The sequence below is a fragment of the Flexivirga sp. genome, from assembly GCF_035551235.1.
Classification (GTDB): domain Bacteria; phylum Actinomycetota; class Actinomycetes; order Actinomycetales; family Dermatophilaceae; genus Flexivirga.
The window spans coordinates 54,807-135,915 of sequence record NZ_DASZNO010000054.1; the positions used below are offsets into that span (position 1 = coordinate 54,807).

The window sequence follows — 81,109 nt, forward strand, 5'->3', positions numbered from 1 at the left end:
CCAGCATGCGAATCATGACGGCATTGTGGGAGGACAGATAGAGCGCTTCGTGCACCGCGCGATGGGCGGCCAGGGCCGACTCGCCCCATTCGCGCGTCACTGGTAGCAGTTGCTCCAAAGCATCAGTCATCCTCGCAATGTCGTCGTCCGTGCGGCGATCAGCTGCCAATGCGATCGCCGCTGGTTCGAGCGCGCGGCGTGTCTCGAACAGTTGGCGCGCCTCCTCCAGGTCCATGCCCGCCACACGCGCGTTGCGGTGTGCGTCCAGCAGGATCCAGCCCTCGCCACTCAGCCGGCGGACTGCTTCCCGTAGGGGGGTGATGCTGATGCCCAGCAAGTCAGCCAGCTCATACTGCTGAAGCTTTGCGCCGGGTCGCAGGGTGCCGTCGAGGATCTGCTGGCGGATCTCGGCATACGCGACGTCCGCCTTGCTGGTGAAGGTGTACGTCGTCATGACCACAGCATCCCACGTTCTTATAAGAACCTCTTGCGGGCGCTCGGTTCGGCCTCGTATGCTCGTCGTCACATCTTATAAGTTACAAGAAAGGGTCGCGATGAAGATCATCTCCGCCCATGAGGGCGTCATTCCAATCAGCTCCTCGATGAGCAACGCGTTCATCGATTTTTCGACGATGGACTGCTCGATCGTGGCCTTGGTCAGCGACGTGACGGTCGACGGCGAGCCGGTAGTCGGTTATGGGTTCAACTCCAATGGCCGCTACTCCGCGGGGGAGATCCTGCGCCGCCGGATTCTCCCGCGTCTGATGGACGCCCCTGCCGACAGCCTGCTGGACGAGAACGGCGAACTCAGTCCGGCGATCGCCTGGGACGCCATGATGCGCAACGAGAAGCCTGGCGGTCATGGCGAGCGCTCTGTTGCGGTCGGTGTCGTCGACATGGCGCTGCACGACCTCGTGGCAAAGGTCGCCGCCGTCCCGCTCTACCGATGGGTCGCGCAGAAGTACGGCGACGGCACGTACGACGACTCCGTCTTTGTGTACGCAGCCGGCGGCTATTACGCACCTGGGAAAGCCGATAAGGACCTGCAGGACGAGATGAAAGGTTTCCTCGACGCGGGCTACGAGGTCGTCAAGATGAAGATCGGCGGCGCAGATCTGGCCGACGACCTCCGCCGGATCGAGGCCGTGCTGCAGGTTCTCGGCGGCGATGGCTCCCGGCTGGCAGTCGATGTGAATGGCCGCTTCGGCCTCGAGACGGCACTGGCCTACGCCCACGCGCTCGAGCCCTACGGCCTGTTCTGGTACGAGGAGGTCGGTGACCCGCTTGACTACCAGCTGAACGCAACGATCGCCGAGAACTATCGCGGCCCGATAGCGACCGGCGAGAACCTGTTCTCCCTGCAGGACGCCCGCAACCTCATCCGGTACGCCGGGCTACGTCCCGACAGGGACTACATCCAGGTCGACCCGGCCCTGAGCTACGGATTGGTCGAATACACGCGAATACAGGACATGCTCGCCCAGCACGGCTGGTCGTCGCGCAGATGCATCCCGCACGGCGGGCACCAGTTCTCCTTGCACATCGCTGCCGCACTCAAGCTCGGCGGAAACGAGTCCTATCCCGGCGAGTTCCAACCGACGGGCGGGTTCGCGGACGACGCGGTGGTGCGCAACAGCAGGGTCGCCCTCGACGATCGACCTGGCATCGGTTTCGAGGGCAAGGCCAACTTCTATCAAGTCCTGCGTGCGCTGCACGCCTGAGCGCCGACACCGAAAGAAGCCGTCATGGCATACCCCTCCCAACCTCCGTCCGCACCGCCGGACCAGCGATCCCTGGTAACACGCTTTCTTGGCCAGCTCTGGTTCCAGGTGATCATCGGACTTGCCCTGGGCATCCTTGTGGGTGCTGTCTTCCCACATGTCGGCGAGTCATTGGCACCCTTGAACGACTGGTTCATCGCTCTGATCAAGATGATCGTCGTCCCAGTCATCTTCTGCGTCATCGTGGCCGGCATCTCATCGATGGACAGCCTCGGCAAGGCCGGCCGGATCGGCGTCAAGGCGATTTCATACTTCCTGGTCTTCTCGCTGCTCTCGATGCTGATCGGGTTCGCCGTCGGGGCGATCTTCAAGCCCGGGCGCGGCATGCACATCGACGTGTCATCCCTGTCGACCGCCGGCATACCTGCTGACGAACTTCACACGGGAGGATTCACTGACTTCGTCAGCAGCCTGATACCCGACAACCTGCTCGGCGGCGTCACCGGCGGAAACGTTCTCGCCGCGCTCGTCGTGTCGCTGTTATTCGGTGCCGCGCTGAACCTCAGCGGGGACCAAGGGCGGCCACTGGTCGCCGGGATCAACGCTCTGCAGAACGTCTTGTTCCGCATTGTCGGGTGGATCATGCGCCTGTCGCCGATCGCAGTTTTCGGAGCTTTGGCTTCGGTGGTCGCGACAACCGGTCTCGACAGCCTGCGCAGCCTGGCCTACCTGATCGTGTTGTTCGCAGCGACCTGTGTCGTGTACGTCGTCGTGGTGCTAGGTCTGGTGATGCGCGCCTGCGGTCTGAGCATCTTCGGACTACTGGGATACCTCAAGGAGGAGCTCATCGTCGTCCTGAGCACCTGCTCGAGCGAGTCGGTCCTGCCTCAAGTGATTCGTCGCATGGAGAACCTCGGTGTCGGCAAACCAGTCGTGGGCATCACCATCCCGTCCGGCTATTCGTTCAACCTCGACGGTTCGGCGCTCTATCTGACTATGGGGTTCCTCTTCCTGGCGCAGGCCACCGACACGCACCTGTCCTGGGAGCAGCAGCTGGTCATGATCGGCGTCATGATGCTCATGAGCAAGGGCACCGCCGGTGTCGCCGGAGGGGCATTTGTCATCCTGGCCAGCACCGTGACTTCTGTCGGCACAGTGCCGGTTGCCGCGTTGGCGCTCATCGTCGGAATCGACCGCATACTCAATGAGGGCCGCGTCTTCATCAACGTGCTGGGCAACAGCGTGGCGGCGATCGTGATCGCGAAATGGGAGAAGGACTTCGACCAGGACCGTGCTCGCCGCATTCTGGCTGGTCGCGGCCGTGATCTGCCCGGCGAGTCACTCGGTGAGGAAACGTCGAGCGCTGTGCGTGCAGGCGGAGTGAAAGCGGAACGTCCACGGAGGACCGAAGGGGCAGAGATAGCCGGCGGCTGAAGTCGCTGATGGGCTTCTGATAGCACTGCACCGGCCCCTCGGGTTTGGTTCAGCGAGCACCTGATGACCGGCTCCCTGTCCAGGGACAGCCGGTCCTCAGGTGCTCCGGCAATTATCCGGCTCGCGAGATTGTGCGGTCCGCTCTCCTCGGCCAGAAGGGCGCGTCCAGCGCATGGTGAACGAGCCGGGCACGAAGGAATCGGGTCGCTCGGCGCTGGCCCGGTAACAACGGGGCGATTTGCCGACGATCTCGGTGAAGGTCCGCGTGAACGTGCCCAGGCTGCTGAACCCGACCTCCATGCAGATCGCGGTGACGCTGTGGTCGGTCCAGCGCAGCAGGTACATCGCACGCTCCACCCTGCGTCGTTGCAGGTAGCGGTGTGGTGTCTCGCCGAAGGCCGCCTTGAACTCCCGGATGAAATGCGCCCGGCCCATCAGCGCGATGCGTGCGAGGCGCGGCACATCGAGCTGCTCGCGGTAGTGCACGTCGATCGCGTCGCGGGCCCGCAACAACCGGCGGTTGCGGTCCTCCTGGGGCTCCATCCGCCTCATCGTATGGCGGCGAACAGCCGCGCACTTTCGGAGAAGCGCGACCGCGCGGCCCGCCATACGCTCGAGAGCATTCGACCGGCACCACCGACGGGAACAGGACCAACACCATGTTGAAGCGGAACAACATCTCCTCGATCTTCGTGCTCGACCAGGACGAGGCGAAGACCTTCTACACCGAGGTGCTCGGCCTCGAGGTGGACCAGGACATGGACTTCGGCCCCATGCGCTGGCTGACCGTGCGCGTCCCGGGCGACCCGAAGGTGATCCTGCTGGAGAAGCCCGGTCCTCCGGGGATCGATGAGGCCACCGCGGCGCAGGTCCGGGAACTCGTCACGAAGGGAGCCGGCGGCGGCTGGCTGGCATTCGACACCGACGATGTGGACGGGGCGTTCGCCCGGCTGAAGGAGGCCGGCGTCGACTTCACCCAGGAGATCGTCGAGCAGCCGTATGGCCGCGATTTCGCCATCCGCGATCCGTTCGGCAACAACCTCCGGATCGGAGACGTGCACAGCGACCTGCCCTGACGGTCGCCGGAAAGCGTTGGTGTCAGGCGAATTTCGCCCGGGCGCGCTCGGCGGCCGTGCGCACTCGCGGGTTGTCATCCTCGGCAAGCTGCTCCAGCGCGGCGGGTGCGTCGACCGAGGACGTCATACGGGCGGCGATGACCTTGGCGGCCATCTCGCGGACCCGCCAGTGCTCGTCGGAAGAGGCGGCAACGACCGACGCCTCGGCGATCGGGTCCCAGGCGTAGAGGAACGCCCGCAGTGCCCAGGTGCGTGGCCAGTAGCCGGCCGGTCCGCCCTCGTGCCCCGCCAGCACGTATGCCGCACTGTCGCCACCGGTGGCTTCCACCAGTGCGGGATCGGTCGCGCCGCCCAACAGAGCGACGCAGCGCATCACGAACTCGTGCTCACCGTCTCGTGCGACGGCCGCCGTGACCCGGGCTCGCGGGGTTGTTCCACCCATGACGACCGAGTGTGGCACCGAGAGCCGACATCTCACACGGAGGAAGGGCATCAGGGGATCGGACCCGTGGGGCATTTGCCCGATGTGCAGTGTCTCCGGCGTCCCTAATGTCGGCGGGACCAGTATCCGCACACACTGAATGGTGGCCTGAAATGTCAAGAACCTCAGTTCCGCGAAGAGCCAGTCGTCATATGGGAGTCAAGGTGGCGGTCGTCGCGCTCGGCTTCGCAGGCGTGGGCGTCGGTGTCGCACACGCGACGTCGCCCGACGAAGGGCAGCAGTACACGGCGTGCCTGAACCCCGCTGCTGGCCAGATCCTCAATGCTGCGATCGGAACGTCGCCTCGAATGCCCTGTTAGAAGCCGCAAGTTCAGATCACCTGGAACGAGACCGGCCCGGTGGGTGCAACCGGGCCCGCCGGGCCCAAGGGCGAGACCGGCGCTACTGGTCCCGTCGGGCCGGCCGGGCCCAAGGGCGAGACGGGCGCTACTGGTCCCGTCGGGCCCAAGGGCGACACGGGTGCTACCGGGCCCGCTGGAACGAATGTCGCGGCCGGCCAGACCTGTGCGACGGGAGCCGTCACCGGGTTCGACGCTTCGGGCGACATCATCTGCGGCACACCGGAGCCGGCGTGTCCGGCGAATTCAACCCTGACCTTCAAAGTGACGAGTAACCCGAGCGGCACGCTCGAGTACTGGCCCGGTGGTGAGCAGACTCTCAGCGCCGAGGGACATCCGACGTGCACTGTGACGGTCCAGAACCCGAGAGGGTTGATCTCCGACATCAACGCGACCGGCATCGGCGACAAACCGTGGGCGCTCGTCTCGAAGACCGGGTTCACGTCGGCGTCCATCTCGGCGAGGATTCCGGACTGCAAGGGATTCCTGTCCGTAGGAAGTGTGTTGGGCAACTACCCGACGTGCTCCAACGCGTCGACCGTCCTCGAAAGCGGTCATTCCACGGCGACGTTCGTGGTGACAGCGTCCTGACCGCCCCGATAGGAACACTGCAACTGTCCCAAGAGGTCGAGCACCCGCGAGTATGGCGCCATACCCGCGGGTACCCGACCGTTCGAGGCGGGTGAGAGCAGTGGCGCTCTAGTCCGCCGGAACCTCACCGCGCGCGATCCGCGTCGCCCAGCGCATCACGGCCACGTCATCGACGTGTCCCGTCGGCAGGTTGTCCGGTATGACGTCGTTCATGTCGACCAGATAGAGAAGGGCCGCGATCACCAGGCGGCAGCGCGCATCCGCGACCGGATTGGTCGTGTCGCCGCTGGTCAGGTCATCGATGTGGGCGTCCACGACCGCACAGGCGATGTCGATGTCGATGCCACCGCGAGCGTCGGGCAACTGGCCGATGCCGAACTCGTGGGCAGCGACCCTTTCGAGCAACTGCGTGAGCGCCGCGGGGTCGTTCGCAGCGCGGGCCGCCTCACGGCGGCACCGCTGGAACGGCAAGGACGTCAGGAGCTTGTCCAGTGCGGGCTGGGTATCGGAACTCACGGGTCCTGCACTGTAGCGGCCCAGCGTGCGTGCCGGGCGTTTCGCGCGATGACTACCGCGTCACAACCGGCGGATCGGCAACTCGGTCTCCACCGCAGCGTCTTCGTCGCGCACCAGGTGATAGGCACCCGCGCCGTCGAGCTCGGACACCGCTTCAACGAATTCGGTGCCGCGGTAAAGGACGCCGGCGCCGTCGTCGGTGCAGTAGGACTCCGGCAGCGTGCCGTCGGCGACGAGACGCTGCATCAACGGACGGCGGCGGGCCTCGCCGTCGTAGTGGACGCCGTTGCCGTAGGGGAGCAGGCCGAGACCGTTGGTGACCGGTCGCAGGTCGACTCCGAAGGAGTCCGTCGTGCCACCGGTGTGCCAGCAGATCGAGCCCGCGCTGACCCCGGTCAGCACCACGCCCGCCTCCCAGGCCGCCCGCATCGCGTCGTCGAGGCCGTGCACGCGCCATACAGCGAGCAGGTTGGCGACCGAGCCGCCCATCACCCAGACGACGTCCTGTTGCAGGAGGTGCTCGGCCGGGTCGGCGACGTTCGGCATGGTGAAGAGCTGCAGGTGGGAGTGCTCGTAGCCGGCGACCTTTGCCGCCTCGGCCAGCGCGTGCAGCACGTGCGGGTTGTCCCCGACCGCCGTCGAGACGGTGCACATGCGCGGCGCGCGACCGGTGACGCCGGCGAGATCGACTGCGAACTGGGTCAATTCGCTGAATTCGAAGTAGGTGCGTTCGCCAGCACGGACGCCGCCGGAGGTCGCGAGGATGGTGCGCTTGTCGGACATGCGGGGACGGTAGCGCAGCGGAGCGTTCGCCCGCACTCGCATTGATGCCCCGGCGCCGGCGGTGGTCCGCCGGTGCCGGGGCATCAACTGCTCTCGCTACTTGACGACCGTGATCACGACCGGGTCGGAGGCCGCCATACCGCCGTCGGCGTCCGTGTAGCGAGCAGTGATGGTGTGCGCGTCGAGTGCTGCGTCCTTCGGCAGCCGATAGGTGGCCTTGCCGGCACCGTTGGTGGTGACGGTGGCGACCAATGCGCCGTTGTCGTAGAACTCGACCGGCAGCTGCTTGGCCGTGCCCTCCTCGAGGGTGACCTGGGCGGTGAGCTTGGTGCCGCTGCCCTTGCCGTACCGCTGGACGGTGCCCTGCGCGTCGAGGCTGACCTCGGCAGAGCTCTCCGGCGCGGCCTCGACCGGCACGTTCACCCGGGTCGTCGTACCCGTGGTGTCACCGGTGATGGTCAGCGCAGCGGTGCCTTCCGGTGTGCCGGCCGGCAGGTTGACGCTGACGGTCGCGTTGCCGGTCTCGTCGTCCTTGACGGTGCCGACCGTGTTGTCGACCGGGAAGGAGCCGAGCTTCGTGTCACCCAGGCTGACCGTGACCGAACTGTCGGTCGTGGTGCCCGTCGACATTGCGAGGGAGGACAGGTCGAACGCCACTGTGTCACCCGCCTTGTATGCCGCGGGCGCGCCGTCGGGGAAGTGCACGCCGACCGAGCGCTGCGAGTTGTCAACCGGCAGAGCCGAATCCGCAGCCTTGGCGGCCATGTAGTCGACCATGCCCTGCAGGTCCGTCTGGCCGGTGTCCTTCTTGTTCGCACCGTTGGCGAGCTCGCCGAAGTTGTCACCGCCGGTCGCCAGGAACGAGTTGACCGTGACCGAGTAGGTGGCGCTGTCGGTGATCGGCTCGCCGTTCAGCCACATCTGCCGGATGTGGTCGTTCGTCGCGCCTGCGGGGTCATAGGTGTAGGTGAAGCCCTTGGAGATGCCCAGCCGCAGGAAGGCGCGTGACGCACCGGCCGGCTGCCACTGCTGCTCCAGCACCTGCTTGATCTGCGCGCCGGTCAGCGACATGTTGACCAGCGTGTTGGCGAACGGCTGGACGGTGGCGGCCTGCTTGTAGGTCAGCACCGTCGGGTATGCCGAGGGGTCGTTGCCGACCATGTCGGCGCGCAACCCGCCGGGGTTCATGAATGCGATCTGGGCAGAGCCGGTCGTCGTCGACTCGGTGGCCCAGCGCTGGGCCTCGGCGACCAGGTTGCCCAGCGTCGACTCGCCGCCGCGGTTCTCGTCCGAGGCGGAGTTCTTGGCCCGGTTGAACGGCCCGGCGATGTTGCCCAGCGGCTTCTTGCCGAGCACCTCGGCGTTGGCGACCGCGGTGTCGACGATCTTGCCGACACTGCCGTCGGCGGCGTAGTTGGGGACCCAGATCATCTTGGTCGGGTCGTCGGAGTTCGGGTCGTCGACCTGCTTGGTCAGCGCCAGGGTGTTGGACTCGACACCGGTGACGTCACCGGCGGCGGACACGGTGAAGTTCAGCTGGTCCAGGTTGTAGCCGTACTGGCCGGCGGAGACCACCGGGCGCTGCTTCACCTGCCGGTCGGCCCAGCCGGGCACGTCGACCATGCAGTTGTAGGTCAGGTGCGTGTGGCCGGAGATGACCGCGTCCACGTTGTCGTCCAGGCCGGTGACGACCTTGCCGAAGTCGTTGGTCGGGTCACTGACCGACGCACAGTCGGTGTTCGGGGCGCCCTCGTGGACCAGCATCACCACGATGTCCGCCTCGCCGCTCGACTTCAGCGCATCGGCTTCCTTGTTGACCGCGCTCGCGATGTCGGTGACCTGGATGTTCGAGATGCCGCCGGGGGAGACCAGCTCGGGCAGGTGCTCGGTGACCGCGCCGACGAAGCCGACCTTGACGCCGTTCATGTCCTTGACCCACGTCGGGTCGAGCGCCGGGTTGCCGCTGTCCTTGAACTTCACGTTCGCGCCCAGGTACTTCCACGTCGCCCCGCCATACGGATTGGTGGTTGCGTCGTATGGCGCCATGACGCGGTTCACCAGGTCGTCATACCCCTGGTCGAACTCGTGGTTGCCGACCGCGGACACCTCGAGGCCGGATGCGTTGAGCGCGTCGATCGTCGGCTTGTCGTGTGCGATGAACGATTCGAAGGTGGAGGCGCCGATGAGGTCGCCGGCCGCGGCGAAGGTGGTGTTCGGCTGCTTGGCCCGCAGGTCGTTCACCGCCCCGGCGAGCACTGCGGCACCGGCCTCCTGCCCGTTGGCCTGGATGCGCCCGTGGAAGTCGTTGATGCCCAGGATCTGCACCTGGGTGTCGCCCGCGGCTGCCTGTGCGTGGTCGGGCGCTGCAAGCGTCATACCGGTGGCCATTGTGAGGGCCCCGACCACCGCCGTTCCCAGTCGGAATGCTCTCTTCGTCACGCCTGTCTCCTGCCGATAGTTGGACTCGGCAGTGATGCCCATACCACGGATCTCTGCCAGAACTCGGAAGAGTAGTTCAACGAACGCTGTGAGGACCGCGGAATGCGACAACAGGCACTCGACGGCCGGCTGGCAGGATGGCGCCATGGGGCAGGTCCTGGTGGTCGGCGGTGCCAATGTCGACGTCGTCGCGCAGTCGACCGGACGCTTCACGCCCGGGACCAGCAACCCGGGCCGGACCTACTCGAGCGCCGGCGGGGTGGGTCGCAACATCGCCGCGAACCTCGGCCGGCTCGGCGTGCCCACGACACTCATCACTGCATTCGGCGACGACACCTTCGGCCGTCGATTGCGTGACGAAACCGCCGCAGCCGCAGTCGATCTCACGCATGCGGTCGAGCTGCCGATGCCCAGTGGGAGCTACCTCGCGATGCTCGACGCCGACGGTGAGCTGGTCGGCGCGGTGTCGGACATGGCCGCAGCGGAGTCGCTGCGCGCGGAGCACGTGCCCGAGGACGTCGTGGCGGCGGCCGCGTATGTCGTGCTCGACGCCAACCTGTCGGCGGAGTTGCTGGAGCATGTATGCCGCGCCGCCGCCGCGCACGGCGTCGCTGTCGTCATCGATCCGGTGTCGGTGCCCAAGGCGGACCGCGTGCTGAAGGCACTGCACGCCGGCCCGGTCCACACGATCACGCCGACCCGTACCGAGCTCGTGGCACTGACCGGTGAGGACGACCTGGACAAGGGCGTCGCCGCGCTGCGCGACCTCGGGGTCGGCCGCGTATGGGTGCGTGAAGGAGCAAGCGGGTCAACGCTTTTCGCGCCCGGGTCGAGCACCCACGTGGCGGCGATCCCGGCCGACGTACGCAATGTGACCGGTGCCGGTGACGCGATGGCTGCGGCATACGTGCACGCGCTGGTCACCGGACACGACGACGTCACCGCAGCCCGGCACGGAGCGGCCGCGGCATACCTGACCATCACCAGTGAGCACACCGTCCGGCCGGATCTGACTCCGGCACTCATCGGGAACGTCCTGAAGGAGCCTCACTCATGAGCGTCCACCCCCGTTTGCAGCTGACCGACGAGGTGCGCGAGGCGCTCGCCGACGGGCGGCCGGTCGTCGCGCTGGAGAGCACGATCATCAGTCACGGCATGCCCTACCCGGACAACGTGACGATGGCGCGCGAGGTCGAGGCGCTCATCCGCGCCGAGGGAGCGGTGCCGGCGACGATCGCGGTCCTCGACGGTGTCCCGCGCGTCGGGCTGACCGATGAGAACCTCGAAATGCTCGGCAAGGCAGGCGAATCCGTCACCAAGGCAAGCGTGCGCGACCTCGCCTACGTCATCGCCAAAGGCATCCACGGGGCGACGACGGTGGCGGCGACGATGCGGCTCGCGTCGCTGGCCGGCATCCGGGTCTTCGCGACCGGCGGGCTCGGGGGTGTGCACCGCGGGGCGGCCACCTCGATGGATGTGTCCGCGGACCTCACCGAGCTGTCCCGCACGCCGGTCGCGGTCATCTCGGCGGGCGTGAAGTCGATCCTCGACATCGGGCTGACGCTCGAGGCGATGGAGACCCTCTCGATCCCCGTCGTCGGCTACCAGACCGACGAATTCCCTTCGTTCTACTCACGATCCAGCGGGTATGACGTCCCGATGCGCGCCGACAGCCCCGAGGAACTCGCCGCGATCATGGCGACCCAGTGGGACCTCGGCGTCACCGCCGGCTTCGACATCGCCAACCCGATCCCGGCGGCAGACGAGATCCCCGCCGAGGAGATCTCCGGCATCATCACGCAGGCCCTCGCCGACATGGACCGACTCGGCATCACCGGCAAAGACACGACGCCATACCTGCTCGGGCGCGTGGTGGAGCTGACCGGCGGTGCGTCGCTGACCGCGAACATCGCACTGGTCAAGAACAACGCGCTGCTCGGCGCGCACCTCGCGACGGCGTACGCGCGTCTTGCGGATTGAGTAGGGCGAGGAACGAGTCGTGCGTCCTGCGGATTGAGTAGGGCGACGGACGAGTCGTATGTCTTGCGGATTGAGTAGGGCGAGGGACGAGTCGTATGTCGTGCGGATTGAGTAGGGCGAGGGACGAGCCCGTATCGAAATCCGCCCCGGTCAGCCGCGCTGCCGGTTCACGAACGACGCCTGCTTGGCGCGATTGCCGCAGACTGCCATCTGGCACCAGCGACGCCGGCCCGAGGTGTTGAGGAAGAGCCAGCCGCAGTCCTCGCCGGGGCAGGCGGCCACGAGCTCCCGCTGCTCGTCGGCCAGCAGCCGGCCGGCCTCGATGAGCAGGGCATCGAGCGGGTCCTTGAGCGTGCCGTGTCCGCTGAATTCCCACCGTGCGCTGTCGACATCGACGACGAAGCGCTGCCGTGAGTGCGCTGCGCTGATGGCGTCGGCGAGTCGCTTTCTGGCGGCTGCGCTCGGCGAGCCGGTCAGCGCTGCGTAGAGGTCCGCTCGAAGGGACCTGGCGCGAGCCAGGACACGGTCGGCCGTCCCCGGGTCCTGCACGGCATGCTGCCGCAGCGCGTCGCCGGCCTCAGCGGACAGGACGCCGGACGTGACCGCGAGCAGCGCGAGCGCGTCATACGACCGCAGGTATTCGCCGCGCGGATCCGGCGGTCCGTCCCAGCCGGCGCGGGTGTTGCACAGCTCCAGGGCCGGGTCTCCGCTGAGCGGCTTGGGCAGGACGACGCCATCGACCTCGATCGTCCAGGGGGTTGACATGTGAACCATCTAACCACTGTTATCGACGTAACCGGTTAATTCAAATCAATGGTTAGGGGTATGGCGATGCGACTGTCACGAGGAGTGACCGCAACGATCGGAGCAGTGGTGCTCGCTGTCGGTACGGCGCAGGCGGCGCCGGCCGTGGCGGCGCCGCGAGCGAACGAGGGGACCCCGGGCTGGCACTGGGTGAACGAGGGGTGGGAGCCGGCACCGCAGGGCGACAACACGCTGCCGGCCGCGCGCTACTGCGGGACGTTCGACCTCGAGCTGGACTCGATCAGCGACGACGTTCGCAGCAAGGTGCTGTCGCGCTGGGACAACGGGACGCCGAAGGACACCTACTACACCGGCGCACTCACCGTTCGCGCCGAGAATCTCAGCACCGGCAAGGCCAAGGACTACGACATGGGCGGTGACATGCTGGCGAGCAACTACTCGACGGGGAACCCGCACATCTATCAGCTCTTCGGGCCGGTCGGGATCGGCATGCCGATCGGCGCGTCCAAGGGCCTGCCGGCGAGCTACTACGTGGTGGACGGCTATCACGTGCTCCGCTTCAACGCGGACACGACGCAGCGGACGCTCACGGTGAAACTCGGATCCGAGACCGACATCTGCGCCGCGCTGCGGTGACCGAGGGGCGTGCCGGTGCTGCTCAGGGGCGCCGTGCACAATGGAGGGGTGATTGCCACCCTGTCGACCAAGCTCGACCAGAACAACGGGCACCCCATCGGGATGGGCGTCACCTTCTTCGGCATCTGCATCTTCATGATCGCCCTCTTCGCCCTGATCATCTGGGTCGGCAAGCAGCGTGACAAGCGCCGCGGTGGCCCGAAGGAAGCTCCGCAGCTTCCCCTGCTGATCAAGAAGGACGAGGAGCGTGAGCGGCGCCGTAACGCCGGTCACTGAGGCGATCGCGGCACTGGAGGCCGCGCGCACCACTCCCGTCGCACCCGGAGCACCCCTCGTCCCTGGCGCGGTCGGCATCCTCGCCGTCGGCGACGAGGTCCTCACGTCATACGCCACCGGCTCCGCCGTGTTGTATGACGACTCCGCCGCTCTCCTGCCGGCGCACGCCCGCGTGCCGATGCAGCTCGACACCGTTTTCGACGTCGCATCGCTGACCAAGCTCTTCACCGCGACCGTCGCGATGCAGCAGGTCGAGGCGGGTCTGCTCGAGCTGGATGCTCCGGTCGCGGACCACCTGCCCGACTTCGCCGCAGGTGGCAAGGCCGCCATCACCGTGCGCCAATTGCTCACGCACACCAGCGGTTTGGAGTGGTGGCTGCCGCTCTGGCGGGACTGGCCGAACCGCGATGCCCGCATCCACGCGGCCCTGACTCACCCGCCGGCCACACCGCCGGGGGAGCAGTTCGTCTACAGCGACCTCAACCTCATCGCGCTCGGCGTGCTGCTCGAGCAACTCGGCGGCGCAACCCTCGATGTGCTGGTCCATCACGGCGTGACAGTGCCGCTGGGCATGCGCGACACCGGGTTCCTCACCCAGCTCGGACATGTCGAGACGGCTCGCTTCGCCGCCACCGAGATCGAGGACGACACGGGTCGCGGTCTGGTGCGCGGTGAGGTGCACGACGAGAACGCCTGGTCCCTCGAGGGAGTCGCGGGCCATGCCGGTGTGTTCTCCACTGGCGCCGACCTGCTGCGCTTCGCCCGGGTCTTCACCGGCAGCGACCCGCGAATCCTGAGCGCCGACAGCGTGATCGTCATGACCACGAACCTCAACCCCGACCTGCCCGACGACGCGCATGGCATCGGATTCGAGATCGACCAGCCCCGCTACATGGGCGAGCTGAGCGGCCCGCGCACCATCGGCCACACCGGCTTCACCGGGACTTCGCTCGTCGCGGACCTGGCGAGCGGCGCGACCGCCATACTCCTCACGAATGCGGTGCACCCGCATCGCCCGGAGACGTCGATCAACGCGCTGCGCGCCGCCTGGGCGACCGGTGCGGCGAGATCACTTCACTGACCGCACTCGTCGCAGGACGGCCTCGGCGACCTCCGCTGCGTTGACCTCCGGCAGCCAGTGCCCGGCACCCTCCAGCTCGACGAATTCGTAAGGGCCGGAGACGAATTCGGCTGACTTCTCGGCGGCTTCACGACCCAGGGCGAAGTCCCGGGTGCCCCACACGTAGGTCATCGGCACGGTGATCGTGCTCCGCCGGACCGGATGCGCCGCTCCGTCGCGCTTCCGGCCGGGCAGTGCGGCGCGCAGCTGCCCCGCGAACATCGAGCGATACCAACCCAGCGGGCCGGTCAGCGACTGCGGTGTGTCGAAGCGGTCGGCATACTTCTGGGCGTCCTCGCGCGACATACCCGTCTTCACATACATCTCCGGCAGTTGCCGAAGCATTCCGCGCTCGGCGATCCACGGCACCTGGAAGAACGCCATGTAGCTGCTCTTGCGCCACTGATCGCTGTGCCGCAGCGCCCACGCCAGGGCCTCGGGGTGTGGCGTCGACAGCGTCGTCGCCGACGCGATGCGGTCGGCATGCCGCTGCGCGAGCTGCCAGATCACGGCGCCGCCCCAGTCATGGCCGACGACGTGCGCCGTGTCCGCCCCCGCGGCATCGATCAGCGCGATGACGTCCCGCGCGAGTTGCGACAGGTGGTATGCCGTCCGGCTCTTCGGGGTGGCGCCGGGGGAGTAACCGCGCTGGTCGGGCGCGATGACCCGGTAGCCGGCCTCGACAAGTAGGGGCGTCACCTTCTGCCAGGCCTGGCGGTCCTGCGGAAAACCGTGCAGCAGCACGATGATCGGTGCATCTTCCGGCCCGGAATCCGAGACGTCGAAGGTCAGCTGGCCGCGGCGATACGTCTGCATGGTCCGACCGTAGCCCGGCTGCGCGCCCGATGGATGTCGCGAAGGTCACGTGCGCATGACTTGACCTCGATTCCGCTGTTGCATCTATGATAGATACAACATGAGTGCAAGCGATAAGGCATATGAACACGTCAAGGGCGGCATCCTCGCCGGTGACATCGCTCCGAGCAGCTTCCTGACCGAGGGGCAGCTCGCGGAGGCGGTCGGCATCTCGCGCACCCCGGTCCGGGAGGCACTGCTGCGGCTGCAGGCGGAAGGGATGGTCGAGCTCTTCCCGAAGAAGGGTGCGCTCGTCATCGCCCCGACGCCGCAGGAGATGCGCGAGGTCTTCGAGGCGCGCGCGTTGATCGAGGAGTGGGCCGCCGGCCAGATGTGGTCGCGTCGCAACGAGGCGTTGCCCGCGTTGCGCGAGAAGCTCGACGAGATGGCGGCCGCCATGAAGGTCGACGATGTCAGCGCCTTCAGCGCCGCCGACCGGGCCTTCCACGAGGTCATCGTGGTGTCGGCCGGCAACTCGGTGATCGCCCGGCAGTACTCCCACCTGCGCGACCGGCAGATCGTGATCGTCGCCGGCAATCTGCGGGGCGACAAGCCGCGGATGACCAAGTCGCTGCGTCAGCACCGGGAGTTGCTGCACCTGCTCGAGTCGGGCAGCAAGGCGCAGTTCGTGCACGCCTGCAGCGAGCACGTGGCGTATGCCGGAAGTCTGGCGGGCACCCGATGAACGCGCCCGCCACCGAGTCCGGCCACTTGCCCAGCGTCGTCGAATCCCCTTCCGCCCAATGGCCGTTGGGCGGTCGTCGTGCGTGGGCCGTCTTCGTCACCGCCCTGCTCGTCTACATCCTGGCGATCTTCCACCGCACCTCGTTGGGTGTCGCCGGGGTCATGGCCGCCGAGCGATTCCACATCAGCTCGGCCCAACTCGCGACCTTCGTCATGGTCCAGCTGTTCGTGTATGCCGCGATGCAGGTGCCCGTCGGAGCGTTGCTGGATCGCTTCGGCTCCAAGATCCTGCTGATCGCCGGTGTCACGACGATGACGATCGCGCAGTTCGGCTTCGCCTTCGCCAACACCTTCGCATTGGGTGTGCTGGCAAGGGTTTTCGTCGGTATGGGCGACGCAATGGTCTTCGTGTCGTTGCTGCGTCTGGTGGCGTTGTGGTTCCCGCCGGCGCGTTCCCCGATGATGACCCAGCTCGTCGGCGTCTTCGGCCAGTTCGGCGCCATCGCTGCGGCCGGGCCGCTCTCGGCCAGTCTGCACGGTCTGGGCTGGACCAAGTCCTACGTGCTGGCATCGTCGATCGGCATAGTTCTCGGGATCGCCCTGATCCTGGTCGTGCGCGACTCGCCATACACGACCAAGGAGCGGACCGAGATCAAACTGCGCGCCGTGGCGCGTGCGGTGTCCAGCGCCTGGCGTGAACCGGGCACCCGCCTCGGGTTGTGGTGCCACTTCACCTCGCAGTTCAGCGCGACGGTGTTCAGCCTGATGTGGGGTTTCCCGTTCCTGACCAAGGCGGAGGGCCTGTCGCCCGGGACGGCCAGCCTGCTGCTGGAGATCATGGTGGTCGCGACCGTCACGGCCAGCCCGTTCTTCGGTGCGTTCACCGCCCGATTCCCCTACAACCGCTCGACTCTCGTGCTCAGCACGGTCACGGCGATCATGACGATGTGGGCGGTCGTGCTGCTCTGGCCGGGCCAGGCCCCGCTGCCGGTGCTGATCCTGCTCGTGGTCGTCACCGCGATCGGTGGCCCGGGCTCGATGATCGGCTTCGACCTGGCGCGGACGTTCAACCCGAAACACCGGATCGGCTCCGCCTCGGGCATCGTCAATGTCGGCGGGTTCTCCGCCACCTTGATGTCGGTCTTGGTGATCGGCGTCATCCTCGACCACGTCGCGCCCGGCGGTGCGGAGCACTACGACATGCACGCCTTCCGGGTGGCCATGTCGTTCCAGTACGTCGTGTGGGCGTTCGGGATCGTCCAGATCCTGCGTCTGCGGCGTCGTACCCGGCGGCTGGTGCACGCCTCGGAGGACTACGAGCACCTCAAGGTCGGCGTCGGCGCGCTGCGCACCAACCGCTGATCGACCGGCATACCAAAGCATTGAGCGGCGTACGAAATCAGCGTGATTTCGTACGCCGCTCAATGCGGTTGTGCGCCGCTCGATCAGGAGGGCACGGACCTGTCGATCAGGACGGCGCGCACCCGGCGCGAGCCGGAACCGGTACTCAGTGCTGGTTGGGGGAGACCCAGCGCGCGGTGTCGACCTTCTGGTCCTTCGCACGCTGCAGCGCGTCGCCGACGATCTTCTCGGCCTCGTCGCGGCCGGCCCAGTGCGAGCCCTCCTCGACGCTCTTGCCCGGCTCGAGCACCTTGTAGGTCTCGAAGAAGTGCTTGATCTCGTCCAGCAGGAACTTGTTGACGTCGCTGACGTCCTGGATGTCGTCCCAGCGCGGGTCGCCCGCGATGACCGACAGGATCTTGTCGTCGCCGCCGGCCTCGTCGACCATCTTGAAGACGCCGACCGGGCGAGCCTCGACAACGGCACCCGGGACGACCGACTCGGTGATCAGCAGCATCGCGTCCAGCGGGTCGCCGTCCTCACCGAGGGTGTGCTCGATGTATCCGTAGTCGGTGGGGTACTGCATCGACGTGAACAGCCGGCGGTCCAGGCGCAGGCGCCCGGTCTCGTGGTCGATCTCGTACTTGTTGCGGCTGCCCTGCGGCACCTCGATGGTGACGTCGAACTCCATTACGGCTTTGTCCCTTCGCCGGATCTTTGTGCTTGACTGACGCCTAGTTTGGCGCACACACGGGCGCGCTGTGGTGGTAGGGGTGAGATGAGCAAGCCGATCGCGATGGGCATCGCTGCCGTCGTGGCGCTGGGCGTCGCCTACGAGGCGCTCGATGTGTATGACGTCGTGCCCGGCCCGCTCACCCGGTCGGCAGCGGCGGCAGCGCCGGTCCCCGAACCCGGAAAAACCAGGGTCGGGCCGTCAGTGGCGCCCCCGACGCCGGCGTCGGCGAAGCCGCTCGCCGCCAGCGACGGACCCGAGCAGGTGCCTGCGAAGGTCCGGGCGCAGGTCGCCGCGGCGATGAAGAAGTCCGACCTCGCCAAGAAGCTCGGCATCGAGGTGCTCGATGCCAAGACCGGTCAGGTGCTGCTGCAGCGCAACGAAAACGCAGCGATGACACCGGCATCGGTCACCAAGCTGCTGTCGGCCTGGGTCGTCGCGAACACCCTCGACCTCGAAAAGCCGCTCACGACCAAAGTGGTCAATGGCGCATCCGCCGGCCGGATCGTCCTGGTTGCCGGCGGCGACACGGCACTGAATCCGGGCAAGGGCGATCCGGACCACGTCAACGGTCACGCCGGTCTCGCCGACCTGGCGGCACAGGTGGCCACCTCGCTGAAGAAGGCCGGCACGACCAAGGTGAGCGTGGGCGTGGACACGTCATACGCGCCGGGGCCGTTGACCGCGAAGCACTGGGACCCGGGTGTGGTCGCGGCCGGTTACACCGCGCGCATCGCGCAACTCGGGCTGTCGACCGAGCGCGCCACCGACCCCGCACGCCCGACGCCGGTCGACCCGGTCGCCTCGACGCAGAAGGCGTTCGTCAAGGCGCTGGTCGAGCAGGGGATCCACGCGACGCCCGGCGCGCACGTGACCGCGGGCAAGGACGCCAAGACCCTCGGCAAGGTCGACTCCTCGCCGCTGCTGGACGTCCTCGGCAATGCCCTGCAGGCCAGTGACAACGCGATGATCGAGTCGCTCACCCGGCAGGCCGCGTTTCATAAGGGAGTCGGCGGCTCGACCGCGGACGTCACGGCCTTCGTCGAGAAGACGCTGAAGGACGCCGGTTTCAACATGCGGGGCGTCAAGCTGGCCGATGTCTCCGGGCTCTCCGACGGCACCACGATCCCGCCGCGGGTGCTGGCCGACGTCCTGCTGTCGGGCACCAGCGGCAAGAACAAGCCGTTCGCCGAGGTCCTCACCCGGCTCAGCGTCGGCGGCTACAACGGCACACTCGACAACCGGTTCCTGCAGCCGTCGAACCGCTCCGCAGCCGGCGACGTCCGGGCCAAGACCGGCTCGCTCACCGACGTCGCCTCACTCGCCGGGACGGTGCTCACCAAGGACGACCGCGTGCTGGTCTTCGCGATCATCAGCAATGCGGCGAAGTCCTGGGGCCCCTACGGCACGCGCGCCGCCATCGACGACTTCGTCGCGGCGCTGCAGAAGTGTGGCTGCTCCGAATGAGAGCGGATCGCGTTGTCTGACAGCAGTTTCCCGGGCTCACGTCAGCAGTGGCTCGATTCGGAGGAGTCGCTCCGGGTCCGGCTGCGCCAAGAACTCCTGCGGCGCCAGCTCGAGGCGCATCTGCGCGGGCGTCGGGGCACGGTGCTCGACCTCGGCGCCGGTCAGGGGCACAAATCACTGGAGCTTGCGGAGCGCGGTCACACGGTGGTCGCTGCCGAACCGGACGACGACATGCGTGCCGTGCTGCACGAACGGATCGCCGCGGCCGCGCCGGAGGTGCGCGACCGAATCACTGTGTCGCCCGCGGGTTTCGGCGCACTCGTGGCGTTCGCCGACCGTCGCTTCGACGCGGTGCTCGCTCTCGGGGTGCTGATGTATCTCCCGTCCGGCACGGCGGCGGTCGCGGAGGCGGCGGAACTCGTCGCGCCCGGCGGCATACTCGCCATCGCCGTACGCCTGGACGTCTCGGCTGTATGGCGCCCGGCGCGTCTCCAGGACTGGCCGGCCGCGCTCGTCGCGCTCGAGCAGTGGGAGCAGGCCAGGGCCGGCGGCTCGGATCTGCGCTACACCAACGAGATCGGTGCACCCGCGCGAGCCGATTCCTTCGATCGACTCGTCGCCGCCGCGAGCGACGCGGGGCTGCACCTGGAGCAGTGGTACGGCATACGCATCGCCTACGACCTGGCCGACGACGAGCCGGCGCCCCCGACGGAAGCAGCCGAGCTCGAGACACTCATCGCAGTGGAGGAGCGACTCGGCGCGATGGACCCCTTCCGGCAACTCGGCCAACTCGCGCACCTGGTCTTCCGTCGCCCGGCCTGACATACGCTCGGTGTCATGTCTGAGGTGTATGTCGACTGGGCCCTGGCCAAGCGCACCGGCCGCCGGTGGGTGTCCGACGGCCCCGACACCACAGCGGCCGAGGCCGCCGGTGTCGTGGCGGAGCTGCGCGCTGCCGCGCACCGGGCGCTGCAGCCGGTCGCCGACACCGCCCGGCTCGACGCGTCGGCGGGCGCGCAATCGCCGGTGTATGTCGTGGATCGCGCCTCCTGGATCGACGTCAATGTCGAGTCGATGGCGGCGCTGCTCAACCCCGTCGTCGACGCGCTGACCGCGAAGCGGAAGGCCGGACCGCGCGCCCGCGCCGTCGGTGCCAAGGTCACCGGCACCGAGACCGGTGCACTGATGGGTTTCGTCGCGAGCAAGGTCCTCGGGCAGTTCGACCTGGCACCCGACGGTCAGCCGAGCCTGCTGCTGGTCGCGCCCAACATCGTCAGCGCCGAACGCGAACTCGGCGTCAGCCCCTCGGACTTCCGGCTCTGGGTGTGCCTGCACGAGGAGACCCACCGTGTGCAGTTCACCGCCGTGCCGTGGTTGCGCGAGCACCTGATCAACCGCATCCGCACTCTCGCCGTCGACATGGTGCCCGATCCCGAGATGCTGCAGCAGCGGCTGCAGGCCGCCGCGAAGGCGCTGCCGGGGCTGCTGCGCGAGGGCAGCGGCGGCCTCACCGATCTCATCGGCACTGCCGAGCAGCGCGCCGAACTCGCGAACGTCACCGCCATCATGTCGCTGCTCGAGGGCCACGCCGACGTCGTCATGGACGACGTCGGCCCGCAGATCGTGCCCACGGTCGAGGAGATCCGCCGCAAGTTCAATGCACGGCGCAAGGGCAGCGTCGGTCCGGATCGGATCATCCGCCGGCTGCTCGGCCTGGAGGCCAAGATGCGCCAGTACCGCGACGGCGCCGCCTTCTGCCGTGCGGTCCAGCAGAAGGTCGGCGTCGACGGCTTCAACGCAGTCTGGGCGGCCCCGGAGAACCTGCCCACCGCCGACGAGATCTACGCACCGGCGAGCTGGGTCGCCCGCGTGCACGGATAAGCACCCATGACGGGCCCACACCCCGCAGTCGCTGCCTGCCGCCGGCAGGTGCGTGCCGCGCTGTCCGACGCAGTGCTTCCCGCGGGAAGCACTGCGCTCATTGCCGTTTCGGGTGGTCCGGACTCGCTGGCGCTCGCGGCGGCCGTCGCCTTCGAGGCCCCGAAGCTGCGGATCAGGACCGTCGCGGTCGTCGTCGATCATCAGCTGCAGGACGGCTCCGCAGACGTGGCGCTGCGTGCCGTCGAGCAGTGCCGTGATCTCGGTGTGGATCACGCCGAGGTGCGCACGATCGACGTTCCGCGGACCGCCGATGGACCCGAGGCCGCTGCCCGGACTGCCAGGTATGCCGCCCTCGAGGCGGCGGCTGCGTCATACGACGCCGGTGCGGTGCTGCTCGGCCACACCCGCGACGACCAGGCGGAGACGGTGTTGCTCGCGCTGGCACGGGGTTCGGGGCCGCGGGCGCTGACGGGTATGGCGCGTGTTGCACCGAGATGGCCGAGGAGCGACGAAGGAGCGTCTCGAGGTCGCTCGGAGGGTCTTCGGGACCTCGAGACGCCCGCTCGTGCCTCACGGGCTCCTCGGTCACCGAGGTGGATGCGGCCGTTGCTCGACGTGACGCGCGCGCAGACGCACGCCGCTTGTGCGGCGCTGCACCTGGAGCCGTGGCACGACCCGCACAACGACGATCCGCGTTACCTGCGGGTGCGCGTCCGCCAGGCGCTCGCCGATCTCGAGGCCGACATCGGCCCGGGTGTCGTCGCGGGCCTCGCCCGCACGGCGTCGCTGGTGCGCGACGACCTGGATTACCTGGACGACGAGGCGACGCAGCTGGCCGATGCGCTCGGCGAATCACCCTGGCCGGCCGACGAATTGGCCGCCGTCGCCACCCCCTTGCGGACGAGGGTATGGCGCGAGCTGCTGCGCCGGGCAGGTTCGCCCGCAGCTTCGCTGGGCAAGGTCCACATCGAGGCGGTCGATGCACTGGTGACCGGCTGGCACGGGCAGCAGCCGATCCACATTCCCGGTGCTCTGCAGGTCCGACGCGGTGCCGGGCTGATCCACGTCGAGGGCCGTCGGGTTCAATAGGGCTCATGGATTCCAGCCATATGGGCAATGACCTGGACCACGTCCTCTTCACCGAGAAGCAGATCCATGCTCGCCTCGAGGAGCTCGCGGCCGAGATCTGGCGCGATTACCACGACAAGGACGTGCTGCTGGTCGGTGTGCTGAAGGGCGCGATCCTGGTGATGGCGGACCTGATGCGGGCGCTGCCCGGATCGGCCCCGATGGACTGGATGGCGGTGTCGTCATACGGCTCGGGCACCAAATCCAGTGGGGTGGTGCGCATCCTGAAGGACCTCGACACCGACATCACCGGCCGGCACGTGCTCATCGTCGAGGACATCATCGACTCGGGCCTGACGCTCAACTGGATCCGCGCCAACCTCACCTCGCGTGAGCCGGCGTCGCTGGAGATCTGCACCCTGCTGCGCAAGCCGGAAGCGGCGAAGGTGGAGATCGACTGCAAGTACGTCGGCTTCGACATACCCAATGAGTTCGTCGTCGGTTACGGCCTCGACTACGACGAGCGCTACCGGAACCTGCGCGACATCGGCACCCTCGCCCCACACGTCTACTCGTAAATACTCACAACTGCCACACGTCACGCGAGTGGGTCGCATCTACAGCTGTCGGCGCTGATACGGAACACCACTCACCGCCCGCGCGTTGATCCAGCCGGGACACCGAAAAGTAGCTTCGCTACCGGCGGTGTACCGTCTACTGGTCTGTCATGGGCTCCGCCCAACTCAAGCAGGAGGATCGGGGCACGCCCCGCAGGTACATGAACTTCAAGCGCGTTCTTCGCAGCCCTGGGCTCTGGGTCATCCTCGTCGTGCTGATCGGCGTGCTCTGGCTCGCTGTCGGCAATGTCGGCGGCTATCAAAGCATCGACACCTCGCAGGCCGAGAAGCTCATCTCGTCCAAGCAGGTCGACTCGGCGACTCTGACCCCCGACTCGATCAAGCTGACCCTGAAGGATCCGACCACGGTCGGGGACAAGAAGGGCCTGACCAAGGTCGAGGCCAACTACGTCGATCCGCGTGGCGACCAGCTGGTCAACCTGCTGGCGAAGAACCCGCCGACCAACGGCTTCACGGACGACCCGCAGAAGCAGAGCGTCTGGCTGTCGATCCTGATCAGTATGGCGCCGTTCGTGCTGTTCATCCTGATCTTCTGGTTCCTGATGAGCCAGATGCAGGGCGGTGGCTCCCGCGTCATGCAGTTCGGCAAGTCCAAGGCCAAGCTGGCCACCAAGGACATGCCCAAGGTCACCTTCGCCGACGTCGCCGGTGCGGACGAGGCGGTCGAGGAGCTCGAGGAGATCAAGGATTTCCTTGCGGCGCCGAAGAAGTTCCTCGACGTGGGCGCCAAGATCCCCAAGGGCGTGCTGCTCTACGGCCCTCCCGGCACCGGTAAGACCCTGCTCGCGCGAGCCGTCGCCGGCGAGGCGGGCGTGCCGTTCTACTCGATCTCCGGCTCGGACTTCGTCGAGATGTTCGTCGGTGTCGGCGCCAGCCGCGTGCGTGACCTCTTCGAGCAGGCCAAGGCCAACGCTCCCGCCATCATCTTCGTCGACGAGATCGACGCCGTCGGTCGCCACCGCGGTGCCGGCCTGGGTGGCGGTCACGACGAGCGCGAGCAGACCCTCAACCAGTTGCTGGTCGAGATGGACGGCTTCGACGTCAAGACCAACGTCATCCTGATCGCGGCGACCAACCGCCCCGACATCCTCGACCCGGCGCTGCTGCGCCCGGGCCGGTTCGACCGGCAGATCGCGGTCGAGGCCCCCGACATGGGCGGGCGTCACCACATCCTGCAGGTGCACGCCAAGGGCAAGCCGATGTCCGGCGACATCGACCTGCTGGCTGTTGCCCGTCGTACGCCGGGCTTCTCCGGTGCGGACCTCGCCAACGTGCTGAACGAAGCCGCACTGCTGACCGCTCGCTCGAATGCGCAGGTCATCGACAACCGTGCGCTGGACGAGGCGATCGACCGCGTCATGGCCGGTCCGCAGAAGCGCACCCGCGTGATGAGCGCCAAGGAGCGCAAGATCACGGCATACCACGAGGGCGGGCACGCCCTGGTCGCCGCGGCGCTCAACCACACCGACCCGGTGCACAAGATCACGATCCTGCCGCGTGGCCGCGCACTCGGTTACACGATGGTGCTGCCGGTCGACGACAAGTACTCCACGACCCGCAACGAGCTGCTCGACCAGCTCGCCTACGCACTCGGCGGCCGTGTCGCCGAGGAGATCGTCTTCCACGACCCGAGCACCGGCGCGTCCAACGACATCGAGAAGGCCACCGGGCTGGCCCGCAAGATGGTCACGCAGTTCGGCATGAGCGAGCGTGTGGGCGCGATCAAGCTCGGCTCGGGCAACTCCGAGGTCTTCCTCGGCCGCGACATGGGTCACGAGCGCGACTACTCCGAGGAGCTCGCGGGTGTCGTCGACGAGGAGGTGCGTCGGCTGATCGAGGCGGCGCACGACGAGGCGTGGCACGCCCTCAACGACAACCGCGACATCCTCGACAACCTGGTGCTCGAGCTGCTCGACAAGGAAACGCTCGACGTCCACCAGTTGGAGGTCGTCTTCCAGGACGTCCACAAGCGCCCGCAGCGCAAGGTCTGGCTGTCCAGCGACCGTCGCAACGTCAGTGACCGCCCGCCGGTGCTGACCCCCGCCGAGCGCGAGGCGGTCGCCAAGGGCGTCGACCTGGAGAAGGACGAGAAGCAGCAGCAGGCGGAGGTCCACCCACCTGAGGCGGTCGTCGAGGTGCCGGACGGCGGTTATGTCGACCCGACCGAGGATTGACCTGGAGCGAGCAGCAGCCGCAGTGCGCGAGCTGTTGCTCGCCGTGGGTGAGGACCCCGACCGTGAAGGTCTGCAGGACACCCCGGGCCGGGTGGCACGTGCGTATGCCGAGACCTTCGCCGGCATGTGGCAGAGCCCGGAGGAAGCGCTCAGCCGCACGTTCGCCGTCGACCACTCCGAGCTGGTCATCGTGCGTGACATCGAGGTCTACTCGACCTGCGAGCACCACCTCGTCCCGTTCCACGGGGTGGCCCACGTCGGCTACATCCCCGCCCCGGACGGCCGGGTCACCGGACTGTCGAAGATCGCCCGGCTGGTCGACGTCTTCGCCAAGCGACCGCAGGTCCAGGAGCGGCTGACCACCCAGATCGCCGATGCCCTCGTCGATCACCTGCACGCGCAGGGTGTGCTGGTGGTCGTCGAGTGCGAGCATCTGTGTATGTCGATGCGCGGCGTACGCAAACCCGGAGCCATGACCATCACCTCCGCGGTGCGCGGGCAGCTGACGAATGCCGCCACGCGTGCCGAGGCGATGAGCCTGATCAACGCCCAGAGCCGACGCTGATGGTTGCGGCGAGCGTGCTGCCGCAGCGTCCCGCCGATCGGCCACTGGTCATGGGCGTCGTCAACGTCACCCCGGATTCCTTCTCGGACGGCGGTCTCTTCTTCGACGCGACGGCTGCCGTCGCGCACGGCCGTGAGCTGGTCGGGCAGGGCGCGGACATCATCGACATCGGTGGCGAGTCGACGCGGCCGGGGGCCGGGCGGCCGACCGTGCAGGAGGAGATCCGGCGCGTCATACCCGTCGTCGAGGGCCTGGCCGACACCGGCGTCTGGATCTCCGTGGACACGATGCGTTCCGAAGTGGCCCAGGCGGCGGTCGATTCCGGTGCACGGATCATCAACGACGTGAGCGGGGGACTGGCCGACCTGCGGATGACATCGGTGGCGGCCCGGACCGGCGCCGGTTTCGTGGTGATGCACTGGCGCGGGCACAGCCACGACATGCAGACCCGCGCCGTCTACGGCGACGTCACCGCGGACGTATGCCGGGAGCTGGCCGACCAGGTCGGCGCGGCGCTCGACGCCGGGGTGCGGCGCGAGCAGATCGTGATCGACCCCGGTCTCGGCTTCGCGAAGACCGGTGAGCAGAATTGGGTTCTGCTGCAACATCTTTCGGCGTTCCAGGACATGCAGCTGCCGGTTCTGGTCGGCGCGTCGCGCAAGTCCTTCCTGGCAAGGGTCGGGTCCCGGGATGGCGGGCCGGTGCCTGCTGAGCAGCGGGACTTCGCGACCGCGGCAGTGTCCGTGGTGCTCGCGCAATCCGACGTCTGGGCGATCCGAGTCCATGACGTCCGGTCGACCTTCGCTGCCTGTGACGTCGTCACTCACCTGCGAGAGGCGGCCCAGTGACCGACAAGATCACGATCACCCAGCTCGCGGTGACCACGCCGCACGGGGTGCTCGCGCACGAGAAGCGTGAGCCACAAAGGTTTTTCGTCGACATCGTCATCGAGTGTGATCTGTCGTCGGCCGGCACCAGCGACGACCTCGGGCAGACGATCAGCTACGCCGACGTCGCGCAGGACGCCGAGCGGATCATGCTGCAGCCGCCGGTCGACCTGATCGAGTCGCTCGCCGAGCAGATCGCCGCGTCGGTGCTCGCCCGGCCGGCCGCCGAGGCGGTCGAGGTCACCGTGCACAAGCCGGATGCACCTGCGGGCGTTGACTTCTCGTCGATCGGGCTCACCGGCCCGGCCGTGACGGTCCGCCGCGAGCAGCACCGACCAGTCGTCATTGCGCTGGGGGCCAACCTCGGCAATCGCGTGCGCACCCTGGAGTCGGCGGTGCGCTCGCTGGGCCGGATCGAGGGCCTGGCACTGACCGAGGTCAGCGGCCTCTTCGAGACCGATCCGGTCGGCGGGCCCGCCCAGCCCGATTACCTCAACGCCGTCGCCGTCGGCACGACCCGGCTCGCGCCATGGACGCTGCTCGACCGGCTGCACGAGATCGAGGCAGGTCGTGGACGGACCCGTGAGATTCGCTGGGGTGCACGCACACTCGACCTCGACCTGATCCAGATCGGCGATCCTGACGCGGACACCGATCTGCGCTTCGGGTCCGAGAAGCTGACGCTGCCGCACCCGCGTGCGGCCGAGCGTGCCTTCGTCCTCGCGCCGTGGCTGGACGCCGACCAACGGGCGCACCTGCGCGTCGGCCGGAAGGTCGTGCCGGTCGCGGAGCTGCTGCGCTCGGGCGACGCCAGCGGCATACATGTCGGTCCGCAGTGGCGGCCGCTGTGAACCAGTCCGCGGTCACCTGGCGGCACGCGGCGGGAGTCAGCGCCGTGGTGCTGCTGATCTGCTACGGCCTGCTGCGCTGGACCGATGCGCACGGCCACGCTCTCCCGCACATGTCGTGGTTCCTCCTGGTCACGCTGGTGCTGCTGTCCTTCGCGGTCCTGGCGGCCGGCTGGGAGGTGCGGGCCTACCTCAACGGCACGTCGATCCGTCCGCCCTCACCGCAGAAGGCCCGCCGAGCGCTGGTGGCCGCACAGGCCTGGGTGCTGGCCGGCGCCATGTTCGCGGGATGGTTCGCGGCATACGCGCTGGTCGAGCTCGGCAGGCTCGACGCGGGCAGCGCGCTCGGCGGCATGATCCAGGCGATCGTGCTCTGTGTCGGCTCGGTCGGCGCCGTCATCGTCGGCCTGATCGTGCAGAGCTGGTGCCGGATCCCGAAGGACAAGGACGACGACGACGCACCGGGCGGCGGATCCATCCGGATCTGAGGCGCCGATGCGCTTGACTGTATGCCGTGAGCGAACCGATCCTGCCCATGCCAGACGTGCCGCCCGGACTGGTCGCGAGTGTGCCCGACACACCGGATGTTCCGGACATCATCGAATTGCTCGCCGCCCACCAGATGGCCGCGCACGGCAGTAGTTCGGTCGACCCCGGCATGGTCGCCTCGAATGTCGCGGGCGCCGGGTCGTGGACCCGTCGGCAGGCGCTGGTCCGCGACGCCGACGGAACGGCGACGGCCTGGGTGGTGGTGCACGATCGCGCGGCCGGGCGGACGGTCGTCGAGATCTCCGCGCGGCCGGAGGTCACCGACGACCTCGCCGCGAAGCTCTTCGCGTGGGCGAGCGAGGAAGCACGCACGATGATGCGCGTCCGCGGGCTGACCGTCACCCAGCTGGACTCGGGCGCGTATGCCGGGGACGGTCGCCAGCAGCGGTGGCTGACCGCTGCCGGCTACGGACTGGCGCGCACCTGGCTGCAGATGAGCCGGCCGGTGACGGCCGATGATGCCGACCTGCCGGCGCCGCGGGAGGGCGTGACGGTCCGGCCGATCCGGCTGCACGACGACGGAACGCCGGTCGCGATCGACCTGCAGGCCGTGCACCTGGTGCTCGAGCAGTCCTTCGCGGATCACTTCAACTCCTATCGGGAGAGCTTCCCCGAATTCGTGCAGCGACTCCGCGAGGACCCCGGACACCGTTGGAAGCATTGGTGGTTGGCCGAGGTCGAGAGCGATGGGGTGCTGCTCCCCGGCGGAGCCGTGGTCGGCACCGTGCTCCCACCCGATGCGTCCGGAGCCCCGGGCAGCTACATCGACTACATCGGAGTGCACCGGCGGTCGCGCGGTCGAGGCGTCGCGAAAGCGTTGCTGCGCACCGTGATCGGCGACGCGCTGCAGACCGGAAGCAATCGGGTGGGGCTGGAGGTGGACGCCGATTCCCCGACCGGGGCCGACGGGCTCTACACGTCGATGGGCTGGGTCACGTCATACAAGACGGAGAGCTGGCACCGCGACCTGTCGCTCACGGCCGACTGACCGGTTCGCAATCTCGCCGAGAGGACACCCGAACGCCCAGAGGACACGCGATTGGGCCGATTTCGACCCGGATACGGGTGTCCCCTCGGTGATTGGGTGTCCTGTCGGCGAAGGAGCGTGCGGTCAGGCGTCGTGGGTGAGGCCGAACTGCGCGCCATACGCATCGCGGACGACGGCCACCCGGCGAGTGCCGCCGACCGCCCTGGGCCCGTCGACGACGGTGCCGCCGGCGTCGGTGATCACCTTCAGCGACGCCTCGAGGTCGTCGACGTGCAGGTGCGGCTGGACGTTGGTGCTGCCGGGGACGAGGCCGATCTGCTGGCCGTCGACGTCGAACCCGACGTAGTAGTCGGAGTCGGCGTTCGGCTGGATGCCGAGCAGCTTGATGTAGAGCTCGCGAGATGCGGCAAGGTCGGTGGTCGGCAGCAGAACGGTCTGGAAGTTGCCCATGGCGGAAGCCTTTCGAGGTTCGATGACGACGCACCGGCGTGCGTCACTTCGATGACGATCGGGCTTCGCGGAGTGTGACCGCATCAACGCGACGGACTGTGATGGACTTGCTCCATGGATGAGCAGACCAGCGTGTTCGTGGCGGAGCGGCCCCGACTGGTGCGGATCGCGGAGCGGCTGCTCGGAGATCACGCGGAGGCAGAGGACGCCGTCCAGAACGCGTGGCTTCGGTTGGCGCGCAACGAAACTCCGATCGACAACCTGCCGGGCTGGCTCACCACGGTGACCACCCGCCTCTGCCTCGACCGGCTGCGCAGCAAGCTCCCGGAGCCGGAGGACGACCTTGAGTTCGACCTCGACGAGACCGCGCCGGACCCGGCGGACGACGTCGTGCTCGCGGACTCGGTCGGCACCGCGCTGCAGGTGGTGCTGGACCGGCTCGGCCCCTCCGAACGTGTCGCCTTCGTGTTGCACGACAGTTTCGCCGTCGACTTCCCGACGATCGCCACCATCCTCGACACCTCGCCGGTGGCGGCGCGGAAGCTGGCGTCGCGGGCACGCCGGAAGCTGACCGCGGGCAGCGCCGGTGATCGGCCAGCAGCACGCCCGGACCACACAGCGGTCGTGGATGCTTTCCTGCACGCGGCCAAGGGCGGCGACCTCGAGACATTGCTCGGTCTGCTGGCACCGGAGGTTGTCGTCGAAGCGGCGGACGCAGCCGCACTCGCCCTGGGCTCGCGGAACCTCGTCGGCCGCGAGCAGGTCCTCGGCCTGGTCAACGGCGGGATGAAGACCGCGTTCCCGGTCCACCTCGGCGAGCGCCCGGCCCTGGCCTGGATGCAGCGTGGCGAATACAAGGTGGCTTTCGACATCACGATCGTCGACGGGCAGATCCGGCGGATCGACCTGCGCGCCGACCCGGAGGTGCTGGCCACCGTCCGGAAGCGGTGAACCCGCTTCAGTAGGGCTTAAGTCGAACGTCGGCAGGACTCAGTAGGACTTCGGCAGGCCGAGGCTGAACTGCGCCACGAAGTTGAGCGCCATCTCCCGGCTGACCGGTGCGATCCGTGTCAGGCGCACATTGCCGATCAGGTGCACCAGACCGAACTCCTCCGCCAGACCGTTGCCGCCGTGCGCCTGCACCGCACGGTCGACCGCGTTGCAGGCGGCCTCGGCGGCGGCATACTTCGCCATGTTGGCCGACTCCCCGGCCAGCATCAGCTCCCCGGCGTCGTAGAGCGCGGCTGCGCGCTGCGTCATCAGCCGGGCCAGTTCGGTCTCGACATACGACTGGGCGAGCGGGTGGGAGACCGCCTGGTGCGTGGCGATCGGCGCTCCCCAGACCTCCCGTTGCTTGGTGTATTCGACGGCCTTCGCGATGGCCCGTCGCGCCATACCCGTGGCGGATGAGGCGGCCATGATCCGCTCCGGGTTGAGCCCGGCGAAGAGCTGCTCGATGCCGGCGTCCGCGTCGCCGACCAGGGCGTCCTCGGGCAGGCGCACATCGTCCAGGTGCACGACGAACTGCTTCTCGGGGCCGACGATCCCGATGTCGATCCGGGAATAGGTGAACCCCCGGGCATCGGTCGGTATGACGAACAGCGCGGGTCGCAGCTTGCCGGTGCTGTTGTGAGCCGTTCGGGCCACGACCAGCACGTCCGACACCTCGTCGACCCCGGAGATGAAGGTCTTGCCGCCCTTGAGGACCCACTCGCCGGTCGACTCGTCCCGCGTGGCCGTCGTCCTGATGTTGTGCGAGTTGGAACCCGCGTCCGGCTCGGTGATCGCGAATCCCATCTTGCGGGTGCCGTCCGCGAATCCGGGCAGCCAGCGCTGTTTCTGCTCCGGTGTGCCGAACCGTCCGATGATCGTTCCGCAGATCGCCGGTGAGACCACCATCAGCAGCAGTGGGCAGCCCGCCGCCTGCAGCTCCTCGGCGACCGCGGCGAGATCCCCGATGCCGCCGCCCCCACCGCCATACTCCTCGGGTATGGCGACGCCGAGATAACCCTGACGTCCCGCGTCGGCCCACAACTCGTCGGTCTTGCGGTCGTCACGAGCGCACTGCAGCCAGTAGCTGTCGCCATACTTCGCCGCGAACGCGGACACCGACTCACGCAGTGCGCGGCGCTCGGGGGACTCGGTGAAGGCGATCTCGTTCTCGGTCATGGGTCCTCCAATAGTCAGCGTTCGGAAGCGGATTCATCGATCACCGCGAGCATCGTGCCTGCGGCGACCTGGGTGCCCACAGCGACCGGGAGTGACTCGATCACGCCGTCGACCGGTGCGGTGATCGAGTGCTGCATCTTCATCGCCTCCAGTGTCATCAGCTGTTGGCCGGCCGTGACGGCGGCGCCGAGCTCCACGGCGACCGCGGTCACCACGCCCGGCATCGGCGCGAGCAGTGAACCGGCCACTTCCTGCTCCGGGGGCGTGAAGCGCGGCACCTGCTCCAGATCGACGGATCCTCCCGGACCGTCGACGAAGGTCGTGGTGCCGCTCCGCGTCACCAGGTATGACGCGGACACGCCGTTCGTCACCAGGCGCACAGCGTCCGGGGTGACCTGGACTGCGTGGTGGTCGCCGTCGGCCAACTGCAGATGCCCGCGGACGGACCGGTAGGAGACCTCCACCTCGTCGCCTCCGCACCGGTAGCGACGCGTGCGGTCGGCGGAAGGTGCATTGCGCCATACAGTCGGAATCCGTTGTTGCACAGCGCTATTGGTGGATGCCGCCTCGGCGTCGGCCAGCGCGGCAGCGGTGGCGACCGCGGTGAGGTCGGGCTGCGTCGATCGCAGCCAGTCATCGAGTTGTTCGTCGAGTAACGAGGTGTGCATGTGCCCCGCGAGGAAGCCGGGATCCTGCAGGATCGTGCGGAGCAGCCGCGCATTGGTGGCCAGCCCGTGGATCCGGCCGCGCCGCAACGCGTCGACGAGCATCCGGCAGGCTCGGGCCCGGTCGGGACCCCAGGCGATTACCTTGGCGAGCATCGGGTCGTAATGGATCCCGACGGCGGAGCCCGCGCCGACGGCGCTGTCCACCCGGATACCGAATTCCGACGGGATCTCGAACTCCGTTGCCGCGAAGTCGAATTCAGCAATCCGTCCGGTCTGTGGCGCCCAGCCGTGCGCGGGGTCCTCGGCATACAGGCGCACTTCGACGGCGTGGCCGCGCGGTGTGAAGTCGCGCTGTGGGAGCGGTTGCCCCTCCGCGACCCGTAACTGCTCCGCGACCAGATCGACCCCGGTCACGCACTCGGTGACCGGGTGCTCGACCTGGAGCCGGGTGTTCATCTCCAGGAAGAAGATGTCGTCGCCGTGCACGAGGAACTCGACGGTGCCGGCGCCGACGTAGTCGACGGCTTCGACTGCTGACCGTGCCGCAGCGTGCAGCCGATCTCGAACCGCCGGCGCGAGATTCGGTGCAGGCGCTTCTTCGATCACCTTCTGGTGTCGCCGCTGGATGGAGCAGTCCCGGTCGCCGACGACCCAGCAGCCGCCGTGCTGGTCCGCGACGACCTGGACCTCGACGTGCCGCGCGGTGGGCAGGTAGGGCTCGACGAAGACGGTGTCGTCCCCGAAGGTCGACGCTGCCTCGGCGCGGGCGGCGGACAGTTCGGCCTGGAGCCGGTCCGGCGAGTGCACGACGCGCATGCCGCGACCGCCTCCGCCGGCGGATGCCTTGACGAGCACGGGGAACCTGTCGATGTCGATGCTGTCCGGATCGATCTCCAGGGTGGGCACACCGGCCTTGCGCATGAGCGCCTTCGCCTCGACCTTCGATCCCATGGCACCGATCGTCTCCGGGCGCGGACCCACCCAGGTCAGGCCGGCGGCGAGCACCGCGGAGGCGAATTCGGCGTTCTCGGAGAGGAATCCGTAGCCCGGATGCACCGCATCGCAGCCACTGCGCGTTGCTGCGTCGACTATCAGGTCGGCCCGAAGATAGGTCTCCGCGGCCGCCGAGCCGGGCAACCGCACCGCGAGGTCAGCGTCCTGCACGTGCAGCCCATCCGCGTCCGGATCGGAGTGCACCGCAACGGTTTCGATGCCGAGAGCACGGCAGGTCCGGATGATCCGGCGGGCGATCTCGCCGCGGTTGGCGATGAGCAGGCGGTGGATGGTCATAGCCGGAACACCCCGTATCCGTCGGCGCCCCGTATCGGGCGCGTGTTGATCACCGACAAGCAGATGCCGAGCACGGTGCGGGTGTCGCGCGGGTCGATCACGCCGTCGTCATACAGCATTCCGGAGATGGCGTATGCCGTTGACTCCGCGTCGATCTGGGCCTCGACGAGCTCCCGCATCTGCTCGTCGGCGGCCTCGTCGAAGGGCGTGCCCTTCTTCTCGGCGGACGCGCGCGAGACGATGGAGATGACGCCGGCCAGCTGTGCGGCGCCCATCACCGCGGATCGGGCGTTGACCCAGCTGAACATGAAGCGCGGATCGTAGGCGCGCCCGCTCATGCCGTAATTGCCTGCGCCGTATGACGATCCGATGACCACGCTGAGGTGCGGCACCGTCGAGTTGGACACCGCGTTGATCATCTGTGCGCCGTGCTTGATGATGCCGCGCTGCTCGTACTCCGCGCCGACCATGTAGCCGGTCGTGTTGTGCAGGAAGAGCAGTGGCGTGTCGATCTGGTTGGCGAGCTGGATGAACTGGGCGGCCTTCTGTGCCTCCTCGCTGAAGAGCACACCCTGGGCGTTCGCCAGGATCCCGATCGGGCAGCCGTGCAATTGTGCCCACCCGGTCACCAGGCTCGAGCCGTAGAGCGGCTTGAACTCGTCGAAGTCGGACCCGTCGACGAGCCGCGCGATCACCTCGTGCGGGTCGAAGGGCGCCTTCGGGTCGGTCGGCACCAGGCCGAGCAGCTCCTCGTCGTCATACAGGGGCTCGGCGTAGGTGGGCGCCGGAGTCAGGCCCTGCTTGCGACGGCCGAGGCGGCGCACGATCGAGCGGCCGATGCGGATGGCGTCGTGCTCGTCCTCGGCGAGGTAGTCCGCCAATCCCGAGGTGCGCGCGTGCATCTCGGCGCCGCCGAGGGTTTCGTCGTCGGACTCCTCACCGGTCGCCATCTTCACCAGCGGTGGTCCGGCAAGGAACACCTTCGCGCCGCCACGGACCATGACGGTGTAGTCGCTCATGCCGGGGATGTAGGCGCCGCCGGCCGTCGAGTTGCCGAACACCAGCGAGATCGTGGGCCGCCGTGCTGCGCTCGCCCGGGTGAGATTGCGGAACCCGCCACCGCCGGGGATGAAGATCTCCTTCTGCGTCGGCAGGTCCGCGCCGCCGGACTCGACCAGGTTGATCGTCGGCAGGTCGTTCTCCGCGGCGATCTGGGCGGCACGTGCGCTCTTCTTCAACGACGACGGATTCGACGCCCCGCCACGGCTGGTCGGGTCGTTCGCGACGATCATGCACTCGGTGCCGGCGACCACTCCGATCCCGGTGACCAGATTGGCGCCGACGGGGAAGTCGGTGCCCCAGGCGGCGAGCGTCGACAGCTCGAGGAAGGCGGTGTCCTGGTCGAGGAGCAGCTCGATGCGCTCCCGGGCGAGCAGCTTGCCGCGGCGGTGGTGCCGCTCGACATACTTCTCACCGCCACCGGCCAGGGCCTTCGCCTGCTCGGTCGCCAGATCCTCGACACGGGCGAGCATCGCTGCGCGATTGTCCTGGTATGACGGGGAATTCGCATCGATCGCGGATCTCAGGACGGTCACCTGGTGCCTCCGGACGCTGGTGAGTCGTTGCGGTGTGTCGAGGTGTAGCCGAGCAGCCGGGCCGCCAGGTCATCGAGGATCTCGGTCGTGCCGCCGCCGATGCCGAGCAGGCGTGCGTCGCGGTAGTGCCGTTCCACTTCCGACTCGCGCAGATAGCCGGCGCCGCCGAAGATCTGGACCGCCTCGTCCACCACGAACGAGCAGGCGGCGACGGCGGAGTTCTTCGCCAGGCACGCATCCGCGATCGCGTCCTCCCCGTCCGCCACGCGCTCGATCACCGAGCGGGTGAGGACTCGGGCTTCGGCCACCCGACGGTGCATGGTGACCAGCTTGTGCCTGATGAGTTGCCGGTCGATGAGTGGTCGCCCGAAGGTGCTGCGATCCCGCGCGTAGTCCGCCGCCAGCGTCAGCGCACGCTCGGCGACGGCATAGCCGTGGACCGCGAGGTTGAGCCGTTCGTGGACGAATTGCCGCATCACTGCGATGAATCCGTCGCCTTCGGCTCCCACCAGATTGCCGGTCGGGACCGGTGTCCGGTCGAACGACAACTCGGCCGTGTCCGAGCACTGCCAGCCCATTTTCCGCAGCGGACGGGACACCTCGAAGCCGGGGGAGTCGCGGTCGAGCACCAGCAGGCTGAGCCCGTCGTGGCCGTCACCGTCGGTGCGCACCAGGGTGGTGACGAAGTCGGCACGGGTGGCGCTGGTGATGAACATCTTCGAGCCGGTCACCAGGTAGTGGTCGCCATCCCTGGTTGCCCTGGTCGTCACCGCCGCGACGTCGGAGCCACCCGCGGGTTCGGTGACCGCCAGCGATCCGATGAGCTCCCCGGCGAGCGTCGGGCGGACGTAGCGCTCGATGAGTCGTGGATCGTCGGCGGCAACGATGTGCGGCAAGGCGATGCCGTGGGTGCAGAGCGCAGCGACGAGGCCGCTGGATCCGCCTGCAGTGATGATGGATTCGGTCACCACGGAGCTGTCGATGAGGTCGCCGCCCGCGCCGCCGATATCGGTCGCGAAGCCGATCCCGAGGTAACCCGCCTCCGCCATACGCCGGTGTGCGTCGCGGGGCACTGCGCCCGCGTCCTCCCAGGCGGGTAGCTGTGGTGCGAGCTCTCGGCGGGTGAAGTCCATGACCGCCGCGCGCAGATCCTGGCGCTCGGGGGTGTTCCAGCGATCGGTCACAGCAGGAGCCCCTCGGGTATGTCGACCACCCGGGCGCGCAGCCATTCGCCGAGTGCCTTCGCCTGGGGGTCGAAGCGTGTCGATGCCGCCACGCCCTCGCCCAGCAGCCCGTGGATGACGACGTTGACCGCGTGGAGGTTGGGCAGTGGCCAGACGTCGATCGCGAGCTCGCGCGACTCGGGCAGCAGCTCGTGCAGCCGGTCGGGCGTGAGCAGCCCCACCAGCCAGGCATAGCCCAGGTCCCGGTGCGGCTGGGCGGCCGGGATCCAGACGCCGATGTTGGCGTCGCCGCCCTTGTCGCCGCTGCGCGCATACGCGACCGCGCCGAGCGGTGCACGGACCGTGGGACCGTCGTATGCCGCGGGTGGCATTGGGGGAGTGGGTGATTCGGCGGGCATGGTCTGCAGCGGGGCGGCGATCTGCAGCGTCTCGCCGTCGACGGTCACGCGGTGCGGCACCAGGTCCTGCTCGACGTATGCCGCCCGGTAGACCCCGAAGGGCGTCGCCCGCGACGGCGGCCGGGTGGTGGTGAACCCGGGGTAGGAAGCCAGCGCAAGCTCGACCACCGCGCTGCTGAACGCGCGGCCCACCGGCGCCTCGCGCTCGTCGCGGACGTGGCACCGGAGCAATGAGGTGGCGGCCCATTGGGTCGCCGGGTCCGACTCGGCAACGCGGTCGAGCTGCCAGATGACCGACTGCGGAGGATCGGTCGACAGCGCGTCCGTCAGTTGCCTGCGCACCAGCGCGGCCTTGCGTTCGACATCGAGTCCGGTCAGCACGAAGTCTGCCGAATTGCGATAGCCAGCAAGGTGATTGAGACACACCTTCGCCGTCGGCGGTGGCGCACTCCCGCGGGTGCTGTGGATCCGGACCTGGTCCGCGCCGTCCTGCTCGACCCGCACGGTGTCGAGATGGGCGACGACGTCCGGGTTGAGGTAGGCCGGTGACCCGATCTCATAGACGAGTTGCGCGCTGACCGTGTCGACGGTGACCGCGCCCCCGGTGCCCGGATGCTTGGTGATGACGCTGCTGCCGTCTGCCGCGATCTCGGCGATCGGGAAGCCGGCACGCAACCCCGGGGTGAGCTCGTCGAAGCCGCTGAAGTTCCCGCCGGTCGCCTGGGAGCCGCACTCCAGGACGTGCCCCGCGACGAGCGCGCCCGCCAGCCGGTCGAAGTCGGTGCGACCCCAGTCATGTGCCGCGATCGCCGGGCCGATCGTCAGGGAGGCGTCGGTGACGCGGCCGGTGACGACGATGTCCGCGCCACGGTGCAGTGCTTCGGCGATCCCGAACGCACCGAGATAGGCGTTCGCGGTCAGCGTCTGACCGAACCCGAATTGTGTTGCTACAGAGCGTAGGTCGTCGCCATCGACGTGGGCCACGGAGACGACGACACCGGCCTCCCGTGCGAGGTGCTTGATGCGCGCCGCGAGGCCGGCGGGGTTCAGCCCGCCGGCGTTGCTGACGATGCGGACGCCGCGCTCGACGGCTGTGCCCAGGCAGTCCCGCAGCTGCTCCAGGAAGGTCTTGGCGTAGCCGAGCGATGTGTCCTTCAGCTGGTCGCGGCCCAGGATCAGCATCGTCAACTCGGCCAGGTAGTCGCCGGTGACGTAGTCGATGTCGCCGCCCTCGAGCTGCTCGCGCAGCGCCGTGAGACGGTCGCCGTAGAAGCCGGACGCGTTCGCGATACGCACCGGCCCGCGCGACGCGGGGCTCACGGCGTCCTCCGTTCCGGGTCGGCCCCGGGCGGCCCGGCGAAGGCCTGCACGATGCTCAGCCACTCCCGGGCGAGTCCGGGTGTGGCGACCAGCGAGGTGTCGTCAGGGTGCAGTCGACGCACGGCGACCTGGGCGAATTCCCATGCGTCACCACTGATCTCGTGTATGGCGTTCGGGTCGCCCCACGTCCAGGTGTCGCCGCTGGGGGCGGTCAGCGTGACCCGCACCGGTTGCTCGGGCGTGGGCAGGCCGCGGGCGGCATACACGAATGCGCGGGTGGCGACGCCGATGTGACACACGTGCCGCACGCGGTCCGTGCGTTCGGGTTCGACGCCCAACGCGCCTGCGACGTCGAGTCCGTGGGCCCACGTCTCCATGATCCGGGCGGTGACCATCGAGGTCGCCTTCATCGGCGGGCCGTACCACGGGATGCGAACGTCGGGAGGGGTCGCGCGCAGGGCCGCGAGAAGCAGGGCACGGCCGTTGTCCCAGCGGGTCAGCAGCGCGGTCGGTTCGGCCCGCGCCAGCTCGGCCGCACCGTCATCGACGAACGTGTCGGGTGAGGCCGCGGCCTCCGCCAGCGCGCGTTCCCAGTCTCGCGGCGCGGCGACGGTGGGAACCACGGAAGCGATGGCACTGCAAGCCATTTCGTCGGTCCAGGTGAGATGCGCGAGCTGGTGTGCGATCGTCCAGCCGGCCGCCGGGGTTGCGCGTGGCAGCGCATCGGGTCCGGCGGTCCCGACCATCGATCGCAGGCTCGCGGACTCCGCCTGCAGGTCGGTGAGCAGTGTCTCGAGGTTCACCGCCGGCCACCTGCCGATCCGGTGCGCCGAGCCGTGGCGTCGAAGACCTTCGACCACTCCGCCAGGATGCGGCTGCGGCGGCGGCTGTCGTCGCTGAGGGTGTTGGCCAGGCCGAAGCCGCGCAGCATGTCCAACGTCGCCTGAATCAGCGCGCGGGTCGTGGCATCCGTGTCGTCGGCGGTGAGCATCGCGACGGCCAGCTCGTGTTCCTCGCGCCCCCAGCGGCGTTCCATCGGCAGGACGACGTCGTGCAGTTGCTCATCGGTGCGAGCGGCGACCCACAGCTCGAGGGAGGCGACGAAGAGGTCCGAGGTGTAGTAGTCGGCCAGCATGGTGAGCACACTGCGGGTGCTGCGTGGCTTGCCTCCGGTCGCCTTGTCGTGGCGTCGTTGCAGCTCGGCGGTCAGCTGGCCGCTGAGGTGCTCCAGGGACGCGACGACGAGCTCGCGCTTGGAGGGGAAGTGGTGCAGTTGGGCGCCACGTGAGACGCCGGCGCGCTTCGACACCAGCGTGGTGGTCGTGCCCGCCCAACCACGCTCGACGAGGCAGTCGATCGTCGCCTGCATGAGGCGCGTGCGCATGGCGCGGGTGCGTTCCGGTTGCGGGGTGCGCTGAACAGCGGTCGTCACGGGCGCCAGCATCGCCGATCGACATACAAACAGTCAAGGTTGTTTGTATGTTGTCTTCGGTGGCCCTGCACGAAATGATGGGCTGCACCGCACGTCCATCGGAAGGCGAGACGATGACTGAGTCCATGCGTGCCGACCTGTCCGGGGTCGACGAACTCACGGCCAATCTGACCCATCGAGTGTGTGTCGGCGACCAGCCGTCGCGCAACGCCGTCGTCTTCGGGGACCGGACAGCGTTGATCGACGGGCAGACCCGGGTCAGCTTCCGCGAGATCGAGGAGCTCGCCAACGCGGTCGGGCGGGGACTGCAGGGCTGCGGTGTGCAGCACGGTGATCGCGTCGCTCTCGCTTTGCAGAACCGCTGGCAGTTCGTGGTGACGTTCTTCGCCTGCGCGAAACTCGGGGCCATCGTCCTGCCGTTGAATGTCGCTCTCTCGCCGGTCGACCTGACCTACCAGCTCGAGGACAGCGGCGCCTGCCTGCTGGTGACCGAGGAACCGCTACTCCAGCTCGCCGCCGCATCCGTCCCGGGCACCCATGTCCGGCAGGTGTATGTCGTCGGCGCCGCTCCGGACGAGGTCGGCGGTGTGCCCGCAGCCGATTGGGAAACCCTTGTCGCGCAGGACGCTTCGCGGCTCGAGGTGATCGTCGACGACCGCGACGTATTGCACTGTCTCTACACCTCGGGGACGACCTCGGCGCCCAAGGGCGTGCTGACCAGTCACGTGGCAGTCCAGCTGGGGACGCTCTCGTCCGCGCTCGCTTTCGGCCTACGCGCCGACGCCGCGGAGACCGTCTCGCCACTGGTGCTTCCGCTCTTCCACGTCACCGCCCTCGACGCGATCCTGTTGGCGTCCTTGATGACCGGTATGACCACCATCCTGCACCGTGGTTTCGACCCGGCCGCCGTTGCGCAGGACTTCGTGGACCACCCGATCACCCACCTGACCATGCTGCCTGCGATGTGGGCCGCACTACTGCCGCAGCCGGCGCTCGAAGAGGCGGACACCAGCCGCCTCGTGACCGGCTGCTACGCGATGGCGCCGATGCCGACGGATCTGCTGGCAGCATCGCGTGCTCGTTTCCCGGACGCCGCGTTCGTTCTCGGCTCGGGACAGACCGAGACCACTCCCGCCTCGGAGATGCAATGGATGGGTCACCAGGGTACGAAGGACGACTCATGGGGTCCGGCCGTCGCTACTACGGAGGTGCAGGTGATGGGGCCGGACGATCGACTGCTGAAGCGGGGGCAGGAGGGCGAGATCGTTTACCGCACACCGCAACTCATGGAGGGCTACTGGCACAACCCGGAGGCGAACGTTGCGGCGCTGGCAGGCGGCTGGTTCCACAGTGGGGACATCGGCTACCTCGATGACGAGGGTGTCGTCTGGTTCACCGATCGGAGCAAGGACATCGTCAAGACCGGCGGCGAGAATGTCTCATCCATCGAGGTCGAACGAACTCTGTTGACGCACAACGCTGTTGCGGAGTGCGCAGTCGTGGGCAGGCCCGATGAGCGCTGGGGCGAGGCGGTCACGGCATACGTCGTGCTCGGTGCGGGCGCGGCTGCGACGCCGGACCAGCTGCGCGAGCACTGCAGGGAACGCCTCGCAGGTTTCAAGGTGCCCAAGGCCGTCCGGATCGTCGAGTCACTCCCGAAGACCGCGACCGGCAAGATCCGAAAGGTCGAACTACGGGGCTGAGCCTTACGATCGATGTGTTCCGTCCGGGACACATACCTCGCCATTCTGGAGCCACTCGATGAGCCTTGCCGCCGACTTCCTGGGACAGACCACGACCCGCCTGGAGCGGATCGCCGCGCTTGCGCAGGACGGTGGTCTCGACCCCGCGATCGCGTTGCTGACGGACTCGATCGCCGGGGGCGGCATCGTGCACGTCTTCGGCACCGGGCACTCGGAGGCGTTCGCGATGGAGCTCGCCGGACGCGCCGGTGGGCTGATCCCCACCAACAAGATCGCCCTGCGCGATCTGGTGCTGCGCGGCGACGAGGACCGGTCGCTGCTCGGCAGCAGTCTGCTCGAGCGGGATCCGCAGATCGCCGAGAAGCTGTGGGCGCTCGTGCCGGCGTCACCGCAGGACGTCATCGTCATCGCGTCGAACTCCGGTGTGAACGGTTCAATCGTCGGATTCGCTTTGCAGGCAAAGGAACACGGTCACCCGGTCATCGCCGTGACCAGCCTCGAGCACACCGGCGCAGTCGAACCGAAGCACCCGAGCGGGAAGCGCCTGTCCGAGATCGCCGACGTGGTGATCGACAACCTCGCGCCATACGGCGACTCGACGCTGGAGGTGGACGGCCTCGGTGCCGGTGCGGTGTCCTCGCTGACCGCTGCATTCATCGCCCAACTGCTCACGCTCGGCACCATCGAGAAGCTCGGCCAGCAGGGCACCGAGCCGCCGGTCTACATCTCGGCCAACATCCCCGGTGGCCACGAGCGCAACCAGAAGCTCGAGGCCGTGTATGGCGACCGCCTCATCCGCGGAAGCTGAGTTTTCTGCCACCGGCCGTTCTGGTCGTCGTCCCGCGGGCGTCCGCGTGTCGCGCGGCTGGGTCTGGTCGGGCCTGTCGCCTGATTCGACGTGCCGCTATTTGTCGATGTCCCCGACGACGAAGAACGTCGAACCGAGGATGGCGACCATGTCGGCAAGCAGGGCACCCGGCAGCAACTCGCTGAGCACCTGGATGTTGTTGAACGACGCGGACCGCAGCTTCAGCCGCCACGGTGTCTTGTCACCGCGGGACACCAGGTAGTAGCCGTTGAAGCCGAGCGGATTCTCCGTCGCGAGGTAGTCGGAGCCCTCGGGGACCTTGAGCACCTTCGGCAGCTTCACATTGACCGGGCCGGCGGGCAGGGCGCCGATCCGGTCGACGCAGGCCTGTGCGATGTCCAGGGACACGTGCACCTGTTCCAGCAGCACCTCCAGCCGGGCGAGGCAGTCGCCGTCGGTGCGGGTGACGACCCGGCCGGGGCCGCCGGGCGCGAAGAGCTCGGCGTAATTGAGGTAGGGCTGGTCGCGGCGCAGGTCGACATCGACACCCGAAGCCCGCGCGATCGGGCCGGTGATCCCGTATGCCGCAATGGTTTTCGCGTCCAGCACGCCGACGCCATGGGTCCGGCTGCGCAGAATCTCGTTGCCGATCAGCAGGCTCTCCAGGTCGGGCATCCGGCGTCGTACGAGCGCGATCGTCTCGCTCACCCGACCCAGCCAGCCGACCGGCAGGTCGTCCCGGAGACCGCCGACCCGGCCGAACATGTAGTGCATCCGGCCGCCGGAGATCTCCTCCATGACGTTCTGCAGGTCCTCCCGCTCGCGGAAGGAGTAGAAGATCGGGGTGATCGCACCGAGCTCGAGCGGGTAGGAGCCGAGGAACATCAGGTGGTTGAGCACCCGGTTGAGTTCGGCGAGCAGCGTGCGGGTCCAGGTCGCGCGCTCGGGGACGTCCATGCCGAGCATCCGCTCGACGACGAGCGCGACCCCGATCTCGTTGCTGAACGCCGACAGCCAGTCGTGCCGGTTCGCCAGCACCATGATCTGCCGGTAGTCGCGCACCTCGAAGAGCTTCTCGGCGCCGCGGTGCATGTAACCGACGATCGGCTCGGCGCTCTTGATGCGCTCGCCGTCCAGGGTGACCCGCAATCGGAGCACCCCGTGCGTGGCGGGATGCTGCGGCCCGATGTTGAGCACCATGTCCGCGGTCGCCAGACCACCGGCACCGACTCCGACGGTGAGCTCGCGTTCTGGCATGGGGCCAGTCTGCCAGTCGTGCCCTAGGTCGTTGTCGCGGGACGCGGCCGCAACTCGCCGAGCCGCACGAGCACGACACCGCCGACGATGAGCAGGCCACCCAGCAGCTGTATGACGAGAGGCAACTGCCCGAGCAGCAGCCAGGCGAAGAGAACGGAGAAGAGCACCTCGGCGAGCGCGACGAACGACGCCACGGTGCGACCGAGGCCGCGGGCTGCGATGACGCCGGTGAAGTAGGCGAACGCGGTGGAGATGACGGCCAGGGCGCCCAGCGGCAACCAGAACGGCACATGGTGTCCGACGAAGGTCGTCCGGTTGGTCGTCGCGTGCATCGGCAGCAGCCCGATCGTGCCGAGAGCGCCGAGGAAGATCGCACCGGCCGCCATACCGACACCGGTGAGGGCCATCGACGGCAGTTCGTCGTCGTCCCGCGCGGCGATGATGAAGTAGGCCGCGTTGCCGAGGGCGGCGCCCAGACCCCAGAGCACACCGGCCAGCGACAGGTGCGCGTCGCCGAATACGTCGAGCACGAGCATCAGACCGCCGATGCAGACCACGGCACCGGCGAGGGTGGCCGTCGACGGACGACGCCGGGTCCACACCCAGAAGCCGAGCACGAGCAACACCGGCGAGAGGTATTCGAGCATCAGCGCGACACCGACCGAGAGATGTTGCACGGCATAGAAATAGGCGAGCTGGCAGCCGGCGACACCGGTCATGCCGTAGAGCATGATCGGCACCGCCTTGCGCCGAACCAGGTGCCACTTGCCGTGCAACGACCAGATCGTCGGCGGTGCGAGCACCAGCGCGGCCAGTCCGATGCGGGCGGTCACTGCGGCGCCGGGTGACCAGCCGGCCTTCAGCAGGGCCGTCGCGAAGCTGCCGGAGGTGCTGAAGGCGGCGGCGGACAGCAGGGCGATCCCGATCGTGCCGACGCCGGGTCCGACGCGCGGGAGGGAGGCCGGGGTCTCCAGCTCGGAGGGAACGCCGGGCGTCGTCAGGACGTCGGTGGTCATGTGGGCCTCCCCGTGGGTCATCGAGAATGTAACAAGCAAACTGTCATGTTGCTCATGACAGTGCCTTGATCGTAGGGTGTGCCGCAGACAGGAGTCAAAGTGCTTTTTGCTCATGACACGGAAGTGGCGCTGGTCGACGCTGCGGCGCTGGTCAACACCGCGTGCGAGGACCCGGATCCATTGGCGGACCGGGCGTCATACCTCGAGTTCGTCCAGGGGTGCGACTGGAGCGGCCCGATCAGCGGCGACGACGCCGAGCGCTCCGCCGTCCGCGCGTTGCGACCCGCGTTGCGCGAGCTGTGGTCGCTCGACGAGAGCGGTGTCGTCGAGCGTGTCAACGAACTGCTGCGCCGTGAGTCGGCGCTGCCCCAACTGGTCAAGCACGACGACTGGGACTGGCACCTGCACGCGACGCCGGATGACGCACCGCTCGCGACGCGGTGGGGTGTGGAGACCGCGATGGCGATGGTCGACCTGGTGCGTGCGGGCGAGTTGCGTCGCCTGCGCCGGTGCGCGGCGCCCGACTGCGACGGTGTGCTGGTCGACCTTTCGCGCAACCGGTCGAAGCGCTATTGCGAGCTGGGCTGCGGGAACAGGCTGAACGTCGCGGCATACCGCGCTCGTCTCACTTCGGGCGCCGTTGACTCGGCGGAAGGTAATCTGCAGCGGTGAGCAACCAAGGGGATGGCCGCCCGCCGGAGGATTCCGGCGGACAGCAGGGGGAGCCCGGCGGTCATTGGACCAGTGGGCAGCAGCCGTGGGCATCCGGTGGTCAGGGGGCGCAGCCGCCGTCGTGGTCGACGGATCGGACCGGGCCGAATGTCGGCCCGACGATGAACAATCAGCAGAGTTCGTATTACGACCGGTTCTCCGAGGCGTCGGGTGAGGGACTGAAGATTCCGCAGGGTGGTGGCGGCGGTGGCCGCGGCAAGGTGCTCATCGGGCTGGCCGCTGCGCTCGTCGTGATCGTCGCGGCGGTGGCGATCTTCGCCTTCACCCGAGGCGACGATTCCCCGAAACAGGCCGGCGGCTCCAGCTCCACCAGCGCGCTGCCGCCGGTCAAGGCGACCACCTGGACGAACCCGACCGTCGCGGTGGGTGCTCGCCCGGTCAAGGACGGTTGGCAGGTCCAGAGTTCTGACTCCGAAGCACTTCGCGGGCAGTATGACGTGCCGAAGTCCAAGGACTGGAAGGTGACGTCGGGCGGCTACAGCCTGGCCTACACCGACAAGAGCAACAAGCCGGTCGCGGGCGCCGGTGGGGTCGCGCGATTCGGCGTCGGTTACTGCTCGGCCGAGGACAACGCGGAATCCGCGTGGGTCGGTGTTCGAGGCGTCGGCTCATCGGACCCGACGGACGCTGGGCCGAAATGGGCGAAGAAGTTCGCCGACACGATCGCCGGTGGCAAGAAGAAGAGCGCCAAGCCGGGCAAGGTGTCGGCAGCCAAGAAGGTCAAGGTCGACCAGGGCACGATCCCGGCGCTGCAATACACCGTCACCACCGAGGCCGGGGATCCGAACAGCTGCACCAAGGGCAGGAAGTACGAGATCCGGACGATCAACTTCACGACGCCGGGCAAGTCGTTCCAGATGGTCACCGTGCGGATTCTCGGTGTCAGCAAGGAACTTCCGGCCAAGCAACTCGACGAGATCATCTCGACCTTCCGACCGAAGAATTGACCTCCGGCCCATGCGCGGGCCGGTGAACCCACGACGACGAGATAGGTAGTTTCAGCCGTGAGCGATCAAGGGAACGGTCAGTGGCCGCAGCAGCCGGACCCGGAGAACGGACAGAACGGCCCGACGCATCAGCAGGACTCTGGCCAGCACACCGGTGGTCATCGGCTGCCCGGCGGCAACACCGGAGCGCAGGGTGGCCACGCCGGAGGGCAACAGGCGCCCGGTGGTGACACCGGCGGCCAGTGGCCCGGCGGGCAGCAACCGTGGACGGGCGGCGAGCAGCAATGGAGTGGTGGGCAGCAACCGTGGACCGGCGGCGAGCAGCAATGGAATGGCGGCCAGCAGCAGTGGACGGGTGGTCAGCCGCCGTGGGCGTCCGGTGGTCAGGGGGCGCAGCCGCCGTCGTGGTCGACGGGGCAGACGGGGCCGAATGTCGGCCCGACGATGAACAATCAGCAGAGTTCGTATTACGACCGGTTCTCCGAGGCGTCGGGTGAGGGTCTGAAGGTTCCGCAGGGTGGTGGCGGCGGTGGCCGGGGCAAGGTGCTGATCGGGCTGGCCGCTGCGCTCGTCGTGATCGTCGCGGCGGTGGCGATCTTCGCGTTCACCCGTGGTGATGACAGCCCGACGGAGGCCGGCGGCTCGAGTTCCACCAGTGCGCTGCCACCGGTCAGGGCGACGACCTGGACCAATCCGACCCTCGCGGTCGGCGCCCGGGCGCTCAAGGCCGGCTGGCAGTCGCAGCAGGCCACCGACGGGCGGGGCGTCTACGACGTACCGAAGACCGCCGACTGGAAACTGGAGTCCAGCGACACGTTGTTCGGCTACGCGGACCCGAAGTCCGGTAAGCCGCTGGTCGTCAGCAAGGCGCCGGCGCAGTACGGCGTCGGCTACTGCGCGGCCAAGAAGACGGCCGAATCCGCGTGGGTCGGCCTGATGAATGTCGGCAAGCGGGACCCCTCGGACGCCGGACCGGATGTCGCGCAGCGGTTCGCCGACGCGATCGCCCAGAAGAAGGACGGCTCGAAGGCGAAGCAGGGCAAGCTCTCGGCGGCCAAGCAGATCAAGGTCAACCAGGGCACGATCCCCGCGCTGGAATACACGATCACGACGGCCGTCGGCGACCCGGACAGCTGCGACAAGGGCAAGACCTACGAGATCCGCACCGTCACCTTCTCCTCGGGCGGCAGGTCCTACCAGATGGTCTCCGTGCGGGTGACCGACGGACCGAAGACCCTCCCCACCAAGACGTTGGACGAGGTCTTCACCACCTTCCGCCCGAGCAACTGAGGCCCGGCACGCACCGTCAGTGATCGATCCTCGTGATCGCCCACCAGAAGTCGCCCAGGCCGCCGGTCGCCGTGAGTTGCGCGTAGCTGCCGCGTTCCGCCAAAGCGCGCAGGTATGCCGGAGGGTCCTCGCTCGCCAACGCGATCGCGGGAGCCTCCGGTCGCAGCCCGAGGCGGTCGAAAAGCGTGTGCTGGCACACCAATTCGTCGGCGCCGAGGGTGTCCATCGCCACGTGCGCGGTGATGTCGGTGCTGCCGTCGGGCCGCGGTGGGCACTGCACGCCGTCGCGGTAACCGGTCAGCGTTCCCCACTCGGGTCGGTCGTCCCGTAGGTGGCCGTAGTCGACGGCGACCAACACGCCACTGTCGATGCGCGCGCGCAGTTCCCGGAACGCAGCATCGCGCGTCGTTCCGATCTCGGCACGGTCGCCCTCGGTCGCGTTCGTTCGCCAATTCTGTTGCAACCACTGCAGGTCCGAGCCCGCAACCGGATCGGCAAGACGCTCGTCGCCGTCGGGGTCGACCTCGACGGTGCGCCATACGGCCCCGTCATACTCGGCGATCGTGCAGGGCACCACATCGAGCCACTCGTGGGCGATGACCAGCGCATGCTCGATGCCGCGCAGGTCGTCGGGCAGCCCGGTCCCACCGGGGGAGCGCAACCAGTCCGCAACTTCCGGCAGCTCGGCCGGACGCTCGACGACATCCACCCCGGTCAACCGCAGCCCCGGCGCGATCGCGGCGACCTCGGCCAGGAGCTCACCACGTCCCGCGCCGACATCCACCAATCGAGTGCAACCGCTGCGCTCGGCGAGTATGACGAGGGCACGGGCCAGCAGACGGCCGCCGCCGGGGATGCCCTGTGCCGACGTCGCGAAGTGGCCGGCGGGGCCGGAGACCTGCCGATAGAAGCCGTCGGGGCCGTAGAGCGCGTCGTGCCACGCCGATCGCCAGGATTGCCACACCACCCGGCAAACCCTAGGCGGACCGCATCTTCGCGGTCCGAAACGGTCGACTAGCGTCTTCCGGGTGAGTCAACTGGAGCGGCCGACCCTGCGGGTGGGTGTCGTCGGTGCCGGCCGGGTCGGATCGGTGCTCGGAGCGGCGCTGCGCGCGGCCGGTCACGAGGTCGTCGCGGTGAGCGCGGTCAGTGATGCTTCCCGGGAGCGAGCGGCCGGCCTGCTGCCGGGCGTGCCGGTGCGTGAGGTCCAGGACGTGGTCGCGGCCGCGGATGTCGTGCTGCTGACCGTCCCGGACGACGCCATCGGGCCGCTGGTCGCGGGGCTGGCAGCCGGCGGCGCATGGGAGGGCGGCCGAGTTGCCGTGCACACCAGCGGATTCCGCGGCCTCGACGTGCTGCAGCCCGTCGTCGACGCGGGTGGTGACGCAGTAGTGCTGCACCCGGTGATGACCTTCACCGGGGTGCCCGCTGACGTCGACCGGATCGTCGGAACACCGATCGCGGTGACCGCCTCGATGGGAGCGGACCTGCTGGCCGACGCGCTGGCGCTGGACCTCGGCGGCGAGCCGTTCCGGCTGGCCGACGCCGACCGGGCGACGTACCACGCGGCTCTCTCGCACGCCGCCAATCACCTGACGACGATCATCGCCCAGTCCGGGCAGCTGTTGCGTGGCATCGGCATCGACGACCCGGCCAGGCTGCTGCGACCCCTGTTGGAGGCGGCCCTGGAGAACAGCCTGCAGCGCGGTGACCGGGCGCTGACCGGACCCGTCGTCCGTGGTGATGTCGGCACCGTGTCGGCGCACCTGCAGGCGCTCGCGGACCAGCCCGAGGACATCCGACGTGCCTACCGGGCAATGGCGTCGGCGACGACGGCCCGCGCGGCCGACCGCCGGGCGATGCCGGCCGAATCCGTCCAACCCATGCTCGATCTGTTCACCACGAAGGAAGACCGATGATGACGTCGCAACCGGTGGTCGCCCACTCCCGTGAGGACCTGCTGCACGCACGCAAGTCGCTACAGGGCACCGTCGCCACGGTGATGACGATGGGTGCACTCCATGAGGGGCACGCCGAACTCATCCGGACCGCGAAGAAGTCCGCCGATCACGTCATCGTGACGATCTTCCTGAACCCGCTGCAGTTCGCCGCCGGGGAGGACCTGTCGCGGTACCCCCAGACCCTCGAGGACGACCTGACGATCTGTGGCCGCGAGGGCGTATCACTCGTCTTCGCGCCGACCCCGGATGTTGTTTATCCGCAAGGGGAACCGGGGGTTCGCGTCTCCGCGGGCGCGCTCGGGGAGGTCCTGGAGGGCGCCTCCCGGCCGGGGCACTTCGACGGCGTGCTGACCGTGGTGGCGAAGCTGATGCACCTCGTGCAACCCGACTTCGCGTTCTACGGACAGAAGGACGCGCAGCAACTGCTGCTGATCCGGCGTATGGCGCGCGACCTGGACTTCCCGGTGGAGGTCATCGCCGTCCCGACCGTCCGTGAAGCCGACGGGCTGGCGCTGAGCAGCCGCAACACCTACCTGAGTCCGTCGGATCGGGAAGTGGCACTGACTCTTTCGCGCGCCCTGCAGGCGGGGGCTGACCAGGTCGTCAACGGTCCTGCCGCCGTACGCCGGGCCGCTCGCGACGTCCTCGTCCGGGAGCCCCTCGCGTTGGTCGACTATCTCGTGCTGGTGCATCCGGAGACGCTGGAGCAGGTGCCCGAGTGGTACCGCGGGCCGGCGCTGCTGGCCGTCGCCGCGAAGGTCGGCACCACCCGGCTGATCGACAACCAGCCACTGGAGATCGGTCCGACCGCGTAGTGCAGTGAGTCAGAAATAGAGCAGGTACGGATGTGGGCAAAGTTCCTGGTCAGGCGCGAAGCGACTGTCAAGGAACTTTGAACGCACCGCACTAGCCCGACCGGCAGGAACCGACGTGTCGTTTTCCTGCTAGTCATTGTCGGTGGTGCGGAGCAGGATGGACGTGTGCTCACCGATTCCCAGACGTGTATGACGGCCGTCCGGTCCCGCGATGCCCGATTCGACGGCTGGTTCGTCACGGGCGTCCGCACCACCGGCATCTACTGCCGTCCGAGCTGCCCGGCCACTCCGCCGAAGGCACGCAACATCACCTTCTATCCCAGCGCGGCCGCTGCCCAGGCGGCCGGTTTCCGCGCCTGCAAGCGCTGCCGCCCGGATGCCAGCCCCGGCTCGCCGGAGTGGAATGTCCGCGCCGATCTGGTGGCGCGGGCCATGCGGCTCATCGCCGACGGTGTCGTCGACCGGGAGGGCGTCGACGGCTTGAGCCGGCGGCTGGGTTACAGCACCCGGCAGATCGAGCGCCAGATCCGTGCCGAGCTCGGCGCCTCCCCGCTCGCCCTGGCGCGGGCGCAACGAGCGCAGACCGCCCGCGTCCTCATCGAGACCACGACCCTGCCGTTGACCCAGGTCGCCCATGCGTCCGGGTTCGGCAGCATCCGCTCGTTCAACGACACCGTCCGCGCGGTCTTCGCGATGGCGCCACGCGAACTTCGTTCGAAGACAGGGCTTTCCGCCGGTCACACCAGTGCGGGCAGTGCCTGGCACCACCTGCACCTGCGGCTGCCGTTCCGCCGGCCGCTGCGCGTGGACAACCTCTTCGGACATCTGGTCGCGACCGCGGTGCCGGGGGTGGAGGAATGGCGCGAGGGCGCCTACCGACGGACCCTGCAACTGCCGCACGGGCCGGGCATCGTGGCGTTGCGCCCGGACGACGGCTTCATCGCCGCCCGGGTCTGGTTGCGCGAGCTGGCAGACCTGCCGGTCGCGATCAGTCGCAGCCGGTGGCTGCTCGACCTGGATGCCGATCCGGAAGCCGTCGACGCCCATCTGTCCGACGACCCCGTGTTGGCCCCGATGATCGCCGGAGCACCCGGACGCCGCGTGCCGCGCACCGTCGACGGCGCCGAACTCGCGCTGCGACTGGTCCTCGGCCAGCAGATCTCCACCCGTGCGGCCCGCACCCACGCCGCCCGGCTGGTCGAGGCGTATGGCGAGCCGATCGACGACCCCGAGGGCGGCCTCACCGCGACCTTCCCCGACGCCTCGAGGATCGCCACCGCATCCGACCGGACGCTCGCCATGCCGCAGAGCAGGCGGGCGACGTTGCGCGGCCTGGCCGCCGCACTGGCCGACGGTGAGCTCGATGTGTCGACCAGTGCGGACTGGGCCGAGACCCGACGAAATCTGTTGGCATTGCCCGGGATCGGGCCCTGGACGGTTGAAGGCGTCGCGATGCGCGCGCTCGGCGATCCGGACGCCTTCCTCGCCACGGATCTCGGCGTGCGACAGGCGATGTCGCGGCTCGGCATACCCGACAGGGGGCGGGCAGCCCTGGCGGCGACGGAGCCGTGGCGCCCGTGGCGTGCCTACGCCGTCCAGCACCTGTGGGCGAGCGGCCCGCACGAGATCAATCAACTGCCCGAGCCGGCAAGGAAGGTGTCATGAACACCAAACGTCACCTGATCATCGACCCGACGCCGATCGGTCCGATCACCCTGATCGCCGAGGGCGACGAGATCATCGCGGTCTACATGGAAATTCACCTGCACGCGCCGGATCCCGCGGAGTACGGCGAACGCGTGGAACACGATCCGTTGCTCGACGAGGCCGCACGACAGCTGTCCGAATACTTCGCCGGCGACCGGACCGAGTTCGACCTGCCATTGCATCCGATCGGCACCGAATTCCAGCAGCGCGTATGGCGGGCGTTGTGCGACATACCGTTCGGACATACGTGGAGTTATGGCGAACTCGCAGCGCACATCGGCAGCCCCACCGCCAGTCGCGCCGTCGGCCTCGCCAACGGCCGCAACCCGATCTCCATCGTCATCCCGTGCCATCGGGTGATCGGCGCGAACGGGAGTATGACGGGCTACGGCGGCGGCATCGAGCGCAAGCGCTGGCTGCTCTCCCACGAGTCCGGTGCTGTGGCGGACTCCTTGTTTTGAGGGGCTTACCATGGATGGTGTGTGGCCCTACATCGAGACTCTGATCCCGTCCATCGGGTTGCTCTATCTGCTCTACGTGATCCTCAAGCACATGATGGAAGCCGACCGGCGTGAGCGCATCGCACACGCCCAGTGGGAGCGTTCCGAGGCGGAGTCCGCGGGCGTGGCGCCGGAAAGTTCCGATCAGCAGAAGTGACTCGGCCGGGCGGCAAGATATAACGCCACCATTGGCAATGAATGCCACCGCGCAATAAGTCTTCCTGTGCGCGCTGATTTCTTACGCGTTGTGTTAGCGTGGCTTTCGATCTTTACGAATCCCCTGGTAGGAGTAAACGTAATGGCTCAGCGCGTCCAGATTTTGCTCGAGGACGACCTCGACGGGTCCGAAGCGAGCGAGACCGTCAATTTCTCCCTTGACGGCAAGTCCTACGAGATCGACCTTTCCGCAGCGAATTCCGCGCAGCTGCGCGACGACTTCGCCAAATGGATCGGTCACGCGCGAGCGGTGCGCGGTCGCGGCGGTCGGGTCGCACCCGGCCGCACGACGACGGGTCGCACGGACCTCAACAAGGTGCGCGAGTGGGGCCGCAAGAACGGCTTCAAGGTCAGCGACCGTGGTCGGGTGTCCGCCGAGGTGCAGGAAGCCTACGCACGGGCCAACGGCTGACCTTGTCCGAACAGCCTCAATGACGCCGGTCGGCGCGCGATCCATGCGCGTCGGCCGGCGTCATTGTTGTGCCCGGGCTGCGACACAGGGCTGGTAGTTCAGCCGTTCGCGGCCATTCCATCGGCGAACAAGTCGCCGTACTGCTGCAGCCTTTCAACCACATCGTCGAACAATATTTGGCGCAGGCTGTCCGGTGTCCGTGCGCCCTTCTCGACTTCGTCCCAGGTGCGCGGTGCCGCGGCGGTGGGCCGCTCCTTGCCGCGCAGTGAATAGGGCGCGATCGTCGTCTTGGCAGCGGTGTTCTGCGACCAGTCGAGCAATACCTTTCCGGGGCGCTTGGATTTGGTCATCTTCCAGACCACGAGGTCGGGGTGCTCACGGGTGAGTTGTTGTGCCAGCTCGCGGGTCGCGTCCCGGATCGCCTCACTGCTCCGGCTGCTGTCGAGAGCGGCATACACCTGCATGCCCTTGCTGCCGGACGTCACCGGCACGCAACGGTCCAGCCCGATGTCGGCCAGCCGGTCTCGCACGATGAGCGCCAGTCGCGCGCACTCGGTGAGCCCGGCCGGTGCCCCGGGGTCGAGATCGATGACCAGCCGGTCCGGCGCCACCGGCCGGTCATCGACCAACCGCCACTGGGGCACGTGGAACTCCAGTGAGGCGAGGTTGACCAGGTAGACGAGCTCCGCGAGCTCGCCGATCACGGGATAGACGACCTCGTCCCCGGTGCCGCGCGAGCCGGACGACGGCAGCGCCACACGCGACAGCCACGACGGTGCGCCGGGCGGGAGATTCTTCTCGAAGAAGGACAGGTCGGAGACGCCGTGCGGCCAGCGGATCCGGGTGGCCGGCCGGTCCGAGAGCACTGCGAGGAGGGGCTGCGCGACCTGCGTGTAGTAGTGCAGGACCTCGCCCTTGGTGGTCTCCGTGCCGGGATAGAGCACCTTGTCCAGATTGCTCAGCTTCAGCTTCCGCCCACCGACGTCGGCGGTGATCTGCCCGTCACTCATCAGCGTTCGTCTCCGTCGCGATCAGGTCCTGCGGCTGCAGGTCGTGGCGGAGGCCGCGCCAGCTGGGCTGGCGCAATTGGCCGCCCTCGGAGATGCCGAGGAACTCCACGTCGGCGACCAGCTCCGGACGCACCCACCGGATGCCGCCACGGCCGGGTTCGACCGGTGGGCTCTCCTCGAAAGGTGAATGATCAGAACGCAGTTCGCGCAACCTCGACAGGAGACCCGCACCCCGCGTGCCCGCCAGCCCGGAGCCCACCCGGCCCCGGTAGAGCAGCGGCCCGTGCGGCGTCGGTGTGGCCAGGTAGACCGAGCCGAGCACGAGATCGTTGTCGCGCTCGGGCAGCCACCCGCAGATGACGAACGAGTCGGTGCGCCGATGGACGATCTTGCGCCAGTCGGCACTGCGCCGACCCGGTCGGTATGGCGAGTCGACCCTCTTCGAGACCACGCCCTCCAGACCTTCGGCGGCGGTGGCCTCGGCCAGTTGCGCGCCGTCGGTGAACGTCGGGGGCACCTGCACACACCGCGTCGCCAGCTCCAGCCCGGCGAGCAGCTGGCGCCGCTGTCGCAACGGCATCGCCAGGGTGGGGCGGTCCATCGCTTGCAGCACGTCGAAGACCAGGAACGTGGCCGGCGCGGCCGCGGCGAGGCGTGCAGCCATCGCCGCGTCGGACACGTTGAAGCGCTCGGCGAGGGCCGCGAACGACGGCACACCGTCGGCCAGGATCACCACCTCGCCGTCGAGGAGCAGGTCGTCATACCCCTGCAGTCCGGCCTGTGGCCGGAGCAACTCGGGGAACGCCACGGAGATGTCGCGCTCGGTGCGGGAGGTCAGCCGCACCGACGAGCCGGACACGTGGGCCAGGACCCGCATGCCGTCCCACTTGACCTCGTGCAGCCAGTCGTCGCCCTCGGGCACGGTGTCCGCGGGGGTCGCGAGCATGGGGCGCATGAGCTCAATCTTGCCCTGAACTTGCCCTGAACCCGAGCGCAACAGGAGACGCACCGCTTGCTGCCTGTCACACCGACACAGCACAATCGATGAATGCGGGCAATTTGGAAGGGCGCTGTCTCCTTCGGGCTGGTCAATGTGCCGGTGCGGCTCTACTCCGCGACCGAGAACCACGACGTGCAGTTCCGGCAGGTGCACCGGGAGGACGGCGGTCGCATCAAGTACCAGCGCGTGTGCTCGATCGACGGCGAGCAGGTCTCGTATGACGACATCGCCAAGGGCTTCGAGACCGAGGACGGCCAGATGGTCGTGCTGACCGACGAGGACCTGGCGCAGCTGCCGGTGAGCAGCAGCAAGGAGATCGCGGTCGACAAGTTCGTCCCGAGCTCACAGATCGACGCGATGCTGCTGGACAAGAGCTACTTCCTGGAGCCCGACAAGGGATCGGTCAAGCCCTACGTCCTCTTGCGCGACGCCCTGCGATCGACAGACCGGGTCGCGCTGGTGACGGTGTCGATCCGCACCCGCTCGACGGTCGCGTTGTTGCGAGTTCGCGAGGACGTCATCGTGCTGCAGACGATGTTGTGGCCCGATGAGATCCGCAGCGCCGACTTCGGCGTGCTGGACGATGCGAACGACGTCGAACCCAAGTCGGCGGAGCTGGCGATGGCCGGGATGCTCGTCGACTCGCTGTCCGGCGACTACGACCCGGACGACTACAGCGACGACTACGAGGACGCCGTCAAGGAGGTCGTGCGCGCCAAGCTCGAGGGCAATGAGGTGACCGCCGTGCCCGAGGAGGAGGACGAGGGCGGCGAGGTGCTCGACCTGCTGGCCGCGTTGCAGCAGAGCGTCAACCGCGCCAAGAAGTCCCGGGGTGAGCCGGTCGAGGAGCCCGACGATCAGGAGTCGAAGGCCACCTCGAAGTCGACCGCGAAGGCCGAGTCGGGCTCGACGAAGAAGGAGCCGGCGAAGAAGGCGGCCGCCAAGAAGACCGCGTCCTCCAAACCCGCCAAGAAGGCGTCATCGAAGAAGACGGCAGCAAATAAGACCTCGACGAAGTCCGCGACGAAGAAGACGGCGAAGACCGCCAAGAAACAGGCCAAGAAGGCCGGCTGAGCGACCGGTCGCTACTGGGCGCGCTCGCGCCGGCGGAGCCGCCGGCTCTCCGGCACGTCCTCGCTCGCGGTGCGCTCGGTGCTCGCGGTGTGTGCGGCGTGGGCGCCCTGCGCCGCGTGCGACCCGTTGGAGGAAGGTCGCTGGGCGGGGTTGTCCGGGTCGCCGTAGTACTTCTCACCGGCGTAGGTGCCATAGGCGCCGTGGCCGTACTGCGTGTCGCCATACATGATGCGGTTGATCCGGCGGGTGTTGACCCGGTTGAGGACGCCACCGAGCACTCGGCCGCCGACGGCCTCGAGGTTGTGCCTGGCGCGCTGGACGTGCTCGACGCGCGTGTCGGAGGCCGCGACCACGACGACCGCACCGTCGGCGCTCGCCGACAACAGCGCGGCGTCGGTCACCGGCAGCAGCGGCGGTGCGTCCAGGATCACCCGGTAGGTGTCGGTCAGCGACTCGATGAGCTGTTTCATCCGCTGCGAGCCGAGCAACTCGCTCGGGTTGGGCGGGATCTGCCCGGCGGTCAGCACGAACAGGCCCGGCTTGTCGGTCGGCTGGAGCGCATCCTCGACCGAGGTGGTTCCGGCCAGCACCTGGGTCAGCCCGACCGAGGAGTCGAGGTCGTAGATGCCGGCGACGGCGGGGCGGCGCAGGTCGGCGTCGATGAGGATGACCTTGTCGCCGGAATCGGCGATCACCCAGGCGAGCGCGGCGGAGACGGTCGACTTGCCCTCGCTCATCCGGGCGCTGGTGATGACGATGCTGCGCGGGTCGTGGTCGACGTCGACGAAGCGCAGGTTGGTGCGCAGCTGGCGCAGCGCCTCGCGGGTCGCGAAGTCCTGCTTGCCGTGCAGCGACCGGTCGGCGGCCTGGAGCTGCCGGGTCGCGGGTATGACGCCGAGCACGCTGGCACCGAGGTTCTCCTCGACGTCGTCGGTGGTGCGGACGCGGGTGTCACGGCGGTGCTGGATGAGCGCGAGCAGGTAGCCGATGATCAGGCCGGCCAGCAGGCCGATCGGCAGGATCTTGGTCGGTTTCGGGTAGGACGGCGCGCTGGGCAGGACCGCGCTGGAGGTGTTCTTGATGGCGACGCCGGTGCCCGGGTCGGCCTTCTGGACGTAGGTGGTCAGCACGTCGACGACGGAGTTGGCGATCGCCTTGGCGCGGCCGGGGTTGTCGGCGGTGACGCTGACGGTGATGATCGGCTTGTCCTGCGGGACGGTCGCGGAGATCTGGGTGGCCAGCTGGTCCTTGGTCAGGGACAGCTTCTGCGCCTTGATGACCTCGCCGGTGACCTGCCGGGACGTCGCCAGGTCGGCCCAGACCGCGGCCCGCTGCTGCGCCACCAGACCGCTGCTGTATGCCGCACCACTGGAGGTGGAGCCACTACCGGAACTGCTCGGCGCGGCGACGAGGGCCTGAGCGGACGCGGTGTATTGCTTCGTCCGGGTCCAGGTGTATGCCGCGGCAAGAGCCAGTCCGATGCACGCGCATGCCGCAAGCATGATCCAGTAGCGGCGCGTGAGCTTCCACAGGTCTTCCAGTGTCAACGTCTGTCTCCATGACGAGAGAAATGTGCCGGCGCCCGGGTCGAGGATCGAGACCACGAATCAGCGTCCGGCGTTCGGGAGACAGTCTGCGTCCCCCGAGATTGCACAGAACGGCGAGAGTATATCGGAGGAGGTTCGCCGGCCTCCGACGTGCGACCATGATGGCCGGCCGTCCGCCATACTCCGCCATACTCCGCCGCTAGTCCGCCATACTCCGCCGCTAGTCCGCCACACTGCGCCATCCAAAGGAGCCGTCCGTCCATGCCGCACCTGCTGTTCGTCTGCACCGGCAACATCTGTCGCTCGCCCTTCGCCGAACGCTACGCACGGAACGTGGCCGAGCGCTCCGAGATCGTCGGGTGGACGTTCGCCAGCGCCGGCGCCGGAGCGCTGGTCGGCTCGTCGATGGAACGCACGATGGCGGCGGAACTCCAGGCGCTCGGCGGTGACCCGTCCGGGTTTCGTGCCCAGTCGCTGAGCCGGGAGATCATCGAATCGGCCGATCTGATCGTGGCGATGGAGACCTTCCACCGCTCGGTGGTGCTGGACGACTTCCCGGGCCTGGTGCGCCGCACCTTCACGCTGGGCCAGCTGGCCCGCATCGCCCGGGACTACCCGCCGGAGGTGCACGGCAGCGAGCTGCTGTCGCAGATCGGTGCCTTCCGCCAGCGCGCGCGGGACGAGGACGACGTCCCCGACCCCTATCGCAGGGGCCCCGAGCTCGCCCACGAGGTGGCCGGCCGGATCAGTGGGTTGCTCGACGAGCTGGTGCCCCGACTCGGGGACTGATTCGGGGACTGACTCGGGACTGGGGTCAGCCGACCTGCTGGAGCACGCTGTGCTGCAGCAGGTCCCGGATCGCATCGCGCACCAGATCCGCGGCCTGCGGGTGATCGCCGTGCTCGGCGACGCACAGCTCGGTCAGTCGCGTGATGGACTCCGACGCGGCCGCGTGGATCCACAACGTCGCGCCCAGGCCGCTGAGCCGCGCCGGCCGGCTGCCGACCAGCACGACGATCTCGTCCTCGATGCCCACGGCGTCCACGTATGGCGCCCGTATGACGCAGGTCGTGTCCGGCAGATCCGGCACCTCGTCACTCGCGGCCGACGTCTGGTCGCTGTCCGTCGGCTGCGTGGGCTCCGTCGGCTCGGGGGTGGGGCGGCTCGACCGGTCGTCGGCGGGTTCGAAGGCGACCACCCGGGTCGGGTCCGGCGTGCGGGACCGAAGGGCGTCGCGCAGCAGGGTCGCGGTCTCCTCGACCTCGCGATAGCGCAGCCGCCATACACCTCCGGCGCGCTGCAGTGCACCGGCCAGCGTCTGCAGCGGACGGCGCATCGCCGGGAGCGCGGACGTCTGCGGGATCAGCTCGAGCAGGCCGTCCATGAGCGGGACGCGCTCCAGCGCCGGTGCGGCGCCGGGTTCGGCCTCCGCGTCGCGGTCGCGTTCCAGCAACGCGAAGAGCGCGGCGTGTGGCTGCGCCGGGCAGGGCTGCAGGTCCAGCTCGTCCGGCCCGTGCTGCGACTTGTGCTGCGGTGAGTCGCCGTCGATCACGACCGACAGCGGCTTGGGGTAGGGGAGCACGTCATCGTCGGCGCCGATCGACACCGTCTCGTCGCTGACGTAACCGAACTCCGTGGAGCACAACCGGTGGGCGGCGGTGGTCTTGCCCGTGCCCGATGCGGCGACCAGCACTGCGACCTGCCCGGTTCCGCGGTCCGCGACGCCCGCAGCGTGCAGCATCAGCCGGGACCCGGCTGCCTGGGTGATGCCGGCCATCGTGAGCGAGCTGGCCAGGGCGTAGTCGCGCCGGTCGCTGTCGTCGTGCGACCCGTAAGGGACGTCCCCGACGGTCGCGGCGTCGGCCGGCGCCATACAGCGGGCCCATTGGTCGCGGATCCGGCCGGCGTCGTCCGCGGAAGGTATGTCGACCGCGAAGACCGAGCCCAGCACTTCGATATGTACGGCCGTCATGCCCGGATGCTATCGACCTCGTGATGCCGGGTTTTGTTCGCTCTGCGCGAACAACTGGCCACAGGGGCCATCGGTGGAACATGCTGGCGACCGCTGGCGTTGTCCGCACCAAGACCTGCCGCAGCTTCGCTGACCGCCCAGTGGTCAACACGGGCGAAATCAGCTGCTGCAGTTAGCATCGATGGTAGCGAGAGCTACCCGAGGAGTTAGAGATGTTCGAACGGTTCACCGACCGCGCGCGGCGAGTTGTGGTGCTCGCTCAGGAAGAAGCGCGCATGCTCAACCACAACTACATCGGCACCGAACACATTCTGCTCGGGCTGATCCACGAGGGCGAGGGTGTGGCCGCGAAGGCGCTGGAGAGCCTCGGCATCTCCCTGGACGCGGTGCGCGAGCAGGTCCAGGAGATCATCGGCCCCAGCCAGCAGACCCAGTCCGGGCACATTCCCTTCACCCCGCGCGCCAAGAAGGTTCTCGAGCTGTCCCTGCGCGAGGGCCTGCAGCTCGGCCACAGCTACATCGGCACCGAGCACATCCTGCTCGGCCTGATCCGCGAGGGCGAGGGTGTCGCCGCGCAGGTCCTGGTCAAGATGGGCGCCGACCTGTCCCGAGTCCGCCAGCAGGTCATCCAGCTGGTGTCGGGTTACCAGGGCAAGGAGCCGCAGGGCGCCGGTGTCGGCCAGCCGGGCCAGGAGAGCGGCACCCCTGCCGGCTCGCTCGTGCTCGACCAGTTCGGCCGCAACCTGACGCAGGCGGCGCGCGAGGGCAAGCTCGACCCGGTCATCGGCCGGGACAAGGAGATCGAGCGCGTCATGCAGGTGCTGTCGCGCCGGACCAAGAACAACCCGGTGCTCATCGGTGAGCCCGGCGTCGGCAAGACCGCCGTCGTCGAGGGCCTCGCCCAGGATGTCGTGCGCGGTGACGTGCCCGAGACCCTGAAGGACAAGCAGCTCTACACGCTCGACCTCGGCTCACTGGTCGCGGGCAGCCGCTACCGCGGTGACTTCGAAGAACGACTTCGCAAGGTGCTCAAGGAGATTCGCACCCGCGGCGACATCATCCTGTTCATCGACGAGATCCACACCCTGGTCGGCGCAGGTGCCGCGGAGGGCGCGATCGACGCTGCCTCGATCCTCAAGCCGATGCTGGCTCGTGGCGAGTTGCAGACGATCGGTGCGACGACGCTCGACGAATACCGCAAGCACATCGAGAAGGACGCCGCGCTCGAGCGCCGGTTCCAGCCGATCCAGGTCATGGAGCCGACGATCCCGCACGCGATCGAGATCCTGAAGGGGCTGCGCGACCGCTACGAAGCGCACCACCGGGTCACCATCACCGACGCAGCGCTGGTGGGCGCGGTCAACATGGCCGACCGCTACATCAACGACCGGCACCTGCCGGACAAGGCGATCGACCTGATCGACGAGGCGGGCGCCCGGTTGCGCATCCGCCGGATGACCGCTCCGCCAGACCTGCGCGAGTATGACGAGAAGATCGCCCACGTCCGCCGGGAGAAGGAATCGGCGATCGACGGTCAGGACTTCGAGAAGGCCGCGTCCCTGCGCGACGACGAGAAGAAGCTGATCCAGGCCAAGGAGCACCGCGAGAAGGAGTGGAAGGCCGGCGACATCGACGTCGTCGCGGAGGTCGACGAGGAGTTGATCGCCGAGGTCCTGGCGGCTTCGACGGGCATCCCGGTCTTCAAGCTGACCGAGGAGGAGTCCAGCCGCCTGCTGCGGATGGAGGAAGAGCTGCACAAGCGCGTCATCGGCAACGACGACGCCATCAAGGGTCTGTCGCAGGCCATCCGGCGTACCCGCGCCGGCCTGAAGGACCCGCGTCGTCCCGGCGGCTCGTTCATCTTCGCCGGTCCGACCGGTGTCGGTAAGACCGAGCTGGCCAAGTCGCTCGCCGAGTTCCTCTTCGGCGACGAAGACGCCCTGATCACGCTCGACATGTCGGAGTTCTCCGAGAAGCACACTGTTTCAAGGCTTTTCGGTTCGCCTCCCGGCTACGTCGGTTACGAGGAGGGTGGCCAGCTGACCGAGAAGGTGCGGCGCAAGCCGTTCTCGGTGGTGCTCTTCGACGAGGTCGAGAAGGCACACCCGGACATCTTCAACTCGCTGCTGCAGATCCTGGAGGACGGTCGCCTGACCGACAGCCAGGGCCGGGTGGTCGACTTCAAGAACACCGTGATCATCATGACCACCAACCTCGGCACGCGTGACATCTCCAAGGGCGTCTCGCTCGGCTTCGCGTCGGGCAACGACAGCTCGACCGGCTACGAGAAGATGAAGGCCAAGGTCCAGGACGAGCTCAAGCAGCACTTCCGGCCCGAGTTCCTCAACCGTGTCGACGACACGATCGTCTTCCCGCAGCTGACGCAGGAGGAGATCGTCCAGATCGTCGACCTGCGGGTCGCGGACCTGGACGAGCGTCTCAAGGACAAGGACATGGCGATCGAGCTCACGCCCGCCGCCAAGAAGGTCCTCGCCGAGCGCGGCTACGACCCGGCACTGGGTGCCCGACCGCTGCGTCGCGCCATCCAGCGCGAGGTCGAGGACGTGCTGTCCGAGAAGATCCTCTACGGCGAGATCGGTGCCGGCGAGATCGTGCTGGTCGACATCGAGGGCGAGGGCAAGGACGCGAAGTTCACCTTCACCGGCAGCCCGAAGCCGCAGGCTCCGGACTCGCTGAACGTCGAGACCGCCGGCAGCGGCGGCGTCGACCTCGGCAAGGAGTGACGGTCACGCCACAGGGTGTATGACGCAAAGGGGTCGGGCGAGTTTCGCCCGGCCCCTTCGTCATACCCGCTTCGCCCAGGGCCGGCCGGGTGCACAAGCGGCAACGGTTGCTGGGTGGGTGGGCGATACGGCCGATTTGCGTGCGCAAGTGGCAACGGTCGCGGGTTCGGGACGGTCTGCTTGCACACGCCGGTGGGCCCTGCGGAAAGATGGGTCCATGACGCTGAAAGATCCCGCACTGCACCTCCGGCCGGCCCAGGCGACGGACGTGCGCGGGATCCGAGAGCTGACCAAGCCGTATGTCGAATCCCGAGCGATCGTGCCCAAGCCCGCGGTCGCCTACTACGAGGGCGTGCAGGAGTTCCTCGTCGTCGAACGCGAGGACCGGCTCGTCGGGTGTGGGGCGTTGCACGTCATGTGGGAGAACGTCGCCGAGGTCCGTACGCTGGCCGTCGCAGCGGACGAGAAGGGCCTGGGCATCGGCAGCACCTTGCTGGACGCGCTGCTCGACCGGGCGCGTGAGCTCGCCGTGAGCCGGGTCTTCTGCCTGACCTTCGAGGTGGGTTTCTTCTCGGCACACGGGTTTTCGGAGATCGACGGCGATCCGGTCGAGCCGGCGGTCTATGCCGAGATGTTGCAGTCGTATGACGAGGGTGTCGCGGAGTTCCTCGACCTCGACCGGGTGAAGCCCAACACCCTCGGCAACACCCGGATGCTGCTGACGTTCTGAGGGGACCCGCTCACACCGGGCGGCTGATGCCCTCGGGCGCGATGCTCCTCGCCTCGTGCAGATCCACCCGCCGGGCGCCGCAGTCGGCGCACCGCACGTAGAGCACGACGCCGAGCGAGGTGGGATGTCGTGACTCGGTGACCCACGCGTGTTCCGTTGCGAGTGCTGCGGTTTCGAGGATCTGAGCTTGGTGTCTGGGCGTCATACCAACAGCGTGATGTAATGGCCTTATGCAACTCAACCCTTACGGTGAGTATGCCGTGCTCTTGGCCGCATCGCTCGCGAACGACTGGCCGGAAGATCGCGCCGGGATCGATGCGCGCACGCGGGAGTTCGGGATGACGATGGCATTCCCGGAAGCACCGGGTGATCACACCGAGACCCGAAGGGTCATCGATCAGTGGCTCGCGGTGGTCGATGCGCAGGATCCGGATGAGCGTGCCCGGCTGCTCAATGTGCTGATGAAACGCGCCACGGCATACCCGCGGCTGGTCGACCACGACAACGAGGGATGGCACCTGCACTACCGCGACGAGGACCAGACGATGCCGCACGTGCTGCGTGCGGTCATCAGCGTCGGGACGGCGCTGCACCTGACGACGCGTGGCATGCACCGGCTCGGGCGCTGTGCCGCGAGCCTGACGCCGGGAGATCCGTGCGCGAACGTCGTCGTCGACGTCACCCGCAACGGGCGGCAGCGCTACTGCTCGGTGCGCTGCGCCAATCGCGACGCGGTGCGCCGGCACCGGGCTCGCGCCGTATGACGCGACTCCTCACCGGAGCGGAGCACGCATCACCGGGGCATGTCGTGCTTCGAATCCGGCACTCTCGTACATCCGACGGCCGGCCTCGGTGGCCATCAGCTCGGCGCGGCCGACGCCCTGGGTGCGGGCCCAGGCCATGACGGCGTCGAAGGCGGCGCGACCGTGCCCGCGACCGCGATGCGCCGGCGCCGTGCAGACGTTGCTGACCAGGACGTCGCCGCCGTCGGGTGAGGTCGGCGACGGCGCGGCGTCGCGCACGCAACCCATCGCACTTGCGACCACCCGTTCGTCGGCGGTGACGACGAAGATCCCGTAGGACGGATCGCCCAACCGGCTCTCGAACCACGCGTGGGCGTTCGCGCGCCACAGGGGATCGTCGGTCGCCATACCCATCGAGCGGAACATCTCCGCCCGTAGCCCGACGAGAGCAGCCTCGTCTCCCGCGCGTGCCCTGCGTACTTCGATCCTGGTCATGAGGTCGAAGGTATGACGCACTTCGCTCCGGCCGCGGCTTTCGGCGCGTGCAACATCGCTCGACAGTCGCTCCGCGCCCGGCCGGCGCCTTTGCGCACATCCATACCTGCTCCATTTCTGACTCACTGGGCTAGCGTTTCAAGGGTGAGCGATTCCATGGACGGCCAGATCGACGTCGACGTCCCGCCGAGCGGCGCGGGCTGCCAGGACTGCGATGCGGCCGGCGGCTGGTGGGTGCACCTGCGCCGCTGCGCCGCCTGCGGACATGTCGGATGCTGCGATTCGTCACCGGGCCAGCACGCGACCAAGCATGCGACCGACACCGGTCACCGGATCGTGCAGAGTTTCGAGCCCGGTGAGGACTGGTTCTACGACTACGTGTCGCAGCAGATGGTGGCCGGACCGTCTCTTGCCGAGCCGACCAGCCACCCCGCCGATCAAGGTGCTCCGGCGCCACGGGATCGGGTGCCGGCCAACTGGATGGAGCTCATCCACCGCTGACCGACCCACCGCTGACCGACCCACCGCCGCCCCCTCGTCGACACCACCACCGCCCGACCACCGCTGACCGACCCACCGCCGCCCCTCGCCGACACACCACACCACAAATGCCGACAGGACACGCAATTGCCGAGAGGACCGGCAAATCAGGGGCAATTCGGGGCGAATTTGGTGTCCTCTCGGTGTTTGCGTGTCCTCTCGGCGAAGAGAGGCCTGGGTCTGAGTCTGGGTCTGGGTCCGGGCTCAGCGGCTGGCGTGGTAGATGCGGCGTACGACGTCCTCGATGTCCGGCTCCTCGATGGACAGGTCGCGCAGCTGCGCGTGTTCACCGACGGCGACGAGAACTGCTGCGGCAGTGGTCATTTCCGAGTCGAAGGCCAACCGCTGGCGGGCTCCGGCGACCTCGCTGCCCAGGTGTGTCGTGTGCGGTATGCCGGTCAGGTCCGGCGTCGCGTCGGCGAAATCCAGCACGAGGGTGCGCTCCGCGCCGGCCCGCCGCGCGAGCCCGTCGAGGCTGCCGTCATACACCGCCCGGCCGTGGTCGACGACCAGCACGCGCTCGCAGAGCCGCTCGATGTCGCCCATGTCGTGGGTGGTGAGCAGCAGGGTGGTCCCGTGCTCGCGGCGCTCGGTGATGAGGAACTCGCGCAGTCGTTGCTTGGACAGCACGTCGAGGCCGATCGTCGGCTCGTCGAGGATGACCAGGCGTGGCCGGTGCAGCAGAGCGGCGGCGACCTCGGCGCGCATCCGCTGGCCGAGGGAGAGTTGACGCACCGGTGTCGCGAGGAACTCCTGCAGTTCGAGCTGCTCGATGAGTTCGTTGGTCCGGGCGCGGGCGTCGGCGCCCGGCAGCCGGTGGATCGCGGCGAGGATCTCGAACGACTCGCGCACCGGCAGGTCCCACCACAGCTGCGAGCGCTGCCCGAAGACGACACCGACCTGCGCCGCGAGGCGCTTGCGCTCCTTGTGCGGGTCGATGCCGCAGGTGCGCACCGTGCCGCTGGTGGGGACCAGGATCCCGACCAGCATCTTGATCGTGGTCGACTTGCCGGCACCGTTCGCGCCGATGTAGCCGACCGACTCGCCGGGCCGCACCGTCAGCCGCAACTCGTCGACCGCTCGCAGCGTATGGCGGTGCAGCGCGTCGCGGCCCTTGCCGCGACGCGTGAACTCCCTTGTCAACCCGTCCGTTTCGATGATCAGGCCGTCAGTCATGTCAGCCGCCCCCTCCTTGGTAGTGCCGGACACCGAAGCGCCACATGATCAATGCGAAGCCCCACATCCACGCCGCGGCGATCGGCGTGCACCACGCGAGCCAGTTCGGCATACCCGCCGGCCCGGGCAGGTCGAGCAGGCGCAGTGCCGGGACGTATGCCGCCAGCGCCATGGGGAAGACGAAGCCGAAGAGCGCCTTGAGCGGCAGCGACCACACCGCGGCGGGCTGCGTCGACGCGTAGCGTCCGCCGTACACGAAGGCGTTGGTGAACTCGGCGCCCTGGATCAGGAAGAACTGCATGCCGGCGGCCCAGATGTACATCGCGGAGAATATCGCGATCGCGCAGACGATCGTCAGGACCAGCAACCCGATGTGCGCCACGGACCAGTGGATGTCGTTGATCGACAGCCCGATCACCAATGATGCGAGGCCGATTGCGGCGCGGGTCAGGCGACGTAGCGAGATGTCGCTGGTCATCAGTTGCAGCAGGAGTGGTTGCGGTCGCAGGTAGAAGACGTCCAGGGTGCCCTCCCGGATGTACTTCGGCAGCGTGTCGCAGTGGCCGACGAACATGTCCGCGATCGAGTAGGACATGTCGGCCAGCCCGAAGACCAGCAGGACCTGCTTGAAGTCCATGCCGCCGAGCACGGTCACCTGATGGAAGAGCAGCCAGACCTCGGCCAGCTCGATCGCGCCGACCAGACCCGAGCTGACCAGATCGATGATGAAGTTGCTGCGGTAACTGCGCTGCGAGCGCATCCGGGATGCGAGGACCGCGCGGTAACCGTCGAATCTGCCTGGCAGAGAAGCTGTATCGAGGACTCGGGGTCCCCGCGAAGTATCGGGGGAGCGAAGCGGAGGAGAACTTCGTGGGGTGATTCTCATCCGCCTTGCACCTCCAGCTTGCGTTGTCCGGCAGTGGTGAGCAGGTGGCCGACGAGCAGCGTTCCGGCCAACCAGGCGAACTGCACGCACACCAGCCCGTATGCCGCGCCGCCGGTGGTGCGCCCGGTCAGGATGTCGATCGGATACATCATCATCGACGGGCACGGGGTGGCCTCGGCGATCGCCAGCAGCCAGTCGGGGAAGAGCGCGATCGGCACGAACAGCCCCGCGAAGAAGCCGGAGAGAACCATGTAGAGGATCTGGATACCGCGCGTCTCGATCAGCCAGAACCCGGCAACGGCAACGAGATACACGGTCGAGAAGGAGATCGTGATCCCGACGACAAGGCTCACCGCGCCGAGCACGTAGGACGCGGGGGAGCTGGGCATCGTCATACCGACGACCAGGGCGCCGATGGCGACGCTCGGCACTCCGCGGGGGACCAGGGCGAAGACCGCCTTGCCGACTTCCGTTGCGATCGTTGCCAGTTGGACGTTGACCGGTCGCAGGAAGTCGATGGCGACGTCGCCGTTCTTGATCCGGTCCGAGAAGTCGAGGCGGCCGTGCAGGTTGACCGAGCCGAGCAGGCCCTGGGACACCCAGATGTAGGCGCTCATGCTGCCGACGTCATACCCCTGGACCGTGCCGCCCGCGGCACGCACAGTGGCGAAGAGCATCGCGACCTTCAGGAAGCCGAAGGTCAGGTTCGCGACGAGGCCGCCGAACATCGCCAGGCGGTAGGCGGCCTGCTCGCGGAAGCCGGCTGTGAAGAGGCGGCCATAGGGATAGATCGCAGCCGCACGCACAAACGCGAGAACTTACCGAAGTTGGGTCGCCATGGCAACCCCCTGAGGTCAGGCCTTCGCAGTCAGGCCCAACAGGTCGAGCGCTTCGGCGAGCGATGCCTCGGGGGTCTGGTGCGCGTGCACGACGACGCCGTCCTCGTCGTCCTGCAGCGGCTCGAGCGCCGAGAGCTGGGAGGGCAGCAGCGACGGCGGCATGTAGTGACCGGTGCGCTTGGCGAGCCGCTCCTCGAGCACCTGCTGCGGGACGTCGAGGTAGACGAAACGCACGTTGTCGCGACCCTCGCGGAGCAGGTCCCGGTAGGTCCGTTTCAGGGCGGAGCAGGTGACGACGGCGCTGCGGCCGTCGCGCTCGTGCTCGTCGATCCAGGTGCCGATCGCGCGCAGCCACGGCCAGCGGTCCTCGTCGGTGAGTGGCACGCCCGAGGCCATCTTGCTGACGTTGGCCTGCGAGTGGAAGTCGTCGCCCTCGGCATACAGCCATCCCATGGCCTCGGCGATGCCTTCGCCGAGGGTGGTCTTCCCGGAGCCGGAAACCCCCATCACGATGAGGAACTGGGCGTGGCTGGCAGCATCAGTCATGGCGACACTCTAACCAGCCACGGTCAGGCCGGCAGACGGAAGCGTTCCCGTGGCAGCGCCTCGACGAGCCCGTCCTCGATGAGCGAGGAGAGGCAGCGGTCGCGCTGGCCGGGGTCGTGCCAGACGATGTCCAGGTCGGCACGCGGCACCGGGCCGGTCGCACCACGCAGCACCGCGAGCAGCTTGCCGCGGACCTGTCGATCGGTGCCGTGCCACTTCTGGACCTTCCTGCGTGGCCCGTCGTGCTCCGGGCGGCCGGCGAGCACCCACGCGCAACCATCGACCACGGGGCACTTCCCGCAGTCCGGACTCGCCGCCTTGCAGACCAGCGCACCCAGCTCCATGACGGCGACGTTCCACCGGGCGGCGTCCTCGTCGGCCACCGGCAACAGGCTCTCGGCGAGCCGGGTCTCCGCGGCGCTCAGGCTCGGTGCCGGGTGTTCGGCGCCGGTCACCAGGCGGGCCTCGACCCGGCGCACGTTGACGTCCACGACCGTCGCGCGGATGCCGAATGCGAACGCCCCCACGGCCGCCGCGGTGTAGCTGCCAATGCCCGGAAGTGCCTGCAACTGCTGCACATTCGCCGGTATGACGCCGTCGTGCCCCTCAGTGATCGCGGTCGCCGCAGCGTGCAGGCGCAGCGCCCGGCGCGGGTAGCCGAGCCGGCCCCACTCGCGGACCGCATCGCCGGGGGAGGCCGCGGCCAGCGCGGCCGGCGTCGGCCAGAGCTGCATCCAGCAGCGCCATACCGGCTCCACCCGGGCGACCGGAGTCTGCTGCAGCATCACCTCGGAGACGAGCACCGCCCACGGCCGGTCGACCTCCGGCCACGGCCACTGCTCGGCCGGCACGCGCCAGGGCAGGTCGCGGGCGGTTGCGTCATACCAGCGCAGGATCGTGTCGTGCAGGGCCTCGACGTCGCTCATGGAAATTTCGTGGGGTCTCATGCGGGGTCCTCGCGAAGTATTCGGGGGAGCGAATTGGAGGAGAAACGTCGTGGGGTGCTTCAGACGTAGCGCTCGAGGATGCTGCTCTCCGCCAGGCGGGACAGGCCCTCGCGCACGGCACGGGCCCGGCTCTCGCCGACACCCTCGACCGCCATCAGGTCGTCGAAGTCCGCGGCGAGCAGCTTCTGCAGCGTGCCGAAATGATCGACGAGCCGGTCGACGATGGCACCGGGCAGCCGCGGAACCTTGGTCAGCAGGCGGTAGCCGCGCGGGCTGACGGACAGGTCGAGCATGTCGCCGATCACCGAGAAGCCCGCGGCGCGAGCACCGGCCGACAGGTCGAGCAGCTCGGTGGAGCTCATCTCCCCGAGCCGGGTGATGGCGTCCTCGACGCTCATGTCGGAGCGGTTGGAGTCGACGTAGTCGCGCACCACCAGCTCGCGGTCGTCGCTCAGCCCGCCGACGAGCTCGTCCAGCTGCAGCGAGATCAGCCGGCCGTCGGTGCCGAGTTCGACGACGTATTCGCTGATCTCCTCGCTGATCCGGCGCACCATCTCCAGTCGCTGCAGCACGCTCGCGACGTCGCGCACGGTGACCAGGTCCTCGATCTCCAGTGCCGACAGCGTGCCGGTCACCTCATCGAGGCGCGACTTGTAACGCTCGAGGGTCTGCAGCGCCTGGTTGGCGCGGGACATGATCGCGTTGGAGCCCTCGATGACGTGGCGCACGCCCCCGACATACAGGGCGATGATGTGCATGGACTGGCTGACCGACACGACCGGGAAGCTGGTCTGCTTGGCGACGCGCTCCGCGGTGCGGTGCCGGGTGCCGGATTCCTTGGTCTCGATGCTCGGGTCGGGCATCAGCTGGGTGCCGGCCCGCAGGATCCGGGACACGTCGCTGTTGACGACGATCGCGCCGTCCATCTTGGCCAGCTCGCGCAGCCGGGTCGCGGTGAACTCGATGTCGATGGGGAAGCCGCCGGAGGACATGTCCTCGATGACGGCGTCGTGGCCGATGACGATCAGTGCGCCGGTGCGCCCACGCAGGATCCGCTCGAGCGCGTCGCGCAGATCGGTGCCGGGCGCAACGGCCGCGAGGGTCTCGCGGAGGATGACTTCGGGGGAGCGACTCACTCCGTCAGTGTAGGTGCGTGCGGGCGTCCGGGACGGCCACCACGCATGGGTCGTGCCTGTCCGATCGCTATGTGTCCGAGCGGCCGCGATCAGTTCGTCACGCTTTCCGTCGCCCCTCTTCCGTCGGCTGCGCGCCTCGCTCGTGCCTCGCTCGTGTGCTCGCCTCGGTCGGCGCTCAGGCTTTCGGTCGCGCCTCTTCCCTCGGCTGCGCGCCTCTGCGCTCGGCTGCGTGCCTCGCTCGTGTGCTCGCCTCCGTTCACCGGCATGGCGATGGCGCGCGTCGCCGCGTGCACGTCGCGAACCTCGATCACCCGCATCCCGGCCGGGGCGGTCTCGGTGCCCATCGACCCGGCCGGCACGATCGCCCGCTTGAAGCCGATGCGGGCCGCCTCGGCGAGCCGGCGCGGCACGCCACCGACGCCACGCACGTCGCCGGCCAGGCCGACCTCGCCGACCGCGAGGGTTCCCAAGGGCATCGGGCAGCCGTCCTTGGCCGAAGCCAGGGCGAGCGCGATCGCCAGGTCCGCGGCCGGCTCGGAGAGTTTGGCCCCACCGACCGTCGAGACGTAGCAGTCGTCGTCGCGCAGTCGCACGCCCGCACGGCGGTCGAGCACGGCCAGGATCATGGCGGTGCGAGCGTTGTCGACGCCGTTGGTGGTGCGCCGCGCCGAGCCGCCGTTGCCGGGCACGAGCAGGGCCTGCACCTCGGTGACCAGCGGCCGTCGGCCTTCCAGGGTGACGGTCACGCAGGTGCCGGCGACCGGCTCCTTCATGTGGGACAGGAAGAGTCCGCTGGGGTCGGGCAGGCCGGTGATGCCCAGCTCGGTCAGATCGAAGCAGCCGACCTCGTCGGTCGGGCCGAAGCGGTTCTTGGCGGCACGGACCAGCCGGAGGCGCGAGTGTCGCTCGCCCTCGAACTGGACGACGACGTCGACCAGGTGCTCGAGCACCCGTGGTCCGGCGATCGAGCCGTCCTTGGTGACGTGCCCGACCAGCAGCGTGCCGATGCCCTGCCGCTTGGCGACCTGGATGATCGCGGCCGCGACCTCGCGCACCTGGCTGACGTTGCCCGGTGCGCCGTCGACCTCGGCCGAGGCGATGGTCTGCACCGAGTCGATGATCAGCAGGTCGGGCTGCAGCTTGTCGATCTGGGCCAGCACGGTGCCCAGATCGGTCTCACTGGCGAGGTAGAGGTCGCGCGCCATGGCTTCGATGCGCTCGCCGCGCAGCCGCACCTGGGCCGCCGACTCCTCGCCGCTGACGTAGAGGACGGTCTGGCCGTCGCGCGCCGCGCGCGCCGCGACGTCGAGCAGCAGGGTGGACTTGCCGATGCCCGGCTCGCCGGCGACCAGCACGACTCCGCCGGTCACCAGGCCACCGCCGAGGACCCGGTCGAACTCGCCGACACCGGTCGCGCGGTGCTGGGCGCGGGACGCGTCGACCTCGCCGATCGGCAGCGCGGGTCGCTCGATGGTCGCCGCCGGTGCGGTGCGGACCTGCTGCTGCCCGACCTCGGCCACCGTGCCCCACGCCTGGCACTCGCCGCAGCGGCCGACCCACTTGATCGCCTGCCACCCGCACTCCGTGCAGCGGTAGGTCGGGGCCGGTGCCTTCTTGCGTGTGCTGCTCGCCATACGCCGGACTCTAGAGGCGGCTGCCGACACCCCTCTCAAGGTGTGCGGGTAGCTTAGCCTCGCCTAACCCCCGACGAAGGATGTTCATGTCACTCGCCAACACCCTGGTCCTCGGCCTCATCGCCGGCGCGACCATCCTGCTCGGCATGCCGCTGGGTCGCCTGCGTGCGCCGGCCGTAAGCACTCGAACGCTGCTCAACGCCATCGCGGTCGGCGTGCTGCTCTTCCTGTTCTGGGACGTGTCGTCCGGTGCCTGGGAGCCGATCGATGCCGCCCTGTCCGACGTGCACGCCGGCAAGGGTGGGGTCGGCTCGGCGATCGGCTACGGCGTGCTCTTCGCGGGTGGTCTCACGGTGGGCCTGCTCGCGCTGGTGGGCTACGAGAAGTGGATGCTGCGCAAGGCTCGTGCTGCGCACGCCCTGCAGCCGATGCAGCTGGCGACGCTGATCGCGGTCGGCATCGGACTGCACAACTTCGCGGAGGGCCTGGCGATCGGGCAGGCCGCTGCCACCGGCGAGATCGCGATGGCCACCCTGCTGGTGGTCGGTTTCGCGCTGCACAACGCGACCGAGGGCTTCGGCATCACGGCGCCGCTGGCCGCCGATGTCGACGACGCCGGTCAGCGCCGGCTGCCGACATGGGGGCGGCTGCTGTTGCTCGCGCTGATCGGTGGCGGGCCGACGTTCGTCGGCACCTGGGTCGGGCACAGCTTCACCAGCGATGCGGTGAGCGTCATCTTCCTCACCCTCGCCGCCGGTTCGATCCTGTATGTCGTCATGCAGCTCATCGGTGTCGCGGCCCGCACCCGGCGCACGGACCTGCTCGCCTACGGCGTGCTGATCGGGCTTGCCGCCGGCTTCCTCACCGACGCGATCGTCTCCGCCGGCGGGGCGTGATCCGTCAGTAACGACGCCAGCGGACGAACACGGCGTAGTCCACGCCGGTGCCCTCGTGTTCGGCGAGGATCCGCTCGGCGTTCGCCGGAGTGAACTCGATCCGGACGACCGCCTCGAAATCGGCGCGGGAGTCGAACGCCCACCGCATCATCACCGGCACCGAGGCGAAGCCCACGCGCCGCCAGAAGCGCTCCACCCCGACCGGGTCGTATGACGGCAGCGCCTGCCGGAACCAGGCGCCGAAGGTCGAGCGGGACGCGTCGTTGTCGACCACGAAGGCAACGCCGCCGGGGCGCATCACCCGGTCCAGCTCGGCAAGCCCCGGCTCGCACCCGGCGCCGAAGAAATATGCCCACCGGGAATGCGCGACGTCCACCGAATCCGCTTCCAGCGGAAGCTTTTCCGCGACTCCGGCGCGCACTTCGACCGAGGCAGCCAGGCCCGCGTCAGCCACCCGCGCCCGCGCCGCGTCCACCAGTGGTGGATGTGGCTCGACACCGACCACCGACCGCGCGGTACGCGCGAAGAACGGCAGGTGGAAGCCGCTGCCGCACCCGATGTCCAGCACGTCGGCACCCTGCCAGTCGCGCACCTGTCGCATCGCCGCCCAGATGACGCCGTCCGGATCGACCCCGCGGTTCTCGATCTCGTATGTGCTCGGCGTGATCCAGATGTTCGGTGACGGGATCGCCTCGGGCGGCGAATCCTCTTGTGTCACTTGGCCTTCCGCGACTCTGCTGCTTCTTCCGCGAGGAGCGTCGCCGGGTGCACGAAGAGCGGCAGCAGCTTGCGCCCACCGGGGCCGGCCTGCCGCAGCGCTGTCGCCTGCAGCAGATGTGCCTCACAACGAAGCGCCAGCTCGTCATACGCGTTGTCGCCCATGAGGTGCCGCAGCTCACCCTCGTTGGAGACGTAGACCGGCGAACTGCCCACGTGCGCCTCGGGATTGCCCGAGCAGTACCAGTCGAGGTCGTGCCCGCCCGGGCCCCATCCGCGACGGTCGTACTCACCGATCGAGATCTCCAGGTATGACGTCTCGTCCGGCTGCTCCACCGTGCGGTAGGTGCGTCGGATCGGCAGCTGCCAGCAGACGTCCGGCTTGATCGTGTGCGGCGGGACGCCGGTGAGTATGGCGTGCTGGTGCAGCGCGCAACCGGCACCGGCGGGGAAGCCGGGCCGGTTGTGGAAGATACAGGCGCCGTCGACGACGCGTGTCTTCCAGTCGCCGTCCTCCTTCTCGCGCCATCCGTCCTGGGAGTGGCCCTCGTCGTAGTACTGCCACTCGTCGGCTCCGAGCTCGCGAACCGCGGCCCTGACGTTCTTGAGGTCGTCCTTGTCGGAGAAATGGGCACCGAGGGTGCAGCAGCCGACGTCCGGTGCGTCCTCGTAGATCCCCTGGCAGCCAGCGCCGAAGATGCAGGTCCACGACGACGTGAGCCACGTCAGGTCGCAGCGGAAGCGTTCCTCGGCGTCGTCCGGGTTGTCGAACTCGACCCAGGTCCGCGGGGTTTCCAGTGCTGTTTCGACCACGAGCCACATCGTAGGTGTGCGTCCCGCGAACCGGCCGGGCGACGGCCGTCACGTATCAGCATCTGGTGCGGAGATGAGGAGCCTGGCCCGGCGTCGGATAGTTTGGAACACATGCGGCTCGGTGTGATCGACGTGGGATCCAACACGGTCCACCTGCTCGTGGTCGATGCGCACCCCGGTGCCCATCCGCTGCCTGCGACCTCCCACAAGCGCGAGCTGCGCCTGTCCGAGCACACCACTGCCGACGGCTGCATCTCGCCGGACGGGGTCGAGCAGCTGACGGCCTTCGTGCACGAATGCCTCTCCATCGCCGATGACCAGGGCTGCGAGGACCTGCTGGCGTTCGCCACCTCCGCGATCCGGGAGGCACCCAACGGCGACGACGTGCTCTCCCAGGTGCATGCGGCCACGGACGTGAAGCTGGAGGTCCTGTCGGGCGCCGACGAGTCGCGGCTGACGTTCCTCGCCGTACGCCGCTGGTTCGGCTGGTCGGCGGGACGACTGCTGGTGATCGACATCGGTGGTGGATCGCTGGAGTTCGCGGCCGGGATCGACGAGGAGCCCGACGTCGCGCTCAGCCTCCCGCTCGGCGCCGGCCGGCTCACCCGCGAGCTGGCCGGTGACCCGCCGGCCGCCACCGACCTGAAGGTGCTGCGCAAGCAGGCACGCTCGGACATCGCACGGGTGGTGCGAGACCTGCACAAGGTCGGCACGCCGGACCGGGTGGTCGGCACCAGCAAGACCATCCGCTCCCTGGCCCGTGTGCTGGGTGCGGCCCCACGAGGTGACGGTCCGCGGGTGAAGCGTGTTCTCGAACGTGCCGCCCTCGGCGACCTGGTGCCACGTCTGGCGGAGATGACGGCCGACGAACGCGCAGCGCTGCCAGGCGTTTCCGCCAGTCGGGCCCGCCAGCTGCTGGCGGGCGCGATCGTCATACACGGGGCAATGGACGTATTGGACGTCGAGTCCCTCGACCTGTGCCCGTGGGCTCTGCGAGAGGGTGTCATCCTGCGCCGGCTCGACTGGCTCGGCGCCTGATGGCACCGGGCATCACCCTGCCGCAGGGGCGCATCGCCCTATCGACGTCGTCGGTCTACCCGCTGGGCGTCGTCGATGGATTCGCGTTGGCCGAACGCCTCGGCTATGACGGCGTCGAGGTGATGGTGTGGACGGACCCCGTCAGCCAGGAGTCCGGCGCACTGCGCAAGCTGGTCGACCACTACGGCATACCCATCGTGTCGATCCACGCGCCGACCCTGCTGCTCACCCAACGCATCTGGGGCCCTGACCCGTGGCCCAAGATCGACAACTCGGTCGCGCTCGCCGAGGAGGTCGGTGCACAGACCGTCGTGGTGCACCCGCCCTTCCGGTGGCAGCGCGAGTATGCCGTGGAGTTCATCCAGGGCATCGCCGAGCGCAACGCCGGGACCGACGTGCGGATCAGTGTCGAGAACATGTTCCCGTGGCGGGCGCGCGGCCGCGAGATGCAGGCCTACCTGCCGGGCTGGGACCCGGTCGAGCTCGACTACGAGCACGTCACGCTCGACCTGTCGCACACGGCGACGGCCGGATCGGACGCCATGGACATGGCAGAGCAGCTCGGGGACCGGCTCGCCCACATCCACCTGGCCGATGGGTCCGGCTCGTTCAAGGACGAGCACCTGGTGCCCGGTCGCGGCTCACAGCCGTGCGCCGACCTGCTGGAGTCACTCGCCGGGCGCGGCTACACCGGTGACGTCGTCCTCGAGGTCGGCACCCGCAAGCACTCGGCCGAGCAGCGCGAGCTCGACCTGGCCGAGGCGCTCGCCTTTGCCCGGTTGCACTTCGCCGCACCTGCAGCGCGCTGACCGCCGTGGATGTGCTCACGATGCCGGGAGGGGATGCTCGGTGAGCGTGGCGTCGAGTATGTCGGCGACGCTCCGCGTCGCGAGTGTGGCGCTGATCGCCGACTGGACGTCGGCGTAGGCCTCGCTCAGCACCGGACGGATGCCGTAGCCGACGGGACACGTCTGCTTGGGCTCGTGCGGGTGCAGGTCGAACGGCACCGGCTCCGCCAGCGCCGCATGCAGATCGGCGAGGGTGACGGCGGCTGCGGGCCGGGCCAGTCGCCACCCCGCGCCGGGTCCGCGTCCGGTGACCTCGAGCAGGCCGTGATCCCGCAGCGGCGCGAGCGTACGTCGGACGAGGACCGGGTGGCTGGCCAGGCTGTCGGCGATCTCCGCCGAGGTGAGGGCCGGGCGCCCGGTACGCCTCGCGTACTCGAGCCAGCACAGCGCGTGCACGGCCACCGTCAGTTGGCTGTTGGCGCTCACCCGGCGTCCGTCGGGGTCGTGTCCGCATCTGCGGCGCGCCGGCGCGGGGGCTCGGCGGCCGGATGAGCTGAGCGTGCGGTCGGTGCCAGCCGGAAGGTGCGTGAGCGATGCGTGCGGCGTTCGAGTTCGCGGCCGATGTCCGCGGAGCTGACGCGTGCCGCAGCGTCGTTCCGGGCCTCCGCGTCGGGAAACACCGCGAGCCAGGCGAGCGCCCTGTCGTCGCGCACCGGCAGGCGGGGGAAACCGTTGGGAGCGGGATCGGTGCGCCACGCCGCCGTACGAACGCCCAGAACGTCCTCGAGCGCGGGGATCGCAGCGGTGGCGAACCAGTGCTCGAGGGAGTCCCCGTCGTCGCCGACCAGATGCGTCCCGAGCAGCACCCGCTCGTGTCGAGGATCCGCACCGGCCGCACCGCGTGCCACGGCGGCCGCCGGTCGGTGAGCGGGCCGGGTGGGCCGCAGCAGGAGCACGTCGTCACTGTCGACCATGGTCGCGTTGGCCGCGTCGCGGTGGCGTGCCCACACCGGTCCGCCATAGAACGCCTCGAGCGCCCGGACACGGGCGTCATGATCGGCGAAACCTCGCAACCAGGTGAACGAGTCCGGATCGTCCTCGTCGGCGAACGTCGCGCCCACGATCATGCCGGCGTCCTCCTGCGGCTCGACGAGATGACGTTCGAACGTCGCAAGGAGATCGTGCAGTCGACCGGCCTGCAGCCGGTATCGCCGCAGTTCGATCACGGGACAGTGGTCGAACGAGAGTGTAATCGTCATGGTTACACTCTGTCCGACTGCCAGGCTCCTTTCAAGTTGACGCCGGGGTCGCTCCGCGCCGGCAAGTGGTTCCGCCATACGCTCGGATCGACCGCTCGACGGCAGTGAAGGAGCCACCCGTGATCGACCCCCGCGCAGCGTTGCGACAGGGACTGCTCGGCCTCGGCCGCAGCGACTCCGTGCGGCGAGTCGTCGAGCGCGCGCCGGTCAGTCGCGCGGCGCTGCAGCGCCTGATCGCGGGGGAGGACACCGCAGCCGGCGTCGCCGCCGCCACCGAGCTGCTGGCGAGTGGGCGGCTCGCCACGGTCAGCTTCCTCGGCGAGGACACCGTCGACGTCGCACAGGCCAGCCGCAATCGGGACGCCCACCTGGCGATGCTGCGTGCCCTGCAGGAGGCGGGCGCGACGCAGCGTGGTGCCGCCGAGGTCAGCATCAAGCTCAGCGCCGTGGGCCGGGCGCTGTCCGAGGACGGCGCGAAGGTCGCACTCGACAATGCGCGACAGATCTGCGAGGCGGCCGCCGCTGCCGGCACGACGGTCACCATCGACATGGAGGACCCCACGGCGGTCGACCAGACGCTGGAGGTGGTGCGCGACCTACGGGCCGACTTCCCGTGGGTCGGTGCGGTGCTGCTGGCCGATCTGCGCCGGACCGAGGCCGATTGCCGTGACCTGGCGACCGCCGGAAGCCGCGTCCGCCTGTGCAAGGGAGCTGCCCACTCGCAGCCGGATTCCGCCCGTTTCGAGGACAAGCGGGACGTGCGACTGTCCTATGTGCGTTGCGCCAAGGTGCTGCTGGAGGGCAAGGGTTACCCGATGCTGGCCACGCACGATGCGGACCTGATCGACGTTGCCCGCTCGCTGGCCGACAAGGAGTTGCGAGCGCCCGAATCCTTCGAGTTCCAAATGTTTTTCGGCATCCGGCCCGAGGAGCAGCTGCGCCTCGCACAGGCGGGCGTCGCCGTGCGGGTCTACGTTCCGTATGGCGACCGCAGCCGCTGGTACCGCTACGCCGTGCACCGGATGGCCGAGCGCCCTGCCGACATGATGTACGTCCGACGTTCCGGTTCCACGAAAGGCTGACCGAAATGCCCGAGAAAATGCCCGAGAACAACGACCAGCACAGCGAATCCGCGCGGCAGCGCGTCGCCTTCCTCGGCGTCGGCATGATGGGTGAGGCGCTGCTCGCCGGGCTCGTGCGTGATGGCAGTCCGGACCAGGTCGTCGTCTCCGACCACAGCGCCCAACGCCAGGCCGAGGTCGCCGAGAAGTATGGCGTGCGGGCCGGCACCATCGCCGAGGCAGTTGCGGGCGCCGGCAGCGTCATACTCGCGGTCAAGCCGAAGGACATGGGTGCGCTGCTGGAGGAGGTGGGCGCCCACCTGCAACCGGGTGCGGTGGTCATCTCGGTCGCGGCCGGACTCACCACGGCATACCTCGAGGAACGCCTGCCCGCGGGCACGCCGGTCGTGCGCGTCATGCCCAACACCCCCGCCCTGGTCGGCCAGGGTATGACGGCGGTCAGCCCCGGCACCCACTGCGACGACAGCCAGGTCGCCGACGCGCAGGCGCTGCTCAGCCCGTCCGGCAAGGTGGTTGCCGTGCCGGAGAGCCAGCTGGACGCGGTCACCGCGATCAGCGGCAGCGGCCCGGCATACATCTTCTACGTCGTGGAGGCGATGGTCGAAGCAGGCGTGCTGCTCGGCGTCACCCGCGCCACGGCCACCGAGCTCGTCGTCCAGACGCTGTATGGCGCCGCCACCATGCTGACCGAGACCGGCGACCACCCGACGCTGTTGCGCGAGCGGGTGTCCAGCCCCGGCGGCACCACCGTCGCGGCCCTGCGCCAACTGGACGACCACAAGGTGCGGGCTGCGTTCGTGACCGCCATGGAGGCCGCAGCCAAGCGCTCCGCGGAGTTGGCGGCAGGTCAGGCCTGAAGACCCGGCTCGGGCCGGGCGTGAAGACCAATCGTTATCGAGGCCCCGCGCTCCGTTCACCGCACCTGGTGACCGGCGCCGCGGGATACATGGGAGAGTTGTGTCCATGACTGACATCACGGTGCGCGCCCTCGGGGATGAGGAATGGCAGGTTTACCGGGACGTTCGACTGACTGCCCTGCGCGAAGCGCCCGACGCCTTCGCGGCGTCGGTTTCGCAGGAGGAGAAGTTCGACGACGACTTGTGGCAGGCCCGCGTGAAGCGGTCCCGGCGACTGGTCGCAGAAGACGGCGAGAAGGTCGTCGGGGTCGTCTCGGTCGGCAGCACGAAGGGTGATGACGAGCGGGTCAGCGAGCTCTTCGGCCTCTGGGTCAGCCCGGAGCTGCGCGGTAAGGGCGTCGCCTGGAAGCTCGTCGATGCAGGCGTGCGGCAGGCCCGCCAGGACAGCTATGACTTCGTCCTCTACTGGGTCGGCACCGACAACGGTCGTGCCGTGGCCTTCGCGTCCAGCTTCGGTTTCCGCCCGACCGACGGCCGCCGGCCGATGCAGAGTTCCTCCTCCGATGACGGAGACGTGTCCGAGAACGAAATGGCGATGGTCTATCCGCTGGGCGACGACCCGGGCGCGGTGCCGAGCTCGGTGCTCTGAGCGGCTCCGCCGTGACCGCCGCCGACCCCCGAGTGCGAGTCGTATGGGGTGAGGAGCTGTCGGCATACAACTTCGGCCCGCAGCACCCGATGAACCCGATCCGGCTCGATCTCACGGCGCGGCTGTGCCGTGAGCTGGGCGTTTTCGACTCCCCGGGCCTCGAGATCGTCGCGCCGACCCTGCCCGATGGCAGCGACGCGTTCCTGTCCTGGGTGCACAGTGCGGACTACATCGACGCTGTGCGTGCCGCGTCGGCCGACCCGTCGGCGGCGGATCCGGCATACGGCTTGGGGACCGAGGACGACCCGGCGTTCGCCGGCATGCACGACGTGTCGGCGCTGATCGCCGGTTCGACGGTGCGGATCGCCCAGGACGTATGGCGCGGCGAGATCGACCACGGCGTCAACTTCTGCGGCGGCCTGCACCACGCGATGCCGGGCAAGGCGTCCGGCTTCTGCATCTACAACGACGCCGCCCTCGGCATCCAGTGGCTGCTGGACAACGGCGCCGAACGCGTCGCCTACGTCGACGTCGACGTGCACCACGGCGACGGCGTCGAGCGCGCGTTCTGGAACGACCCCCGGGTGCTGACCATCTCGATCCACGAAACCGGGCGGGTCCTCTTTCCCGGCACCGGTTTTCCCGGCGACATCGGTGGCCCGGACGCCGAGGGCACCGCGGTCAACATCGCGTTGCCCCCGGGTGCCCGGGATGCCGGCTGGCTGCGGGCGCTGCACGCGGTCGTGCCGTCGCTGGTGCGCGCGTTCGAGCCGGATGTCCTGGTCAGCCAGCAGGGCTGCGACTCCCATTACGCGGACCCGCTGGCGCACATGGCGCTCTCGATCGACGCACAGCGCACGGCGTACCAGACGTTGCACGAGCTCGCCCATGAAGTCACCGGCGGCAAGTGGGTCGCGCTCGGCGGTGGCGGGTACGAGCTCATCGACGTCGTGCCGCGCGCCTGGACCCACCTCACCGCGATCGCCGCGCATCGCCCGATCGACCTGGACACCGAGGTCCCCGCTGTATGGCGGGAACACGTCGAGCGCACCTTCGACCGCCCCGGGCCGGCGCGGATGGGCGACGGCCAGGCCGAGAACGGGCACGTCTGGTGGCGTTCCTGGGAGTCCGGCGTCGACCCCGACAACGCCATCGACCGGTCGGTGCTGGCGACGCGGGAAGCGGTCTTCCCCTCCCACGGCCTCGACGTCTGGTTCGACTGAACCTTTTGCGAAGACTCCTCGCGGAATTGTGGCCGGGGGTGTG

The 81,109-nt window shown here is 68.5% G+C and carries 84 protein-coding genes (1 of these 84 running past the window's edge); 47 read left to right on the forward strand and 37 right to left on the reverse strand.

Annotated elements, in window-relative coordinates; translation table 11 throughout:
* Nucleotides 1–454, reverse strand: the 5' portion of a protein-coding gene (locus tag VG502_RS21355) for a GntR family transcriptional regulator (protein ID WP_325552340.1). 221 nt of this gene lie to the left of the window's left edge; 454 of the gene's 675 nt are visible here — the first part of the coding sequence; the start codon lies at nt 452–454; its stop codon lies beyond the left edge, outside the window.
* Here VG502_RS21355 and VG502_RS21360 point away from each other — a divergent pair.
* Both VG502_RS21360 and VG502_RS21365 read left to right on the forward strand, forming a co-directional pair.
* Nucleotides 453–1,721, forward strand: a complete 1,269-nt coding sequence (locus VG502_RS21360; RefSeq protein ID WP_325552342.1) for a mandelate racemase/muconate lactonizing enzyme family protein — start codon at nt 453–455, stop codon at nt 1,719–1,721. The genes VG502_RS21355 and VG502_RS21360 overlap by 2 nt on opposite strands.
* A 24-nt stretch (nt 1,722–1,745) precedes the next feature.
* Nucleotides 1,746–3,155, forward strand: a complete 1,410-nt coding sequence (locus VG502_RS21365) for a cation:dicarboxylate symporter family transporter (RefSeq protein ID WP_325552343.1) — start codon at nt 1,746–1,748, stop codon at nt 3,153–3,155.
* A 96-nt stretch (nt 3,156–3,251) separates the two neighbouring features.
* Here VG502_RS21365 and VG502_RS21370 read toward each other — a convergent pair whose 3' ends face one another.
* Nucleotides 3,252–3,698 carry an AraC family transcriptional regulator gene (locus VG502_RS21370; RefSeq protein ID WP_325552345.1) on the reverse strand — a complete coding sequence of 149 codons (447 nt, stop codon included), beginning with the start codon at nt 3,696–3,698 and terminating at the stop codon, nt 3,252–3,254.
* A 116-nt stretch (nt 3,699–3,814) separates the two neighbouring features.
* Here VG502_RS21370 and VG502_RS21375 point away from each other — a divergent pair, with 116 nt between their 5' ends.
* Nucleotides 3,815–4,231 (forward strand): VOC family protein, encoded by a 417-nt coding sequence (locus VG502_RS21375; RefSeq protein WP_325552347.1) that lies wholly within the window; start codon nt 3,815–3,817, stop codon nt 4,229–4,231.
* A 22-nt stretch (nt 4,232–4,253) separates the two neighbouring features.
* On the opposite strand, the gene VG502_RS21380 is transcribed toward VG502_RS21375, so the two are convergent.
* On the reverse strand, nt 4,254–4,673 hold the full coding sequence (locus tag VG502_RS21380; RefSeq protein WP_325552349.1) for a HEAT repeat domain-containing protein: 420 nt from the start codon (nt 4,671–4,673) through the stop codon (nt 4,254–4,256).
* Between the two features lie 398 nt (nt 4,674–5,071).
* Between VG502_RS21380 and VG502_RS21385 the strand changes: the two genes are divergently transcribed.
* The gene (locus VG502_RS21385) at nt 5,072–5,662 is read left to right on the forward strand and encodes a hypothetical protein (RefSeq protein ID WP_325552351.1); all 591 of its coding nucleotides are present in this window, start codon (nt 5,072–5,074) and stop codon (nt 5,660–5,662) included.
* A gap of 108 nt (nt 5,663–5,770) precedes the next feature.
* Here VG502_RS21385 and VG502_RS21390 read toward each other — a convergent pair whose 3' ends face one another.
* The 3 genes from VG502_RS21390 to VG502_RS21400 form a co-directional block, all read right to left on the reverse strand.
* Nucleotides 5,771–6,178: a DUF1232 domain-containing protein gene (locus VG502_RS21390; protein ID WP_325552353.1), complete on the reverse strand. Its 408-nt coding sequence runs from the start codon at nt 6,176–6,178 to the stop codon at nt 5,771–5,773.
* A gap of 60 nt (nt 6,179–6,238) precedes the next feature.
* A complete protein-coding gene (locus VG502_RS21395) occupies nt 6,239–6,961 on the reverse strand; it encodes a Type 1 glutamine amidotransferase-like domain-containing protein (RefSeq protein WP_325552354.1) in 723 nt (240 codons plus the stop codon).
* A gap of 96 nt (nt 6,962–7,057) precedes the next feature.
* Entirely contained in the window at nt 7,058–9,400 is a 2,343-nt protein-coding gene (locus VG502_RS21400) for a bifunctional metallophosphatase/5'-nucleotidase (protein WP_325552356.1), read from the reverse strand.
* Nucleotides 9,401–9,545: 145 nt separating this feature from the next.
* Here VG502_RS21400 and VG502_RS21405 point away from each other — a divergent pair, with 145 nt between their 5' ends.
* Nucleotides 9,546–10,457, forward strand: coding sequence for a carbohydrate kinase family protein (locus VG502_RS21405; RefSeq protein WP_325552358.1), 912 nt, complete (start codon nt 9,546–9,548; stop codon nt 10,455–10,457).
* Nucleotides 10,454–11,380 carry a pseudouridine-5'-phosphate glycosidase gene (locus VG502_RS21410; RefSeq protein WP_325552360.1) on the forward strand — a complete coding sequence of 309 codons (927 nt, stop codon included), beginning with the start codon at nt 10,454–10,456 and terminating at the stop codon, nt 11,378–11,380. The genes VG502_RS21405 and VG502_RS21410 overlap by 4 nt, the downstream gene beginning before the upstream one ends.
* A gap of 150 nt (nt 11,381–11,530) precedes the next feature.
* Here the strand turns inward: VG502_RS21410 and VG502_RS21415 are convergent, their stop codons facing one another.
* Nucleotides 11,531–12,145: a CGNR zinc finger domain-containing protein gene (locus VG502_RS21415; protein ID WP_325552362.1), complete on the reverse strand. Its 615-nt coding sequence runs from the start codon at nt 12,143–12,145 to the stop codon at nt 11,531–11,533.
* A gap of 60 nt (nt 12,146–12,205) precedes the next feature.
* Here VG502_RS21415 and VG502_RS21420 point away from each other — a divergent pair, with 60 nt between their 5' ends.
* The 3 genes from VG502_RS21420 to VG502_RS21430 are packed head-to-tail and all read left to right on the forward strand — an operon-like array spanning nt 12,206 to nt 14,138.
* Nucleotides 12,206–12,781, forward strand: coding sequence for a hypothetical protein (locus VG502_RS21420; RefSeq protein WP_325552364.1), 576 nt, complete (start codon nt 12,206–12,208; stop codon nt 12,779–12,781).
* 48 nt (nt 12,782–12,829) lie between these two features.
* Entirely contained in the window at nt 12,830–13,057 is a 228-nt protein-coding gene (locus tag VG502_RS21425; RefSeq protein ID WP_325552365.1) for a hypothetical protein, read from the forward strand.
* Nucleotides 13,029–14,138, forward strand: a complete 1,110-nt coding sequence (locus VG502_RS21430; protein WP_325552367.1) for a serine hydrolase domain-containing protein — start codon at nt 13,029–13,031, stop codon at nt 14,136–14,138. The genes VG502_RS21425 and VG502_RS21430 overlap by 29 nt, the downstream gene beginning before the upstream one ends.
* On the opposite strand, the gene VG502_RS21435 is transcribed toward VG502_RS21430, so the two are convergent.
* Entirely contained in the window at nt 14,127–14,993 is an 867-nt protein-coding gene (locus tag VG502_RS21435) for an alpha/beta fold hydrolase (RefSeq protein ID WP_325552368.1), read from the reverse strand. The genes VG502_RS21430 and VG502_RS21435 overlap by 12 nt on opposite strands.
* A gap of 100 nt (nt 14,994–15,093) precedes the next feature.
* Here VG502_RS21435 and VG502_RS21440 point away from each other — a divergent pair, with 100 nt between their 5' ends.
* The gene (locus VG502_RS21440; protein ID WP_325552369.1) at nt 15,094–15,717 is read left to right on the forward strand and encodes a GntR family transcriptional regulator; all 624 of its coding nucleotides are present in this window, start codon (nt 15,094–15,096) and stop codon (nt 15,715–15,717) included.
* Nucleotides 15,714–17,078 (forward strand): MFS transporter, encoded by a 1,365-nt coding sequence (locus VG502_RS21445; protein ID WP_325552370.1) that lies wholly within the window; start codon nt 15,714–15,716, stop codon nt 17,076–17,078. The genes VG502_RS21440 and VG502_RS21445 overlap by 4 nt, the downstream gene beginning before the upstream one ends.
* Nucleotides 17,079–17,223: 145 nt before the next feature.
* Here VG502_RS21445 and VG502_RS21450 read toward each other — a convergent pair whose 3' ends face one another.
* Nucleotides 17,224–17,748 carry an inorganic diphosphatase gene (locus tag VG502_RS21450; protein WP_325552371.1) on the reverse strand — a complete coding sequence of 175 codons (525 nt, stop codon included), beginning with the start codon at nt 17,746–17,748 and terminating at the stop codon, nt 17,224–17,226.
* 87 nt (nt 17,749–17,835) lie between these two features.
* On the opposite strand from VG502_RS21450, the gene VG502_RS21455 reads away from it, so the two are divergent.
* The 11 genes from VG502_RS21455 (at nt 17,836) to VG502_RS21505 (ending at nt 28,855) form a co-directional block, all read left to right on the forward strand.
* A complete protein-coding gene (locus VG502_RS21455) occupies nt 17,836–19,257 on the forward strand; it encodes a D-alanyl-D-alanine carboxypeptidase/D-alanyl-D-alanine-endopeptidase (RefSeq protein ID WP_325552372.1) in 1,422 nt (473 codons plus the stop codon).
* Nucleotides 19,258–19,269: 12 nt separating this feature from the next.
* A complete protein-coding gene (locus VG502_RS21460) occupies nt 19,270–20,079 on the forward strand; it encodes a class I SAM-dependent methyltransferase (RefSeq protein ID WP_325552373.1) in 810 nt (269 codons plus the stop codon).
* A gap of 15 nt (nt 20,080–20,094) precedes the next feature.
* The gene (locus tag VG502_RS21465) at nt 20,095–21,138 is read left to right on the forward strand and encodes a zinc-dependent metalloprotease (RefSeq protein ID WP_325552374.1); all 1,044 of its coding nucleotides are present in this window, start codon (nt 20,095–20,097) and stop codon (nt 21,136–21,138) included.
* A 6-nt stretch (nt 21,139–21,144) separates the two neighbouring features.
* A complete protein-coding gene (tilS, locus tag VG502_RS21470; protein ID WP_325552375.1) occupies nt 21,145–22,227 on the forward strand; it encodes a tRNA lysidine(34) synthetase TilS in 1,083 nt (360 codons plus the stop codon).
* Between the two features lie 5 nt (nt 22,228–22,232).
* Nucleotides 22,233–22,784 (forward strand): hypoxanthine phosphoribosyltransferase, encoded by a 552-nt coding sequence (hpt, locus tag VG502_RS21475; protein WP_325552376.1) that lies wholly within the window; start codon nt 22,233–22,235, stop codon nt 22,782–22,784.
* A gap of 200 nt (nt 22,785–22,984) precedes the next feature.
* On the forward strand, nt 22,985–25,018 hold the full coding sequence (gene ftsH, locus VG502_RS21480) for an ATP-dependent zinc metalloprotease FtsH (RefSeq protein ID WP_325552464.1): 2,034 nt from the start codon (nt 22,985–22,987) through the stop codon (nt 25,016–25,018).
* Complete coding sequence (gene folE, locus VG502_RS21485) at nt 24,996–25,583, forward strand: GTP cyclohydrolase I FolE (protein ID WP_325552377.1); 588 nt, start codon at nt 24,996–24,998, stop codon at nt 25,581–25,583. Before ftsH ends, folE begins: the two co-directional genes overlap by 23 nt.
* On the forward strand, nt 25,583–26,431 hold the full coding sequence (folP, locus tag VG502_RS21490; RefSeq protein WP_325552378.1) for a dihydropteroate synthase: 849 nt from the start codon (nt 25,583–25,585) through the stop codon (nt 26,429–26,431). The genes folE and folP overlap by 1 nt, the downstream gene beginning before the upstream one ends.
* On the forward strand, nt 26,428–27,321 hold the full coding sequence (folK, locus tag VG502_RS21495; protein WP_325552379.1) for a 2-amino-4-hydroxy-6-hydroxymethyldihydropteridine diphosphokinase: 894 nt from the start codon (nt 26,428–26,430) through the stop codon (nt 27,319–27,321). Before folP ends, folK begins: the two co-directional genes overlap by 4 nt.
* The gene (locus VG502_RS21500; RefSeq protein ID WP_325552380.1) at nt 27,318–27,806 is read left to right on the forward strand and encodes a DUF3180 domain-containing protein; all 489 of its coding nucleotides are present in this window, start codon (nt 27,318–27,320) and stop codon (nt 27,804–27,806) included. Before folK ends, VG502_RS21500 begins: the two co-directional genes overlap by 4 nt.
* 26 nt (nt 27,807–27,832) lie before the next feature.
* Entirely contained in the window at nt 27,833–28,855 is a 1,023-nt protein-coding gene (locus VG502_RS21505) for a GNAT family N-acetyltransferase (protein ID WP_325552382.1), read from the forward strand.
* 123 nt (nt 28,856–28,978) lie between these two features.
* Here the strand turns inward: VG502_RS21505 and VG502_RS21510 are convergent, their stop codons facing one another.
* Nucleotides 28,979–29,305 (reverse strand): VOC family protein, encoded by a 327-nt coding sequence (locus tag VG502_RS21510; protein ID WP_325552383.1) that lies wholly within the window; start codon nt 29,303–29,305, stop codon nt 28,979–28,981.
* A 114-nt stretch (nt 29,306–29,419) separates the two neighbouring features.
* On the opposite strand from VG502_RS21510, the gene VG502_RS21515 reads away from it, so the two are divergent.
* Nucleotides 29,420–30,256 carry a sigma-70 family RNA polymerase sigma factor gene (locus VG502_RS21515; RefSeq protein WP_325552385.1) on the forward strand — a complete coding sequence of 279 codons (837 nt, stop codon included), beginning with the start codon at nt 29,420–29,422 and terminating at the stop codon, nt 30,254–30,256.
* Between the two features lie 39 nt (nt 30,257–30,295).
* On the opposite strand, the gene VG502_RS21520 is transcribed toward VG502_RS21515, so the two are convergent.
* The 7 genes from VG502_RS21520 to VG502_RS21550 are packed head-to-tail and all read right to left on the reverse strand — an operon-like array spanning nt 30,296 to nt 39,361.
* Nucleotides 30,296–31,474: an acyl-CoA dehydrogenase family protein gene (locus tag VG502_RS21520; RefSeq protein WP_325552387.1), complete on the reverse strand. Its 1,179-nt coding sequence runs from the start codon at nt 31,472–31,474 to the stop codon at nt 30,296–30,298.
* Nucleotides 31,475–31,488: 14 nt separating this feature from the next.
* A complete protein-coding gene (locus tag VG502_RS21525; protein ID WP_325552389.1) occupies nt 31,489–33,432 on the reverse strand; it encodes an acetyl/propionyl/methylcrotonyl-CoA carboxylase subunit alpha in 1,944 nt (647 codons plus the stop codon).
* The gene (locus tag VG502_RS21530; RefSeq protein ID WP_325552391.1) at nt 33,429–35,027 is read right to left on the reverse strand and encodes an acyl-CoA carboxylase subunit beta; all 1,599 of its coding nucleotides are present in this window, start codon (nt 35,025–35,027) and stop codon (nt 33,429–33,431) included. The genes VG502_RS21525 and VG502_RS21530 overlap by 4 nt, the downstream gene beginning before the upstream one ends.
* Entirely contained in the window at nt 35,024–36,211 is a 1,188-nt protein-coding gene (locus tag VG502_RS21535; RefSeq protein WP_325552392.1) for an acyl-CoA dehydrogenase family protein, read from the reverse strand. Before VG502_RS21535 ends, VG502_RS21530 begins: the two co-directional genes overlap by 4 nt.
* Nucleotides 36,208–37,929 carry an acyclic terpene utilization AtuA family protein gene (locus tag VG502_RS21540; RefSeq protein WP_325552393.1) on the reverse strand — a complete coding sequence of 574 codons (1,722 nt, stop codon included), beginning with the start codon at nt 37,927–37,929 and terminating at the stop codon, nt 36,208–36,210. The genes VG502_RS21535 and VG502_RS21540 overlap by 4 nt, the downstream gene beginning before the upstream one ends.
* Nucleotides 37,926–38,732, reverse strand: a complete 807-nt coding sequence (locus VG502_RS21545) for a TIGR03084 family metal-binding protein (protein WP_325552394.1) — start codon at nt 38,730–38,732, stop codon at nt 37,926–37,928. The genes VG502_RS21540 and VG502_RS21545 overlap by 4 nt, the downstream gene beginning before the upstream one ends.
* Nucleotides 38,729–39,361, reverse strand: coding sequence for a TetR/AcrR family transcriptional regulator (locus VG502_RS21550; protein ID WP_325552395.1), 633 nt, complete (start codon nt 39,359–39,361; stop codon nt 38,729–38,731). Before VG502_RS21550 ends, VG502_RS21545 begins: the two co-directional genes overlap by 4 nt.
* A gap of 113 nt (nt 39,362–39,474) precedes the next feature.
* Between VG502_RS21550 and VG502_RS21555 the strand changes: the two genes are divergently transcribed.
* The gene (locus VG502_RS21555) at nt 39,475–41,064 is read left to right on the forward strand and encodes a class I adenylate-forming enzyme family protein (protein ID WP_325552396.1); all 1,590 of its coding nucleotides are present in this window, start codon (nt 39,475–39,477) and stop codon (nt 41,062–41,064) included.
* Between the two features lie 58 nt (nt 41,065–41,122).
* On the forward strand, nt 41,123–41,872 hold the full coding sequence (locus VG502_RS21560; RefSeq protein WP_325552398.1) for an SIS domain-containing protein: 750 nt from the start codon (nt 41,123–41,125) through the stop codon (nt 41,870–41,872).
* Between the two features lie 96 nt (nt 41,873–41,968).
* Here VG502_RS21560 and VG502_RS21565 read toward each other — a convergent pair whose 3' ends face one another.
* Together VG502_RS21565 and VG502_RS21570 are read right to left on the reverse strand one after the other, a co-directional pair.
* Nucleotides 41,969–43,129, reverse strand: coding sequence for an NADH-quinone oxidoreductase subunit D (locus tag VG502_RS21565; RefSeq protein WP_325552399.1), 1,161 nt, complete (start codon nt 43,127–43,129; stop codon nt 41,969–41,971).
* Between the two features lie 23 nt (nt 43,130–43,152).
* On the reverse strand, nt 43,153–44,145 hold the full coding sequence (locus VG502_RS21570) for an EamA family transporter (RefSeq protein ID WP_325552400.1): 993 nt from the start codon (nt 44,143–44,145) through the stop codon (nt 43,153–43,155).
* A gap of 99 nt (nt 44,146–44,244) precedes the next feature.
* On the opposite strand from VG502_RS21570, the gene VG502_RS21575 reads away from it, so the two are divergent.
* From VG502_RS21575 to VG502_RS21585, 3 genes are read left to right on the forward strand one after another with little or no spacing between them, the layout of a single operon-like run.
* On the forward strand, nt 44,245–44,817 hold the full coding sequence (locus VG502_RS21575; RefSeq protein WP_325552402.1) for a CGNR zinc finger domain-containing protein: 573 nt from the start codon (nt 44,245–44,247) through the stop codon (nt 44,815–44,817).
* The gene (locus VG502_RS21580) at nt 44,814–45,824 is read left to right on the forward strand and encodes a DUF8017 domain-containing protein (protein WP_325552404.1); all 1,011 of its coding nucleotides are present in this window, start codon (nt 44,814–44,816) and stop codon (nt 45,822–45,824) included. Before VG502_RS21575 ends, VG502_RS21580 begins: the two co-directional genes overlap by 4 nt.
* A gap of 57 nt (nt 45,825–45,881) precedes the next feature.
* Nucleotides 45,882–47,114 carry a DUF8017 domain-containing protein gene (locus VG502_RS21585; protein WP_325552406.1) on the forward strand — a complete coding sequence of 411 codons (1,233 nt, stop codon included), beginning with the start codon at nt 45,882–45,884 and terminating at the stop codon, nt 47,112–47,114.
* A gap of 16 nt (nt 47,115–47,130) precedes the next feature.
* On the opposite strand, the gene VG502_RS21590 is transcribed toward VG502_RS21585, so the two are convergent.
* The gene (locus VG502_RS21590) at nt 47,131–48,081 is read right to left on the reverse strand and encodes an SAM-dependent methyltransferase (protein WP_325552408.1); all 951 of its coding nucleotides are present in this window, start codon (nt 48,079–48,081) and stop codon (nt 47,131–47,133) included.
* 61 nt (nt 48,082–48,142) lie between these two features.
* Here VG502_RS21590 and VG502_RS21595 point away from each other — a divergent pair, with 61 nt between their 5' ends.
* The 6 genes from VG502_RS21595 to VG502_RS21620 all read left to right on the forward strand — a co-directional run bounded on the left by VG502_RS21595 (nt 48,143) and on the right by VG502_RS21620 (nt 52,725).
* A complete protein-coding gene (locus tag VG502_RS21595) occupies nt 48,143–49,033 on the forward strand; it encodes a Rossmann-like and DUF2520 domain-containing protein (RefSeq protein WP_325552410.1) in 891 nt (296 codons plus the stop codon).
* On the forward strand, nt 49,033–49,890 hold the full coding sequence (panC, locus tag VG502_RS21600; RefSeq protein ID WP_325552466.1) for a pantoate--beta-alanine ligase: 858 nt from the start codon (nt 49,033–49,035) through the stop codon (nt 49,888–49,890). The genes VG502_RS21595 and panC overlap by 1 nt, the downstream gene beginning before the upstream one ends.
* A 165-nt stretch (nt 49,891–50,055) precedes the next feature.
* On the forward strand, nt 50,056–51,555 hold the full coding sequence (locus tag VG502_RS21605) for an AlkA N-terminal domain-containing protein (protein WP_325552412.1): 1,500 nt from the start codon (nt 50,056–50,058) through the stop codon (nt 51,553–51,555).
* Nucleotides 51,552–52,058, forward strand: coding sequence for a methylated-DNA--[protein]-cysteine S-methyltransferase (locus tag VG502_RS21610; protein ID WP_325552414.1), 507 nt, complete (start codon nt 51,552–51,554; stop codon nt 52,056–52,058). The genes VG502_RS21605 and VG502_RS21610 overlap by 4 nt, the downstream gene beginning before the upstream one ends.
* A gap of 19 nt (nt 52,059–52,077) precedes the next feature.
* Nucleotides 52,078–52,254: a hypothetical protein gene (locus tag VG502_RS21615; protein ID WP_414655768.1), complete on the forward strand. Its 177-nt coding sequence runs from the start codon at nt 52,078–52,080 to the stop codon at nt 52,252–52,254.
* A 141-nt stretch (nt 52,255–52,395) separates the two neighbouring features.
* On the forward strand, nt 52,396–52,725 hold the full coding sequence (locus tag VG502_RS21620; protein ID WP_325552416.1) for a histone-like nucleoid-structuring protein Lsr2: 330 nt from the start codon (nt 52,396–52,398) through the stop codon (nt 52,723–52,725).
* A gap of 98 nt (nt 52,726–52,823) precedes the next feature.
* On the opposite strand, the gene ligD (VG502_RS21625) is transcribed toward VG502_RS21620, so the two are convergent.
* Nucleotides 52,824–53,735 carry a non-homologous end-joining DNA ligase gene (gene ligD / locus VG502_RS21625; protein WP_325552417.1) on the reverse strand — a complete coding sequence of 304 codons (912 nt, stop codon included), beginning with the start codon at nt 53,733–53,735 and terminating at the stop codon, nt 52,824–52,826.
* Nucleotides 53,728–54,690 (reverse strand): non-homologous end-joining DNA ligase, encoded by a 963-nt coding sequence (gene ligD, locus VG502_RS21630; RefSeq protein ID WP_325552418.1) that lies wholly within the window; start codon nt 54,688–54,690, stop codon nt 53,728–53,730. The genes ligD (VG502_RS21625) and ligD (VG502_RS21630) overlap by 8 nt, the downstream gene beginning before the upstream one ends.
* Before the next feature lie 93 nt (nt 54,691–54,783).
* Between ligD (VG502_RS21630) and ku the strand changes: the two genes are divergently transcribed.
* Complete coding sequence (gene ku / locus VG502_RS21635; RefSeq protein WP_325552419.1) at nt 54,784–55,809, forward strand: non-homologous end joining protein Ku; 1,026 nt, start codon at nt 54,784–54,786, stop codon at nt 55,807–55,809.
* Between the two features lie 11 nt (nt 55,810–55,820).
* Here the strand turns inward: ku and VG502_RS21640 are convergent, their stop codons facing one another.
* On the reverse strand, nt 55,821–57,356 hold the full coding sequence (locus tag VG502_RS21640) for a tyrosine-protein kinase domain-containing protein (protein WP_325552420.1): 1,536 nt from the start codon (nt 57,354–57,356) through the stop codon (nt 55,821–55,823).
* A 261-nt stretch (nt 57,357–57,617) separates the two neighbouring features.
* Between VG502_RS21640 and VG502_RS21645 the strand changes: the two genes are divergently transcribed.
* On the forward strand, nt 57,618–58,145 hold the full coding sequence (locus tag VG502_RS21645) for an arsenate reductase/protein-tyrosine-phosphatase family protein (RefSeq protein WP_325552422.1): 528 nt from the start codon (nt 57,618–57,620) through the stop codon (nt 58,143–58,145).
* 25 nt (nt 58,146–58,170) lie between these two features.
* Here VG502_RS21645 and VG502_RS21650 read toward each other — a convergent pair whose 3' ends face one another.
* Nucleotides 58,171–59,328 carry a hypothetical protein gene (locus VG502_RS21650; RefSeq protein WP_325552423.1) on the reverse strand — a complete coding sequence of 386 codons (1,158 nt, stop codon included), beginning with the start codon at nt 59,326–59,328 and terminating at the stop codon, nt 58,171–58,173.
* Between the two features lie 212 nt (nt 59,329–59,540).
* Between VG502_RS21650 and VG502_RS21655 the strand changes: the two genes are divergently transcribed.
* Together VG502_RS21655 and VG502_RS21660 are read left to right on the forward strand one after the other, a co-directional pair.
* Nucleotides 59,541–62,072: an ATP-dependent Clp protease ATP-binding subunit gene (locus VG502_RS21655; protein ID WP_325552425.1), complete on the forward strand. Its 2,532-nt coding sequence runs from the start codon at nt 59,541–59,543 to the stop codon at nt 62,070–62,072.
* A gap of 217 nt (nt 62,073–62,289) precedes the next feature.
* Nucleotides 62,290–62,802 (forward strand): amino-acid N-acetyltransferase, encoded by a 513-nt coding sequence (locus tag VG502_RS21660; RefSeq protein ID WP_325552427.1) that lies wholly within the window; start codon nt 62,290–62,292, stop codon nt 62,800–62,802.
* Nucleotides 62,803–62,812: 10 nt separating this feature from the next.
* On the opposite strand, the gene VG502_RS21665 is transcribed toward VG502_RS21660, so the two are convergent.
* Nucleotides 62,813–63,007 carry a hypothetical protein gene (locus tag VG502_RS21665; protein WP_325552428.1) on the reverse strand — a complete coding sequence of 65 codons (195 nt, stop codon included), beginning with the start codon at nt 63,005–63,007 and terminating at the stop codon, nt 62,813–62,815.
* Nucleotides 63,008–63,032: 25 nt separating this feature from the next.
* On the opposite strand from VG502_RS21665, the gene VG502_RS21670 reads away from it, so the two are divergent.
* The gene (locus VG502_RS21670; protein ID WP_325552430.1) at nt 63,033–63,566 is read left to right on the forward strand and encodes a CGNR zinc finger domain-containing protein; all 534 of its coding nucleotides are present in this window, start codon (nt 63,033–63,035) and stop codon (nt 63,564–63,566) included.
* Nucleotides 63,567–63,575: 9 nt separating this feature from the next.
* Here VG502_RS21670 and VG502_RS21675 read toward each other — a convergent pair whose 3' ends face one another.
* Nucleotides 63,576–64,040, reverse strand: a complete 465-nt coding sequence (locus VG502_RS21675) for a GNAT family N-acetyltransferase (protein WP_325552431.1) — start codon at nt 64,038–64,040, stop codon at nt 63,576–63,578.
* A gap of 156 nt (nt 64,041–64,196) precedes the next feature.
* Here VG502_RS21675 and VG502_RS21680 point away from each other — a divergent pair, with 156 nt between their 5' ends.
* Complete coding sequence (locus tag VG502_RS21680; RefSeq protein WP_325552468.1) at nt 64,197–64,541, forward strand: UBP-type zinc finger domain-containing protein; 345 nt, start codon at nt 64,197–64,199, stop codon at nt 64,539–64,541.
* A 243-nt stretch (nt 64,542–64,784) separates the two neighbouring features.
* Here VG502_RS21680 and VG502_RS21685 read toward each other — a convergent pair whose 3' ends face one another.
* The 7 genes from VG502_RS21685 to radA form a co-directional block, all read right to left on the reverse strand.
* Nucleotides 64,785–65,756, reverse strand: a complete 972-nt coding sequence (locus VG502_RS21685; protein WP_325552433.1) for an ABC transporter ATP-binding protein — start codon at nt 65,754–65,756, stop codon at nt 64,785–64,787.
* 1 nt (nt 65,757) lies between these two features.
* On the reverse strand, nt 65,758–66,516 hold the full coding sequence (locus VG502_RS21690) for an ABC transporter permease (RefSeq protein ID WP_325552435.1): 759 nt from the start codon (nt 66,514–66,516) through the stop codon (nt 65,758–65,760).
* A gap of 122 nt (nt 66,517–66,638) precedes the next feature.
* Nucleotides 66,639–67,448 (reverse strand): ABC transporter permease, encoded by an 810-nt coding sequence (locus VG502_RS21695; RefSeq protein WP_325552436.1) that lies wholly within the window; start codon nt 67,446–67,448, stop codon nt 66,639–66,641.
* A 48-nt stretch (nt 67,449–67,496) separates the two neighbouring features.
* On the reverse strand, nt 67,497–68,027 hold the full coding sequence (locus VG502_RS21700) for a gluconokinase (protein WP_325552438.1): 531 nt from the start codon (nt 68,025–68,027) through the stop codon (nt 67,497–67,499).
* Nucleotides 68,028–68,050: 23 nt separating this feature from the next.
* Complete coding sequence (locus VG502_RS21705; protein WP_325552439.1) at nt 68,051–68,953, reverse strand: HhH-GPD family protein; 903 nt, start codon at nt 68,951–68,953, stop codon at nt 68,051–68,053.
* Nucleotides 68,954–69,033: 80 nt separating this feature from the next.
* Entirely contained in the window at nt 69,034–70,110 is a 1,077-nt protein-coding gene (gene disA, locus VG502_RS21710; protein ID WP_325552441.1) for a DNA integrity scanning diadenylate cyclase DisA, read from the reverse strand.
* Nucleotides 70,111–70,199: 89 nt separating this feature from the next.
* Nucleotides 70,200–71,744 (reverse strand): DNA repair protein RadA, encoded by a 1,545-nt coding sequence (gene radA, locus VG502_RS21715; protein ID WP_325552443.1) that lies wholly within the window; start codon nt 71,742–71,744, stop codon nt 70,200–70,202.
* A gap of 86 nt (nt 71,745–71,830) precedes the next feature.
* Between radA and VG502_RS21720 the strand changes: the two genes are divergently transcribed.
* The gene (locus VG502_RS21720; RefSeq protein ID WP_325552445.1) at nt 71,831–72,640 is read left to right on the forward strand and encodes a ZIP family metal transporter; all 810 of its coding nucleotides are present in this window, start codon (nt 71,831–71,833) and stop codon (nt 72,638–72,640) included.
* Between the two features lie 4 nt (nt 72,641–72,644).
* Here VG502_RS21720 and VG502_RS21725 read toward each other — a convergent pair whose 3' ends face one another.
* Together VG502_RS21725 and VG502_RS21730 are read right to left on the reverse strand one after the other, a co-directional pair.
* Nucleotides 72,645–73,358 carry a class I SAM-dependent methyltransferase gene (locus VG502_RS21725; protein ID WP_325552446.1) on the reverse strand — a complete coding sequence of 238 codons (714 nt, stop codon included), beginning with the start codon at nt 73,356–73,358 and terminating at the stop codon, nt 72,645–72,647.
* Nucleotides 73,355–74,179 carry a DUF3109 family protein gene (locus VG502_RS21730; protein WP_414655769.1) on the reverse strand — a complete coding sequence of 275 codons (825 nt, stop codon included), beginning with the start codon at nt 74,177–74,179 and terminating at the stop codon, nt 73,355–73,357. The genes VG502_RS21725 and VG502_RS21730 overlap by 4 nt, the downstream gene beginning before the upstream one ends.
* Nucleotides 74,180–74,281: 102 nt before the next feature.
* On the opposite strand from VG502_RS21730, the gene VG502_RS21735 reads away from it, so the two are divergent.
* Nucleotides 74,282–75,208, forward strand: coding sequence for a Ppx/GppA family phosphatase (locus VG502_RS21735; protein WP_325552449.1), 927 nt, complete (start codon nt 74,282–74,284; stop codon nt 75,206–75,208).
* On the forward strand, nt 75,208–76,017 hold the full coding sequence (locus tag VG502_RS21740) for a sugar phosphate isomerase/epimerase family protein (protein ID WP_325552450.1): 810 nt from the start codon (nt 75,208–75,210) through the stop codon (nt 76,015–76,017). Before VG502_RS21735 ends, VG502_RS21740 begins: the two co-directional genes overlap by 1 nt.
* A gap of 15 nt (nt 76,018–76,032) precedes the next feature.
* Here the strand turns inward: VG502_RS21740 and VG502_RS21745 are convergent, their stop codons facing one another.
* Together VG502_RS21745 and VG502_RS21750 are read right to left on the reverse strand one after the other, a co-directional pair.
* Entirely contained in the window at nt 76,033–76,482 is a 450-nt protein-coding gene (locus tag VG502_RS21745) for an Rrf2 family transcriptional regulator (RefSeq protein WP_325552451.1), read from the reverse strand.
* Nucleotides 76,479–77,255, reverse strand: a complete 777-nt coding sequence (locus tag VG502_RS21750; RefSeq protein WP_325552452.1) for an NIPSNAP family protein — start codon at nt 77,253–77,255, stop codon at nt 76,479–76,481. Before VG502_RS21750 ends, VG502_RS21745 begins: the two co-directional genes overlap by 4 nt.
* A gap of 119 nt (nt 77,256–77,374) precedes the next feature.
* Between VG502_RS21750 and VG502_RS21755 the strand changes: the two genes are divergently transcribed.
* The 4 genes from VG502_RS21755 to VG502_RS21770 all read left to right on the forward strand — a co-directional run bounded on the left by VG502_RS21755 (nt 77,375) and on the right by VG502_RS21770 (nt 81,066).
* Entirely contained in the window at nt 77,375–78,337 is a 963-nt protein-coding gene (locus VG502_RS21755) for a proline dehydrogenase family protein (RefSeq protein WP_325552453.1), read from the forward strand.
* A gap of 5 nt (nt 78,338–78,342) precedes the next feature.
* Nucleotides 78,343–79,194 carry a pyrroline-5-carboxylate reductase gene (gene proC, locus VG502_RS21760; protein ID WP_325552455.1) on the forward strand — a complete coding sequence of 284 codons (852 nt, stop codon included), beginning with the start codon at nt 78,343–78,345 and terminating at the stop codon, nt 79,192–79,194.
* Nucleotides 79,195–79,300: 106 nt separating this feature from the next.
* The gene (locus VG502_RS21765; protein ID WP_325552457.1) at nt 79,301–79,843 is read left to right on the forward strand and encodes a GNAT family N-acetyltransferase; all 543 of its coding nucleotides are present in this window, start codon (nt 79,301–79,303) and stop codon (nt 79,841–79,843) included.
* Nucleotides 79,844–79,932: 89 nt separating this feature from the next.
* A complete protein-coding gene (locus VG502_RS21770; protein ID WP_325552470.1) occupies nt 79,933–81,066 on the forward strand; it encodes an acetoin utilization protein AcuC in 1,134 nt (377 codons plus the stop codon).
* Nucleotides 81,067–81,109 lie beyond the last annotated feature (43 nt).

Coding starts and splice junctions, on each gene's coding strand:
- VG502_RS21360 (WP_325552342.1), top strand. CDS start 453: ATGACCACAGCATCCCACGTTCTTATAAGAACCTCTTGCGGGCGCTCG.
- VG502_RS21365 (WP_325552343.1), top strand. CDS start 1,746: ATGGCATACCCCTCCCAACCTCCGTCCGCACCGCCGGACCAGCGATCC.
- VG502_RS21370 (WP_325552345.1), bottom strand. CDS start 3,698: ATGGAGCCCCAGGAGGACCGCAACCGCCGGTTGTTGCGGGCCCGCGAC.
- VG502_RS21375 (WP_325552347.1), top strand. CDS start 3,815: ATGTTGAAGCGGAACAACATCTCCTCGATCTTCGTGCTCGACCAGGAC.
- VG502_RS21380 (WP_325552349.1), bottom strand. CDS start 4,673: ATGGGTGGAACAACCCCGCGAGCCCGGGTCACGGCGGCCGTCGCACGA.
- VG502_RS21395 (WP_325552354.1), bottom strand. CDS start 6,961: ATGTCCGACAAGCGCACCATCCTCGCGACCTCCGGCGGCGTCCGTGCT.
- VG502_RS21405 (WP_325552358.1), top strand. CDS start 9,546: ATGGGGCAGGTCCTGGTGGTCGGCGGTGCCAATGTCGACGTCGTCGCG.
- VG502_RS21410 (WP_325552360.1), top strand. CDS start 10,454: ATGAGCGTCCACCCCCGTTTGCAGCTGACCGACGAGGTGCGCGAGGCG.
- VG502_RS21415 (WP_325552362.1), bottom strand. CDS start 12,145: ATGTCAACCCCCTGGACGATCGAGGTCGATGGCGTCGTCCTGCCCAAG.
- VG502_RS21420 (WP_325552364.1), top strand. CDS start 12,206: ATGGCGATGCGACTGTCACGAGGAGTGACCGCAACGATCGGAGCAGTG.
- VG502_RS21435 (WP_325552368.1), bottom strand. CDS start 14,993: ATGCAGACGTATCGCCGCGGCCAGCTGACCTTCGACGTCTCGGATTCC.
- VG502_RS21440 (WP_325552369.1), top strand. CDS start 15,094: ATGAGTGCAAGCGATAAGGCATATGAACACGTCAAGGGCGGCATCCTC.
- VG502_RS21445 (WP_325552370.1), top strand. CDS start 15,714: ATGAACGCGCCCGCCACCGAGTCCGGCCACTTGCCCAGCGTCGTCGAA.
- VG502_RS21450 (WP_325552371.1), bottom strand. CDS start 17,748: ATGGAGTTCGACGTCACCATCGAGGTGCCGCAGGGCAGCCGCAACAAG.
- VG502_RS21455 (WP_325552372.1), top strand. CDS start 17,836: ATGAGCAAGCCGATCGCGATGGGCATCGCTGCCGTCGTGGCGCTGGGC.
- VG502_RS21465 (WP_325552374.1), top strand. CDS start 20,095: ATGTCTGAGGTGTATGTCGACTGGGCCCTGGCCAAGCGCACCGGCCGC.
- tilS (WP_325552375.1), top strand. CDS start 21,145: ATGACGGGCCCACACCCCGCAGTCGCTGCCTGCCGCCGGCAGGTGCGT.
- hpt (WP_325552376.1), top strand. CDS start 22,233: ATGGATTCCAGCCATATGGGCAATGACCTGGACCACGTCCTCTTCACC.
- ftsH (WP_325552464.1), top strand. CDS start 22,985: ATGAACTTCAAGCGCGTTCTTCGCAGCCCTGGGCTCTGGGTCATCCTC.
- folE (WP_325552377.1), top strand. CDS start 24,996: ATGTCGACCCGACCGAGGATTGACCTGGAGCGAGCAGCAGCCGCAGTG.
- folP (WP_325552378.1), top strand. CDS start 25,583: ATGGTTGCGGCGAGCGTGCTGCCGCAGCGTCCCGCCGATCGGCCACTG.
- VG502_RS21510 (WP_325552383.1), bottom strand. CDS start 29,305: ATGGGCAACTTCCAGACCGTTCTGCTGCCGACCACCGACCTTGCCGCA.
- VG502_RS21515 (WP_325552385.1), top strand. CDS start 29,420: ATGGATGAGCAGACCAGCGTGTTCGTGGCGGAGCGGCCCCGACTGGTG.
- VG502_RS21520 (WP_325552387.1), bottom strand. CDS start 31,474: ATGACCGAGAACGAGATCGCCTTCACCGAGTCCCCCGAGCGCCGCGCA.
- VG502_RS21525 (WP_325552389.1), bottom strand. CDS start 33,432: ATGACCATCCACCGCCTGCTCATCGCCAACCGCGGCGAGATCGCCCGC.
- VG502_RS21555 (WP_325552396.1), top strand. CDS start 39,475: ATGACTGAGTCCATGCGTGCCGACCTGTCCGGGGTCGACGAACTCACG.
- VG502_RS21560 (WP_325552398.1), top strand. CDS start 41,123: ATGAGCCTTGCCGCCGACTTCCTGGGACAGACCACGACCCGCCTGGAG.
- VG502_RS21565 (WP_325552399.1), bottom strand. CDS start 43,129: ATGCCAGAACGCGAGCTCACCGTCGGAGTCGGTGCCGGTGGTCTGGCG.
- VG502_RS21570 (WP_325552400.1), bottom strand. CDS start 44,145: ATGACCACCGACGTCCTGACGACGCCCGGCGTTCCCTCCGAGCTGGAG.
- panC (WP_325552466.1), top strand. CDS start 49,033: ATGACGTCGCAACCGGTGGTCGCCCACTCCCGTGAGGACCTGCTGCAC.
- VG502_RS21610 (WP_325552414.1), top strand. CDS start 51,552: ATGAACACCAAACGTCACCTGATCATCGACCCGACGCCGATCGGTCCG.
- VG502_RS21620 (WP_325552416.1), top strand. CDS start 52,396: ATGGCTCAGCGCGTCCAGATTTTGCTCGAGGACGACCTCGACGGGTCC.
- ligD (WP_325552417.1), bottom strand. CDS start 53,735: ATGAGTGACGGGCAGATCACCGCCGACGTCGGTGGGCGGAAGCTGAAG.
- ligD (WP_325552418.1), bottom strand. CDS start 54,690: ATGCGCCCCATGCTCGCGACCCCCGCGGACACCGTGCCCGAGGGCGAC.
- ku (WP_325552419.1), top strand. CDS start 54,784: ATGCGGGCAATTTGGAAGGGCGCTGTCTCCTTCGGGCTGGTCAATGTG.
- VG502_RS21645 (WP_325552422.1), top strand. CDS start 57,618: ATGCCGCACCTGCTGTTCGTCTGCACCGGCAACATCTGTCGCTCGCCC.
- VG502_RS21650 (WP_325552423.1), bottom strand. CDS start 59,328: ATGACGGCCGTACATATCGAAGTGCTGGGCTCGGTCTTCGCGGTCGAC.
- VG502_RS21655 (WP_325552425.1), top strand. CDS start 59,541: ATGTTCGAACGGTTCACCGACCGCGCGCGGCGAGTTGTGGTGCTCGCT.
- VG502_RS21660 (WP_325552427.1), top strand. CDS start 62,290: ATGACGCTGAAAGATCCCGCACTGCACCTCCGGCCGGCCCAGGCGACG.
- VG502_RS21665 (WP_325552428.1), bottom strand. CDS start 63,007: ATGACGCCCAGACACCAAGCTCAGATCCTCGAAACCGCAGCACTCGCA.
- VG502_RS21670 (WP_325552430.1), top strand. CDS start 63,033: ATGCAACTCAACCCTTACGGTGAGTATGCCGTGCTCTTGGCCGCATCG.
- VG502_RS21675 (WP_325552431.1), bottom strand. CDS start 64,040: ATGACCAGGATCGAAGTACGCAGGGCACGCGCGGGAGACGAGGCTGCT.
- VG502_RS21680 (WP_325552468.1), top strand. CDS start 64,197: ATGGACGGCCAGATCGACGTCGACGTCCCGCCGAGCGGCGCGGGCTGC.
- VG502_RS21685 (WP_325552433.1), bottom strand. CDS start 65,756: ATGACTGACGGCCTGATCATCGAAACGGACGGGTTGACAAGGGAGTTC.
- VG502_RS21690 (WP_325552435.1), bottom strand. CDS start 66,516: ATGCGCTCGCAGCGCAGTTACCGCAGCAACTTCATCATCGATCTGGTC.
- VG502_RS21700 (WP_325552438.1), bottom strand. CDS start 68,027: ATGACTGATGCTGCCAGCCACGCCCAGTTCCTCATCGTGATGGGGGTT.
- VG502_RS21705 (WP_325552439.1), bottom strand. CDS start 68,953: ATGAGCGACGTCGAGGCCCTGCACGACACGATCCTGCGCTGGTATGAC.
- radA (WP_325552443.1), bottom strand. CDS start 71,744: ATGGCGAGCAGCACACGCAAGAAGGCACCGGCCCCGACCTACCGCTGC.
- VG502_RS21720 (WP_325552445.1), top strand. CDS start 71,831: ATGTCACTCGCCAACACCCTGGTCCTCGGCCTCATCGCCGGCGCGACC.
- VG502_RS21730 (WP_414655769.1), bottom strand. CDS start 74,179: ATGTGGCTCGTGGTCGAAACAGCACTGGAAACCCCGCGGACCTGGGTC.
- VG502_RS21735 (WP_325552449.1), top strand. CDS start 74,282: ATGCGGCTCGGTGTGATCGACGTGGGATCCAACACGGTCCACCTGCTC.
- VG502_RS21740 (WP_325552450.1), top strand. CDS start 75,208: ATGGCACCGGGCATCACCCTGCCGCAGGGGCGCATCGCCCTATCGACG.
- VG502_RS21750 (WP_325552452.1), bottom strand. CDS start 77,255: ATGACGATTACACTCTCGTTCGACCACTGTCCCGTGATCGAACTGCGG.
- proC (WP_325552455.1), top strand. CDS start 78,343: ATGCCCGAGAAAATGCCCGAGAACAACGACCAGCACAGCGAATCCGCG.
- VG502_RS21765 (WP_325552457.1), top strand. CDS start 79,301: ATGACTGACATCACGGTGCGCGCCCTCGGGGATGAGGAATGGCAGGTT.
- VG502_RS21770 (WP_325552470.1), top strand. CDS start 79,933: ATGAACCCGATCCGGCTCGATCTCACGGCGCGGCTGTGCCGTGAGCTG.